We start from the raw sequence: 98,363 nt of genomic DNA on the forward strand, positions 1-98,363 counted from the left end.
GTCGCGATCGCTTGCGTAGAGCAACGACTTGCCGTCGGGGGAGAAGTCGGGGTCGCTGTTGAAGTAGCCGTCAGCAACGATCTTCCGCGGTTGGCCGTGGCCGCTCGTCGCCGCGATCCACAAGGCGTTGAGGGCTCGGAAGGCGATCCAGCGGCCGTCAGGTGAGGCGGTCGGGCACGCAATGCCGAGGACCGGTCGAGATCGGGTCGACTCGAGATCCGGGGACTTCGGTCGCGGTCGGCGTGACGTGATCGGGACCGTCGCCGCAAACGGTACGACGGTGTGCGCGCCGCCGAGGCGGTGGCGGACGACGTGGCCGTCGGCGGTGTAGACGAGCTCGTCCGCCGAGACCCAGGACGGCGGTACCGCGAACACGTCCTTGCCGGTGGTCACTTTCTGGTCGCCGACGACGAGATCGCAGACCGGGCCGGTCAGCCGGACGTAGGCCAGTTGGCCGGCGGGGGAGTAGGCGGGACCGTAGACGGTGCTGCCGGTTTGGGCGGGGACGACGGTGGTTCGGGTGCCGGTGGTCAGATTGAGCTCGACGATCGCGGCGGCGTCGACGGTGAAGGCGATCTTCGTACCGTCGGGGGAAACGATCGGCTCGGCTTCTTCGGAGGCGTCGTCGGTGAGTTGGGTGATCGTGCCGCTGCTCAGGTCGAGTCGGTGGATACCGTAGCTGCCGGTGGTGCCGCGGTCGGAGGAGAAGACGATCGCGCCGCCGTCCGGGGTGAAGTGCGGTTCGCGGTGGTCGTGGCGGCCGGTGGTCAGCCGGCGAAGGTTGTTGCCGTCGGCATCGATTATCCAGAGGTGGAAGTTGCCGTCGCGGTAGGACTGGAAGACGATCCGGCGGCTGTCGGGTGACCAGCGCGGGCGGGTGGCGTCCTGGAGGTCGTCGGTGAGTCGGCGGGAGACGCCGCCGGCGGCCGGGGTCACCCAGATCGCGGTGACCAGGTCGAAGGCCAGCCAGCGGCCGTCGGGGGAGACGGCGACCATCAGGTTCGTGCCTTCGCTCAGCACCGCCCGGCGAGCGCCGGGCACGGCTTGCGAGCCTGGCGACGCCCCGGCCGCCGCGTCGGCGGCGCCGGCTGCTGCGGAGGCGGGCACTGCGCCGGCCGCGGTCGACGTGGCGGCGACTGCGGCTACGCCGCCGCTGAGTTGGAGTGCGCGGCGGCGCGAGATGCTCCAGGCGCCGGGGTCGGTGGGGTCCTCGTGAACCACGGTCGTTCCAATCCCTCGGGGGCGAACCGGCCGGCCGGGCCGGAGGGGACTCTCCCGACCCTGCCAGCCTCGTCGGCCCGCAACGACCTGACCGGCGCGTCGCCGCCGCCCCGGGTGGCCCGGAGCGGCGGCGTACGAGGGTGGAGCTCAGTGGCCGGCGGCCGCGCGGGCGCGCTTCGGCATCAGGAAGCCGGCGGCGAAGGCGAGCGCGATCCCGGCGATGGTCGCGAGCAGCGCGGTCTGGGTGCCGTCGAGGGCCGCCGTGGCCCGGGTCGCCGCGTCGGCCGACGAGACCTTGCCCATGAAGATCGTTCCGATGACGGCGATGCCGAGCGCGATCCCGACCTGCTCGAAGGAGCCCAGCATGCCGGTCGCGGAGCCGACCTCGTCGTCGCGGACGCCGCTCAGGATGATGTCGAACAGCGGCACGAAGACCATGCCCATCCCGATCCCACCGGCCACCGTCGGTACGGCGATGTCCCCGCTGCCGACGCTCAGTCCGGTCACCGCGAGGACGGCGTACGTCCCGGCCAGGCCGGCCGCCATCAGGGCCAGACCGATGTGGAGCAGCCGGCGGCCGTACTTCTGCATCGTCATCCCGGAGACCGCCGAGCCGATCAACGCGCCGACGGCCCAGGGCGCCAGCGCCAGGCTGGCGTGGATCGGGGTGTAGCCGAGGCCGACCTGGAGGAACATGCCGAGCACGAAGGTGCCGGCCAGGGCGCCGAAGAAGACGATCGCGAAGAAGACGCCGGACAGGTACGAGCGGCTCTTCAGCAGGCGGGGCTCGATCAGCGAGGTCGCGCCGTGACGGCTGCGGCGCGACTGGTGGAGGCCGAAGCCGGCCAGGATGGGCAGCGACGCCACCAGCAGCAGCTTCGTCCACAGCGGCCAGCCGAGCTCGTGACCCTGCACCAGCGGGTAGACCAGGGCGACCAGACCGGTGCTCGCGATCAGCAGCCCAGGCACGTCCAGGGCGACCTTGCGGGCGCTGGGCTCGGTGTTCGGCAGGTGCTTGGCGGCGACGATGAAGGTGAAGAGGCCGATGGGCAGGTTGATCAGGAAGATCGCGCGCCAGCCGGTCCCGAACAGGTTCGCGTCCAGAACGGTGCCGCCGATGATCGGGCCGAGGACCGCGGCCAGCCCCATGATCGGGCCGAAGAACCCGAACGCCTTGGTGCGCTCGTCGGGCTCGAACAGATCCCGGACGAGCCCGAACCCCTGCGGCAGCATCACCGCGGCGAATGCGCCCTGCGCGACCCGGGACGCGATCAGCATCTCCGGCGACACCGCGAGACCGCAGAGGAAGGACGTGATGGTGAAGCCGGCGACCCCGATCAGCAGCGCACGCTTGCGGCCGACGAGGTCACCGAGGCGGCCGCCGACGAGCAGCAGGACGGCCAGCGCCATCGTGTAGCCCGCGGCCATCCACTGCAGGCTGGCGTAGGAGCCGCCGAGGCTGCCGCGGATGGCGGGCGCCGCGACGTTCATCACCGTCGAGTCGAGCAGGTCCATGACGGCCGCGGTCATGACGGCGGCGAAGGCGAGCCAGCGCTTGCGGAGCCGCTGCGGTACGGCGACATCGGCGGGGGCGCTGGTGGGGAGTACTGCGACTGCGGTCATCTTCAGCTCCTCAAACGGAACGAACTGTTCTGTTCCAAACTCTAGCGGAACGGATCATTCCGTTCAAGTGCTAATCTCGGTCACATGACGAAAGCTCTGAGTGGCCGCCAGGCGCAGGCGGCCCGGAACGACGAAGTGATCCTGGCGGCCGCGCGGGCGGTCTTCATCGCCGATCCCGGAGCGCCGATCTCCGCTGTCGCCGAGCGGGCCGGCGTCGGGATCAGTGCGCTGTACCGGCGGTACGCGAGCAAGGAGGAGTTGCTGCGGAAGCTCTGCGGCGACGGCCTCGACCGCTACATCGCCGAGTCGGAGAAGGCGCTGGCCGACGATCGCGATCCGTGGACGGCCTTCGAGGCGTACCTGCGGTCGCTCGTCGACGCCGACACGAACTCGCTCACCCAGCGGCTCGCGGGCACCTTCACCCCGACGCCCGAGCTGTTCGAGGCCGCCGTACGGGCGAACGAGCTGGATCGGGCCGTGTATGCGCGGACGAAGGAGTACCTCCGGCCGGGGATCGTGGTCGAGGACTTCGCGGTGATCCTCGAGCAGATCACCTCGATCAAACTCGGTGACGAGAAGCGGACCCGTCAGCTCCGCCATCGCTACCTGACCTTGATGCTGGAGGCGATGCGCCGGCCGGGCGAATCATCCGGCGGCGAGCTCCCGGGGCCGCCGCCGTCGATGGATGAGCTGACCGACCGCTGGCGGACCTGAGCTCCTGGATATCGTCTGCGGCATGTCTTCGCGTGTGCAGGCTCTTGCCGTGGCCGCTTTCTGTGTTGTGGTGGCGGTGGTTGCCGCGGTTCTGGTGGATGCCCGGCTCGATCGGCACTGGATTCTGCGTGGGTTGACGCTGCTGCTGGCGCTGGCGTGTGCCGCGCTGCTTGCCGGTGATCAGTCGCGGCGGCTGCGGCGGATCATCGTCGCGGTCGGACTGGGGATGTTCGGCGTGGTCTTCCCGGTCACGACGACCACGTGGGCGAGCCCGCCGGAGATCGACTTCGCGCTGCAGGTCGCGACGGATGCCAGGGCGGCCGCGGAAAAGGCCACGCGCTCGGCGGTCACTGTCGACGATGTGAAGGCTGCAGCCGCGGCCCGTGGCGGCGCGGTCGGTAGCCCGCAGAACGAGAAGACGCCGGTGGTGCGCGGCGCCGATGCCTTTCCGCTGATCGTGCGGGCGGATCCGGCGCAGGGCCGGCCGTGGGCGTGCCTGGGGTTCGTCGGTCTGGAGGCGAAGGTTCGTCTTTGCTGATGCGCTGACGGGGCTGGGCAATCGATTTCTCTTCGCTTAGGGTCGGGGTCATGACTCTTGGGAACCTGTCCGGAATCAGCGCGCTCGTGGATGTCGAGACGCGCTCCATCAGCGCGGAGAACCCCACCGGTGAGCCGGGTCAGGGCGGCCGTCGGACCGAAGGGACCGGCGCCCACGCGGCCCGCGACCTCGGTCAGGGCTGGAAGGTGTCGCCGTCGATCGAGATCGGACCGGGGGAGACCGCCACACTCGCCGACATCACCGGCTCCGGTGCGATCACCCACATCTGGCTGACCACACACGTGGATCACTGGCGGCGGCTGGTTCTGCGGGCGCACTGGGACGGCGACGCGGCTCCGGCGATCGAGACTCCGGTCGGCGACTTCTTCTGCTCCGGGTGGGGCAAGTTCGCCCAGGTGAACTCGCTCCCCGTCGCCGTGAATCCGAACGGCGGCTTCAACTGCTACTGGGAGATGCCGTTCCAGTCCCAGGCCACTCTGACGCTGGAGAACACTCACGACGAGACGGTGGTCGTGTACTTCCAGGTGGACTACTGGTTGGGCGCTGTGCCGGACAAGTCGGCGTACCTGCATGCGCAGTGGCGGCGGAGCAACCCGCTGGCGGCCAAGACCGTGCACACGCTGCTGGACGGCGTGGAGGGGCCGGGGCACTACGTGGGCACCTACCTCGCGTGGGGCGTCAACAGCAGTGGTTGGTGGGGTGAGGGCGAGGTGAAGTTCTACCTGGATGATGACGAGGAGTTCCCGACCATCTGCGGCACCGGTACGGAGGACTACTTCGGAGGCGCGTGGAACTTCGACGTACCGCACCTGGGTGGGTACACCGAGTTCAGTACGCCGTACCTCGGGATGCCGCAGGTGATCCGGCCGGACGGGCAGTACGCGAGTCAGCAGCGGTTCGGCATGTACCGCTTCCACCTGCCGGACCCGATCCGCTTTCGCTCGCGGCTGCGGGCCGACGTACAGGCGCTGGGGTGGCGGTCGGGTGGACGCTATCTGCCGCTGCAGGACGACATCGCCTCGACTGCGTTCTTCTACTCGGCCAGAACCAGTACGGCGCGCCCGGACGCGCCGGTGCACGACGTGATGGAGATTTGTTGAGCTAGGGAATCGGTAGCGGTTTGTCGAGCGCCTGGCCGGCGAGGACGACCAGGGCGGCGGTCCAGCCCAGGGGAGCCTCGCCGGCGGGCTGCCGGTCGCGGTTGACCTTCTCCGGCAGGCTCCCACTCGGAGTGCGGTAGTGATCGAGCCAGCTCAGGATCTGCTCGGCAGTGCGGCGGTCGCCGCGCGCTGCGGCGCTGAGAGCGAACAATGCGGTCTGTGGCGTCCAGGCGACACCGTCCGCTCGCCACTCCTCGCCGGGGTCCTGTCCGCCGTTCGGCTGAGTCGATACGGCACGCGCGTTGTCGATCGCCTGGCTGACTGCGTGGCGTTCCGGGGCGAATGGTGGGCCCAGGACGGTGACGATCGCGTCGGCACCGCCGCCGAGGCATGCCGGCAGCAGACCTGGTTCCAGGAAGCTCTCCGCGTACGCCGGGGTCCGGGGATAGTCCGGTGCGAACCGGTGCTCGGTTGCCGTGGACAACGTGGTGAGCGCGGCCTGCCAGCGCTCGGCCTCCACCGTGTGACCGAGCTCGGTGGCGATCCGGATCGCTGCCCGCAGTCCGGTGAGCAGTGGTGCGACCGTGCCCAGCGTGACCTCTGACTCGGGGCGCTCCCAGTAGTCGGGGGAAGGCTGGGGCAGACCGTTCGCGCCGAGCTCTTGGGTGATGTGGTCGGCCGATTGCCGCACCATGTCCCAGTGCCGGGCGCCGGTCCGGCAGAACCACGTTGCCCAGGGCACCCAGCCGGAGCCGTCGAGCTGTGGTTCGCGGCTGTCGGCGACCGGTCGCCCGGTCTCGAGGTACCGGGCTTCCCAGCGGCCGGACGTGGGTTTGATCCGATCCAGGAAGTCGAGCACGCGCGCCGCCTCGGCGTACTGGCCGACCGAGCAGCGCGCCGCTGCGACGAACGACGCGTCCCGCGGCCAGACGTAGCGCCACGGGCCGTCCCAGCCGGCCAGCGTGGCGCCGCTGGGGAGCGTCAGGGCGTCCAGGTCGTTGAGGGCTTGGGTGCGAAGGTCCTTGGCGCGTTGAGCCGACCGGTGCGGTACGCCGTCGGCCACCAATGCGGGCTGTGGGTAATAGGCGAGGTTCAGTGCGCCGCCTCCCGCCAGAACAGCCAGCACAACAGCAATCGCCGCGGTGGGGAACCACCGGACCCGCCGTGCGCTGTTGTCCCGCATCGAAACTCCCTACTGGGCGAGGTGCTGCACTTCGGCTTCGAACTTCCGCCGTGGCGCCAGCTCGACCAGGAACATCGCCGCCAGCACCAGTGCGCCACCGGTCAGCATCCGCCAGGTCACACTCTCCGAGCCGAACATGACCGCGAAGGTCGACGCGAACACCGGCTCCATCGTCATCGCGATCGCAGCTCGGGTCGGAGTGAGATGAGCCTGCGCCCAGGTCTGCACGATCAGCGCGAGCGCACCGGAGATCAGCGCCATGTAGATGACACTGATCCAGTCCGGGCCGTTGCTGGGGATGGAGAAGCCACCAGGGATGGCGCCGACCGCACAGACGCAGGTGATCACCACCATCTGCAGCGCCGACAGCCCGAAGGCGTTCTCCGGTGTGGACCACGCGCCCAGACCGATGATGTGCAAGGCATAGAGACCGGCTGAGGCCAGTGTGAGCAGCTCGCCAGTGCCCAGCGTGAAGCCACGCAGCGACAGGACGCCTAGGCCGACTGTGGCCAGCACCACAGCCACCCAGGCCCAGCGACCGATCTTGTGCCGCAGGATGACCGCGGCCAGCAGCGGCGTGAAGACGACGTACATGCCGGTGACGAAACCGGATACGCTGGCCGGTGTGTGCCGCAGGCCTTCGGTCTGCACCAGCTGGGCGATGCCGTAAGTGATGCCGAGGGCAACGGCCCGGCCGCGGTCCAGGCGGTTCAGCCGTGCGATCGCCGGCGGATGGATCAGCAGCAGCGCTGCCGAGGCGATCGCGAACCGCAACGCCAGGTAGTCGGCGACGTCCATCCTCGTGAGCAGATCTTTGGTGAGGAAGAACGTCGATCCCCACGCCGCCGCCACGGCGAGCAGCGCCAGTACGGCAAGGCGCGAGCGATTCACGCGGGACAGCTAATCACAGGACCGTGATCGTGATGGTGCTGCCCGGCCGGACCTTCTGACCGGCGCCCGGGTTCTGGGCCGCGACGATGTTCAGGCCGATGTTCAGCGCCGCCTTCTCGACCTTCACCTCGAACCCGGCCTGCTTGAGGATCTGCTGGGCGTCGGCGAGCGACTTGCGCTTCACGTTCGGTACGTCGACCAGCGGCGGACCCTTGGAGACGACCACCTGCACCGTGTCCTTGGCGTGCAGGGTGCCGCCGCGCGGGGTCTGGCTGATCACCACGCCTTCGGCGACCTTCTCGTCGTACTGCTCGGTGCGGTTGACGACGAAGCCGAGTTTGCGCAGGGTCTTGTTCGCCTCGCGGTAGGTCTTGCCGGTGAAGTCGGGCACCGGGATCGGCTTCTTGCCCTTGCTCACCACGAAGTTGACCGCGGTGTTCGGCGCGACGAGCATGTTGAACCGCGGGTAGAAGGCAACGATCCGGCCGGCCGGCACTGTCTCGTCGTACTGCTCTTTGATCTGGCCTTGCACCAGCTTGATCGGTGCGATGGCGCGGTTGGCGGCGTCCAGGTCGAGACCGGCCAGCTGGGGCACGCGGTAGCGCTCCGGTCCCTTGGAGACAGTGAGGTTGATCTCACCGTCCTTGCGGATCCGGTCACCCACTTTGGGATCGGTGGAGGTGACCTGGCCCTTGGGGATGTCCTCGGAGTAGTCCTGGTTGGCCAGGGTGGTCCGCAGCCCGGCCTTCTCGGCCTCGATCGCCGCGGCGGCCGGTGTGAGCTTCACCAGGTTCGGAGTGGTCGTGTAGCGGTGGATGCCGTAGTACCAGGCTGAGGTCCCGACGCCGATCGCCGCCAGCAGGATGATGATCAGCGCGATCATCCCGCGGCGCCGGCTTCGGCGTACTGGTGGTGGCGATGGCTTGCGCGCTGCCGGTTGACCGGTCGGACGCCCGTGCTCCACCGGTACGACGATCGTCTCGTGCTTGAGCACGTTGACCGGAGTGATCGGGGTGACCTCGCGGGTGTAGCCGTCGTCGTAGTCGCTGTCCTGGCGGATCTGCTGGATCGGCACCGTCAGATCGCCAGTGAGCTCAGGGTCGTCCGGCAGGCCCTCTTCGAGCGCACTGCGCACTCGGCGTACCTGGCGGCTCATCACTCGCGCGTCGGCCGGTCGCAGGTCCCGGTCGCGGGCTGTGGCGCGCTGGACCAGCGCATCGACGTACGGCGGGATGTCCGGCTGCACCAGCGACGGAGGGGGCACATCGGCGTGCACATGCGCATACGCGACCTGGATCGGGGTGTCACCGCTGTGCGGCTTGGCACCGGTCAGCAGCTCGTACAGCAGGATGCCGGACGAGTAGACATCCGAGCGCGCGTCCGCGCTGCCGTCCGTCACCAGCTCAGGGGCTAGGTACGAGACAGTGCCCATCAGCAGGCCCTGGGTGGCGGTGTTGCCGTTCGCACTGACCGCACGCGCCAGACCGAAGTCGGCGACCTTCACCGTGCCGCTGTCGGAGAGCAGGACGTTCTCCGGCTTGATGTCACGGTGGACAATGCCGGCGTCGTGCGCAGCGGACAGGGCGGACAGGATCGGCGCCAGCAGATCGAGCGCGCGGGCGGGTGAGAGCGGTGCGTGCTCGCGGATCAGGTCACGCAGTGTGCGGCCGGGGATGTACTCCATCGCCAGGAACAGCGTGCCGTTGTCGTCACCCTGGTCGAACACGGCGACCACGTTCGGGTGCGAGAGTTTGGCGGCGGCTCTGGCCTCGGCGACGAAGCGGCGCGCGAACTGGGCGTCGTCGCCGAGACCGTCGTGCATGATCTTCAGCGCGACGATCCGGTCCAGCCGCATGTCCAGCGCCTGGTAGACGGTGGCCATGCCGCCCTTGGCGACCCGGGCCCCCACGCGGTAGCGACCGTCGAGCACTCGCCCGACGAGGCGGTCGCCTACCTGCGTGTCCACGTCATCCGTCACTGCTGGTGAGCCGCCTCTCGAGCCGTCCTGCTCCACGCAGTCTAGATAAGGCTCCAGGTCGACCGCGCCAGGCGCACCGCTCAAGCGGTCACTTGAGCGGGTTCCAGCCCTTCTCGAACTGAGCCTTCAGGCGCAGGACGCTCTGCACGTACTGCTTGGTGTCGGGGTACATGCCGTTCTTCCGGACGCCGCCCAGGCCCTGGTAGTAGCCCGCTACGGCGATGTCCAGCTTCGCGGCACCGGTCAGGCGGTCCAGCAGGACCACACCGGCGGTGACGTTGTCCTGGGCCTTGAGCAGGTCCAGGTCGCGGCCGACGATGCTTGAGGAGAACCGTCCGGTCGACGGGATCACCTGCATCGCGCCGATGGCGTTGGCGGGCGAGACCACGCGCTGCTTCCAGCCAGACTCCTGCCAGCTCACCGCGAGCGCCAGCTCCGGATCGACGCCGTACCGCTTGGCCGTGGTGACGATCAGGCTCCGCATCTGCGCGCGCGACGGGAGCTTGCGCTTCTTCATGGCGGCGCGGTTGCGGTCGGCGGCGGCGACGATGTGGTCGGCGTAGGTGCGGCCGGCGAAGGTGTTGCGCTTGTTCTTCGTGGGCTTGGTGCTCTTCTTGGGAGCCTTGACCTTCACCTTGACCGGGACTCGCAGCGACTTGCCCGCGAAGATGCGGTCGCTGGCGCGCATCCGGTTGGCGGCCAGCAGGTTCGCCTGCGAGCACCGGAAGCGCTTGGCGATCTTCGAGATCGTGTCGCCCGGCTTGACGACGTACCGGCTCATCCGGAGCTGGGAACGCTTGGCCGGCGGCTTGGCGGCGGTCCGGGTCTTCTTCGGGGCGGCCTTGGGCTTGCCGGGCAGCTTGATGACCTCGCCGGCGTAGATGGCGTTGCCGTTACCCGGGAGCTTGTTCAGGGCGACCAGCGTCTTCACGCTGGTCCCGTAGCGGCTGGCGATGTGGCTGAGCGTGTCTCCGCTCTTCACCGTGTAGGCGCCGAAACCCGGCGACCCGGCGGTGATCAGTCCGGCGGCCAGCACCGGGACCGCGATTCCGGTCAGTACACGTACGACATTTCGCATGGTCCATCTCCCCGTGTCACGTCACTTGACCGTAAGTGCTGGTACAGATGTGACAACAGGGGCGAATGGGGTGATTGTTACGGCTGTAACTCAATGTTTATCTTGTTTGGTCAGAACTGACCGAAACGGCTCCGTAAAAAAGGTTTACCGAGATCCGGCAGCTGTCCGGTGCGGACGGTCGCGGTCAGAATCGCCGCGGTGATCGGCGTCAGCAGGACGCCGTTGCGGTAGTGACCCGTTGCCCAGAGCAACCCATCGAGTCCGGACGGGCCGAGGATCGGTGCGTTGTCGGGAGTGGCCGGCCGGAGTCCGGCAATCGTCTCCAGCAGTTCGAGTTCGTCGATGACCGGCAGCACGGTCCTTGCATCGCGCAACAAAGCGAAGACGCCGCCGGCCAGCACCCGGGTGTCGTAGCCGAGCTCGTTGCTGGTGGCACCGACCACCAGTTCGCCGCCGGGGCGGGGAACCAAATAGACCGAGAATCCGCGGGCGGTGGCGCGGACCGTGTGATTGAGCGCGGGGCGATAGGCCTCGGGAACGCGCAGCCGCAGTACTTCGCCTTTGACCGGGCGCACCGGCGCGCGTAATTCGGCCGGCACGCCTTTCAGCTGCGCCGACCACGGCCCGGTTGCGGCAATCACTTGAGCGGCATGAACGGCGGTTCCATCCGCGAGCTGTACGCCGATTGCCGTCGTACCGGAGGTGATGAGGTGGGAGACGCTCTGGCGGATCACTGTGACGCCGGAGACCTCGACTGCGCGCAGGAGTGCGGTGACTGCCTGGCGGTTGTCGACGGAATGATCACCGGGGACCCACACGCCGCCGGAGACGCCGGTTGCCAGCAGGGGCTCACGTTTGCGGGCTTCGCGGCCGGACAGCACTTCGACGTCCAGTCCGAGGTTGCGCTGGTACTCCGCCAGTCTGCGGAGCTCCGCCGCGTCGTCGACGTCGTACGCGACCGACAGGGTGCCGGTGCGGTGCAGTCCCGCGGACAGGCCGGTCGCTTCCTCGAGCTGTGCGGCAAAAGCGGGCCACGCCTCGACGCCGGCCAGGTTGAGCGCGAGCAGGTCGTCCTCGCCGTACTCGACCTCGGTGACCGGGGCCAGCATGCCGGCGGCGACGATGGAGGTCTGCTGGCCGGGAGTCGGGTCGCAGACCGTCACCTGGAGACCGTCGACGGCCAGCTGCCAGGCGGTCGCCAGACCGATCAGCCCGCCGCCAACAACCACCACATCGGACGTGTGCTCAGGCATGCCGTCAGCCTACGTCCGGTGCGGCATGGCAGGCTGTGTCGTGTGACTGAGTCCACGGATCGCCTGCACGACGCTCGCCTGTACCTGTGTACGGACGCGCGGGAGAAGCAGGGCGACCTCGAACAGTTCCTGGACGCCGCGCTGGCCGGCGGCGTCGACATCGTGCAGCTCCGGCAGAAGGAGATGGAGGCTGCTGACGAGCTTGCGGCACTGGAGGTGTTCGCTGCCGCGTGCAAGCGGCACGGCAAGCTGCTGGCGGTGAACGACCGCGCGGACATCGCGTTCGCGGCCGGCGCCGACGTACTGCATCTGGGGCAGCGGGACCTGCCGGTGCACGCGGCCCGGGGCGTCATCGGCTCGGAGCCGATCATCGGCCGGTCCACGCACACCTTCAGCCAGGTCAACGCTGCCGTGGCCGAGCACGGGTCGGAGTACTTCTGCGTCGGTCCGACCTGGGAGACGCCGACCAAGCCCGGCCGGCAGGCGGCCGGACTGGAGCTGGTTTCCTACGCTGCAAGCCGCCAGCAATCAAAACCCTGGTTCGCGATCGGCGGTATCGATCTCGCGCGACTGGACGAGGTGATGGCGGCCGGTGCGACGCGGGTGGTCGTCGTACGGGCGATCACTGACGCTGACGACCCCGGTGCGGCCGCTGCGGAGTTCAGCCGGCGCCTGCGGAGTGCCGGGTGACCAATCCGAAGACCGTCCGCATCGTCGCGGTCGTGGTGATCGCCATGATGGTGATCACGCTGGCTGCGTCGCTATTCGGCTGCGCTCCTGAGCAGAAGCCGTCGTCGACACCGAGTGTCGATCCGGTCAGCGGTCTGCGGTTCGTCGCGGTGTCCGAGCTGCCCAAGGAGGCGCAGGACACCTTGAAACTGATCGACAAGGGCGGCCCGTTCCCCTACAACCGGGACGGTGTGGTCTTCGGCAACCGCGAGAAGATCCTGCCCAAGCAGAGCAACGGCTACTACCACGAGTACACCGTGAAGACACCGGGGGAGCGGGACCGCGGCGCCCGCCGGATCGTGACCGGTAAGAGCGACGAGCGTTACTACACCGACGACCACTACGCGTCGTTCCGCCGGATCGCGGAGGACAACGGATGACCGACCTGCGTACCTTGCTCACCGAGGGCCTTCGCCCCGGCGTCTACCGCTGGCAGTCCAGCCTCGGAGCCGACGACGTACGGCGTGAGGTTGCGGCGGCCGGCTGGGACTTCGTTCTGCTCAACACCACCGATGTCCACGACAAGGCGGGCTTCCTCGACGTCTGTGCGACCGCCTTCGACTTCCCGCGCTGGTTCGGCCGCAACTGGGACGCACTGGCCGACTCTCTGAGCGATCGCTCGACCGGTGAGCCCGAAGTGGTTCTGTGGACCGGCGTGGAGCACCTGCTCGAGCACGACCACGACACTGTCGACGTAGCACTGCAGATCTTCGCCGAGGACAGCAGCAACTCCGGACAGCTCCGCTTTCTCATGCAAGAGCTTCCCAAGGCGGACAGCCCGGCGCTACTCAGCGCACTGCCGACGCTCTAGAGCACGCGGGACGTTGCGGCGATCGCGAGATCGGTCAGGCCCTTGCGGGCCGCGTCGTCGGACAGGGGAGCGCGGTCGAGTGCATCGAGCGCGTCCTCGGTCCGCTCGGTGATCAGGTCCTCGCAGGCCTGTACGGCGCGGGAGTCCTGCAGGATCTCGCGCAGTAGCTGGATCTCGTCGTCGTCCAGGTCGGGGCGGCCGAAGAGCCGGTCGAACTCGGCCAGTTGGACCTCGGAGCAGTGGTCGACCGCATAGGCGACCAGGACGGTCCGCTTGCCCTCGCGCAGGTCGTCACCGGCCGGCTTGCCGGTCAGCGCCGGGTCACCGAAGACACCGAGCAGATCGTCGCGCAACTGGAAGGCCTCGCCGATCGGCTGCCCGTACGCCGACAGTGCGTCGATCAGTGGTTGCTCGCAGCCCGCTAGTGCCGCACCGACGTGAAGTGGTCGCTCCACGGTGTACGACGCGGACTTGTAGCGCAGGACGCGCAGGGCCAGGTCCATGTCGGACTCGCCGCTCGCCTGGGCGACCAGGTCGAGGTACTGGCCTGCGGTCACCTCCACGCGCACCGAGTCGAAGAAGCGGGATGCGCGGGCCAGAGCGGCCGCGTCGAAGCCAGAGGTGTGCAGTAGCTCGTCGGCCCAGATCAGGCACAGGTCACCGAGCAGGATCGCTCCACCCACACCGAAGTTCACCGGATCGCCGCCGCGACCGGACGCCTCCGAGCGGGCGCGCTGCAGCGCTTCGAATCGCCGGTGCGCGGCCGGAGCGCCACGCCGTACGTCGGAAGAGTCCATGACGTCGTCGTGGACCAGCGCGCTGACGTGCAGCATCTCCAGACTGGCTGCCGCGGTCAGGATCGGTTGCGTCAGATCACCGCCGGCCGCCCGGAAACCCCAATAGCAGAACGCCGGTCGCAGTCGCTTGCCGCCGCTGGTCGCGTCCCGGGCCGCTTCAACCACCTCGGTCAGCTCCGGACCGATAGCCGCCAGCCGCTGTTGCTGGAGGTCCAGGAACCCCGTCAGCGCGCGCTGGACCTCGGCGGGGATGTCCACTTCGCCATACACGTCTCGGAGCGTAGTCGGTCACTGCACGGCCGCCGACGGCGCGGGTAACCTTGGCGCATGGCCAACGGACTTCCCTCGACACTTCCCGGCAGCACTCCGACTGTCCGGGAGCTGCTGGCGAGCGGAAGCCGGTCCTTCTCCTTCGAGTTCTTCCCACCGAAGACACCGGAGGCCGAGGAGGTGCTGTGGCACTCGCTGCGTGAGATCGAGCAGCTGCGGCCCACCTTCGTCTCGATCACGTACGGCGCGGGCGGTACGACGCGGGACGGCACGATCCGGGTGACCGAGCGGGTCGCCCAGGACACCTCGCTGACGCCGATCGGCCATCTGACCTGCGTCTCGCACTCGCGGGACGAGCTGCGGTCGGTGATCGGTGCGTACGCCGGCTCCGGCGTGCGGAACATGCTGGCACTGCGTGGCGACCCGCCGGGCGGTCCGAACCAGCCGTGGGTCGCGCACCCGCAAGGGCTGAACCATGCGGTCGAGTTGGTCGAGCTGATTCGTGAACTGGGCGACTTCTGTGTCGGAGTGGCGGCGTTCCCGGACAAGCACCCGGAGGCCGACTCGCTCGAGGCGGACGCGCAGGTGCTGGCCGCCAAGGCACAGGCCGGTGCGGACTACGCCATCACGCAGATGTTCTTCGGAGCGGACGACTACTTCCGGCTGGTCGACCGGGCCGCCGCACTGGGCTGTGACATCCCGGTGCTGCCGGGCATCATGCCGGTGACCAACATCAAGCAGATCCAGCGGATGGCCGAGCTGACCGGGATGGCGCTGCCCAAGCCGGTGACGGACCGGCTGCTGGCCGTCGAGGACGACCCGGCCGCCGTCCGGCAGGTCGGCGTGGAGATCGCGACCGAGCTGTGCGAGCAGCTGCTCGCCGGTGGTGCGCCGGGCATCCACTTCATCACGCTGAACCGCTCGACGGCGACCCGCCAGGTCTTCCAGAACCTGAGCAGCCACGTCGGCTCCTGAGCCTTATCCTGAGCGGATGGCTGACCCGAGCGACCTGCTGATCGATCGCACCCTCGTCCTGCTCCGGCACGCCAAGGCGGTGCCGCCGGAGTCGATGCCGGACCTGCAGCGGCCGCTGGCCGACCGTGGCCGCGCGGACGCCGCCGCGGCCGGACGGTATCTAGTTGCCCAAGGCATCGAAGCGGACCTGGTCCTGTGCTCGCCGTCGCAGCGCACCCGCGAGACCTGGCAGTACGCCGCCGAAGCCGGCGCGGTCGCCACCGACGTCTGGTACGACCGGACGATCTACAACGCCGACACGGTCGAGCTTCTCGACGTCGTCCGTGAGGTGCCGGCCGAGGCCCGCACGGTGATCATGGTCGGCCACGCGCCCGGCATCCCGTGGCTCGCCGACGAGCTGGCCCTGGACGGCACCAGCCCGGAGCGTGTCCAGCTCACGCAGAAATACCCGACCTCCGGGCTGACCGTCCTGCACCTGACCTGTCGCTGGGCAGACCTCGCGGCGGACGACGCAGACCTGGTGTCGTACGTCGTCCCGCGCGGCTGAGCTTTACTGACTGGCGGGCAGCCAGTGGGTGGTGCTGTTCACGGTGATCATCCGCTGGGTTGCCCGGGTCAGAACGACGTACAGGGCACGCACGCCACCCAGGGTGTCGCTGACGATCTGGTCAGGCTCCACCACGACGACAGCGTCGTACTCGAGACCCTTGGACTCGAGCGGGGTGAGCGCGACGACCCGAGGGTCGCCGATCTCGGCCAGCACGCGCTCCACGGCCGGACGCTGGGTCGGCGTCACGATGACACCAACCGTGCCCTCGACGAGCTTCAGGAGCTCGGCTGCGGCGTCACCGGCGGCCTCTGCGATCTTGCCGGCGTCGAAGATCCGGTGCTCCGGATCCACACCGGTCTGCCGGACCGCGTTCGGGAGGTCGGCGTCCGGCAGCGTCTGGCGGATCACCTCGCCCGCGAACGCGTAGATCTCGGCCGAGTTGCGGTAGTTGGTGGACAGCCGGAAGCTGTGCCGCTGCAGGTGCGCCAGCATCGAGTCCATCGCGGCCCGGGCCTCGTCCGGGTCCGGCCAGGAGCTCTGCGCCGGGTCGCCGACGATCGTCCAGCTGGCCTGCGGGCCGCGCCGGGTGACCATCCGCCACTGCATGGGGGAGAGGTCCTGTGCCTCGTCCACCAGGACGTGGGCGTAGTCCTCCGGCTCCTCGGCATCGCGAGCGGCCGCTGCGCGAGCACGGCGCTCTGAGGTGGTCAGCACCTCGTTCACACCGTCCGACAAGCCTTCCAGCCAGTCGAACTCCTCGTCGCGCGTCTCCTGGACCGGAGCGTGGCCCAGGTGCGTACTGAGCTCGTCGAGCAACGCCACGTCAGCAACGGTGAACTCGTCCGTACCGCGGATTGCCGCAGCGAGTGTGCTGATCTCTACCGGGCTCAGCTCGTTGCGGGCCCAGCGCTGCAACCGGCGTTCATCGCCGAGCCAGCGCAGCACGGCCTCCGGCGTCAGAACCGGCCACCACTGGCTGAAGAACGTCCGGAACGCCGGAGTGTCGGTGACCCGGTCTCCGAACGCCTCACGATCGCCGTACACACCGGTGCGAAGGTCCTCCGGGAACCGCTGCCACAGCGCGGCCACCAAGCCCTTGCGGGCTTCACCTGCGGCGCGGTTGCGAGGCGTCCGACGCAACGCGTTGCGGCGTACGTTGTCGAGCTGGTTGCTGTCCACCTCGATGGTCGCGCCACCGATGAAGACCCGCAGCGTGGTCGGTGCGTTCGGCACCCGGTCGCGGGCAGCACGCGACAGCACGCCGCTCATCCGCAATGAGCCCTTGATCGCAGCGGTGTCGGCGTCGTCGACCGCAGTGGCCTTCACACCGTCCACCAGCTCGCCGACAGCGCGCAGCGACACGGTGTTCTCACCGAGGCTCGGCAGGACGCGCTCGATGTAGGCCATGAACGCCGCGGACGGACCGACCACCAGAACGCCACCGCGCTCGAACCGGCGGCGGTCGCTGTAGAGGAGGAAGGCTGCGCGGTGCAGGGCGACCACTGTCTTACCGGTGCCCGGACCACCGCCGATCACGGTGACTCCGCGAGCAGGCGCGCGGATGGCACGGTCCTGCTCGGCCTGGATGGTGGCGACGATGTCGCGCATCGTGTGGCCGCGGGCCCGCGACAGCGAAGCCATCAGGGCGCCCTCGCCGATCACCGGCAGGTCCTCCGGCGCACGCTCCGGCGCCAGCAGGTCGTCCTCGATCCCGATGATTCGCGGACCCTTGTTCCGGAGCACGCGGCGCCGGACGACCTTCAGCCGGTCGGTGCCGGTCGCCCGGTAGAACGGCTCGGCCGCCGGTGCGCGCCAGTCGATGACCAGTGGCTCGTACTCGGCGTCGCGGACGCCGATCCGGCCGACGTACAGGCTCTCGAGCTCACTGGCCGCCGTAGCGGTCGGCTGGTCGTCGCCTTGGTCGGAGTCGAGGCGGCCGAAGACCAGACCCTCGTGCTCCGCGTCCAGCTCGGCGATCCGGCGGGCGGCCGCGAACACCAGCACGTCCCGCTCGTACAGGCCGGTCTGCTCCTCCTCGCGGACCCGGCCGACGTTCTGGGCCTGGGCCCGCGCGTGACCGTCCACCGCGATTCGGGATGCCGATCGAGCCGCCACGTCGACCCGGTCGTACACCAGGTCAACGTGTTGTTGCTCAGCCGCCAGCTCAGCCCGCTCGACGTTGTCGTCATCGGCCGGCAGGGGGGTTTGATCCACCGAGATCCTCTCTACTGCCGGGCACCACCCCGACACGAAACACAGGAACGTCCAATCTTAGTGCGCGGTGTTTCCCAACCCCAGAGTGGGCTAGGGGGTCGGGTGAAGATCCCGCGCCTACTGCGCGGCACCCGGCACGGCACCTCGCCGCACGGGTGCAGAGCACTAGATGCTCCGCATCGAGCACTCCGCCCCCGCACACCGAGCTACCGCACCGGGCACCTGCTCGCTACGGCGCGGGATCTCCACCCGACCCCCGGGCCTTCCCGATGGCGTCAGCGACGATCGCGGCGCCCAGAGTGGTCGCCGGTACGCCGGATCCGGGGTGGGCGCCGGCTCCGACGCAGTACAGGCCCTTGACGGGGGAGACGTTGCCGGCCCGGCGGCGGGCGGTGCGGTAGCCCTCCCAGGCGACTCCGGCCCACCATGACGGCGAGACCTGGCGGGAGACCACCTTGTCCCGGATGTGCAGGCCGCGGGCGACGAGCAAGTCCAGTACGTCGTCGGTCGGGTAGCCGTGGACCAGGACGGACCACGCCTGGTGCCCGGCCGGTGCTTGACCGCCGGTGCGCACCACGACTGTCGGCGTACCGTGCAGGACGGTCTCGAACGGCAGGGCCGGGACTGGCTCCTCCAGACCGAGATGCACGACGTACGCCGCCTGTGCCTGGTGCGTCGCCAGGACGCGCTTGCGCACCTTCTTGGCGGCGGAGTCGTTCACCAACCGGCCGTAGAGCTCGCGGGGGTCGATGTCGCTGACGACGATGTCCGCGGCCAGCTCTTCACCATCAGCCAGCCGTACGCCGGTGACAGTGCCACTGTTGGTGGCGACCGAGACCACTTCGGCGTTGGTCCGGATGGCGATCTTGCGCTCGCTGGCTCGCTGCACCAGTGCGTCTGCGACGGCACCGAAACCGCCCGGGACCGTCCACCGCCCGAATGTGCGCTCCAAATACGACCACACGCCGACATAGGCCGGGGTGAGCGTCGCATCCGAACCGCCCTGGGCCGCGAAGTGCCGCAGTACGGCGCGGGCCCGGTCATCGGACAGCCGGCGCTGGGCGAACTGCTCCAGCGACTGCCAGGGCTTGAGTGCGCGCACCGTGCTGAGCGGCAGCCGGTGGTTGAACGGAAGCTCGCCTTCGAGAGGTGGTTCGATCGACGAAGTGCGCAGGAGTTGCCAGGTGTCCGCGTAGCTGTCGACCAGCGCGGTCCACTGCTGTGCCACGTGCGCACCGGCCAGGTCTGTCCACGCTTCGTGCTGGGTAGCGCGATCATTCAGCGGCAGGTCGAGCACCGAGCCGTCGGCGAACATGTGCCGTCGTGCGTCGAGCACTGGCTCGAGCTGCACCAGATTCTCGATCGGGCGGCCGCTTTTGCGGAACAGGTCGCGCAGCGCCGCCGGGAGCGTCGTACTGGCGGCTCCGGCGTCCCACTGGAAGCCGTCCGCTTCGATGCGGCCCAGGACACCGCCCAGCCGCTCGTCCTGCTCGCAGATGGTGACGCGGTGGCCGAGCTTGGCCAGCCGCACCGCACTGGCGAGACCGGCGAGGCCGGCCCCGATGACAATCACTTCGGCCATCAGACAGCACTGCTCCCGGTCGCCGGATTGCCGCGTTTGTCCCGCCAGGCCTTGAACCGCGCCCAACCACGCCGGATGAAGCGAAAGGCGACGTACACACCGATCAGTCCGATCAGGAGCAGCACAGCGGCGATGATGAGCGCGATCTCCGGGTGGAACGCGGCGAGCGACATCACACCGGCGACCGCGACGTCCTCACCGGACGACGCGGCGATGTTGGTGACCGGCTCGGGGGAGGTGTTGATCGCGAGCCGGAGGCTGGACTTCACGGCGTGCGACAACAGTGCGGTGAGGCCGCCGGTGGCGACGATCGCCGCCTGCTGCAGAGTGCCGGCCTCGCCGGACATGAGGGCCGCGATGATCGCGCCGACGGTCGGCCGGATCACGGTCGAGATCGCGTCCCAGGCCGAGTCGATGTAGGGGATCTTGTCGGCGACGAACTCGAAGGCGAACAGCACGCCGGCGGCGATCAGCACGCCGTTGCTGGTCAGTGCGACGGGAACGTCCTCGGCACCGGCGAACCGGCCGAGCAGACCGAGAATCAGCACACAGGCGTAGGCGTTGACCCCACTGGCCCAGCCCGCGGTGAATGCCAACGGTAATGCTTCCACGGCCTACCTTTTCGTCAGAATCGAACCTATGAAGGGCGAGTCTTGGTAAACCGTTGACAGCGCGGGTCGCCTCGACTAAGTCTGATCAGACTGCCAGCCTGTGGGGCCGGCAGCCCCCGCCCTCGGGTCAGGAGAAAACAACATGCTGCGTCGTTCGAAGATTCTCGCCGCACTCGCGGCGGTAGCGTTGCCGATCACGGTGACCGGCGTGTCGTCCGGTGGTCCACCCGCGGTGGCCGCACCGCCGGACGCGAGCAGTACCGCGGCGTCGGCGTTCGGTGCGGCGGCCGCGAAGTACGGCGTACCGGAGCCGGTGCTGCTGGCGGTGTCGTACGCGGAGAGCCGCTGGGACGACCACCAGGGCGCATCGAGCTCGTCCGGTGGCTACGGCCCGATGCACCTGACTGCTGTCGACCCGAGCACCACGGTCGACCTGTCGGGTAAGCAGAAGGTGGCCAAGGCCGAGTCGCTGCGCACGCTGTACAAGGCGTCCCAGCTGACCGGACTGGACCCGGTCGCCCTGCGCACGGACACAGTCGCCAACATCTCCGGTGGTGCCGCGCTGCTGGCGTCGTACCAGCGGTCGCTCGGCCTTCCGGTGGGCGCTGACACGTCCGCAGCCCAGTGGTACGGCGCAGTGGCGGCGTACGCCGAGGCGGCGGACCGCGCGGGCGCGACGGCCTTCGCCGACGACGTCTACTCGATCATGGCGCGCGGAGCGGCCCGTACGACGAACACGGGTCAGCAGATCGCGATGCCGCCGGTGAAGGTCGCCCCGGACAAGTCGCTGGCGACCAAGCTGGCGCTGCCGGCCGGTGTGAAGCAGGCGAACTCCGACGTCGAGTGCCCGGCCTCACTGGGCTGTGAGTGGCTGCCCGCGCCGTACGCGAAGACCGGCGCCGACGCCGGCGACTACGGCAACCACGACCTCGCGAACCGGCCGAAGACCGGCAAGATCGACTACATCGTCATTCACGACACCGAGGGTGGCTGGCAGGGCACTCTCAACCTCGTGCAGGACCCGACGTACGTGAGCTGGCAGTACACGATGCGCTCGTCGGACGGTCACGTCTGGCAGCACGTGAAGGCGAAGGACGTCGCCTGGCAGGCCGGCAACTGGTACGTGAACATGCACAGCATCGGTATCGAGCACGAGGGCTTCGCCACCCAGGGCGCCACCTGGTACACCGAGTCGCTCTACCGCAACTCGGCCAAGCTGGTGAGGTACCTGGCCGCCAAGAACCACATTCCGCTCGACCGGGCGCACATCATCGGCCACGACCAGGTGCCGGGAACGCTGCCAACCACTGTCGGCGGCATGCACTGGGACCCGGGACCGTTCTGGGACTGGGAGCACTACTTCGACCTGCTCGGTGCGCCGATCTACGGGCACTCGATCTTCCCGGCCAAGCCCGGATCCATCGTCACCATCAAGCCGGGCTTCGCGGGTAACCAGCAGGTTGTCACCGGCTGCACCACCGCGGGCGTGCTGTGCCCGGCGCAGGGCACCAACTTTGTCTACCTGCGCCAGGCGCCGGACGACAACGCCCCGCTGGTCACGGACCTCGGTCTGCACAAGGACGGCTCAGCCAGTGGCACGGAGGCCTGGGACCACGGTGCCCGGGTCGCCGCCGGCGCGCAGTACGTCGTGGCCGAACGCCAGGGCGACTGGCTGGCAGTCTGGTATCTGGGTGCGAAGGGTTGGTTCAAGAGCCCGAAGTCCGCTCCGGACGCCTTCGCCAAGCCGGGTGTCGTGGTGACGCCGAAGGCCGGCAAGACGTCGGTGCCGGTGTACGGACGGGCTTATCCGGAGCAGGCGGCGTACCCGGCGGGTATTCCGTACCAGACCGTCACGCCGCTGCAGTACTCGATCGGCGCGGGGCAGTCCTACCCGTTGAGCGACGCGTCCATCGAGACCGACTACTACCGCGCCGTGACGTTCGACGCGAACACTCCGGGCGACCACGTCCAGGTGCTCGGGAAGGACCGGTACTACCAGATCTGGTTCGGGCACCGGATGTTCTACGTCCGGGCCGCCGACGTCGACATCAAGCCGGCGTTCTAGTCAGTTGACGGTGATCTGGGTGGCCCCGGTGAGGTCCAGCAGTTCGGTGTAGCTCGTAGGGAACACCGAGTGCGGGATACCGGCGGCCGCCCAGATCACGTCGTACTGCTGGAGTGCGGTGTCGACGTACGTCGGCACCGGGCCGGGGTGGCCGACCGGAGCGACGCCACCGATCGACTGACCGGTGTGCTCCTTGACGAACTCCGGAGTCGCGCGGCGGAGCTTGCTGATGCCCAACTCCGCAGCGACCTTCGCTGTGTCGACGCGGTGCGCGCCCGAGGTCAGGATCAGGACGGGCTTGCCGTCGCCGTCGAAGATCAGGCTGTTCGCGATCGCACCGACCTCGCAGCCCAGCTCCGCCGCCGCGGCGGCCGCGGTCGGGACCGCCTCGTCCAGAATCTTGATCTGACCGGTCGCACCGGCGGCCTGGAGCGCGTCGGCGACGCGTTGCACGTTGGGATGATTGCTCACCCTTCGAAGCCTAGGTGAGCGTCGCCGCCCCGAACGAGACATTAAATCGGTCGCACCAGATCGTCACGCTGCGGAAGTCGTCGAGCCGGACGCCCGCCGGAATCGGGTAGTTCTGGTTGCCGTGGTTGGCTTTCAGACGACCGAGCGCGTGGTAGCGGCCGTCGTCGAACACGTGCCATCCGGCCTTGCCCGGCAGCACCGCGGCATCGCTCAGCCAGACCCTGAGGTCCGGCCCGTCGGACGTGTCCAGGTTCTCCAGCCGCAGCACGCGCGAGCCGTCCGGCAGTCGCAGTACGGCGACCTTGCCGGAGGTGGCGTGTTCGTGCGAGATCAGGCTGCCTCGCGCCAGAACCTTCGGGGCGGAGGGCGTCTTCGGCGGAGTCGCCGAAACTGTCGGTGGCGTCGTCGACGATGGCTGTATGGAGATCGGAACAGCGCCCGGCAGCGCCTCGTCGACGACCTTGTCGGTGAACAGCCGCCACGGCTGGAAGAGCGGTAGCGCGATCGCTGCCGCCGCCACGACGGCCACCGCCGCCGCGCCGGCCAGTGCTGTCCGCTTCATCGTCGGTCCTTTCGCTGAGGTGTCTCCAGTCTGGGCGCCGGACCGGTCGCACGGCGACGCGCCGGGCTTACGGCCCGTTGACGATTGCCGCCGGACGACGCTACTCTTCCAGTGTTCGAACAGATGTTCGATTACCTCGGGCCCGGCCTCGTCGGGAGACCGGCCGGAGGTGACCCGGGCAGCTGGACGGCCCCGGTGCGGAGTTGCGGCCGCATCGGGATCCGGTGCTCCTGGTGGGCCGGGCGCCGTGGTGGACCTCGACCCCCACCCCGGCCCCGCCCATCGGGACTCCGGCCCCGCCGTCGGTCAAGAGCAGCAGCGGTTCGCACACAGGAGGCGATGGAGCATGTGGGAGTTCGACGAGGCCGTCGAGGTGCGTTCGAGTGTCGTGGACGGCGTCGAGTCTCCTGAGCAGTTCCTCTGGCGCGGCCGGTTGTGGCGGGTCTGCTCCGTGCAGGCGCACTGGACCGAGACCGCGGCCTGGTGGGAGCGCGGTGTGATCGGCGCCGGGGCTTACGACGACCGCTTGATCGACGACCGCCGCGGCCTGTGGTCGCAGCGGGTTCCGAGCAGCGTGGCGACGCCGGTGCGGTCCCGTTCCCGCGCCGAGTGCGCCGCCACGCACAAGCCCGGCGGGGGCGCCGCCACCTACGCCTCCGCCGGGGCCCCGGACGACACCGCGCCCGGGATGGCGACCGTCGGTGCCGTGATGGCCGGGATGTTCGACCCGCACCCGGCCGGTTCGGGAATGGCGAACAGCCCCGCGGCCGTTGGTGTCCTTGACGCCGACTGGGGTCCACGCCGCGCGGTGTACCGAGTGGAGGCGGGCTGCGGCCGGCACGGACGGCGCGAGCTGTTCGACCTGGCCCACGACCCCGACTCCGGCCGTTGGCAACTGGAAAGGGTGACCGACCGATGACCGTTTCTCCGGTGTCTCCGATCGCCGCCGGCGCCGCCGGCCGCGAGCTGTCCCGCGCCCGCGCCGCCCTGGCCGAGGCGATCGACACGAGCGACCACCTGCTCCGCTACTCGAGCGCCCACATCGCCGCCCTCCGGGTCGCGGCCGCCGTGCTCGCCGTCCGCGCCCGCCCGGTGCGCACCGGCGCCCGCCGCCGCGTCCAGCGCAACGCCTGGGTGCTCCTCGCCGAGGTCGCCCCGGAGTTCGCCGAGTGGGCCACGTTCTTCGCCGCCGGGGCCGCCCAGCGCGCTGCCGCCGAGGCCGGCCTCGAGCGCTCCGTCACCACCCGCGAGGCCGACGACCTCATCCGCGCTGTCGAGACCTTCTACACCCAGGTCGAAGCCAGCCTGCGCCTCTCCACTACGCCCGCGCTCACCGCCACCACCGACCCGGCCTCGGTTCTGGCGCAGCCCTGGATGCAAGCCAGCTGACCCACCCCAGCCACCAGCCCACCACCCCACAGGCGCGGGGTAGGTGGGCTGGCCCACGTCTGCCCCACCCCACGCCCGCCACCGGCGGCCCCACCTTGAGCACGTCCCACCCACAACACGCCTCACGACATGGTCGAGCGGTGCACAAGGTCGTCGCGTGCGTCGCTTTGTGCACGTATCAGCCACAACGCGTCTGGCGAGGTGGTCGAGTGGTGCACGAAGTCGTCACGTGTCCCAGCTTGAGCACCGGTCGGTTATGTCGGTGGGGGTGTTTGGGGTGGGTGAGTTGGGGTTGGGGTGGGGTTCGGGTGCGGGGTGGGGCAAGTAGGGTGTGGCGCGTTGGCGGTCGGTGTCGTGGAAGGGTTTGCGTGATGGTGGATCGGCGGCGGCGGGCCGTGCGAACGGCGCTGGTGGGTGAGGCGCTGCGGGTTGCGCTGGCGGGCCGGGCTCGGGTCGATCCGGGGGCGGGACTGGACATCGTGGATCTGGGTGGTGGCACCGGCGGATTCGCGGTGCCGCTGGCGGTGGAAGGGCATCGGGTGACGGTGGTCGACCCGAGCCCGGATGCCTTGGCGTCGTTGGAGCGGCGGGCTCGTGACGAAGGTGTCAGCGAGCTGGTGCGTGGCGTGCAGGGCGATGCGGCGGAGCTTCCCGGGCTGGCGGGGGAGTCGAGTGCGGATGCCGTGCTGTGCCACGGAGTGCTCGAGTACGTCGACGACCCCGTGCAGGCGTTGCAGGCGATGGCGTCGGTGCTGCGGGAGGGCGGCGTACTGAGTCTGCTTGTTGCCCAGCGCAACGCGGTGGTGCTCGCCCGGGCTCTGGCCGGTCACCTGACCGAGGCGCGGGTCGCGCTGCAGGATGCGGACGGGCGGTGGGGTGCCAACGATCCGATGCCGCGCCGGTTCGACGAGGCGGCGATCAGCGCGCAGCTCGCGGACGCCGGTTTTATGGTGCACACCGTGCACGGCGTGCGGACCTTCGCGGACCTGGTGCCGTCGGCGTTCGTCGACTCCGAACCGGGTGCGGCCGAGTCGCTCGCGGAGCTGGAGCGGACCGCCAGCCAGCACCCAGCGTTCCGGGCACTGGCCACGCAGCTGCACATCCTTGCCACCCGCTGAGTAGCGGAGTGTGGTTGCTCACGCCGGATCTGTTGCGGGAGCGGTTCCGGAACAGATCCGGGTCCGGAAAGGGCTTCGGCACGCTCTGAAGTGGCGCGTTCGGAAGCAGTGGGATGAGCGGAGTTGCGGGACCGTGACGCGCGGGACAGGCGGTCAGGGTTTCGTGTGGCGCTGCCGCGGCCTAGACTGGAGGCGGCCTATCGAGATCGCGCTCACCATGGAGGGATCGACGGTGCCCCTCTCGGAAGAAGAGCAGCGCCAGTTCGAGCAGCTCGAACGCGCCCTGGCAGCGGAAGACCCGAAGTTTGTCTCCGCCATGCGAGGGACGAATGTGCGCGCTTATTACAAGCGTCGGGCAGTGCTCGCCGGCGTTGGATTCGTGCTCGGCATCGCGGTGCTGATGACCGGTGCCATCGTTCCCAACACCATTATCGGAGTCATCGGCTTCGTGATGATGGTCGCCTGTCTGTATGTCGCCGCGCTGAGCATGAAGCGGATCAGCAACGCCGGTGACTCCGACGACCTCCCGCCCCCGCCGCCGTCGTCCAAGCGGCACCGGACCAGACACGACTCCTCCGGAAGCTTCATGGAGCGGATGGAAGACCGCTGGCGCCGCCGCCGCGACGAAGACCTCTAGAGCCGCTGAGCAGGTAGAGCTTCCAAGCACTCGCTTGAACAACGAAACACCCCGAGTCCCTGGTGGGCTCGGGGTGTTGTCGTCTCTGCCGGTCGTCGCCGTCAGCCGGCGTGCCGGCGGCGGAGGATCATGCTGCGCAGCCGGGCCAGCAGCAGGTCGAACTCGTCGAGCAGATCCGAGGCCTCGGTGGTCCCGCGGCTCAGGTACCAGCGCCACGACGGCGGTAGCAGCCGGGCGCGCCAGCGGCGGCGGGCCGTCGCCTGCTTCCACAGTGCCTTCCGGATGATGGTGGTGTCCGGACGGAGATCCGTGATCAGGTCGGCCTGACCGGCGTACCGCATGGCTTCGATGCTGCGGGAGAGCCGCAGCGCCGACGGATGTGCCTCGTCGGGCAGCTTGGTCGCGAGCCATTCGCCGACCTGCCGCGGTGTCGAGACATCACTCCAGTCCAGCCCGAGGTCGCGCGAGGTGTCGCGGATCTCCGACCACAGTCCCTCGGCGCCGACCCGGCCCGGCGGCCGGGCGAAGCGCCGGCGGCGGTTGAGGCTACGCAGGATCCACGGAATCAGCAGCACCAGTACGACGATCGCCACGATCCCGAGCGTTCGAGCGCCACCGTTGCTGAACCAGTTGCCGTTGTCGAAGGCGACGGTGCCGTTGTCGTCGTTCAGGTTGCGGCCGTTGTTGGGCTTGTCGATCTCCGGGTCTTGGGTCTGTCCCGGAGTGGTCGGCGCGGTGGTCGGCGCCGTGGTCGGGGTGGTCGAGCTCGAGGACGGGACCGTCCAGTCCGGCGTGCTGGCGACGCGCGTGGCCGGGGTCGGCTCGAACCGGACCCAGCCGATGCTCTCGAAGTACAGCTCCGGCCAGGCGTGCATGTCGTGCATGCGGACCGTGTACTGACCGTCCTTACCGGCTTGGCCGGGCAGGAAACCGATGCCGACCCGGGACGGGATTCCGGCGATCCGCGCCATCAACGCCATCCCGGTCGCGAACTGCTCGCAGTACCCGGTCTTGTTGTCGATCAGGAAGTCCCGGAGCGCCTTCATCCCGCTGCCGCGCTGGTTCTCGACGCTGTAGGTGTAGTTGCCGTCGGTGCGGAACCACTTCTGCAGCGCGACGGCCGCGGCGTACTTGTTGCCGTCGGCGCCTGCTGTGATCCGTTGGGTCAGCTCGGTGACCTCGGTCGGCACATTGCGCGGCAGCAGGTCGGTGACCGGGTCCGGCGCACCGCGGAAGACCGTGTTCCGCAACTGCTCGTCGGTCGGGCGCAGGTCGTAGGCGGTCACGCTGTACTTCTTGCCGGCAACGACCGCGCCGTCGCTCGACGAGACGTCCAGCGAGCTGGCGTCGTACTGCCAGTTGCGGTGCAGTGAGATCGACTGGGCGGGGTAGGGGATCGGGGCGAACTGGGACCGGAAGTTCCGGCTGATCTCGATCTGCAGCTTCATCTTCGGCACCCGATCGCGGTCGCCGGTGAACCCGGGCGGCGGGACGAGCTCGTCCTTGATCTCGCGGCCCTGGCCCCGGTTGGAGATCCGCCAGGTGTTGCCGTCGAACTGGTCGAGCGAGGTCAGCCGCAGGTAGGTGCCGCCGGACGGTCCGCCCTTGTAGGTCAGGGCGACCTCGTTCGGTCCGCGTTTGAGGTTCTTGCCCATGTCGAGCATCGGGTCGGTCGTGGAGATCGACGTACCGAGCCCGGTGCCACCCCCGGTGCCGCCCGCCAGGCCATTGCCGATCACGCCCTCGGGCAGGGTCGGGAGCAGCGCGGGGACGAGTGCGGCCAGTGCCACCACGCTCAGCCCGATGCGGCGCCCGGCCTGGCCGAGCGCCGAGGCCTCGACAGGCTCGGCCGCATCCAGATGCGAGACCCCGGAGATCCGCCGTCCCCACCGGCTGAGCCGGCTCCGGCCTTCGGCGGACAGCAGCACGATGTAGCCGATCGCCGGCGGGATGAAGAGCAGCGCCGGCAAGCCGCCGTGCACGGTCGCGGCCGGCACGGTGTACATGATCAGCAAGAGCAATCCGGCCCACGCCGCCTGGCGCAGCTGGACGGCGATGACGTGGATGAGCAGACCGGCCGCCGCGATCACCGAGGTGGCGAACAGCAGCAGGTTCTCGTCCGGCGGCAGGGGAGCGCTGTACTGGTTGATCGAGTTCATCGCGCTGACCATCTGCGAGTTGAACTCGATCGCCGTCCCACCGGTCGGCAGCAGGCCGAACTTCAGCGTCTCCTTCAGAAAGAACACCGAGATCAGCTCGACGAGCACGACCAGCTGCACCACCGGTACGACGACCCGCGGCGCCCGCAGGTTCTGCAGCAGCACGCCGACGCCGGTGATGATCGCGCACAGGAACGCACTGATGAACAGGAACGGCCCCGAGAACACCGGCGTGAGCACCAACGAGCCGAGCACCGTAGCGCCCCAGGCAGCGAGTGAGATTCGGGCATGTCCGGTCATGCGATTCTCCCGGTCCTCAGTCCGAGGCCGGACCAGACGGTGGGTAACTGGTCGCCGCGGCGGACTCTGGCGACTCGCCAGCCGTTGCGGCGCAACTCGTTCTCGGTGGCGTCCGTGGCGGCGGTGAGCCGAGCCGCCTTCTCGGTCGCTTCGGCGCCGACCGCCCAGCTGGCCGCGTCGAGCACGAGGGCGACACCGGTGGCCTGGCTGGTTCGCCAGCGATTGAGTGCGGCGATGTCGTCGCCGCTGCAGGCGCCGAGGATCGCGATCACGAGACTCGGTTCCTGGGCGTGCCGGTCGACGGTGAGCAGCGGGCCGATCTCGGCGTACCGGTGTTCCTCGACGGTCGCGCACTCGGTGAGCAGCTGCTGCGATGTCAGGGGCTGGTGAATGGCGGTCGACGAGCGGTGGTTGATCGCCGAGAGCGTGGTCGGCCCGCCGAGCATCGTGGTCGCGTACCCGCGGCGGATCCGGTCGGCGCCGATCGAGGCGGCCGCGCTGACCGCCCACTCCAGGCTGGACGACGGTCCGTGGCCGTGGTGCGAGATTGTCCGGGCGTCGATGAACAGAGTGCAGCGGCTCTGCCAGGGCTGCTCTTCGCGGCGCACCATCAGCTCGCCGCGGCGAGCGGTGGAACGCCAGTGCACCCGGCGGAGGTCGTCGCCGTCGCGGTACTCGCGGACGGTCGCGTCCTCCTCGCCGGCCGAAGCGATCGCGCGCGGCCGGTTCTCACCGGAGCCGGCCCGATCCGCGCCGAGGCGGATCTCGGGCAGCTTGACGACCCGCGGCGTGACCAGCAGGTGCTGGCTGCGGGTGAACGTCCGGCTTGTCTCGACCAGCCCGAACGGGTCGGCCACGGTGAGCATCAACGGCCCGACCTGGAACAGCCCCCGGACGTCGGACTTCACCGGATAGGAGACCGTACGCCGCCAGTTCGGGCTGACCCGGTCGACGACGAACCGGGGCCGGTGCCCCAGGACATAAGGAATGCGGTCCTCGAGCAGCAGCAGTCCGGCCGGCATCCGGCCCTCGTTGCTCAGGGCGAGCTCGACGGTGGCCTGCGTCCCGACCGGGATCTGGCTCGGGGTGAGGCTACGGCGGACCTGCAGCCGGAGCCGGGTCCGGCCGACGACCAGGGCGGCGACGACCGGAAGCGCGACGAGCAGGATGCCGACGCGCAACAGGTCCTTCTGCCCGAGCAGCAGCGCACACAGCGACGCGGTGATCCCGGCCGCCACGAACGCCCGCCCTCTGGTGGTCAGCCCGCGGAGTGCCTGCCGCACGGCTCAGTCCCGACGCGTGCGAGGCAGCGGCACCGAGGAGACCAGCCCAGCGACGATGTCGGCTGCGCCGCGCCCACCGAGATGCGCTTCAGCCGCGGGAAGGACCCGGTGCGCGAGCACCGGCACTGCCAGCTCCTGGATGTCGTCGGGGAGGACGAACTCGCGGGAGTCCAGCGCGGCCGCCGCTCGGGCGGCCCGGATCAGGTGCAGCGTCGCGCGCGGCGAGGCCCCGAGCCGCAGCTCCTGCGAGCGACGGGTCGCGCCGACCAGAGCGACGGCGTACTCCTTGACGGACTCCGAGACGTGCACGGACTGCACCGTCTTCACCAGGCGGAGGATCTGCTGGCCGTCGGTGACCGCCTGCAGGTTGGCCAGTGGGTTGTCGGCGGCGTGCCCGTCGAGCATCCGCAGCTCGGCCTCCGGTGCCGGGTAACCCATCGACACCCGGGCCATGAACCGGTCGCGCTGCGCCTCGGGCAGTGGGTACGTGCCCTCCATCTCGATCGGGTTCTGGGTCGCGATCACCATGAACGGCGCCTCGAGCAGGTACGTCGTGGTGTCGACGGTGACCTGACGCTCCTCCATCGACTCCAGCAGCGCGGCCTGGGTCTTCGGTGAGGCGCGGTTGATCTCGTCGCCGACGACGATGTTCGCGAACACCGCGCCGGGCTTGAACTCGAAGTCGCGAATCTCCTGGTTGAAGACCGAGACGCCGGTGATGTCGGACGGCAGCAGGTCCGGCGTGAACTGGATCCGGCGGACGCTGCAGTCGATCGACTTCGCCAGCGCCTTGGCCAGCATCGTCTTGCCGACGCCCGGCACGTCCTCGATCAGGAGATGGCCTTCGGCCAGCAGGACGGTGACGGCCACCTCGACCACGTCGGGCTTGCCTTCGATCACCTGCTCGATCGCGCGGCGGACTCGTCCGGCGACTTCGGACAGTTCGTCGAAGTCTCCGCCTCCTGCCAGCGGGCTGGTCGCGGTGGTGGTGCTCACCCTGAGTCCTCCCCATTGATTGACGGCCGACACATTCTCACCCGGAGTGAGGGTCGGACCTAGAGCAGCGGATGTTTCGTTACCTGGCGTTTCGGTGCCCCTCCCAGCGTACGGGCGGGGGAAATCCCGGGTGCGCCCTTCGACGCCGACTGCGCCCTTCGACGCTGGAAGGCCGCGATCGGTTCGCTCCTTTCTTCTACCCGTTCCGCCGGCACCCCCACCACGTCCTCCACTTCGTCCTCCACTTCGCTCCACCAGCCCCTCCCGGAAGTTGTTTCAGGCGCAGCGACACGCGGGACACGCGGGCCCGATTTGCGCTTGGAGTGGGGAGTAGGGGGCGGAAGTTGGTTGACCGTGGGGCGAAGTGGAGTAAGGTGGAGCGCAGTGGAACCGAAGTGGTGGAAAGCAGCTCGCCTGAGACGGAGAGTCCGCAACGGGGAGGTGGAGCGTGTTCCTCGGAACTCACTTCCCCAAGCTCGACGACAAAGGACGGCTGTTCCTGCCGGCGAAGTTCCGGGACGAACTGGCGGAAGGCCTGGTGATCACCCGCGGTCAGGAACGATCGCTGGCGGTCTGGCCCGAGGCTGAGTTCGTCCAGCTGACCGAGCAGTTGAAGCAGGCGCCGATCACCAACAAGGGTGCGCGGGACTACCTACGGATGTTGTTCGCCGGAGCCTCCAACGAGGTGCCGGACAAGCAGGGCCGGGTCACCATCCCGCCGATGCTGCGCGATTACGCGGGACTGGATCGCGACTGTGTCGTCATCGGGGCGATGAACCGGGTGGAGATCTGGAACACGGAGAACTGGAACAGGTACTCCCAGGAGCAGGAGCAGGCGTTCGCCGATCTCTCCGAGGAAGTACTGCCAGGAATCTTCTAAAGGCAACAGAGCTTCTGAACAAAAGAATGAGTCTGCGGCGCGCGAGCACACCGGCCGTCCGGTGAGATCACGGGTCCGACCTCCGACTCCGAGTGTTGACGCCACTTCCCCGGCGCCAAACGACGGAGTACTTCCCCGGACGTCGTACCCGCGATCTGACCGGACGGAGTCGTCTCCGGCCTCAACTCCCACAGCAGCACGAAATCAGGGACCTGCGGGGGCAGGGTCGCTCCCGCAGCGACGAGAAGGGTCGAGCTATGGACGCGTCGGAGCGGCATGTGCCGGTGATGCTGGAGCGCGTGGTCGCGCTGCTGGCTCCCGCACTCGCGCAGCCCGGCGCTGTTTTCGTTGACGCGACCCTCGGTCTCGGCGGCCACTCGGAGGCGTTCCTCCAGCAGTTCCCCGACATCCGGCTGATCGGCCTGGACCGGGACCCGGCCGCGCTGCGGCTGGCCGGTGAGCGGCTGACGCCGTACGCCGACCGGATCACGCTCGTGCACGCCGTGTACGACGAGCTTCCGCGCGTGCTCGACGAGCTCGGCGTACCGGCGATCGACGGCATCCTGTTCGACCTCGGCGTCTCCTCGATGCAGCTGGACGAGGCCGACCGCGGTTTCGCCTACTCGCAGGACGCGCCGCTGGACATGCGGATGGACTCGACCGGTCCGACCACAGCGGCCGACATCCTGAACACCTACAGCGCGGCCGAGCTGGCCCGCGTCCTGTTCCAGTACGGCGAGGAGAAGTTCGCCCGCCGGATCGCGGACCGGATCGTGCGCGAGCGCGAGGCCGAGCCGTTCACGAACAGCGCGCGGCTGTCCGAGCTGGTCCGCAACGCGATCCCGCAGGCGGCCCGCCGGACCGGCGGTCACCCGGCCAAGCGCACGTTCCAGGCGCTGCGGATCGAGGTGAACGGCGAGCTCGAGGTACTGCGCCGGGCGCTGCCGAACGCACTCCGGGCGCTGGCGCTGCACGGGCGGATCGTCGTGATGAGCTACCAGTCGCTGGAGGACCGGATCACCAAGCAGACGCTGGCGGCCGGGACGAAGACCGACGTACCTGACGACCTGCCGGTGATTCCGGCGGGCCATGAGCCCTATCTGCGGATCCTCACCAGGGGAGCCGAGCGGCCGACCGAGGAGGAGGTCGCGGCGAACCCGCGCGCCGCCTCCGCACGCGTGCGCGCGGCCGAACGGGTCCGCGTGAAGGGAATGGTGGCCTGATGAGCACTGTGTTCAGCCCGCAGAAGGCGCGGGTCCTGCCGGCCACACCGCCGGCGAAGCGGGCGGAGCCGAAGCTGCGCGTCGTGTACGGCGCGCCGTTCCGCCCGCCGCGGATGCCGTTCGTCATCTTCGTCGTGTCGCTGCTCGCGGCCGGCCTGATCGGCCTGCTGCTGCTCAACACCGAGCTGCAGCGCGGAACCTTCGGCATCACCAAGCTGAACGAGCAGGCCGGCCAGCTGCGCGACCAGCAGGAGCAGCTGGAGAAGGAGGTCCGCACGCTGGAGTCGCCGCAGAACCTGGCGGACCGCGCGCTGAAGATGGGCATGGTGCCGAACCCGAACCCGGTCTTCCTGCGGCTGTCCGACGGCCAGGTGCTCGGCGTACCGAAGGAAGGCAAGGCCGGAACCGGTACGGCGATGTTCGGCCCCGGCACGCCGGAGGGCGTGAAGCCGCCGGCCGCCAAGCCGCCGGTCGTCAAGCCCGGTACGGCGACCAAGCCGCCGGCCACGCAGACCAAGAAGCCGCCGGCTGCCCAGACGAAGAAGCCGCCGGCGACCACGCAGACGAAGAAGCCGCCCGCCACCACCACGACCACCGGGGGATGATCGGATGACGGACCGACGGGGTAACGAGCCGCCACGCAAGGGCGGATCAGGCCGCGGCACGCCGCCGCGTTCCACCCCGTCTCGCCCGTCCGCCGCTACGGACCGCACCCGCGCCACCCCGCAGCGTCCCGAGTCGACCCGCGAGCGCCTGCTCCGCCAGGCGCGCGAGCAGCAGGAGGCGCAGCAGGCCGCGGCCGCGCCGCGCCGCCCGGTCAAGAAGGCAGCTCCGGCGGCCAAGAAGGCGGCGGCGAAGAAGGCTGCACCGCGCAAGCGCCCGGTGACGAACGACGGTCGCCCGGTCCCGCGCCGTACGGGTGAAGGTGGTCCGCGCAAGGCTCCGGCGAAGAAGACCGCTGCCAAGAAGAGCACGGCCCGGAAGCGGCCGCCGCAGAACCGTCCGCAGCCGCGTCCGAAGAAGCCGCGCGCGAAGAAGCCGCCGAAGACGCTGAAGCTGGGTCGCTCGACGCTGCGGCTGCGGCTGACCTTCGGGGTGATGGCGTTTGTGCTGTCGCTGTTCGCCGGCCGGCTGGTGCTGCTGCAGGGTGTCGACCCGGACAGCTACGCGCTCGCCGCGAGCAAGGAGAACAACAAGACGTACGTCCTGCACGCGCCGCGCGGTTCGATCACCGACCGCAACGGCGTGGAGTTCGCGGTCACCGAGGACACTGTCAGGATTACGGCGGACCCGAAGCAGACCAAGCCGGTCGCCCAGCAGTTGGTGTCGATCCTGGCGCCGAAGCTCGCCGGGTCCACCACGCCGGACAAGCTGCTCGCCGACCTGACCGCCGAGGGCCGGTACAAGGAGCTGGCCGAGAAGGTCAGCCCGCAGACGTGGAACGAGATCCAGGCCGAGATGAAGGCCGCCAACAAGGAGATCGCCAAGCAGAACAAGGGCAAGCCGGCCGACCAGAAGGCACCGGGGCTGCTCGGCCTGTACACGGAGGCGGACCCGACCCGCAGCCACCCGAACGGTTCGATCGCGGCGACCGTGGTCGGAATCACCAGCAAGGACGGCAAGGCCCTGTCCGGGCTGGAGTACGGCCTGAACGACAAGCTGTCCGGCCAGGACGGCAAGGCGATCTACGAGGTCGACGCGAACGGCAACAAGATCCCGAACGCCAACCACACCGTCGAGGAACCGCGCCCAGGGGTCGGCGTGCAGCTGACGCTGGACCGGGACCTGCAGTGGTTCGCCGAGCAACGGATCGGGGAGACGGTCCGGCAGTACCACGCCAGCGGCGGCACGGTGATCGTGCAGGAGGTCAAGTCGGGCGAGATCCTGGCGATGGCCAACTACCCGACCTTCGACCCGAACAAGAAGCTGCAGAAGTCGACCGAGCTGAACAACCCTGCCCTGGAGCGCACCTACGAGCCGGGCAGTGTGCAGAAGGTCGTCACGATGGCTGCGCTGGCCGATGCCGGGCTGATCGACCTGAACACCAAGCTCAAGGTGCCGGGCACCATCAAGCTGCCGGGCGGCTGGGTCAAGGACCACTGGGTCCACGGTGACCTGAACCTGACCATCGCCGGCGTGATCGCGAAGTCGTCGAACGTCGGCACGATCATGGCCGCGCAGCAGATGCGGATCCCGACCTTCGTGAAGTACCTGCACGACTTCGGTTTCGGTGAGCCCACCGGCCTGAACTTCCCGGGCGAGAGCAAGGGCAAGCTGATGCCGGGCGACGAGTGGCCGGAGATCACCCGCTCGAACGTCGCGTTCGGTCAGGGCCTCTCGGTGAACGCGGTCCAGGAGGCCTCCGCGGTCAACGCGGTCGCCAACGGCGGCGTCTACGTGCCGCCGAAGCTGGTCCGGAACTGGATCGAGCCGAACGGCGCCCTGACCCCGAACGAGGGCGCCCCGCCGCGCCGCGTGGTGAGCGAGAAGGCCGCCAAGGAGGTCGCCACCATGATGGAGGCGGTGACCGCGGAGAAGGGCACCGCGCCGCAGGCGGCGATCGACGGCTACCTGGTCGCCGGCAAGACCGGTACGGCGCAGCAGGTGGACTCGACGTGCAGTTGCTACCGCAAGTGGGCGACTTCTTTTGCCGGATTCGCTCCCGCGGACAACCCGCGGTTCGTTGTGTACGTCGTACTGCACGACCCGACAGGTGCTCGGGGTGGTGGCTTCCAGGGAGGACCGGTGTTCCGGGACGTGATGAGTTTCGCGCTGCAGAAGTACGCGGTCCCGCCGACGGGGGCGAAGCAGCAGAACGTCCCGATCACCTGGTGACTGAGGGTCAGGTAGGTCTCGCAGGGTCCGGAGCGGTAGCCTCTGGGCCCGTGTCCACCCCTACCGCCGCAGGCGGTGCCGTAGCAGCGATCCGACCCCGGCACGTGGTGCCGGTGGCCCTCTCCGACCTGGCGTTCCTGGTCGGGGCGGCCGCCCCTGACCGGCCGGTCGAGATCACCGGAGTCACGCTCGACTCCCGTTCCGTCCTCCCCGGCGACCTGTACGCCGCTCTGCCCGGTGCGAACACGCACGGGGCAGCGTTCGCGGCGAAGGCCGCCGAGGCGGGGGCAGCCGCCGTACTGACCGACCCGGCTGGTGCGGAACGCGCCGCCCAGACCGGTCTGCCGGTACTGGTCGTCGACAAGCCGCGCGACGTGCTCGGTGCGGTCGCCGCACAGGTCTACGGTGAACCGACGAGCCAGATGCGGCTCCTCGGCATCACCGGAACCAATGGCAAGACCACGACCAGCTTCCTCCTCGACTCGGTCCTGAGGCGGCTCGGCCCGGCCGGAATGATCGGCACGATCCAGACCCGCGTCGGAGACGAGGTCGTGAAGAGCGTGCGGACGACTCCGGAGGCGACCGACCTGCAGGCGCTGTTCGCGGTGATGCGCGAGCACTCCGTGCAGTGGTGCTCGATGGAGGTCTCCAGCCACGCTCTGGCGATGGGGCGGGTGGACGGCGCGCGGTACGCGGTGGCCGGCTTCACGAACCTCACGCAGGACCATCTGGACTTCCACAAGACGTTCGAGGAGTATTTCGCCGCCAAGGCGTCGCTGTTCACCCCCGAGCGGTGTGATCTGGCCGTCGTGAACATCGACGACGAGTACGGCCGCCGGCTGGCCGCGCAGACCGTCGTACCGCTGGTGACCGTCTCCACGACGGGTACGGCGGATTGGACGGTCACCGACCGGCACCAGTCCGACCATGGCACGACCGTCATCGACATCCAGGGCCCGGGCGAGACGCTGACCGTGGAGATCTCCCTGCCGGGGGACTTCAACGTCGCGAACGCTCTGCTGGCCACGGTGATGCTGCGGCAGGTGGATGTCTCCGCCGCGGCGATCGCCGCCGGGCTGCGCGACGCCGCCGTACCAGGACGGATGGAGCGGTTCGTCCGCGCGGACGGTGTCGCCGTGATCGTCGACTACGCGCACACCCCGGACGCCGTCGCGCTGGCGCTCCAGGCGGCGCGCACCGCGACCAAGGGCCGGCTGTTCGCGGTCGTGGGTTGCGGTGGCGACCGTGATCCCGGCAAGCGGCCGGCCATGGGCGCGGCAGCAGCCCGGACGGCGGACGTCGTGATCGTCACCGACGACAATCCGCGCAGCGAGGACCCGGCCAGTATCCGGGCCGCTGCGATCGAAGGAGCCCGGCAGGCGGTCCCGGCCGTCGACCTGCACGAGATCGGCGACCGCCGGCAGGCGATCGCCACCGCGATCGAGCTGGCCGGTCCGGGCGACACAGTCGTCGTACTGGGCAAGGGTCATGAGACAGGCCAGGACGTCGGCGGCGTGATCCACCCGTTCGACGACCGCGAAACCGTGCGTGAGTTGTTGGAGGCACAGCAGTGATCAGCGTCAGGTGCGAGGAGATCGCCGCGGCGGTCCATGGCGAGCTGGCGGGGGTGGACCCCACGGCCGTCGTCGACGGCGCGGTGGTCATCGACTCCCGCACGGCCGGCCCGGGCGGGCTGTTCGTCGCCCTGCCCGGTGAACGCGTCGACGGTCACGACTACGTCGGTACGGCGACCGAGGCCGGTGTCACGGTGTCCCTGACCACGCGCCCGATCGACGGTTGTCCCTGCATCGTCGTCGGTGACGCGCAGAAGGCGCTCGGTGACCTGGCCCGGCTGGTCATCAGCCGTCTGCCCGGCCTCACCGTCATCGGCCTGACCGGCTCGTCCGGTAAGACCAGCACCAAGGACCTGATCGCCCAGCTGATCCGCCCGTACGGCGAGACCGTGTCGCCCGAGGGCTCGTTCAACAACGAGATCGGGCACCCGCTCACCGCGCTGCAGTGCACCGAGTCGACCAGGTTCCTGGTCGCCGAGATGGGTGCCCGGCACGCGGGAGACCTGTTCTACCTGTCCGGGATCACCCCGCCCAAGGTCGGCCTGGTGCTCAACGTCGGGACGTCGCACATCGGCGAGTTCGGCTCGCAGGACAACATCGCGCAGGCCAAGGGTGAGCTGATCGAGTCGGTGGTCCCGGGCGGCACCGCCGTCCTGAACGCCGACGACCCGCGGGTTGCCGCGATGGCGAGCCGGACGAGCGCCAAGGTGCTGACCTTCGGCGAGGCCGGCAGCGCGGATGTCCGCGCGACGGATCTGAAGCTGGACGGCGAGGGCCGGCCGAGCTTCACCCTGCGGATCGGTGACTTCAGCCGCGAGGTTCAGCTCAAGTTCATCGGCGAGCACTACGTCTCGAACGCGTTGGGTGCGGCCACCGTCGCCCACGCCGTCGGGCTGACCCCGGAGCAGATCGCCGACGGCCTGGTCGCGGCCGCGCCGGTCTCGGCGGCCCGGATGGAGATCTTCGAGCGTGCCGACGGCGTCACGATCATCAACGACGCCTTCAACGCCAACCCGGACTCGACGCGGGCCGCGCTCAAGGCGCTGGTCGCGATCGGCCGTTCCCGCGGCGCCCGCACCTGGGCGGTGCTGGGGGAGATGCTCGAGCTCGGCGACACCTCGACCGAGGAGCACGACTCGATCGGCCGGCTGGTGGTGCGGCTGGACGTGAACCGGCTGCTGGTCGTCGGTGAAGGCGCCAAGCCGATCCACCTCGGTGCCTCCCTCGAGGGTTCCTGGGGCAACGAGTCGGCGTACGTGCCGACCATCCCCGAGGCACTCGACGTACTGCGGTCCGAGCTGCGCAAGGGCGACGTCGTCCTGGTGAAGTCGAGCAAGGCCTCGAAGCTGCGCAGCCTGGCCGAGGCGCTGATCGGGGAGGGCGTGCAGTGATCTCGATCCTGTTCGGCGGTGCCGTCTCGATGGTGCTGACCCTGATCGGTACCCGCTGGGCGATCGCCCTGCTGGCCAAGCGCGGTTACGGCCAGGAGATCCGCACCGACGGCCCGACCTCGCACGCGACCAAACGCGGTACGCCGACCATGGGCGGTCTGGTCTTCATCATCGCGACCATCGTCGGGTACTTCGCGGCGAAGCTGTTCACGATGACCGAGCCGACCGCGTCGGCCTTGCTGGTGCTGTTCCTGCTCGCCGGGTGTGGCGCGGTCGGCTTCGTCGACGACTTCATCAAGATCTTCCGGCAGCGGAGCCTCGGGCTGCGCAGCAAGGCGAAACTGGCCGGACAGACGATCGTCGCGGTGACGTTCGCGGTGCTCGCCCTGCAGTTCCCGGACGCGCGGGGGCAGCGGCCGGCGTCGCCGTTCATCTCGTTCATCCGGGACATCAGCTGGCTGGAGCTGCTGCCGTTCCTGGTCGTCGTCTGGCTCCTCCTGCTGATCAACGGCATGTCGAACGCCGTCAACCTGGCCGACGGTCTGGACGGATTGTCCGCCGGTGCGTCGATGATGGTGTTCGGCGCCTACACGCTGATCTGCATCTGGCAGTTCAACCAGAGTTGTGCGACCGCGCCCGGCTCGAAGTGTTACGAGGTGCGAGATCCCCACGACCTCGCTGTCGTTGCGGCCGCGTTGACCGGTGCGTTGTTCGGCTTCCTGTGGTGGAACGCCTCGCCGGCCAAGATCTTCATGGGCGACACCGGTTCGCTCTCACTGGGTGGCGCCATGGCCGGCCTCGCGGTGATGACCCGCACGGAGCTCCTGGTCCTGCTGCTCGGTGGGCTGTTCGTGATGATCACCGCCTCGGTGATCCTGCAGGTCAGCATCTTCAAGTTCACCAAGGCCACCACCGGCACGGGGAAACGGCTGTTCCTGATGACGCCGCTGCACCACCACTTCGAGATGCTCGGGTGGGAGCAGATCAACGTCGTGATCCGGTTCTGGATCATCCAGGGTCTCTGCACCGTGATCGGGCTCGGACTGTTCTACGCGGAATGGGTGGCCGGATGACCCTCACCAATCGCACCGACGACGGCTGGGCGACGACGCGGTTCGTCGTCCTCGGCTTCGGTACGGCGGGCTACGCGTGCGCCGACTCGTTGTTGCAGGCCGGCGCCGAGCATGTGCTCGTGCTCGACGACCGCGACAACGAAGACCTGCGGGAGAAGGCGCAGGTCCTCGAGGTGCTCGGCGCGACCGTCACCTTCGGCCCAGGCAGTACGGCGACCCTCCCGCCCGAGGTCGACGTCGTGGTGACGTCGCCCGGCGTACCGCCGACCGCGCCGTTGCTGGCGCAGGCGGCCGAGCGGGACGTGCCGATCTGGAGCGAGATCGAGCTGGCCTGGCGGCTGCGCGATCCGGCCAACGCCGCGCCCTGGTTGTGTGTCACCGGCACCAACGGCAAGACCACGACCGTACAGATGCTGACCGCGATGCTGACCGCCGCCGGCCACCGTGCCGTTGCTGCGGGCAACATCGGGCTGCCGCTGCCGCAGGTCGTCATGGACCCCGAGCCGTACGACGTGATCGCGGTCGAGCTGTCCAGCTACCAGCTGCATTTCACGCACTCGCTGTCGGCGCACTCGGCCGCCGTACTGAATCTGGCGCCGGACCACATCGACTGGCATGGCTCGATGGACGCCTACGCGGCGGACAAGGGCAAGATCTTCGAGAACTGCCAGGTCGCGTGCGTGTACAACGTCGCCGACCCGGTCACCGAGCGGCTGGTCGAAGAGGCCGACGTGATCGAAGGCTGCCGCGCGGTCGGCTTCACCCTCGGTACGCCGGGCCTGTCGATGGTCGGCCTGGTCGAGGACCTGCTGGTCGACCGGGCGTTCGTCGAACAGCGGCAGACCTCCGCACTGGAGCTGGCCAAGCTAGAGGACGTCGACCCGCCGGCTCCGCACAACGTGGCGAACGCGCTGGCCGCGGCGGCGCTGGCCCGGGCCTTCGGCGTACCGGCGACCGCGGTCCGCGACGGGCTGCGCGGCTTCCGTCCCGACAAGCACCGGATCGCGCACGTGGCGGAGGTTGCCTCGGTCAACTATGTGGACGACTCCAAGGCCACCAACCCGCACGCGGCCCAGGCGTCGCTGCTCGCCTACGAGCACGTCGTGTGGATCGCGGGCGGCCAGGCCAAGGGGGCGACCTTCGACGATCTGGTGATCGCCGCCAAGGAGCGGCTGCGGGCAGTCGTGCTGCTCGGTCAAGATAAGGCCGTGATCGCGGAAGCACTTGAACGACACGCACCCGATGTCCCGAGGATCGTCGTCGAGTCAACCGACACTGGAGCCATGGAGATCGTGGTGGGGGAAGCGGCGAAGGTGGCACAGGTGGGCGACACCGTGCTGCTGGCGCCGGGCTGCGCATCCTGGGACATGTTCGCCAACTACGGAGCCCGTGGGGACGCCTTCGCCGAAGCCGTACGCGGCCTCGCGGACTGACCCGGGGGTGATCGCGTGACGTCGATCGCTGATCCACCGGACGAGCGCAAGGCCCGGGCGCCGGAGCGGCCCTGGGTCGCGGCGATCCGCGAAGTGCTCGACCGGCCGCTGACGTCGTACCACATCCTGCTCGGCGCCACCGGCCTGTTGCTGGTGCTCGGGCTGCTGATGGTGCTGTCGGCCTCGAGCGTGCTGTCGCTGCGATCCAACGGCAACAGCTACACGATCTTCATCCGGCAGCTGATCTGGGTCGGTGTCGGTCTGCCGATGGCGTACGTCGCCTCCCGGATGACGCCGCGGCACTTCCGGATGCTCGCGTACATCGCGCTGCTGGGTGCGGTGCTGCTACTGGTGCTGACCTATGTGCCAGGCCTCGGCAAGGGTGTCAAGGGCAACAACAACTGGCTGACCCTCGGCGGTCCGCTGCAGATCCAGCCGAGCGAGTTCGCCAAGCTCGCGCTGGTGATGTGGTGCGCGGATCTCTATGCCCGCAAGCAGAAGCTGCTCACCCAGTGGAAGCACCTGCTGGTGCCGATGATCCCGGTCTGCGGCCTGATCATCGCGCTGGTCGTCGGCCAGCACGACCTGGGCACCTCGCTGGTGCTGATGGCGATCATGATCGGGATGATCTGGGTGGTCGGTGCGCCGACCCGCCTGTTCGTCGCGACGATCGCCGTGGTCGGCCTGATCGCGACGTACTTCGTCCGGACCGCCGATCACCGGATGGCCCGGGTCACGTCGTTCATGAACCCGTTCGCCGACCCGACCGCGATCGGCTGGCAGGCGTACCACTCGTTCTACGCGCTCTCGACCGGCGGCTGGTGGGGCGTCGGGATCGGCAACAGCCGGCAGAAGTGGGGCAACCTGCCGGAGGCGCACACCGACTTCATTTTCTCGGTGATCGGTGAGGAGCTCGGCCTGTTCGGGTCACTCACCGTGCTCGCCCTGTTCCTCACCCTGGCCTACGCCGGGTGCCGGATCGCGACCCGGAACACCGAACCGTTCGTCCGCTACGCGGCCGCCGGAATCACGGTCTGGATCATGGCCCAGACCCTGGTCAACCTGGGCGCCGTGATCGGACTGCTACCGATCGTGGGAATTCCGCTCCCGCTTTTGTCGTACGGTGGTTCCGCACTGCTGCCGACGCTGATCGCGATCGGCATGCTGCTGTCCTTCGCGAAGGTCGAACCCGGTGCGCAGGCCGCTCTCAAGGAGACGAGACGGTCCCGGTTCCGGTGGCTGCCGTCGCGTTCGTCCTGACCAGAAACGTGCAGGAGATTTGAACGCTGTGCCCAGCATCGTCCTGGCCGGTGGCGGTACCGCCGGCCACACCTCCCCGCTGATCGCCACCGCCGACGCGCTGCGCCGGATCGATCCGACCATCGAGATCCTCGCCCTCGGCACCGAGCGGGGGATCGAGACCCGGGTCGTCCCCGAGGCCGGTTACCGCCTCGAGCTGATCCCGCCGGTCCCGCTGCCGCGCAAGCCCACGCCCGCCCTGCTCGCCGTCCCGGGGAAGATGCTGGCCTCGGTCTCGGCCGCCCGCAAGGCGCTCGACGAGGCGAAGGCCGACGTCCTGGTCGGGTTCGGCGGTTACGTCTCCACCCCGGCGTACGTCGCCGCCTGGCGCCGCAAGACGCCGATCGTCGTGCACGAGGGGAACGCCGTACCGGGGATCGCGAACAAGTTCGCCGCCAAGTACTGCACCCAGCACGTGATCACGTCGTTCCCGGGCTCGGAGCTGCCGCACGCGCAGTACGTCGGGCTCCCGATCCGCCGGGCGATCTCGACCCTCGACCGGGCCGCGGTCCGCGCGGAGGCACAGGCGTTCTTCGGTCTGAACCCTGACCTGCCGACCTTGCTGGTCACCGGTGGTTCGCAGGGCGCGCAGCAGCTGAACAACGCGTTCGCCGGTGCGGCCGCGGAGCTGCAGGCGGCCGGCGTCCAGGTGCTGCACGTGATCGGCCCGAAGAACTCGCTCGAGGTCGCGCAGACCGGACCGGCGCCGTACCGGGTGCTCTCGTACGTCGACCGGATGGACCTGGCGTACGCCGCGGCCGACTTGGTGGTGTGCCGCTCGGGGGCCAACACGGTGACCGAGGTCTCCGGCGTCGGCCTGCCCGCGATCTACGTTCCGTTGCCGCACGGTAACGGTGAGCAGCGCCAGAACGCCAAGCCTGTCGTCGATGCGGGCGGTGGCCTGCTGGTCGACAACGCCGACGTGACCGCGGAGTGGGTCCGGGCGACGGTGCCGCAACTTCTGCACGACTCCGCGCGTCTGACAGCCATGTCCACAGCAGCGACGGGCGTTATCCGGACGGACGCCGACGACCGATTGGCGCAGATCATCCTGGATGTGGTGAGGTCGGCCTCGTGATCGTCACCGCTCCTGACACCCTGCTCCCGGCCGAGAAGCTGGGCAAGGTGCACTTCGTAGGAATCGGCGGCGCCGGGATGTCGGGGATCGCCCGGATCATGGCGTCGCGGGGGATCGAGGTCTCCGGCTCGGACGCCAAGGACGGCAAGGTTCTCGCCGCCCTGCGCGCGCTCGGCGCCACCTGCTGGGTCGGCCACGCCGCCGAGAACGTCGCCGGCGTCGACACGGTCGTCGTCTCGACCGCGATCCGCGAGACCAACCCCGAAGTTGTCGCTGCTCGGGCCGCCGGGATTCCGATCCTGCCGCGCGCGGCCGCACTGGCGTCGGTGATGGTCGGCCGCCGGACGATCGCGGTCGCCGGCACGCACGGCAAGACCACCACCACGTCGATGCTGACCGTGGCGCTGCAGCACTGCGCCGTCGATCCGTCGTACGCGATCGGCGGCAATCTGAACGAGTCGGGCTCCAACGCGCACGACGGGACCGGCGATCTGTTCGTCGCCGAGGCGGACGAGTCGGACAAGTCGTTCCTGACGTATGCGCCCGAGGTGTCGATCGTCACATCGGTCGAGCCGGACCACCTGGACAACTACGGTGACGAAGCGTCGTACCGCAAGGCGTTCGAGGACTTCACCGCCCGGGTCCTGCCCGGCGGCTTCATGGTGATCTGCCACGACGACGCGGGCGCGCGCAAGCTGGCGGAGTACGCCCGTGAGCGTGGCATCGACGTTCGGACGTACGGCGAGTCCCCGGACGTGGACCTGCATGTCACGGAGCTCACGGCGACCGGGGCGACGCAGAGCTTCGTGCCGGTGTATCGCGGCCGGCGGCTGCCGATGGTGCAGTTGCAGCAGGCCGGGAAGCACAACGTGCTGAACGCGTCGGCGGCGCTGACGGTCGGGCTCGGGCTCGGCTTCTCCGCGGCCGACCTGGCTGAGGGACTGGCGTCCTTCACCGGGACCGGGCGGCGGTTCGAGTTCAAGGGCCTCGAGGACGGCGTCCGCGTGTTCGACTCGTACGCGCATCACCCGACCGAGCTGACTGCGGACCTGATCGCGGCCCGGCAGGTGGCGGGGGAGGGGCGCGTGATCGCGTGCTTCCAGCCGCATCTGTTCAGCCGGACGCGGATCTTCGCGGCCGAGTTCTCCGAGGCGCTGGCACTGGCCGACGAGGTCGTGGTGATGGACGTGTTCGCGGCCCGCGAGGACCCCGAGCCCGGCATCACCGGCGCCCTGCTGGCCAACCATGTGCCGCTGAAGCCGGAGCAGGTGCGCTTCGAGCCGTCGTGGTCCGCCGTACCGCAGCTGGTGGCAGACCTCGCGGCACCGGGCGACCTGGTGGTCACCCTCGGCGCGGGCGACGTGACACTGATCGGTCCGGAAGTCGTTGATTTGCTGGCCGAACGGACCGCCCTCCGCGAGTCTGCGCCGGTCTCTGCCGACCCTGTGCTGAAGTAATTGCGTGGGGTTCGCTGAACGTGGGGTTGTGGCATGAGCCAGAGCGCTGATCTGGCTCGGGCTCAACAGCGGTTCGCGCGCCGGCAGCGGTTGGTGCGCTGGCGCAGCTGGTTGCCGTGGGCGATCGGCGGCGGGGTGGTTCTGCTCGGCGCACTGGTCGTCTGGCTGTTCTACTTCTCGTCCGCGTTCGCCGTCAGCGGTGTCCGGGTGAGCGGTGCGGATACGGTGCCGGTGGCAACGATCGAACAGACCGCGGCCGCGCCGATGGGCACTCCGCTGGCGAAGGTCGACCTGAGTGCCATCGCGACCCGGGTCCGGAGCATTCCGGCGGTGGCGGACGCTCAGGTGACCCGGGCCTGGCCGAACAAGGTCGTGATCGTGGTCACCGAGCGGGTTCCGGTGGTGGTCGTGACCGATGGCACGCGGTACGAGTTGGTGGATGCGACCGGTACGTCGTACAAGACTTTGCCGGCCCGGCCGTCGGGACTGCCGGAGGCCAAGGTGACGGGTCCCCGGCGGGAGCAGACCATCCGGTCGGTGGTGACGGTCTCGGCCGCACTGCCGGACACTCTGCGGGCTCAGGTGGGGTCGATCTCGGCGGCTTCGCCGGACTCGATCACACTGAATCTCGCGGGTGGTGTGAAGGTGGTCTGGGGCAGCTCCGATGACAGTGCGCGCAAGGCCGAGGTACTGAGTGTGCTGATGAAACGGCAGGCCGTCGTGTACGACGTCTCGGCGCCCGATCTCCCAGTCACCAAAGGCGAAAAACGCTAGCCCGTCTCACGACGGCGAGGCGCGTGGACTTTGCTGTCAGGGGTCCCGTACGGTGCGACGTAATCTAAAGTTGACATAAGTCTAAGTATTCAGTTGAGGTTCAGTCTTTTCGCTGGACAACGGGAACAGAACGAGGCGAGAGGCGCGGACTGTGGCGGCACCGCAGAACTACCTGGCACTCATCAAGGTCGTCGGTATCGGCGGAGGCGGCGTGAACGCCGTCAACCGGATGATCGAGCACGGTCTGAAGGGCGTTGAGTTCATCGCCATCAACACCGACGCGCAAGCGCTGTTGATGAGCGACGCGGACGTCAAGCTCGACATCGGCCGGGAGGAGACCCGCGGCCTCGGCGCCGGGGCGAACCCGGCGATCGGGCAGAAGGCCGCGGAGGACCACGCCGAGGAGATCGAGGAGGCGCTCAAGGGCGCCGACATGGTCTTCGTCACCGCCGGTGAAGGCGGTGGAACGGGGACCGGCGGCGCGCCGGTGGTCTCCCGGATCGCGCGCTCGCTGGGCGCGCTGACGATCGGTGTGGTGACCCGGCCGTTCTCCTTCGAGGGCAAGCGCCGTGCGACCCAGGCGGAGGACGGCATCGCCGCCCTGCGCGAAGAGGTCGACACCCTGATCGTCATCCCCAACGACCGGTTGCTGACGATCTCGGACCGGGCGGTCTCGGTGCTGGACGCCTTCAAGCAGGCCGACCAGGTGCTGCTGCAGGGTGTCTCCGGTATCACCGACCTGATCACCACGCCGGGTCTGATCAACGTGGACTTCGCCGACGTCAAGGCGGTCATGTCGAACGCCGGCTCCGCGCTGATGGGCATCGGCTCGTCGCGCGGTGAGGACCGCGCGGTCGCGGCCGCCGAGGCGGCCATCTCGTCTCCGTTGCTTGAGGCAAGCATCGAGGGCGCGCACGGGGTGCTGCTCTCGATCGCGGGCGGCTCCGACCTGGGGCTGTTCGAGATCAACGAGGCGGCCCAGCTGGTCTCGGAGTCCGCGCACACCGACGCCAACATCATCTTCGGCGCGGTCATCGACGACGCCCTCGGCGACGAGGTCCGGGTCACGGTGATCGCGGCCGGCTTCGACGGCGGCATGCCGAAGCGTCGCGAGCAGGCGAACAGCCAGGCTCGCCCGCAGACCAGCCGCCCGGCGACTCCGCCGCCGGCTCAGCAGCAGCAGCCGCCGGCTCAGGCTCCGGCTGCACAGCCTGCCCAGCCGCAGCAGTCGTCGTACTCGGAGCAGATGTCCGCTCCGGCGACTCCGCCGCCGGCTGCCCAGCCTCCGGCCCAGCCCGCGCAGCAGCAGCCCCCGGCTCAGCAGCCGGCTCCGGTGAGCCAGCCGGTGGCATCGCCGTACCCGACGTCGCCGACCGACGACACCGTCCCGGTCCCGACGCAGAACGAAGGCCGCCCCGGCCAGGGCACCACGCACTCGGCGCGTCCGCAGACCGGCGACCCGGTTCGCACGGTGCAGCCGACCACGCCCACGCAGAGCGGGTGGCCGACCACCGGTCCCACGCACAGCACCGGCAACGGCTCCGGCCCCAGCACGCCGCCGCCCGCGCAGCCGGCCCCGTCCACTCCGCAACGCCCGGTCCGCAAGCCCGAGCCCGCCGAGGACGACCTCGACATCCCGGATTTCCTGAAGTAACTGTCAGGTGCGCGGGTAGCCTTTGGTCGTGTTCAGCTACGACGAGGTTCATGGTGCTGCCCGCTTCGCCGTCACCGACCGCTTCGGTGGGATCAGCCAACCGCCGTACGGCGAGCTGAATCTCGGCGGGGCCGGGGCGTTGGGTGAGGATGCCGCCCGGATCGGCGAGAACTTTCGCCGGGTCGGTGCGGCCTTCGGTGTCACGCCCGAGTACGTCGTTCGCGTGAGCCAGGTGCACGGTCGCGACGTCCACGTGGTTCGTCCCGGCGACTCGATCCCGCTCGACCCGGTACCGCGGGTGGATGCGCTGGTGACGACCCGCACCGACATCGTGTTGTGTGTGCGGGCGGCCGACTGTCTGCCCGTGCTGCTGGCCGACAGCGAGAACGGGATCATCGGCGCCGCACACTCCGGACGGCCCGGCATGTACGTCGGTGTCGCGACCGCGACCGTGGATGCGATGCGGGCGCTCGGTGCGGACCGGATCACCGCCGTCCTCGGACCGAATGCGTGTGGGAAGTGTTACGAGGTGCCCGAGGAGATGCGGGCGGAGGTCAGCGAGCGCGTGCCCGCGTCGTACTCGGAGACGAGTTGGGGGACACCGGCGCTCGATGTGGCCGCCGGGGTGAAAGCGCAGCTGACCGAGCTCGGCGTCGAGGTCATCGAGGACGCGCGCGGCTGCACGATGGAATCGGAGAACCTCTACTCGTATCGCCGCGAAGGCAAGCAGAGTGGCCGGCTGGCCGGTCTGGTGAAACTCGTATGAGCCGAGAGCAAGAGCTCCGCGACAATCTGCGACTGGTGCGGGAGCGGATCGAGAACGCCTGTGTGGCGGCCGGAAGGGATCCGGAGGAGGTCACCCTCGTCGGGATCACCAAAACCTTCCCAGTCAGCGACGTGGCGGCGCTGGCGGCCCTCGGAGTCACCGATGTCGGGGAGAACCGCGAGCAGGAGCTCAAGGTGAAGGCGCCGGAGTGTCCCGAGCTCACGTGGCACTTCGTCGGTCAGTTGCAGTCGAAGAAGGCGAGGTCGGTCGTTCGGCACGCAGCGGTGGTGCATTCGGTCGACCGGACGTCCTTGGTCGCCGCGCTGTCGAAGGCTGCCGTCGCCGAGGAGAAGACGCTCCGCTGTCTCCTGCAGGTGAGCTTGGCGTCGTACGGGCCGGAGAGCGCGGCGACCGGCGCGGACCGCGGTGGTGTCGCGCCGGCCGACGTACTGGAGCTGGCGGCCGAGGTCGCGGCGGCGGACGGTCTGGAGCTCGGGGGTGTGATGGCTGTCGCGCCCCTCGGATCGGAACCGGACAAGGCGTTCGCCGGTCTGCAGGAAGTCGCGGCGCGACTACGCTCCGAACACGCCGGCGCCACCTGGATCTCCGCGGGGATGACCGGGGACCTCGAGGCCGCGATCCGGCACGGAGCAACACATGTCCGGCTCGGGCGCGCCTTACTCGGTACGCGTCCTCCACTCGGTTAGTGTCGACATCGAGCAGGTTCGTTACTGCTCAACTGTTGTCGTCGAACCGGATCGAGGGGCTGGAGGGCCATGAGCGGCGCGCTGCGCAAGATGGGTGTGTACCTCGGCTTGGTCGAGGACGGGGAGCGCTACAACGCGCGGTACGACGACGAGTACGACGACGAGTACGAGTACGACGACGAAGCCGTCGACGGGGACTCCCAGGAGACCGAGCCGGTACCCGCCGGCCGGGAGAGCCGCGAGCGGACGGAGACGCGCCCCGAGCAGCACCAGGGGCGTGAGGAGCCGGGCGGTACGGTCAGCAAGTTCCCAGAACGACGTGGTGTCGCACCGTCCCCGGAGGTTACCGAGTTGGCCCGCATCACCACCGTGCACCCGCGCAGCTACAACGAGGCGCGCGTGATCGGTGAGCACTTCCGTGACGGCACGCCCGTCATCATGAACCTGACCGAGATGGACCACGCCGACGCCAAGCGTCTGGTCGACTTCGCCGCCGGCCTGATCTTCTGCTGCCGCGGCTCCATCGAGCGGATCACCACCAAGGTGTTCCTGGTCTGCCCGCCGAACGTGACGGTCGCCGCGGAGGAGAAGGAGAAGATCGCCGCGGACGGGTTCTACAACCAGAGCTGACCCCGGCTGCTTCCGCCGTCTTCTACACTCGTGGACAACATGGTTGCTCTAGTGGTCGTCCTCCAAGTGATCAGCTTCGTACTGCTCGCCTTCTTCCTTGTGCTGGTGGCGCGCTTCGTACTGGGCCTGATCGTCATGTTCGCCCCGCAATGGCACCCGAAGGGGCCGTTGCTGCTGCTCTTCGAGGCGATCTACTCCGCCACCGATCCGTTCCTGCGGCCACTGCGCCGGATCCTGCCCCCGATCGGGGCCGGCGGGATCCGGATCGACCTGTCCATGCTGATGCTGTTCGTCATCGTCTCCGTGGCGATGTCGATCAACTCCACGGCGCTGAACTCGCTGTGAATCACACGGATAGGGTCGCTGGGACGGGGTAGGTAGAGTCTCGGAGAAACCGAAGTCGTGACCGTTCTGCCCGCCCGGATTCCGTCAGAACACAACGAAGCGATAACGTGATCTACTGAGTCGCCGATGGTGAAGGCCACGGGGACTCCGCCAAGACACAGACAAACGAGGTGAAAGATGCCGCTGACGCCGGATGACGTCCGCTCGAAGCAGTTCACGCCCGTCCGACTACGGGAGGGCTACGACGTCACAGAGGTCGACTCCTTCCTCGACGAGGTGGAGGCCGAGCTCGAGCGCCTCCTCGCCGAGAACGAGGAGCTGCGGGCCAAGCTCGCGGCCGCCCAGCGCGCTGGCGCCGGCCAGGAGCGGCCGGTCGACCAGACCGCCGCGCTGCCGCCGGTCGTGCAGCAGCCGAAGCCCCCGGTGGTGGTCGAGAAGCCCATCATCGAGGAGAAGCCGCCGGTCGTCGTGCCCGCGGTAGCGGCTGCGGGGGCTGCTGCGGCAGCCGGCACCGTCGGCGACGCCTCCAGCTCCGCCGTGCGGCTGCTGGAGATGGCGACCAAGCACTCCGACGACCTGGTCCAGGAGGCGAAGGACACCGCCGACAAGATCATCGGCGAGGCCCGCGCCAAGGCCGAGCGCCTGGAGAACGAAGCCCGCGGCAAGGCCGACCGGATGACCGGCGAGGCCCGCGCCCGCGCCGAGAAGCTGGACGGCGAGATCGCCGAGCGCCGCGCGCAGATGCTGGGCACCCTGGAGAAGCAGAAGGGTCAGCTGGAGCGCACGATCGACGACCTGCACGCCTACGAGCGCGAGTACCGCAGCCGGCTGAAGACCTACTTCACCGAGCAGCTCAAGGCGCTGGGCAACGGCGACGACACGCTGAGCCCGCGGAACGGATTCCGTCCCGAGGCCCGCGCCCAGGCGCACGGCCACGGAGTCTGAGTAGTCAACGTCTGAACCTGTGAAGGGGCGGTGCTTTCCGGCAGCACCGCCTCTTCGGCGTGTCCGGAAACTTCTGACTCACGGTCCCCTGGTGGTTACCGAGCGTCAGGGCCACGCGGACGGTCGCTTCTGACCACTGAGGGTCTCCACATCGAAGAGCCTCAGCCGGTACGGCGTCAGTCGCAGTAGCGAGGGTGATTCCCCAGCCGGTCCATCGGGGAACACACTCCAGAAGTCGAAGCCGAGCGGCGCCGGGGCGTCCCGGTACAGCTCCCAGACTCGTTGCCGGGTCGCCGTATCCTCGACCCACGCGGCCTCGCAGTCCGCGATCGCCACCTGGTGGTCGGGTTTCCAGTAGCTACAACTCACGTAGTTGCTGTACGCAAGATGCCGCACCTTCACCGGTGTCGCGCGGGTGACGATCCACCCCGCCAGTTCGCCGTCCGCGCCGATCTCCCAGATCGGGTGCAGGATCCGGCTCCGCGGCCGCTGATCCGGCCCGACCGTGGCCACCGTGCACCAGACGATCTCGTGCGCTCTCTCGATGAACTCCCTTTGCACAACCATGGTTGTAGATTACCTGATTCACAACCTGGGTTGTATATTTGCGCGCATGGAGTTCGATCCGGCCGACGCTGACCTGTCCCTGGCCGCCCTGTTCACCGGCTGGGCGCTCGCCGATGAGCTGCAACGCCGGCTGACAGCCGACGGCTACGGCGACAGCCGCTTCGCCGATGGGGTCGTGTTCCAGCATCTGGTCACCGGCCCCGTGACGATCACCACGCTCGCCGAGCGCCTGGGCATCACCCAGCAGGCCGCGTCGAAGACAGTGGCCGACCTCCAACGCCGCGGCTATGTAACCCGCCGTACCGACCCCACCGACGCTCGCGCCAAAGAGGTCGTCCTCGCCGACCGCGGCGAGCAGGTGATCGCCGCCGCCCGCAGACACCGAGCCGCTCTCGACAAAGAACTCCGCAAAGCCCTGGGCGCCACTCGAGTCGAAGAAGCCCGCCAGCTCCTCGTCGACGCCCTGACGCACGTCGGCGCGAGCCCGGCACTCCGGGCTCGCGCCGTCCGTCCGCCGCGCTAGCTGTGCCTCAGGCCTTGGTGAGCCAGTAGGTGAGTTGGAGGTCTTCCTCGGTGCCGGTGGCCAGCTGGGCCGAGTCGGCGGGGGTGGACTGGGTCAGTTCGACGGCCAGAACCTCCTTGGCTACGTCGTCGGCGTGTTTGCCGAGGGCGTCGCCGAGTTCGGCGTCCGTGGTGGTGAGCCAGACCTTGATGCGGTCGGAGACCTCGAGGCCCGCGGCCTTGCGGGCCTCTTGGAGCGTGCGGACCACCTCGCGGGCGAGGCCGGCCTGCTTGAGCTCCGGGGTGATCTCGAGGTCGAGGGCAACGGTCTCGCCCTGCTCGTTGACGACCGACCAGCCTTCCTTCGGCCGCTCGGACAGCAGTACGTCGGCCTCGGTCACCTCGACGTCGGCGCCGTCGACCACGACTGTCGCCGTACCGGTGGACTTCAGTGAGGCAGCCAGTCCGGCAGCATCGGCCGCGGCGATCGCAGCCGCGACCACCGGCGTCTGCTTGGCGAACCGCTTGCCGAGCTCGCGGAAGTTGCCCTTCGCGGAGAATTCGACCAGATCCGCACCCGCCGACGACAACGGCTCCACCGAGCCGACGTTCAGCTCGTCAGCGATCTCCTGCAGCAGCTCCGGCGACAGGTCCGCGATCGCGGCCGATCCGACCAGTGCCCGGGACAGCGGCTGCCGCGTCCGGACCTTGGCCTCGGCGCGCGCCGATCGGCCGAGCTCGACGACCCGCTTCGCCATCGACACGTGCTGCGCCAGTACGTCGTCGATCAGCGACTCGTCGTACGTCGGGAACTGCGACAGGTGCACCGACTCCGCCAGCGACGGCGTGACCGGCCGGAACACGTCCTGCCAGACCCGCTCGGTCACGAACGGCGTCAGCGGCGCCATCACCCGGGTGAGTACGTCGAGCGTCTCGTGCAGCGTCGCCAGCGCACCGGCCTCGCCGGCCCAGAAGCGCCTCCGCGACCGCCGGACGTACCAGTTCGAGAGCGTGTCGACGAACTGGTTGATCAGCAGACCGAGCTTCTGCGTGTCGTACGCCGCGTACGCCTCGTCGGTGTCGCGGACCAGCCGGTGCGTCTCGCTCACCAGCCAGCGGTCGAGCACCGACCGCTCCGCCACCGGCGGCACGTCGGACGGCGACCAGTTCGCCAGCCGCGCGTACAGGGAGTGGAAGGCGGCCGTGTTCCAGTAGGTGAGCAGCACCTTCCGGACGATCTCGTTGAGTACGTTCGGCCCGATGCCGCGCGCCTTCCACGGCGACCCGGAGGCGGCCATGAACCAGCGCACCGCGTCCGCGCTGTGGTCGTCCATCAGCGGGATCGGCTCCAGGATGTTGCCTAGGTGCTTGGACATCTTCCGGCCGTCCTCGGCCATGATGTGCCCGAGGCAGACGACGTTGCGGTACGACGACTCGTCGAAGACCAGCGTGCCGATCGCCATCAGCGTGTAGAACCAGCCACGGGTCTGGTCGATCGCCTCGGAGATGAAGTCGGCCGGGTAGGCCTTCTCGAACTTCTCCTTCGACCCCTCGGCCCACGGGTAGCCCCACTGCGCGAACGGCATCGCGCCCGAGTCGTACCAGGCGTCGATCACCTCGGCGACCCGGTGCGACTCGCCGCCGCAGGTCGGGCAGGCGAAGGTGATGTCGTCGACGTACGGCCGGTGCGGGTCGGTGGCGCTCAGGTCCTGTCCGGCCAGCTCGCCGAGCTCGGCCAGCGAACCGACGCACACCTGGTGGTCCTCCTCGCAGCGCCAGATCGGCAGCGGCGTGCCCCAGTAGCGGGAGCGCGAGACGGCCCAGTCGATGTTGTTCCGGAGCCAGTCGCCGTACCGGCCCCACTTGACCGACTCCGGGAACCAGTTGGTCTTCTCGTTCTCCCGGAGCAGGGCGTCCTTCACCTGCGTGGTGCGGATGTACCAGGACGGGAGCGCGTAGTACATAACCGGCGTGTGGCAGCGCCAGCAGTGCGGGTACGGGTGCTCGTAGGGCACGTGCTTGAACAGCACTCCGCGCGCCTGGAGATCGGCCACCAGGTCCGCGTCGGCCTTCTTGAAGAACTGGCCGCCGACCAGCGGGATGTCCGCCGAGAACGTGCCGTCGGCCTCGACCGGCTTCACGACCGGCAGGCCATAGGCGCGGCAGACGATGAGGTCGTCCGCGCCGAACGCGGGGGATTGGTGCACCAGACCGGTGCCGTCCTCGGTGGTCACGTACTCAGCCAGTACGACGTAGTGCGCCGGCTCGGGGAACTCCACCAGCTCGAACGGCCGCTGGTACGTCCACCGCTCCATGTCGCGGCCGACGTACCGACCGGTCACGGTCCAGCCCTCACCGAGGCGGTCCAGCAGCGGCTCGGCCACGACCAGCGACTCGGTGCCGTCGGTGGCGACGACGTACTGGACGTCGGGGTGCACGGCGACGGCGGTGTTGGAGACGAGCGTCCACGGGGTCGTCGTCCAGACCAGCAACGACACAGGCTGGCCGGCCTTGTCAGCCAATGGCCCGGAGGTGAGCGGGAAGCGGACGTAGACCGACGGGTCGACGACCGTCTCGTAGCCCTGGGCGAGCTCGTGGTCGGACAGGCCGGTGCCGCAGCGCGGGCAGTACGGCGTGATGCGGTAGTCCTCGACGAGCAGGCCCTTGTCGTGGATCTGCTTGAGCGACCACCACACGGACTGGACGTACTCCGGGTCCATCGTCCGGTACGGGTGCTCCATGTCCACCCAGTAGCCCATCCGGGTGGTCAGCTCGGCGAAGGCGTCGACGTGCCGCAGCACCGACTCCCGGCACTTGGCGTTGAACTCGGCGATGCCGTAGGCCTCGATGTCGTTCTTGCCGTTGAAGCCGAGCTCCTTCTCGACCGCGACCTCGACCGGCAGGCCGTGGCAGTCCCAGCCGGCCTTGCGCTCGACCGAGAAGCCCTTCATGGTCCGGTAGCGCGGGAAGACGTCCTTGAAGACCCGCGCCTCGATGTGGTGCGTGCCGGGCATCCCGTTCGCGGTCGGGGGACCCTCGAAGAACGTCCAGGGCGTGCCGCCCGCGGACTGCTCGAGGCTCTTGGCGAACGTGTCGTGCTCGTCCCAGTGCGTCAGCACCTCGCGCTCGAGCGCCGGGAAGTCGACCTGGGCGGGAACCTGCCGCCAGGGGGTGTGAGGGGTCGCCATGTCCGTAGTCCTTCGTCGCCGTTGACTGCTCGACGAGGGACGGAGTGCCACTGGCCGGATCGGCCGGGCACCGCGCGGTACCACCCTCCTTGGTGACGCCCCGGGGTAAATCGGGGGAGTCACCCACTTCCTTCGCGGGCCGCTGCCGGTTCTAATAGGTCGCCACGGACTGTTCTTCCGGCGGCTCCGGGGTGATGGCCCCATCGCTGCCTTGCTGCTCGCGGTTGCCAGTGTACGGCGTCGTACCAGGCAACTACGAATCGTTAATGAGTGGCTGTTCCGGGGTACAGCCGTGAGAATGCTGCGTGATGTTCACCGAAATGTCACCGTGGGTAGCGGCTGAGACACGGCTGTGACGCGCGGAACATCCAGTGAACTTGAAGAAGCGACTACCGTATGTCCACGGTCTGCGCGTCGGACTGGCCAGGCTCGGTGAGCTGGCCTACTGTCTGGCGACCAGTCCGCTTCAGTCTCCGATCAGAGGGGGTAGCTGCCGATGGCTACGGCTCCCAGGAAGTCCGCCCCCCAACGCAAGACCGCGGCCAAGAAGAGTGCCTCGGGACCGAGTGAGTCCGCGACGACAACCCGTAAGGCACCGGCGAAGAAGAGGGTGGCCATGAAGACGAACGAGAACAGGACACCGGCGACGGCGCCGGCCAAGTCCCCGGTCCACAAGGCCGACACCCTCGCGGTGAAGGACGGTGAGACCCCGTGGACCGCGGCCGAGCTGGCCGAGCTCCGCGCGGAGCTCGAGGCCGACGTGCTGCACCTGCGTGAGGAGATCAAGAGCGCCGAGAAGGAGATCGTCGGGCTGCTCCGCGACGGCGGCGACGGCGCCGGCAACGACCAGGCCGACGTCGGCTCCACGACGCTCGAGCGCGACCACGAGATGTCGCTGGCCAACAACGCCCGCGACATGCTCGACCAGGACGAGCGCGCCCTGTCCCGGATCTCCGACGGCACCTACGGCGTCTGCGAGTCCTGTGGCCAGGCCATCGGCAAGGGTCGGCTCCAGGCGTTCCCGCGTGCGACACTGTGCGTCTCATGCAAAGAACGCGAAGAACGTCGCTGAACGACGAAGTCACCCCGGAACCGGCCGACGCTGAGTCGGCCGGTTCCCCGTCGTCTGCCGACCAGGAGACGACACCCACCACCGCCACCTCCACCGGTGTGGGGGAGGAAGGCTCTGATTCCACTCCTGCTTTTTCCGGGGCCGAGGTCGCCGGAGGCGACGAGGCCGTCCGCTCGTGGAAGTGGATCGGGTTGTTCGCGGTGGCCGGGATCGTGGTGCTCGGGCTCGATCAGCTGACGAAGGCTCTCGCGCTGGCGCATCTGACACCAGGTGAACCCGTGAACGTGATCGGCAGCCTGCTCAAGTTCAACCTGATCCGGAACTCGGGTGCCGCGTTCAGCCTCGGCGCCGGATACACCCCGGTGATCAGCGTGATCCAGATCGCCGTCGCGATCGGGGTCGTCTACCTGTCCCGCAAGCTCGGCTCGGCCGGGTGGGCGGTCGCGTTCGGGCTGCTGTTCGGCGGCGCGGTCGGCAACATCACCGACCGGATCTTCCGCGCGCCGTCGCCGTTCCACGGCCACGTCGTCGACTTCCTGCAGACACCGCACTGGGCGATCTTCAACGTCGCGGACATGGCCGTCACCTCGGCAGCGATCCTGCTGGTGATCCAGACCCTGCGCGGGATCCGGCTCGACGGCACCAAGGAGCAGCGCAAATGAGCAGCAGCTCCCGCACTTTGATGGTTCCGGACGGGCTGGCCGGTGAGCGGCTCGACGCCGCGCTGTCCCGCCTCTTCGGCGTTTCCCGCACCAAGGCCGCCGAGATGATCGAGGCCGGCCTGGTCCAGATGGACGGTTCGACCGCGCTCAAGTCGTCCCGCGTCTCGGCCGGCGTGATGCTCGACGTCGAGCTGCCGCCGCCACCGACCGAGGTGACCGTCGTACCGGAGACTGTCGACAACCTCCGCATCGTCCACGACGACGACGAGATCATCGTGGTCGACAAGCCCGTCGGCGTCGCCGCGCACCCGTCACCCGGCTGGACCGGGCCGACGGTGATCGGCCACCTGGCCGGCGCCGGTTTCAGCATCTCCACGAGCGGCGCGGCCGAGCGCAAGGGCATCGTGCACCGCCTCGACGTCGGCACGTCCGGCCTGATGGTCGTCGCCAAGACGGAGTACTCGTACACCGTCCTCAAGCGCGCCTTCAAGGAGCGGACGGTCAAGAAGATCTACCACGCGCTGGTGCAGGGTCACCCGGACCCGTTCACCGGCACCGTGGACGCCCCGATCGACCGGCACCCGCACCATGACTACAAGTTCGGCGTCATCGCCGGCGGCAAGCCGAGCATCACGCACTACGAGACGCTCGAGGCCTTCCGGTTCGCGACCCTGCTCGAGATCACGCTCGAGACCGGCCGCACGCATCAGATCCGCGTCCACATGTCCGCGATCGGTCACCCGTGCTGCGGCGACCTCACGTACGGCGCCGATCCGGTGCTGGCCGAGAAGCTTCAGCTCAGCCGGCAGTGGCTGCACGCCATGCGGCTCGGCTTCGACCACCCGGGCACCGGGCAGTACGTCGAGTTCACCTCGCAGTACCCCGAGGACCTGGACCAGGCCCTCGACAAGCTCGCCGACTCACACTGACATCAGTTCGTAGAAGCCCTCAGGGTTCTTGACGCCGAACAGCTTGTACCAGGAGTCGAGCACAGCCGGTTCGTACACCTCGAGCTTCGCCAGGATCTCCCTGGCGAACTCGACCGGCGCCTGCGCCTTCCCGGTGATCAGCGGACCGTCGGTCACGGCGAGCTCGTCGCGGTAGTACGCCGAGCCGCCGTACCCGAGGCTCTGCAGGAACTCGAGCGCGTTGCTGGTGTGCGCCCGATCGTCCAGCAGCCCGGCCAGCGCGAGCCCACCCGTCGCGCCGCAGATCGCCGCCACCGGTACGTCGGACGCCAGGAACTCGCGCGCTTTCGCGACGAACGGCTCGTACGCCGGGGTCGGGAACAGATCGTTGCCGGGCAGGATCAGCATCGCGCTCTCGCGCGGCGACAGCTCGTCCAGCGTGATGTCCGGCAGCACCCGCAGCCCGCCGCTGGTCCGGATCGGATCCAGGCTGACGCCGACCGTACGGACGACGTACCGGCCGGGCTTGCGCTGCCAGTTGGGGCTGTTGATGTGGGCCGTGGCGAAGCCGGGCTCCCAGTCGGCGTAGGTGTCGTAGACGGCGACGTGGACGGGGGTGGCGCTGTTCTCGGTCATGACAACATGATGTCGTAATTGACATCATGTTGTCAATGGTGAACGACCGGATAGCGGGCGAACCGGGTCCGCACCGCGAGCCGATGAAAAACTGTCCGTGGGGCCTGCATAAGCTGTCGCAGTCCACCTCACGAACGCCCTGGGAGGTCTGCGCCGATATGGGGTCCAGCGACAGTTTTGTGCATCTCCACGTGCACACCGAGTACTCGATGCTGGATGGCGCGGCAAGGATCGACGAGTTGTTCAAGACGGCCCAGGAGATGGGCCAGCCGGCGATCGCGACCACCGACCACGGCTTCGTCTTCGGGGCCTACGAGTTCTGGAAGACCGCGAAGAAGTACGACGTGAAGCCGATCATCGGCGTCGAGGCGTACCTGACGCCGCACACCCACCGGACCGAGCGCAAGCGGGTCAAGTGGGGCGACGCGAACTCGGGCCGCGACGACGTCTCCGGTTCGGGTGCCTACACCCACATGACGCTGCTCGCGAAGAACACGTCGGGCATGCACAACCTGTTCAAGATGAGCTCGCTGGCGAGCCTGGAGGGCTACTACTTCAAGCCCCGGATGGACCGCGAGCTGCTGAACACCTACGGCCAGGGCCTGATCGCGACCACCGGCTGCCCGTCCGGCGAGGTGCAGACCCGGTTGCGGCTCGGGCAGTACGACGAGGCGATCAAGGCCGCCGCGGAGTTCCGCGACATCTTCGGCAAGGAGAACTTCTACTGCGAGCTGATGGACCACGGCCTCGGCATCGAGCGGAACATCCAGGGCGACCTGCTGCGGCTGGCCAAGGAGCTCGGGCTGCCGCTGGTGGCCACCAACGACCTGCACTACACCAAGCCCGAGGACGCCACGTCGCACGCGGCGCTGCTCTGTGTGCAGTCCGGCTCGACGCTGTCCGACCCGAACCGGTTCAAGTTCGACGCGAACGAGTTCTACGTGAAGACCGCGGCCGAGATGCGCGAGGTCTGGAAGGACTTCCCGGAGGCGTGTGACAACACGCTGCTGATCGCCGAGCAGTGCGATGTCAGCTTCACCGAGGGGGAGGGCCGGTTCATGCCGCGCTTCCCCTGCCCCGAAGGGCACAACGAGGAGTCCTGGTTCGTCTCCGAGGTCGAGACCGGCCTGCACAAGCGCTACCCGGCCGGCGTCCCGGACCACGTCCGCAAGCAGGCGGAGTACGAGATCGAGGTCATCACCTCGAAGGGGTATGCGGGCTACTTCCTGGTCGTCGCCGACTTCATCAACTGGGCCAAGGAGCACGGCATCCGGGTCGGCCCGGGCCGTGGTTCCGGTGCCGGCTCGATGTGCGCGTACGCGATGCGGATCACCGACCTGGACCCGCTCCAGCACGGCCTGATCTTCGAGCGCTTCCTGAACCCGGAGCGGATGTCGATGCCCGACTTCGACATCGACTTCGACGACCGCCGCCGCCCCGAGGTGATCCGCTACGTCACCGAGAAGTACGGCGACGACCGGGTCGCGATGATCGTCACCTACGGAACCATCAAGGCCAAGCAGGCGATCAAGGACGCCGGCCGGGTGCTGGACTACCCGTTCGCGATGGGCGACCGGATCACCAAGGCGATGCCGCCGTCGGTGATGGGCAAGGACATCCCGCTGTCCGGGATCTTCGACACCGGCCACAAGCGGTACTCCGAGGCCGGCGAGTTCCGCCAGCTCTACGAGTCCGACCAGGACGTCCGCAAGATCGTCGACACCGCCCGCGGCCTGGAGAACCTGAAGCGCCAGTGGGGTGTGCACGCGGCCGGTGTGATCATGTCCAGCGAGCCGCTGATCGAGCTGATTCCGATCATGCGCCGCGACCAGGACGGCCAGATCATCACCCAGTTCGACTACCCGAGCTGCGAGACGCTCGGCCTGGTCAAGATGGACTTCCTGGGTCTGCGCAACCTGACGATCATGGACGACGCGGTCAAGAACGTGGAGGCCAGCCGCGGCATCACCCTCGACCTGGACGCGCTCGCCCAGACCCTCGACGACGGCCCGACCTTCGAGCTGCTCGGCCGCGGTGACACCCTCGGCGTCTTCCAGTTCGACGGCGGCCCGATGCGGGCGCTGCTGCGGCTGATGAAGCCGGACAACTTCGAGGACATCTCCGCCGTCGGCGCGCTCTACCGGCCCGGCCCGATGGGCGCGAACAGCCACACCAACTACGCCCTGCGCAAGAACAAGCAGCAAGAGATCAGTTATCCGCACGACGAGCTCGCCGTCGCGCTGGAGCCGATCCTCGGTACGACGTACGGCCTGATCGTGTACCAGGAGCAGGTGATGGCGATCGCCCAGCAGCTGGCTGGGTACACGCTGGGTAAGGCGGACCTGCTCCGCCGGGCGATGGGTAAGAAGAAGCGCGAGGTCCTCGACGCGGAGTATGTCGGCTTCTCCGAGGGGATGAAGGCCAACGGCTTCTCCGAGCAGTCGATCAAGGCGCTCTGGGACGTCCTGGTCCCGTTCTCCGACTACGCGTTCAACAAGGCGCACTCCGCGGCGTACGGGCTGGTCTCGTACTGGACGGCGTACCTGAAGGCGAACTTCCCGGCCGAGTACATGGCTGCCGTGCTGACGTCCGTCAAGGACGACAAGGACAAGATGGCCATCTACCTCAACGAGTGCCGCCGGATGGGCATCAAGGTGCTGCCGCCGGACGTGAACGAGTCCGACTCGAACTTCACCCCGGTCGGCACCGACATCCGCTTCGGCCTGTCGGCGATCCGCAACGTCGGCGTCAACGTGGTGGCCGAGATCGTCGCGGCCCGCGAGGAGAAGGGCCGGTTCACCGACTTCGTCGACTTCATCGACAAGGTCCCGCTGCCGGTCTGCAACAAGCGCGTCATCGAGTCGCTGGCCAAGGCCGGGTCGTTCGACTCGATGAGCCACGCCCGGCGCGCGGTGGTCGCGGTCCACGAGCAGGCGGTGGACGAGGCGATCGACCTCAAGCGCAACGAGGCGCACGGCCAGTTCGACCTGTTCTCGATGGGCGAGGACGAGGCCGACGAGGGCGAGGGCAACAGCCGGCTGTCGGTGACGGTCCCCGAGATCGAGGAGTGGGACAAGGCCACCAAGCTCGCGCACGAGCGCGACATGCTCGGTCTCTACGTCTCCGACCACCCGCTGTTCGGCGTCGAGCACGTGCTCACCAACGGCACCGACTGCACGATCGGGCAGCTTCTCAGTGACGAAGATCGCCCCGACGGCACCCGCGTCACGATCGGCGGCCTGGTCACCGCGGTCCAGCGCAAGGTGAACAAGCGCGGTGACATCTACGCGATCGTCACCATCGAGGACCTCGAAGGTTCGATCGAGGTGATGATGTTCTCCTCGGCGTACCAGCTGCACGCGCACCTGCTCAGCAACGACGCGATCATCCTGATGAAGGGCCGGATCCGCCGCCGCGAGGACCGCGTCGAGCTGAGCGGCGACGAGGTCGTCGTGCCGGACCTGACCCAGGGCCCGAGCGGACCGGTCGTCATCACGATGCCGGTGACCCGCTGCACCAAGCCCGTGGTCGACCAGCTGCGCGACGTGCTGCAGTCCCACCCCGGGATGACGGAGGTCCAGCTGCGCCTCGAAGCGCGGCAGAAGACGACCGTGATGCGGATCGGCGATCGCTTCCGCGTCACCCCCAGTTCCTCGCTGATGGCCGACCTGAAGGCATTGCTCGGCCCCTCCTGCCTGGCCGGGTAGGAGGCATGCGGCACACTGTCGAGGTGAGTGACTCCTTGCCCCCGCGGCCTGTCTACGGACAGCCGGGGCCTTATGTTGCGCCGCCGTCGATGAATCCCTTCGGGGCGCCGCCGGAGCCCGAGCCGGTGATGCCGTGGGCCAAGGCGATCCTGGTGACGGTCGTGGTGTTCCTGGTGGCCGGGGTCGTCGGTGGCTGGGCCTGGCAGCAGTTCTCGCCGTTGGCTCAGTACACGGTCGACGAGCAGGGCGGGTCGCTCGGCGAGGAGCAGATGACCCGGGTGTTCGGGCCGGACGGCACGTTCACCGCGATCGGCTTCGTTGCGGCGCTTCTGCTCGGCGGTGCGCTGTTCTGGTGGCTGCGGAACTACGGCCCGTGGTCCGTGGCGATCGTCGTACTGGGTGCGTGTCTGGGCTCCGGGGTGGCGTGGGGTGTCGGCATGCTGCTCGGCCACGACTCACTGAATGATCGCCTGCAGGCGGCGAAGCCGGGTGACCTGGTCGCGGCGCCGCTGGAGCTGCATACCTGGACACCGATCGCGGCCTGGTTGGTGGGCGCGGCACTGGCCGCTGCGGTGATTTCGGCGACGACCTGGCGGTCCGAACCAGATGCAACCGGTTCGAAACCTGTTGCGTCAGAAGGCCACCCCCCGGTGCACTAGGGTGTCCTGGTCCGGTGGGTGAGGCCATCGGTCCGTACGAGGGGGAAGTTGATGTCTGACCAGAACACTCCGCCCGGCCCGCAGTTCCCGGGTCAGGGTGGTCCGCAGTACCCAGGTGCCGGGGGGCCCCAGATGCAGCCCCAGTTCCCGCCGCAGAACGCTCCCTATGAGCAGCTGCAGATGGGTGGCGCGTGGCAGCCGGAGGCGCCGAAACCCAAGCGTGGCAAGCTGATCCCGATCGTCGCGGCGCTGGCCATGGTGCTGGTCGTCGCGGGCGGCGGAATCTTTGCCTACGGCAAGCTCAACGGCGGCAAGCAGCCGGACGCCGTCCTGCCCGGTACGGCGATCGGCTACCTGCGCGTGGACCTGAACCCGTCGGCCGGCCAGAAGCTCGCCGCCCTGCGGTTCCTGATGAAGTTCCCGTCCGCCAAGGACAAGCTGAAGCTCACCGGTGACAAGGACGACCTGCGCCAGAAGCTCTTCGAGGCGATCAAGGCGAGCGGTGACGACGACCTGAAGGACGTCGACTACGCCCGCGATGTCGAGCCGTGGCTCGGCGACCGGGTCGGGATCGCGGCACTGCCGGCCACCGACGCCAAGAAGAAGGAGCCGAGCCTCGTCTTCGCCCTGCAGGTTAAGGACGAGAAGAAGGCCGCGCGGGAGATGGAGAAGGGCCCCAAGGAGTCCGACGATCCCGCCTACGCGTTCGCCGACGGCTACATGGTGCTCGCCGAGACCAAGCCGGAGCTCGACGCGGCGATGGCTGCCGCGAAGACCAGCCCGCTGGCCGAGAACTCGCAGTACAAGGCCGACTTGGACAAGCTCGGCGAGCCCGGCTTCGCGACGCTGTGGGCCGACTTCGCGGGCATGGCCAAGGCGCTCGGCGAGGTCGCTCCGGCCAAGATCGATCCGATCGGCAACGGGAGCGTCGCGGCGGCGCTGCGGTTCGACGCGCAGTACGTCGAGCTGAAGGGCTTCGTCCGCTCCGACCAGGAGATCGTCGCGAAGGCGGCCGACGCGAGTGAGCTGGTGACCAAGCTGCCGGACACGACGGCCGCGGCGATCAGCGTCTCGGGGGTCGACTCGTCGATCGACACGGTGTGGAAGAACCTCGAGAAGAGCGGCGAGTTCGGCGAGATTGTCCAGGGGATCGCGGAGCAGACCGGCCTGAAGCTGCCGGACGACCTGAAGACGCTGCTCGGCAAGAACCTGTCGCTCGTCGTCGACAAGGACGCTTCGGCCGGCCCGAAGATCGCGGCCCGGCTCGAGACCGACCCGGCCAAGGCCGAGCCGGTGATCACGAAGCTGACCACGCTGCTGCGTCAGCAGACGCCGGTCCAGGTGCCGATCGAGACCGCCAAGGACGGTGACACCCTGGTTGTTTCGACCGACAAGGAGTACGCCGCGAAGGTGCTCGGCGGCGGCAACCTCGGCGCGTCGGACAGCTTCAAGCAGGCGCTGCCGGACGTGAAGGGTGCGACCGGTATCGCCTACGTCGACTTCGACGGGGTCACCAGCGTGATGGAGGCGATGGGCGAGAAGTCCAACGCCGACCTGAAGGCGCTGCGTTCGGCGGGCATGGTCGCCCGCAACACCGGCAACTTCGAGGGTGAGTTCACCCTCCGGGTCGTCGCGAAGTAGTTCGCTCAAGGGAGGCTCGGACGGCAGCATCACCGCCGTCCGGGCCTTCTTGCTTTCTGCCGATGAGGGCGGGCAGGACGATGATCACCGCGGACAGCACCATGCAGACCCGGAAGCCCAACGGAGCCAGTACGGCGGGAGCCGCGGCACTGCCCAGTTGGCGGATCGCGTTGAGCAGCCCGGCCCCGAACCCGCTGCGATCGGGCGGCAAACCGTTGAGCATCAGCGTAGTCGTGGTCGGCGCAACCAGACCGCCCCCGACGCCGAGGGGAAGCAGCCAGAGCGCGAGCACCCAGACCGGCGCCGTACGGCCGGTGCTGACCAGGCCGGCCAGACCGGCGACCATCAGGACCTGACCGAGCAGCAGCGTCCGGCGGATGCCGAATCGGGTTGCCAGCCGACCGGTCACCAGGTTCGCCGGCACGATCAGCACCGTCATCGGCACGAACACCAGCCCGGTGACCCACGCCGACTGCCCGCGGTTCAGCTGCAAGTACAGCGTCACCACGAAGATCGTCCCGTACGTCGTGAAGTTCAGCGCGAACCCGGTCACCGAGCTGAGCACCACGGCCGGAGTCCGAACCAGCTCCCGGTACGACGTACGCCGTACCGGCTGTGATCGCGGCGCAGCGGGGACGCGGAGCGCGACGGCCAGCGCGAGCACCGTGGGCACGACGTTGAGCCAGAACGTGCCTTGCCAGCCGATCGCCGAGGTGATCGCGCCGCCGAGCGGGGACCCGACCACGAGAGCGATCGCGCCGGCCGCACTCCATCGGCCGACCGCGCGAGCGCGCTCCGACGGCTCGGGATAAGCCGCGTTGAGCATCGACAGTCCGGACGGCAGGATGACGGCGGCCGCAACGCCTTGGACTGCGCGCGCCCCGAGCAGGACCGTGAGGTCGAAGGCGAGCGCACACACCACGGACGTCACGGCAAACAGCGCCATCCCGGCGACGAAGGCACGCCGGGCGCCGATTCGGTCGGCCCACGCTCCGGCCGGAAGCAGCACAAGGGCGAAGACCAGCGAATAGCCGGTCAGCACCCAGGCCAAACCAGCCTGTGCGTGCAGATCACGGCCGATGACCGGCAACGCTGTGGTCACCGTGGAGGCGTTGAGTGTGATCAGGAAGAAGGACAGGGCAGCTGCGGTTGTAGCGGCACGTCGAGTGGGCACAACTACTACCGTGGACCCCGCGACAGCAGGACAAAAGGTTGCTGGGTGCACCTGACAGGGACACCCGGATCGGAGGAGAGAGTGCGATCGGCACGGCGGCGGGAAGAGCTGGGCGAGTTCCTGCGGGAGCGCCGTGGCCGCCTGACGCCCGCGACCGACGAACCACGCCGGACGCCCGGGCTGCGGCGTGCGGAGCTTGCTGACCTGGCTGGGGTGAGCCTCGGCTACTACACGCGTCTCGAGCAAGGGCGTGCGCCACACCCGTCGGACAGCGTGCTCGACGCGCTGATTCGCGCGCTCGGGCTGACCGACGACGAGGCGTCCTACCTCAGAGCCCTGGCCGGCGACACTCAGACGACGTACTCGCAGACGGTGTCACCGTCGGCGCTGCGCACGATGGGATTTCTGAGCGCACCCACGGCCGCGGTTGTGCTCGGTCAGATCGGCGACGTGCTCGCCTGGAACGACGCTGCTGCGTACCTGTTCCCGGGCCGGCTGCCGAAGCCGGGGGAGCGCCCGGAGCGGCGACCGAACAACTCCCGGTTCGTCTTCGGTCCTGCAGCGCGCCAGCTCTACCTGGACTGGGACGCTGCGGCAGACGACGTGGTCGCTCACCTGCGCGCCGCGGCCGTGCACTTGGTCGAGGACCCTGATTATTGCGCTCTGGTTGACGAGTTGCTCGCCGAGAGTCCGGAGTTCGCCGAGCGGTGGTCACGCCGGGACGTGAAACGGCATGTGTCCGGGGAGAAGCTCATCAAGCATCCAGAGCTCGGTGTCCAGCTGATGCGGCACGAGGTGCTCGCCGTACTCGATGTCCCAGATCAGTACCTCGTGCTGTACGGCCTCGAGAATTCTCTGCCGCGTGATGTCGAAATCGCCGGGACGGTCTCTACCTACTGAGTGAACGCACCCTTCACCCAAGGAGAGACCATGAACCACTTCACCAGCGTGCACACCGTCGGCGTCCCGGTCACCGACCAGGACCGCGCGCTCGAGTTCTACACCAAGACCCTCGGGTTCAGTCTGGTGTCGGACACGCCGCTGCCGCAGCTGGGCGGTCGCTGGATCGTCGTGGCGGCACCCGGGGGCGGGGCGAACCTCGCCCTCACCCCCGCGAGCGAGGCTGGTGCCGACACCGGCATCCGTCTGGGCGCCGCGGACGCAGCCGCCGTCCACCAGTACCTGAACGACGAGCAGGTGAGCACCAGCGAGCTGCTGTCCTGGCGCGGCGTCCCGCCGATGTTCACCTTCCAGGATCCCGACGCCAACACTCTGTACGTCGCCCAGGACTGAACTCAGACGAGGACGTTGCCGCCGCCGACGGTGACGATCGAGCCGGTGGCGTAGTGCTGGTTCATCAGGAAGACGTAGGCCTCGGCGATGTCCTCGGGTTCGCCGACGCGTCCGACCGGCAGCGAATCGGCGACGGCCTCGTAGTCGATGCCGTCAGCCCACAACGGCGTCCGGACCACGCCCGGCTTGACGGCGTTGACCCTGATCGGCGCCAGCTCGAGGGCGAGCGCGCGGACCAGCGAGTCGGCGGCACCACAGATGCTGGCCGCGATCGACCAGCCCGGTCCGGGGCGGTCGGTCGCGGTACCGCTGGTGAGCACGACCGAGCCGCCGGGACGGATCTTCGGTACGGCGGCGTGCACCGCGCTGAGCGCGCCGAAGTACCGGAGTTCGAAGGCCTTCCGGGCGCGCGCCAGATCGAGCGACCGGATGTCGAGCAGGGTGAGCGCTTCACCGGCGGTGTAGACGAGGTGGTCGAACGGGTCGAGCCCGGCGAAGAACGCTTCGACGGCGGCCGGGTCGGTCAGGTCGACGGCCGTGCCTTCGGCGGCCGGGGGCAGTTCGGCCAAGGCCCGCTGGACCGAGGACGGGTTGCTGGAGGCAACGATCACGGTGGCGCCGTGCTCGGCGGCCAGGCGGGCGGTGGCCAGCCCGATGCCCGACGTACCGCCGAGGAGGACGACGCGCTGGTCCTGCAGGGTCATGAGTTTCGCCTTTCGTGGTGGGGTTCCCTGCCACGATGCGCCCGCGCGGTGCCCGTGGTCCAAGACCTGTTCGGGCGCCTGTCATACCCTGAAGGTATGACTGACGTCGACCTGCGCAAGCTCCGGTACTTCGTCGCGGTCGCCGAAGAACTGCATTTCGGGCGCGCGGCCGAGCGGCTGCACATCGCGCAGCCGGTGCTGTCGCGGCAGATCCGCGCGCTCGAACACGAGTTGGGCGCCCAGCTCTTCGCTCGCACCAAACGAGCCACCGAACTGACCGCCGCCGGCCGGCAACTGCTCGACGATGCTCGTCCGCTGCTCGCCTCCGCCGAAGGGCTCCGCCGCCGAGTCGCCCAAGCCGCCCGCGGGCCGAAGACCTTCACGATCGGCTTCATGCCGGGAATCACCCCGACCGCGGCCGTGCGCGCGTTCGAAGCGCTCCGGCCGGACCGCGACGTCGAGGTCTTCCGCACCACCTGGGTCGATCAGGTTCAGGTTCTGTTCGACGGCCGCGCCGACGTGAGCGTCGTCCGGCTGCCGATCGAGCAAAGCGGCCTGCGCATCCGACCGCTGTTCGAGGAGCCGCGGATCGCCTGGCTGGCCGCCGATCACCGCTTGGCCGACAAGCCCTCGCTAGAAATCGCCGACCTCGCCGACGAGCACCTCCTCCAGCACGCCGATCAGGTCCCGGAGTGGCGGGACATCGCCCTTGAGCTACGCTCCGGCCGCCGGCGCCCCGTGCCGGACCTGACCAGCGTCGAGGAGAAGCTCGAACACGTCGCCGCCGGCCGCGGCGTCTCGATCCTCCCGGTCTCGGTAGCAGCGTTCTACCAGCGCGCCGACGTCCGCGCCGTACCGGTCACCGACATCGCCCCGAACAAAGTCTGCCTCGCCTGGCTGGCCTCCCGCCGGTCCCGTGCGATCCAGGAGTTCGCCGCGCTTGCCGAGACCGTCGACTGGGTGATGACCCGCTGAGTAGGGACCATCGGAGGATGAGACTCTGGGGGACGATCGCGGTACTGCTCGTGGCGGTGACCGCTTGCGCGGGCGAGGCCGGCGAGCCGGAGGCGACGGCGACGGCCGGGGAATGGTTCTTTCCAGAGCCTGCGACGGTTGCGCTCGCGCCGGACAAGGCAGCGAAGCTGCAGGCGGCGCTCGACAAGATCGTGGCCGACCAGGCCCTCGAGTCGGGCGCACAAGGAGTCACGGCCGCGGTGGTCAACGACCGGTGGATCTGGTCGGGCGCAGCCGGTAAGGACGCCGTCGGTACGCCGCTCCGGCCGACGACCGCGATGGGGGTCGCGAGTATCACGAAAACGTTCGTGGCCGCCGAGATCATGCTGCTGGTGAAGGCCGGCAAGGTCGACCTCGATGCGCCGATCTCGACGTACCTGAAACATCGGCTGACGGAGAACGGCGCGACGGTACGGCAGCATCTGATGATGGCGTCGGGGGTGCCGAACTACCTGCCCGGCGACTACGGCCGGATGGACCAGGCGATCAAGGCCGCGCCGGCCAAGCACTGGACGCCGGAGCAGGCGCTCGCCTACGACTCCGCACCCGTGAGCGCGCCCGGAACCTTCAACTACAGCAACCCCAACTTCCAGCTGCTCGGCCTGCTGATCGAAAAGGTCACCGGTCAACCGCTCGCGACCGTCCTGCGTCGCGACCTCGCCACCCCCGCCGGCCTCGAGCACGCGGCCTTCCAGGACGGCGAGAAGCCGCAGCCGCCGGTGGCCGAGGACACCAATCCGGTCTGTGGCCCGCCGGACGGCTACCTACCGTGCCGCGCCATCGCCAGCCTCTCCGCCGCCAACGCAGGGCTCGCCGCCGACGCTCCGACCGTTGCCCGCTGGGGATACCAGCTGTACTACGGCCACGTCATATCGCAGGACCTCGTCGACCAGATGACCCCAAACATGGGCCAATACGGTCTCGGCACCATGCTCTTCGAGCACAAGTTCCCGCCGCTGCTCCCGTCGTACGGTCACCGCGGTGAGATGCCCGGCTACACCAGCCTGATGGTCGTCGGCAGCAACGTCTCCGTCGCCCTACTGCTTGCTGACGGCAACAAACAGGTCGACACCACGATGACCCAGTTCCTCGCCGCCCTGCAACCCTTGCTCAGCTGACGAATTCGGCACTCAGGCGTCGGCGAGGGCCTCCAGGACTCCTTCGCCGTACTTGGCGAGTTTGTTCTCGCCGATACCGCTGATCGTGCCGAGCGCGGACAGTGTGGTGGGGAGGTCGATGGCGATCTGGCGCAGGGTGGCGTCGTGGAAGATGACGTAGGCGGGGACGCCTTGTTCCTTGGCGACGGCGGCGCGCCAGGTGCGGAGGCGCTCGAAGACCGGGGCGAGCTCGGCGGGGAGGTCGGCGGCGGCGGACTTCTTGCCGCTACTGGAGCGGGACTTGGACTTGGTGCGCTCGGGCTCGCGGCGCATCATCACGTCGCGGCGGCGGCCGAGGACGTCGGCACTGTCTTCGGTGAGGACGAGCGTGCCGTAGTCGCCTTCGACGGTGAGCAGGCGCAGCGCGAGGAGCTGGCGGATGACGCCGCGCCACTCGGTGTCCTTGAGCTCGGTGCCGATGCCGAAGACGGACAGTTGGTCGTGGCGGAACTGTTTGACCTTCTCGGTCTCCTTGCCGAGCAGGATGTCGATCAGCTGGCCGGCGCCGAACTTCTGGTTGCGCTCGTGCTGCAGGCGGTAGACGGCCGAGAGCAGCTTCTGTGCGGGGATCGTGCCGTCCCAGGACTCGGGCGGCGTGTTGCAGGTGTCGCAGTTGCCGCAGGCGTCGCCGTGCTGACCGAAGTAGGCGAGGAGTTGGGAGCGGCGGCACTGCACGGTCTCGCAGAGCGCGAGCATCGCGTCGAGGTGCGCGCTGAGCCGGCGCCGATGCGCGAGGTCGCCTTCCGAGGTGTCGATCATCTTGCGTTGCTGGACGACGTCCTGCAGGCCGTAGGCCAGCCAGGCGGTCGACGGCAGGCCGTCACGCCCGGCGCGACCGGTCTCCTGGTAGTAGCCCTCGACCGACTTCGGCAGATCGAGATGGGCGACGAACCGGACGTCCGGCTTGTCGATCCCCATCCCGAACGCGATGGTAGCGACCACGACCAGCCCGTCCTCCCGCAGGAACCGGGACTGGTTCTGAGCGCGGACCCGGCTGTCGAGCCCGGCGTGGTACGGCACTGCTTCGATCCCGTTCTGGGTCAGGAAGGCCGCGGTCTTCTCGACGCTGTTGCGGGACAGGCAGTAGACGATGCCCGCGTCCCCGGGGTGCTCGGTGCGCAGCAGGTCGAGGAGCTGACGCTGCGGGTTGTCCTTCGGCACGATCCGGTAGTGGATGTTCGGCCGGTCGAAGCTCGCGACGAAATGCTTCGCCTCGGTCAGGTTCAGCCGGGTCGCGATCTCCTGGTGGGTCGCCTCGGTCGCGGTGGCGGTCAACGCGATCCGCGGTACGTCGGGCCAGCGCTCGTGCAGCTCCGACAGCATCAGGTAATCCGGCCGGAAGTCGTGGCCCCACTGGGACACGCAGTGCGCCTCGTCGATCGCGAACAGCGCGATCTTGCCCTGGTCGAGCAGCCGGACGGTCGCCTCGACCCGCAACCGCTCGGGCGCGAGGTAGAGCAGGTCGAGCTCACCGCTCAGAAAGGCTTGCTCGACTTCACGCCGCTGCTCGAAATCCTGCGTCGAGTTCAGGAAGCCGGCCCGGACACCGAGCGCGGTCAGCGCGTCCACCTGGTCCTGCATCAGCGCGATCAGCGGCGAGATCACCACACCCACACCGGCCCGGACCAGCGACGGGATCTGGTAACACAGTGACTTGCCGCCGCCGGTCGGCATCAGCACCAGTGCGTCCCCGCCGCCGATGACGGTGTCGATGATCTCGCCCTGCTGGCCGCGAAAAGCGTCGTACCCGAAGACACGGCGCAGGACATCGAGAGCTTCGCTGGGCAGTTCGTTGGGCAGAGCGTCAGGTGTTTCCGTCACCCCGCGATTCTAGGCAGCTCCCGAACGCCGAATCGCCGGAAACGGCTTACTCGCCCGCATACGTTCCGATACTCCACAGATTCCCTTCCGGATCCCGGACGGTGAAGCCGCGCGATCCGTAGTCGCTGTCCTGCAGCCCTCGTACGACGATTGCTCCGGCTCCGACCGCTCGTCCGATCAATGCGTCCGGGTCATCGTGCACGAGGTACACGGACTGAGCCTGGTCCGCGAGCATGGTGAACTCGTTCGGCTCGGACCGCGCATCCGTCGAGCTCACCATCACCCCGCCTCCGGCCGGCCAGAGCAATTCGGCATGGGCGACTGAACCATTGCCCGCGCCCGGGTATGACGCGACCAGCTCGAAGCCGAGTCCTTCGGTCAGGAACTGCAGTGCGGCTCGCCCGTCGAGGTACACGAGTGTCGGCCAGACGCCGACTGTCTTCGTCAGTGAGGTCATACCCCTCACTGTGCCGCCACCAGGCTGTCGGGGTCTTGAACGTTTGGGAGCTCCTCCGCGATCCACTGCCGCGGCGAGCACCCGGCGATCGCCTGCCACTCCCGGGTCAGATGCGCCTGATCGGCGTACCCGAGCTCGGCGGCCAGGTCGGCAAGCCGCAGCCCAGGGCGCCGCCGCAGCCGTGCGACTGCCTGCTCGAAGCGCAGCACCCGCGCCGCCACCTTCGGCGCGAGGCCGAACTCGGTGGTGAAGCGATCAGTCAGATGCCGCCGGCTCCACCCGACCTCGGCCGCGAGCTCCTGCACCGCGACCGCACCCCGGGTCTCTCGCAGCCGCCGCCAGGCCCAGTCCACCTCAGCCCGTACGCCGTTGGCCGGGGGAGCGGCCCATCGCCGGAGCAGCGCGCGCTCCACCTGATCGAACCGCGACTCCCAGCTCGGCGCTTCACGGAGCTGTTCGACCAGCCGGTGTGCCGACGGCCCGAGAAACTCGTCCAGCTCGACCACCTGCCACGCCAGTTCACCAGGCGGCAGCCCGAACAACGCGCGCGACCCAGCCGGAGTGAGCGCCAACTGAACACCCGACCGACTCGGCGACCCACCGACGTGCACAGCCCGCGAATGCAGTCCGCCGACACCAGCGTCGTACTTGCCGGGCGATTCGCCCGGCCACGCGATCCCGATCGGCTCGTCCATCGTGATGACGAGGGTCAGGTACTGCGAGGGCAGCCCGCGATGCAGCGCGGGCGGCTCACCGTCGTACGCATAGCCGCTGAGGTCGCCGACGAACGGGCGCAGGGCGGGGTGGACCGCACGATGAACATGCGTGAACCCGGCCATGAACCCAGGCTAGATCGGCCCACCGACAAGAACCATGCATCCGCCATCCGGGACCAGCGTTTCGGCATCCGGACGACGAGTGGCACCATGGACGGAGTCGTTCGCAGCTCGAGTGTTGGAGATTGACGTGCCTGATCTGAGGTCCCGTACCGTCACCCACGGCCGCAACATGGCGGGCGCCCGCGCCCTCATGATGGCCTCCGGCGTCGATCGCGGGGACTTCGGCAAACCGATCATCGCGGTCGCGAACAGCTTCACCGAGTTCGTGCCGGGGCACACGCACCTGGCGCCGGTCGGCCGGATCGTCTCCGAGGCGATCCACGCGGCCGGCGGGATCGCGCGCGAGTTCAACACGATCGCCGTCGACGACGGGATCGCGATGGGCCACGGCGGCATGCTCTACAGCCTGCCCTCGCGGGACCTGATCGCGGACTCCGTCGAGTACATGGTCGAGGCGCACTGCGCGGACGCGCTGATCTGCATCTCGAACTGCGACAAGATCACCCCGGGCATGCTGATGGCCGCGCTGCGGCTGAACATCCCGACCGTGTTCGTCTCCGGCGGACCGATGGAGGCCGGCCGGGCGACGCTGGTCGACGGGACCGTGCGCAAGCTGGACCTGATCGACGCGATGTCCGAGGCGGTCAACGAGAACGTCTCCGACGAGGACATCGCGCGGATCGAGGAGAACGCCTGCCCGACCTGCGGTTCCTGCTCGGGCATGTTCACCGCGAACTCGATGAACTGCCTGACCGAGGCGATCGGGCTGTCGCTGCCCGGCAACGGCTCGGTGCTGGCGACGCACACCGCCCGCCGGGCCCTGTACGAGAACGCCGGCCGCACGGTCGTCGAGATCACCAAGCGGTACTACGACACCGACGACGAGACCGTGCTGCCGCGCAATGTCGCCTCGCGCGCCGCGTTCGAGAACGCGATGGCGCTCGACATCGCGATGGGCGGATCGACGAACACGATCCTGCACCTGCTCGCCGCCGCCCAGGAGGCCGAGGTCGACTTCGACCTCGACGACATCAACGCGGTCTCGCGGCGGGTGCCGTGCCTGGCGAAGGTCGCGCCGAACGTCGCGCCCGGCGGCACGTACTACATGGAGGACGTGCACCGCGCCGGCGGCATCCCGGCCATCCTCGGCGAGCTCTACCGGGCCGGCCTGCTGAACGAAGACATCCACACCGTGCACAGCGCCTCGATGGGGGACTGGCTCAAGAACTGGGACGTGCGCAGCGGTTCGCCGTCCGCCGAGGCCGTCGAGCTGTGGCACGCGGCACCGGGTTGCAAGCGGTCGGCGACGGCCTTCTCGCAGTCGGAGCGCTGGGACACGCTCGACACCGACGCGGCCGGCGGCTGCATCCGCGACCTGGAACACGCCTACTCCGCCGATGGCGGCCTGGCGGTGCTCAAGGGCAACCTCGCCGTCGACGGCTGCGTCGTGAAGACGGCCGGCGTGGACGAGTCGATCTGGACCTTCCAGGGTCCCGCGGTTGTCTGTGAGTCGCAGGAGGAAGCGGTCGAGAAGATCCTGGCCAAGAAGGTCCAGCCGGGCGACGTCGTCGTGATCCGGTACGAGGGCCCCAAGGGCGGACCGGGGATGCAGGAGATGCTCTACCCGACGTCGTTCCTGAAGGGCCGCGGCCTGGGCAAGGTCTGCGCCCTCGTCACCGACGGCCGCTTCTCCGGCGGTACGTCGGGCCTGTCGATCGGGCACGCCTCACCGGAAGCGGCCTCGGGTGGCACGATCGCGCTCGTCCAGGACGGCGACCAGATCCGGATCGACATCCCGAACCGCTCGATCGAGCTGCTGGTCGACGACGCCGAGCTGGACGCCCGCCGTACGGCGCTGGGCGGGGTCTACGCGCCGAAGGCTCGCGAGCGGAAGGTGTCGCAGGCACTGCGTGCGTACGCCGCGATGGCGACGAGCGCCGACAAGGGCGCCGTACGGGACGTCACCAAGCTGGGTTAGACCAGTCGGGCCAGAGCCGCTTCCGACGCACTGCCGGGAGCGGCCTGGTACACGATGATCACCTGGTCCTCGGAGCCGCCGACGGTCAGCGCTTGACGCCGTACGGCGAGCTCGCCGACGACCGGGTGCGCGAAGCGCTTGAGTTCATCGCGGGACGGCCGGGCGTCGTGCTGTACCCACAAGGTGTGGAAGTCGGCGTCGGTCTCCAGTTCGGCGATGAGCTGGGCGGTGCGCGGGTCATGCGGGTCCGCCTCGGCGCGCAGGGCCGCTGCGGTCTGAGCGGCGATCGTCGGCCAGTCCGGGAAAAGCTCGCGCGTCCTTGGGTCGAGGAACATGTCCCGAGCCAGGTTGTGTCCCGGCTCGTACATCGGTGCGAGTGCGCGCGCCCACTTGTTGGCTGCCAGTACGTCGAAGCGTCGGTTCCGCACGTACGCGGGGGTGTGGGACCACGTGTCGAGCAACTGGTGGAGGTCTTCGGAGACCGCGGTGTCGGCGGGCCGTTCGGGATCCGGATCGGCGAGCGAGTACAAGTACGCCGAGGTGTCGGCATCCAGCTCCAATGCCCGCGCGAGCGCTCGCAGTACCTGCGGCGACGGATTCTGATCGACGCCTTGTTCCAGGCGGGTCAGATAAGGCTCGCTGATACCGGCGAGCCGAGCGAGCTCGTCGCGGCGGAGCCCGGGAACCCGGCGGCGGGTCGAGCTCGGCAGGTCCGCACGGGCGGCCGGCACCCGGGCCCGGCGGGCCTTCAGGAACTCACCCAGCACGTTCTCGGCGACCACCTTCGCAGGGTAACCCTGCCGGGGTGCTGGTTGCCGAACGCCCGAAGTCAGAGGGTCGAGACATGACAAAGACCTGGTTCATCACCGGCGCGTCCCGCGGCTTCGGCCGGATCTGGGCGAGCGCCGCCCTGTCTCGCGGCGACCGCGTCGCCGCCACGGCTCGCACCGTCGAGTCCCTCCAGCCGCTCGTCGACCAGTACGGCGATGCGCTGCTGCCGCTCCGGCTCGACGTGACCGATCGGGGTGCCGCGGCAACCGCCGTACGGGAGGCTGTTGGTGCTTTCGGCCGGCTGGATGTGGTGGTGAACAATGCGGGCTACGGCCTGTTCGGGATGGTCGAGGAGATCACCGAGGCGCAGGCCCGTGCGCAGCTCGACACCAATCTGCTCGGGCCGTTGTGGGTGACGCAGGCCGTGCTGCCGTTCCTGCGAGCCCAGGCGAGTGGGCACATCCTGCAGGTGTCCAGCCTCGGCGGGCTCGCCGCGTTTCCCACACTCGGGCTGTACAACGCGTCCAAGTGGGGCCTGGAGGGCCTGAGCGAGGCGCTCGCCCAGGAGGTTGGTCCGCTCGGCATCCACGTCACGATCGTTGAGCCGGGCCCCTATGGGACCGACTGGTCCGGTGCGTCGGCGGATCACGCCGAGCCGATCTCGGCGTACGAGCCCATCCGTGAGGCGCGGCGCGCGGGTGCCACCGCGCGTGCTCCGCAGGACCCGCAGGTGACTGCGGATGTCATCCTCGAACTGGTCGACACCGACGAGCCGCCGCTGCGGTTGTTCCTTGGCGAGTACCCGTATCCGGTGGTCGAGGCGGCTTATCGGCAGCGCCTCGAGACCTGGGACGCCTGGCGTCCTCTCGCGACCAAGGCTTAGATCTCCAGGTCGAAGGCGAGGCTGATCGCCTCGGCCAAGGCCGGCTCCTGGTCGGGGTACAGATAGCCGATCAGGCGGCCCAGGTGCGCCTTCGGGATGGTCTGAATGTTGTCGCAGGAGATCGCACTCGGATGGTCGAGCCCGTTCTGCGGGCCGACCAGCACCTCGGTGGAGAGCCCACGGATCGTGCTGGTGATCGGGGCGACCGTCACGTTGGTCAACCGCGGCCGGATCAGCTCGCGGGTCAGCACGACAACAGGCCGCGGCTTGTCCAGCCGGGCGATGTGCAGCGGACGCATCTCAGTCCAAGTCGCTCAACGCGGTCCCGGCCGCCGCCGACGCCATCCCGTCGAACTCCGGATAGTCACCGTGCTCGGCCAGAATCGCCAGATCGCGCGCCGCCAGCTCCCGCCGCCGCTCACGCTCCATCGCCCGGGCCACCACCGATGCCCGGCTCGTCGCCTTGTCGGTCGCCACGAGCTGGTCCATGAAGTCGACCAGTTCGTCGGGCAGCCGCACTGTGATCTGCTTGCTCATACCAAAACCATACCGTGGTGGGATGGGTTGTGGTAGGGGTGTGAATCCCACCCGTGCGGCGCGGGAGGCTTTGCCCACCCGAGCCGAGTGGGTGGTGACCGCGGCCGGTCGGCTGATCCGCCCGGCGGTGGTGTCCGGCGGCGGGTAGAAGACGCTGACCGACCGACGGTGGGGGCCAGCAGCAGGCGCGCGGACCCATCGACCGATGACGGTGAGCGATCGCCGCGGCGGATCGAGTGGCAAGGGAACGGGGTCCGGGGCCTCAGTTGGGCGACATGCTGGACCAGCTGAGCTCGGTCGCGGGCAGCGACGGGAGCGCGGTGATCGCCGAGAGCTCGGCGTCCAGGAAGCCGACCAGCTGGGTCAGGCGGTTCGTGGTGTCGGTCGCCTCGAGGAGCTTCTGGCGGTCGGGTGTCAGCAGCGTCATCGCGGCCGACATCAGGTACGACAGCGTGCTCGGATCATCGGGGAGGTCGCCGAGATGCAGTCCCGGCCGGCTGATCGCCGACACGGCTTCGGCGTACCGGCGGAAACGCGCGACGGCGATCGTGGCCGCGCCGAGCGGGTCGTCGCCGAGCTCCTCGTCGATCCACTCGACGTCGGCGACCAGGTAGTCACCACCGCCGTCGAGCTCGGCCACCTTGAACCGGTGACTGCCGGTGAGCGTGATCTCGACCGGACCGTCGTCGTCGGCGTCCAGCCGGATCTCGGAGATGGTCGCAGAGCATCCGGTGCCGTAGAGCGACCGGAAGACGCGCTCACCCAGCTCGTAGCCGTCCCGGACCGCGAGCGCGCCGCACATCATCTCGCCGCCGTTCTCGACCAGATCGCGGATCACCGCGCGGCCCTGGACGTCGGTGACCGGGATCGGAAGCACCAGCCCAGGGAAGATCACCGTGTCGACAGTGAGCAGGGGCAGGCGGGAGTCCATACCAGCGAGCCTAGGGCATCCGGCCAGGAGTACGTCGTTGTTCGCGTGCGCAGCGTTCGCTTGCCGTGTGCGTCTCAGCAGGTGTACGCCGACCGGCGTCACCTAGGAGGAAACAAATGCGAAGCAGAGGGAGGCCGCTGCTGATCGGCGGCGCGCTGCTGGGGCTCCTGCTGGCCGGAGTGTCCGGGCCGACCGCCACCGCGGGCCGGACTCAGCCAGGCGCACCTGCCGGAGTCACGAAGCTACAGGCCGGGCAGGTGACCCTGCTGACCGGCGACCGCGTGACGGTCGACGAACAGGGCGCCGTACGGACGGTTCCCGGACCGAACCGCAAGGTGGGCTTCGAGCAGAAGCGGGTCGGCAAGAAGCTGTACGTGATCCCGTCGGACGTCTCGGCCGCGGTCGCGGCAGGCAAGCTCGACCGGGCCCTGTTCGACGTGGCCGGCCTCATCCGGCAGAAGCTCGACGACGCCTCGACCAAGGAGGTTCCGCTGCTGGTCGGGTACGACGGCAAGGCGAAGGCGCGGCCGTTCGCCGCCGCCACGATCGAGCGCCGGCTCCCGGCGATCAACAGTGTGGCGCTGAGGGTCGCCAAGCGCGACGCAGCGAAGTTCCTCCCGCAATTGTCCGGGGCCGGCGTCGGCAAGGTCTGGCTGGACGCCCGGTACCGGCCGACGCTGGACAAGTCGGTCCCGCAGATCGGCGCACCGGCCGCCTGGCAGGCGGGCTTCACAGGTACCGGCGTCTCGGTCGCAGTGCTCGACACAGGTATCGACTCCGAGCACCCCGATCTGAAGACCCAGGTGGCCGGCCGGAAGAACTTCACCGACGAGCCCGACCGCGACCTGGTCGGCCACGGCACCCACGTGGCGAGCACGCTCGCGGGCACCGGCGCCGCATCAGGTGGCAAGTACCGCGGGGTCGCGCCGGGCGCCCGCCTGTACGACGGCAAGGTGTGCGCCGAGTTCGGCTGCCCGGCGTCGTCGATCCTGGCCGGGATGGAGTGGGCGGCCACCGAGGTCAAGGCCAAGGTCGTCAACATGAGCCTCGGCGGCGACGCCGGGCCGGAGATCGACCCGATCGAGGCGGCCGTCGCACGGCTCACCGAGCAGACCGGCACACTCTTCGTGATAGCTGCCGGCAACAGCGGCGAATTCGGTCCCGGCACGATCGAGTCACCCGGGCGGGCGGCCGCCGCGCTGACCGTCGGCGCCGTCGACAAACAGGATCAGCTGGCGGCTTTCTCCAGCCGCGGTCCGTTGCCGGACGGCACGATGAAGCCCGACCTGACGGCTCCAGGGGTCGCGATCATGGCCGCCCGCGCCGCCGGGATCAGCTCCGGCGACGGCGACTACCTGAGCGCCGACGGTACGTCGATGGCCACGCCCCATGCCGCCGGTGCGGCGGCGCTCCTCGCCCAGCAGCATCCGGACTGGAAGGCCGCTCGGATCAAGAGCGGACTGATGTCCGCCGCGAAGCCACTCTCCGGCCAATCCGGTGACGAGCAAGGGACAGGCCGGCTGGACGTGGCGAACGCAGTCGCGTTTCCGGTGGTTGCCGAGACGGGGTCGCTGTACTTCGGCAAAGCCGTCTGGCCGCACGGCGACGACGAGCCGATCACCAAGAAGGTGGCCTTCCGCAACGACGGCGACCAGCCGGTCGAGCTCACCCTCAGTACGACGCTCCTGGGCCCAGGCGACCAGCCGGCGCCGGACGGCATGGTCGAACTGGGCGCTGCCAAGCTGATCGTCCCGGCCCACGCGACGGCCGATGTACCTGTCACGGTGAACACCCGCCTCGGACCGGACGGCCGCTTCAGCGGCCAGGTCACCGGCAAGGCAGGCGACCGGACTGTCACCGCGTCGATCGCGGTCGACAAGGAGATCGAGAGCTACAACCTCACCGTCGAACACCTCGGTCCGGACGGGAAGCCGTCACCGGCGATGACGACGTACCTGGGCAGCGACAGCTGGGAGTCTCAGTACCTACAGGACCCCAGCGGTACGACGACGGTCCGTGTCCCCAAGGCGAAGTACGTGCTCGACAGCAAGCTGGAGCTCGGGACCAACACCTACCTGATGGTCCAGCCGTTGCTCGAGCTGACGGCGGACACCACCGTGGTGATGGACTCCCGGCTCGCGCGGCCGCTGCAGATCTCCGCCCGGTCCGCCGATGCGGCGCTGGTTTCCGGCGCGGTCGGACTGCGGATGAGCGACGACTGGCGTGGCAGCACCTGGTACGAGTTCACCGGTCCGGCCGGCGTGTTCACCGCTCAGATCGGGTCGGCGCGTGCGGAGGACACCGGGTTCGTCGCGACGATCTGGGCGCGCCGGAACGCGGCCGGCAGGTTGGACAATTCGCCGTACCTGCTGAGCTCGGCCGATGTCTTCCGGGGCCGGTTCCCGACCGGCTTCCAGCGCGTCCTGGACCCGGCGGCGATGATCCCGGTGGACCAGACGATCCTGGCCACCTCGAACCGGCGGGCCGAGGTCTACATCACCGGCCGCCTCGGGCTCTACGCGGCAGTCGACTACGACCTTCCGGCCCGTCGCCGCGTGTTTCACGACGCCGTGCCCGACGATCTCGGCGGCGTGAGCTACACGGGAGTCGGCGAGTTCGATCCGGGCCCTGAGCGGATCCAGCGGACCGACGTGAACCACATCAATCCCCGGTACCAGGCCGGCCGGCGCTACCAGGAGCAATACAACGCGGCGGTCTTCGCACCCAGCTCCGGCCTGGCGCTCCGGCTGGACGACTTCCTCCAAATCCGGCAGAGCCCGTTGGCCGACGCCGCCGACCGCTCTTTCGGCGGTAGCTACCAGCAGCACGTCGCGAACAGCAAAAGCACGAAGCTCTTCCGCGACGGCCGGCTGGTCGCGAGTGACGACAGCGAGTTCGGGAACCTCAACGTGGGCGGGTTGCCGGCCGGAGAGGCGACCTTCAAGCTCGTCAGCACGATGGATCGGACGTCGATCTCCCGCCTGACCAGCAAGCTGGAGCACGTCTGGACGTTCCGGACCTCCGCGGCGACCAGCGATGCGCAGTGGTTGCCGATTCTGGCGATCCGGTTGGCGCCGGAGGTGAACGACCGCAACGTGACGCCGCGGCGGCCGGTGACGACCGTGCCGGTGCACATCAGGCCGCCGTTCAAGGGCAGCAGCGAGTACGACGAGTCGGTGCTGGCCGGGATCCAGCGGGTTTCGATCGAGTACCAGGCGGGGGCCGGGGCGCCGTGGCGATCTGCCAAGGTCGTTCGGAAGGCCGCCGGCCGGTACGTTGCGGCCTTCCCGACGCCCAGTGGTGAGTCGGTCTCCCTGCGGGCGACGGTGGTCGACGCCGCCGGCAACATCACCGAGCAGACCGTGACGGACGCGATGCGTTACCGCTGAGCGGCTCCTGGTCCGGCCGGGTTGTGGATACCGGTCGGGCCAGGGGGCGGCGTCCAACTAGACTGGGGCCATGATTCGCCGCGTCGACCTGCGGGGCCGAGTGGCGGCCGGTGAGGTGTCCGACCTCCAAGCCGAAGTGAACGCCCTCGTCCCCCGAGCCGTGTTCGACGTCGAGAAGGCTCTCGACGTCGTCCGACCCCTGTGTCTGGAGGTCCGCCATCGCGGACTCGAGGCGATCCGGGAGTACGGCGAGAAGTTCGACCATGTGCGGGTGGAGGAGATCCGGGTCCCGGCGACCGCGCTGAAGACCGCGCTGGAGGAGCTCGACCCGACCGTGCGGGCGGCGTTCGAGGAGTCGATCCGCCGCGTCCGCGAGGTCAGCGAGGACGAGAAGACCGCCGATATCGCCTCCGAGCCGGCGCCGGGTGGCCGAGTCACTCAGCGCTTCGTGCCGGTGCAGCGGGTCGGGCTCTATGTTCCCGGTGGGCGCGCGCCGCTTGCCTCTTCGGTGGTCATGAACGTCGTACCGGCGCAGGTTGCCGGTGTGCCATCGCTTGCTGTGGCATCGCCGCCGCAGAAGGAGTTCGGTGGGCTGCCGCACCCGACGGTGCTGGCGGTCTGCGAGATGCTCGGGATCACCGAGGTGTACGCGATGGGTGGCGCGCAGGCGATCGCCGGTTTCGCGTACGGGTTCGAGGGCTGCCGCAAGGTCAACCTGATCACCGGTCCCGGCAACATCTATGTCGTGGCCGCCAAGCGCTTCCTGCTGGGCGAGGTCGGGATCGACTCCGAGGCGGGGCCGACCGAGATCGCGATCCTGGCCGACGACTCCGCCGACGCGCAGCACGTTGCCGCGGATCTGATCAGTCAGGCCGAGCACGACCCGATGGCCGCCAGCGTTCTGGTCACTCCGAGCGAGACGCTGGCCGCGGCTGTCGAGGCCGAGCTGCCGATCCAGGTCGAGCGGACCAAGCACCGCGACCGCGTCATCGAGGCGCTGAACGGTCAGCAGTCGGCCGTCGTACTGGTTGATGATCTTGATCAGGGCACCGCGGTGGTCGATGCGTACGCCGCTGAGCACCTGGAGATCCAGACGGTCGATGCGGAGGAGCGTGCGGCCCGGATCACCAACGCGGGCGCGATCTTCGTCGGCGGCTGGTCGCCGGTCTCGCTCGGCGACTACTGCGCCGGATCGAACCACGTGCTTCCGACCGCGGGCTGTGCGTGCCACTCGTCCGGTCTGTCGGTGCGCAGCTTCCTGAAGGCTGTGCACGTCATCAACTACTCGCGTGACGCGCTCGAAGAGGTCGCCGGTCACGTCGTTGCCTTGGCCAACGCCGAGGATCTGCCGGCTCACGGCGCTGCGGTGTCAGTGAGGTTCCCCGGATGAGTCGTTTCGACGGACTGCCGATTCGCGAGGAGCTCAAGGCCTTCGAGCCGTACGGCGCGCCGCAGCTCGACGTACCGGTCCTGCTGAACGTCAACGAGAACCCGTATCCGCCGAGCGAGGAGACCGTCGCGGACATCGCCGCGTCGGTGACCGCGGCGGCGCGTGGTCTCAACCGCTATCCGGATCGGGAGTTCCTCGATCTGCGTGCTGACCTCGCGGCCTACTTGGGGCGCGAGTCGGGCGCTTATCTGACGCCCGAGCAGATCTGGGCGGCGAACGGTTCCAACGAGATCATGCTGCACATCCTGCAGGCCTTTGGTGGGCCTGGGCGGACCGCGCTCTCGTTCGCACCGACGTACTCGATGTATCCGGAGTACGCGCGGAACACCAACACCGCTTGGGTGACCGGCCGACGTTCCGAGGACTTCACGCTCGACCAGAGCAAGGCTCTAGCCGCGATCTCACGGCACCGCCCGTCGGTGGTCCTGCTCGCATCACCGAACAACCCGACCGGTACGGCGTTGCCGATCCAGGTGGTCGAGGCGCTGGCCGCCCGCACTGCGGCGATCGGCGCGGTCCTGGTCGTCGACGAGGCGTACGGCGAATTCCGGCGTACCGGAACTCCGAGCGCGCTCTCGTTGCTGCCGTCGTACCCGAATCTCGCGGTCGCGCGGACGATGTCGAAGGCGTTCGCGCTGGCCGGCGGCCGGGTCGGATACCTTGCCGCGAGCAACCAACTGGTCGACGCGCTGCGGATCGTGCGGCTGCCGTACCACCTGTCCGCAGTGACCCAGGCGGTCGCGCGGGCCGCGTTGCGGCACTCTGACGAACTGCTCGGTCGAGTGGAGCAGTTGCGCATCGAGCGGGACGAGACAGTGCATTGGCTGCGTGCTCAAGGCTTGCGCGCCGTGGACTCGGACGCGAACTTCGTTCTGTTCGGCACGTTCGCCGACCGGCACGCGGTCTGGCAGGCGCTGCTCGACGACGGCATCCTGATCCGCGAGACCGGCCCGGACGGCTGGCTGCGGGTCTCGATCGGCACCGGCGAGGAAATGGCCGCGTTCCGCGCTTCGTTCGAGCGCATCCTCAAGACAGACACGGGAAGGTTGTCATGACCCGCAGTGCACGGATCGACCGCGAGACGAGCGAGTCCAAGGTCCTGGTCGAGCTCGATCTCGACGGAACGGGCCGGGCGGACATCTCGACCGGGGTCGGTTTCTACGACCACATGCTGAACGCGCTGGCCAAGCACGCGCTGCTCGACCTGCACGTGAACACGGTCGGCGACCTCGAGATCGACGCGCACCACACGGTCGAGGACACCGCGATCGGTATCGGCCAGGCTTTGAAAGAGGCCTTGGGCGACAAGAAGGGCATTCGCCGCTTCGGCGACGCGACCGTTCCGCTCGACGAGGCTCTCGTGCACTGCACGGTTGACCTGTCCGGCCGTCCGTACTGCGTGCACACCGGCGAGCCCGACGGTCAGGTCTACGCGATCATCGGCGGCGACTACGCCGGTTCGCTGACCCAGCACGTCTTCGAGACGCTCGCCTTCAACGCCGCGATCTGCATCCACATCCGGGTGCTGTCCGGGCGCGACCCGCACCACATCGTCGAGGCCCAGTTCAAGGCGTTCGCCCGTGCGCTGCGGGCCGCCGCCGAGCTCGACCCGCGCCAGCCCGGGATCCCGTCCACCAAGGGCGCCCTGTGACCAAGAAGGTTGTGCTTCTCGACTACGGGTCGGGCAACATCCGCTCCGGTGAGCGGGCCCTGCAGCGGGTCGGCGCCGACGTCACCGTCACCTCGGACTTCGACGAAGCACTGAACGCCGACGGCCTCCTGGTCCCCGGCGTCGGCGCCTTCGCCGCCTGCATGGCCGGCCTGAAGTCGGTCCGCGGTGACGCGATCGTCGACCGCCGCCTGACCGGCAGCCGACCGGTCCTCGGCATCTGCGTCGGCATGCAGATCCTGTTCGCCCGCGGCATCGAGCACGGCGTCGAGACCGACGGCTGCGAGCAGTGGCCCGGCACCGTCGAGCGCCTGCAGCCCCACGACGAGCAGCCGGTTCCGCACATGGGCTGGAACACTGTCGACGTACCGGGTGGCACGCGGTTGTTCGAGGGCGTGGAGAAGGAACGCTTCTACTTCGTCCACTCGTACGGCGTGCGTTCGTGGGAGCTCACCGATGCCCGCGAGTCGGTTGCGCCGCTGGTCACCTGGACGACGTACGGCGGTGATGCCTTCGTGGCCGCGGTCGAGAACGGGCCGCTCACCGCCACCCAGTTCCACCCCGAGAAGTCCGGCGACGCCGGAGCGACAGTCCTCGAGAACTGGATTCGCTCGCTCTGACTCGTACTGTTGAGTCATGCGAGAACTGGTCTACCTGTCGCAGGCCAAACTGCAGCAGTTTCGCAAGTCCGCGAGCAAGCGCGACGGTCTCGGTGGCACCTTCAAGATCTCGACGGCGGGGCTCGGTCTGCCCGCCGTCGAGGCCGGACTCGCGTACGACGCCGCCCGGGCGGCCGCCGGTACGACGCCGACCCTCGATCAGGCCGAGAAGTACATTCGGTCGAAGTGGCCGGTTCGCTGGTGGACCGAGGAGACGGAGCCGGGGGAGTGGATCCAGTTCGAGACGCGCCTGGCGTACGCCGTACTGAGTGATGGGCTTGCCTCGGGGCAGCCCGTGCTGTTCTTCTGGGGACGCGATGATCCTCGCGACGAGCGGTCGACGCAGCTCCTGCTCCACGGCTCGCCACAGCACCTGATTCAAGCCGCCACCGGCGGACCTCCGAGCAACAGAATGTCGCCGTCGCTGTCGGCCGGTATGTTCAATTACCTCAACGCCGTCGCCGACGGTCGCGCCGACGGCGCTGGGCTCAGTTCGGCTGACCGTCGGCTGCTGCGGGTGATCCAGGAACTTCGCGAGCTGGCACCTGATTACAGCGCCGCCTGGCTGAGCGGGATGGCCCGGACGAGCTTCGTCGCAGACCTGCGAGGCCGGCGTCTGGTGGTGGCGAGCCCGCTCTTCGTAGAGCACATACCGCCGCCGCGGTAGCACTCGTTCCCTTGCCGTTTGTCAGGTGTTTACCGTACGTTCACTGGCGACCACTGCTTGTCGAGGAGCCAGGAGGCCGCCCATGTCATCGTTGTCCAGGCGTCAGTTCGTCGGTACCGCCGCAGCGGCCGGAGCCGCGGTCACTGTGGCCGGATCCGTCGAGGCGCTGTTCACCGCGCAGCCGGCGCTCGGCACGTCCGGCCCGAAGATCGGCTACGGCCCGCTGATCCCGGACCCCAAGGGCATGCTCGACCTGCCGCACGGCTTCCGGTACGCCATCCTGTCGCGTGAGGGCACCATCCGCCTCGATGGCCTGCCGACGCCGAGCCGGTTCGACGGCATGGGCACGTTCCCGGACCGCGACGGCGGCGCCCGGCTGGTCCGCAACCACGAGTGCAGCCCCACCTCGAAGATCAAGGTCGTCGCACCGCCCGAGCGCACCTACGACCCGGGCGGCGCCGGCGGTACCAGCACGCTGCACGTGAACCGGCACCTGGAGTCCACCAAGGAGTACGTCAGCCTCGGCGGTACGGCGATCAACTGCTCCGGCGGCATCACCCCGTGGCGCACCTGGCTCACCTGCGAGGAGACCGAGCTCAAGGCCGGTCAGAGCGGCTACACCAAGGACCACGGCTTCATCTTCGAGGTCGACCCGTACGACGACCGCCGCAACAACAACCCGTTCCCGCTCAAGGAGATGGGCCGCTTCCAGCACGAGGCCGTCGCGATCGACCCGGCCACCGGCATCGTCTACGAGACCGAGGACGCCTTCGTCGCCCCGCTCGGCGGCTTCTACCGCTTCCTCCCGAACCGCCCCCGCGGCGGCTGGGGTTCCCTGCGCGCCGGCGGCGAACTGCAGGCCATGCACATCCCCGGCCTCCTCGACATGTCGACCGTCCAGGAAGCCGGCACGATCTTCCACGGCGTCCAATGGGTGAAGGTCCCCGACCCCCTGGCCGCGACCGAGTCCGTCCGCGCCCAGGCCTACTCGAAGCCGATCACCGGCGGCTACAAACTCGAAGGCTGCTGGTGGGGCACCCGCGACCGCTGCGTCTACTTCGTCTCCTCCTTCGCCCGCACCGAACTAGGCCCCAAAATCGACCACGACGGCCAGGTCTGGCGCTACGACCCCCGCAAACACACCCTCCGCCTCGAGATCATCTTCAAGCGCTCCAAGCCCGGCTCCGACAACCCCGAGTTCGACGCCCCCGACAACATCACGATGTCGCCGTACGGCGGCCTGATGATGTGCGAGGACGGCATCGGCGACCAGCACATCCTCGGCACCACCGAAGACGGCCAGGTCTTCAAGTTCGCCAAGAACACCGTCAACATCGGCACCCCCGAAGCCCCCGAGTACGGCGAACTCACCGGCGCCGGCTTCTCCGCCGACGGCCGCACCATGTTCTTCAACGTCTACAACCCCGGCATCACCTACGCCATCACCGGCCCCTGGCGCCGCCGCCGCTAACCATGGTGCGGTTGGCAACCCACCCGTGCGGCTCGCCTCCGGTGCAGGAGGCGTTACCCGCCCGGGCTGATTGTGGTTGCTCGCCGCGGGCATCTGGCCCGCCTGGAAGAAGGTCAGGGTGCGTGTCGGGGGCCGGACACGCACCTGAACCACACGCCTCTGGTGGAGACTTCAGAGGATTTCGGCCAATCACGGGGGGGGGGGGGGGGGAACTGATCGCGGCGACGTAGCGGCTCAACCGGCTGGCGAGCTCGGAGCCAGCCGGCACGGGGACAGCGGTGCAGGTCCGACTCCGAGACCGAACGGTTCGCGGACGGGCTCCGGGAATACCTCGTCGCAAAGAAGTACCAAGTGCAGGTAGGCCCGTTGAGCACGACAGGCGAAGGTTTAGCCGCTGCGTGGACGCAAGGGCGGGTTCTGTAGGCCCGCATGACGCTGTGCTGGGACGGGCTTCTCGCAACCGAGGGCGGCCAGGTCGTGCAAGCCCTTGGCAGCGGCGGCGGAGAGGCAAGTACCGAGCAGACGCGCGGTGGCTTCGGCGTCGCCAATAGCAGTGTGGGCGCCTGCGAGTGGGATGTCGGCGGCAGTGCAGCAGGCGTCGAGAGACAGGGAAGCTGACGCGCTGAGGAGGCGGGCGAGTTCCATGGTGCATAGCGAGGACCAGCCAGGCGGATCGATGTCTGCACGCTCGAACTCCGTCGTGAGGAACGAAAGGTCGTTCGGCGCGTTGTGACCGACGAGCACGCAATCGGCGAGCAGATTGGTGAGCCAGCCTGTGAGCTCGGCGAAGTGTGGGGCCGCCTCAAGATCGTTGTGACGGATGCCGTGCAGCCAGGTAGGTCCAGGGTCCCCACCGGGGTTGACGAGGGTGGTCCAACTGCCGGTGATGTGACAATTCGGGTCGGTGTGTACTACGGCGATCTCGATCAGGCGGTCGTCGGTGAGACCGGAGAAGCCTGTGGTTTCGACGTGACGACGGCGAACGATGTTTCGCGCAACCGCGGGGTATCTGGGCGCGCCAGCGGTCGCCGGACTCGGTGAGCAGTCGCCATTGAGCTGGGCGGGAGTGGCTTCCGCAAGGGCACTCAGTGCATCCCAGGCGCCGTCGATGTCGAGACTGTGGACTGCATAAGACTTGGTGAGCAGCTCTTCGGAGAGGCTCTGCCCACCGAGCCAGATGAGGCCCTGCTCGCTTCCATGGCCGGGAGTAGAGCACGCCGTCGGCGTTGACGTCGACCCCTGGGCAATCTGTGCGGGGCGCCAGGCGGCCGGCTGCTGCTCACGGAAGTCAGCAGGGGTCTGGGAGGCGCCGTGGTTGGATGTCCGGATGAACGGTGAGGAGAGCGGGGACCTGGCGGCGGCAGCACCTTCGCCTCCGTCGTGGAGTAAGCCCGTAGTGACTGGTGCAGGCCTCGTGCGGTGGGTGCGTCTGGAATCGGCGGCCTCCTTGGGGCTGGGACCGCGTCACTGGTACGCAATGGTGGGTGCCGACCTCGACGGCACAGATGCTCCTGAGGGTGTGCTACTCGGCTACCTGTCGATTGATGACCCCGCCGACTTCCCGCAAGATGACACTCGCCGTCCCGAGGATCCGATCGACCGGCGGGTGAATACGATCTGGATCCATCCGGCGGCCCAGGGCAAGGGGCTCGGTAAGCAGCTGGGGACGATCGCCAAAGAGCATCGCTTGTTCGAGAGTCACTCACTCGAGCGCACTGAGGCCGGAACAGCGTGGGCAAGATCAATCGGAGACGAGCCACCTCCTGCTACCTCCGTCCCGGATCCAGTGAAGTTCGATCGCGGTGCTGCCAGGGTGTACCGGCTTTTGGTTGATGCTGAGCCAGATCTGACCGGCCTACCACTGTCAGACTGACTGCCGGCGCTTGGTCGTGCGCCTTGGGCGCCGGCTGATGGTTGCAGCTTCGGCAGAAACACCTGAGCTGAGCTGGCCTCTCGGACCGAGCTCCCCTATCTACTAGCTCCTGCCGGCGGTGTCGGGGCTGCTGGTGCTGGGGCTAGGACGCGGTCGACGAAGGCACCAGCCGCTCCCGAACCAACGGCGGTGGCCGTGGCGGTGAGTGCCGCGATGAGCAGAGTCGAAGCCGAAGCGGTGATCGCGTTCATCCGGTGGAGCTCGCGAAGTTGACGAAGACCAAAGGCGCCTCGCCGTAGCGCCATGAGATCGGCAACCAATCCGAGAATCAGGCCGAACAGTAGCCACTGGGTCAACTGTAGAAGCGCGGCCTGGATTGCGTGATCGGCCTTGGGATCGGGAAGGAGAGCCACGCAAAGCGCGGGGGCGGACATGGTCACAGACATGCTGAGGCCTTTGCCCAAGCCGGTCGTGCCGCGAACCATCGGGTACGCGACCCCCATCACGAGGCCAGCGATAGCGAAGCGGAAGATAACTAAGAGGCCGGCGGCGGCGTCCACGAGGCGAAAGGGACCGCCCGCGGTGAGCGTACTGAAGACCGCGGGAAGGTCAAGGACGGTCCAAGGAAGCCCTATCACCAGACCGAGAACTGCGAATTGACGACCGCGATGCCATGGGCTGAGGCCACCGTACGATGACAGGGCAGCCCGCAGCTGGGCCAGCGTAGGTCGCTGAGGGCGTACCGCCAGCCGAGTGAGTTCGGTGACTCGGGGGTCTCGATCTAATGGAGTACCGCTGTCGTTGGATGGTTTGTCCGCGATGCTTTTACGCAGGCTGGCCTCAGCGATAGCGGTGATACGGTCCGCAGCTACCTCGCTGACAGCTATGTTGATGGCGTCCTTGGAGTTGGCCTGAGCCAGTTGCCCGACCTCAGGACGGGCGGCGGTAGCTGCTCGCCGAGGTAGCAGCCAGGTCTCAAGCAGTAGCCAGCCGACGAGGAAAGCAAGGGGAAGCCCGCCAACTGTGACGGTGGGCGTCAGCAGTCCGACTAGCGCAACCAGCAGGGCTGCTGTTCGCAGCAACGCGAGCGATCCTAGAGCCGCTTTCCCAGAGCTGGCGCGCCCCAGCCGACGTAGCAGAAGAATCAGCACTCCCAAGACAATTAATCGGAGTGTCTGGTCGATAGAGGAAGCAAACTGCAGGAAGTAGAACCATTGAATCGGCGATGAAGATTCGGTGCCGTAGACTACTAATGGCACTGACAGCAGGGCGGCACCTAGGTATCTCAGGCCGCGCCAGCGCCGTAAGGCTGGTCGCATCCGATCCCAGATGGCCGGTGGATCGGCATTGATGACATGGCGGACGAGTCGGTCAATGGTAAGCCAGACCAGTGCGCTTGCAGCTACGGGGACGACGACTGCAAGCGGCCTTCCGATCAAACCTCCTTGCCACGTCGATGGTCCGAGCAGGAGGAGAACAGCGGCCACTCCGATACCGCTGATCAGCGTGAGGACCACGGCGCCGTTGAGATTCAAGGACCGGCCAAGGATTCGTGCTCCAACCGCAGCGGCAATCAGGGCGGCCCCTATGTCTACGACGAGGTCTGATGTGTCGATCCACGCTCCGGAGATCCAAACGGGAATCGTGCTGGCAAGGATGAGCACCAAGACGCTACCGAGTATGCACGACCATTCCAAGATGTTCCGGACGCCGACCGTCGCACGCAAGGCGGTGCGTCGCCAGATATGAGCAACCCCCACCATCAGGACGACGGCGCTGAGAACCGGCGAGAACCGGAGCTCGACCAAGCTCGTCAAGGCTGACGACAGCACGCCGAAGGTGAGTAGAAGATGCAGTAGAAGCAGCAGGCCGATCGTCTTGGCCGCGCGTCTGCCGAATCGATCCGTGTTTGTCCATGGTCGGAGGAGACAGGTTGAGGTCGTACCGCTGTAGGGGCGAATACGTAACCACACGATCAGCAGGGGCATCGCTGACAGTAATGCGAAGCCGGCACTGGCCAAGAGCTGCCCGACTTCCTGGTTGGCGCCGAACAGCGGCTTTAGCCGGGTGACGGCACTTGGCTTGATCGCCGTGGTTGGGGCCAGGTCGGCCTCTGCAGCGCCATGGCCTCGAAAGACTGCACGCGTGGCGGACTGGTCCTGCCACGTACCAAGGCGGGGACACCTACTCGGACTTGGCTCGGGTAGCTGCGGCGCCTTGACGGCTTCACCTGATCTCACACCGACGACAGTCATGTTGGAGCCGACGACCGTAAACGTTCGACTGGCGACCCTGGTGCAGTGCGGCGAATCAACGACGGTGATCTGGGTCAAGTCCCGGTTGACCACGAGCCCAGTCGCCTCGACGGTCACATACGTTCGATCGTTGGCTACCGAAACCGTGGGGTCCCCGTAATCAATACCCCACCGGCCCTGAGGGGAGAGACCTACGATCTCCGCGAGTTGGTCGCCGTGGCCGCGTGCTCTGCCGTCTCGGACAGCCTGCAGCAGCGGGTCGTTGGTGGGTCCCTCGATCGAGAGTTGGAACTTTGCTTGGCTGGTTGGCCGGTCCGAGGTGAGAGTTAATGTGCCTGCGGCAGATAATGTCTTGGGCTCGCCGATGGTCGCTGCAGTCCAGAGCTGCCCTGGATCGACAGGCGGTCCCTTGCCCACCCAGGGCGGCCGAGCCCGCCACAGCGTCTGCTGCGAGATGTCCTCGAGTGGCCTGCTCAGATAGCCGCATGCTGCCAGCATCACGACCAGCCCTACGAGTGCCGCAACGATGCGTCCGATCATTCTCATCGGTTGTCCCCCACCCCCGGCACTATGTTCGTGCCCAGCCGCGTGCTGCGTCTAGTGCAGGCTGAGTACGCAAACCCACTTGGCACATCCGCAACCCTGGTCCGGCGCCCTAACCCCCCGCCGGCCGGCCCGCGGTTCCGGGGCGGGAGACCGGCTCTTTGGTGGATGGGCGTTCGTTGGGGTGTGTGTCGCCGGCGTAGCCGGTGGTGGGGTGGGTGTCGTTGTGTGTGGTGGGTGGGGGAGGGGGTTGTCTGGGGGTGGATGTGTGGTGGGTTAGGGCTGTGGTTGGGATCGGTTTACCGATCCGCGTGAGGCAATAGGGTGGTTGATTTCCTTGGACAACGGGCCGGATTTCGCTTTTTATATAAGGGATATGATGCTTGCCAGCGCGCAGTGTTGGTTGTTGCTTTTGGCATCTATCCAGGCTTGCCGGGATCACTCTTCTGTTGAGGGCGCGCAGCGCCCTCTTGCATCCCGAAGGACGCCCGGCTCGTTCGGCCGCACGAACGGCTGCTGCCAGACCTGTCCACCACCTCCCGCCTGTGCGAACGACTAAACAATCCCACCCTGAATCCCCCTGCCTAACTGACACAGCTCGCTACATCGGACGACACCCACGCATCGTTACGCTCTGCAATATCACGAAGAGGTGACCGCGCGGAAAGACCCCGGCCGTCACGAGTTCGCGTTCGTCGTGGCGCCGTGTCATGGCTGGTCGCTTCTGGCGCGGGCCGGCGGATGCTGAGGCGGATCCGGCGTTGATCTCATCGGAGGTGCATCGCCGCCTTCGCCCACAGCCGAGGCTGTCGGATTGCTCTCTGCAATCGACGGAAGCCGCCGTTGAATTCCGCATTGTCTTGTCGATACTCCCTGTGACTGAAAGTGCGGTTTGGGCTTGGCAACGAGGCCTGCGCGGAGCATAGTGACTACCGACAGTAGAGAAGTCGCCTTACGGCGGGTTCTCTTTGGGGGGACAGAACTCGGGAGCATTGGCGTCCTCGGGTAGGAACGCATCTGACGTCGAGGCCGATCACCACGTCGGCAACTTCGACGCGCCCGCAACCACCACAGACGGGTTGCCGCGGTGCGCCGCCACTTCACCGAGCCCTGAATCACGCGCGGCTGAGCCGTGTGGTGGGGGAGAGCATGACATCGAATTCAACGGTCAAGGTGCGACTGGTTGCGCCGGACCAAGTCTTTCGCGGTATCGCTGACGACCTCTTCACGAATGACGCAGGCTGCTGCCTGGGTGCCAAGACCTTCGTCTACGGCCGCAATGGAACTGGCAAGACCACCTTTGCGGAGCTGCTTCGACAGGCGGCTCGCGGCGATGCTGATGTGACGGCTGAATACTTCGAGAACAGTAGATGGCGCAAAGGCGCCATGCCAGCTGCCGTCGGCGGCCGCGCCCACGTCTTCAACAGGTACTACATCGAGGATCACCTGGAGTTCTTTCTCGACGGCAACGGCTCCTCTGTCGGAATACTCAAACTCGGCGCCGCGAATGTCGCTGCGGAGTCTGCTCGTCGTGAACTCGAACAAGAGGCTGAACGGCAGCGGACAAGGCTCACGGCGGTGATGGCCGCAGGCAAGGAGTTTTCCGACCGTGCCGACAAGCTCAAGGCGGATGCCAAGCGTAGAGTGCTCGATGTTCTTGGCAAGGACTTGCCACACCGATACACGACTCAGACCTACACCATCGCCAAGGCACACAAGGCGCTGGTCGAGTCGGTGGCGGTGGCTCTCGGGGACGACGAAGTCGCCGCGGCCCGGGAGTTCTTGTCGGCCGATGAGTTCCAGTCGTTAACGGTCCCATCGGATCCCACCGGCGTTGGCAGCGCATTGACAGTCCGGGTTGCTGAGGTCGCAGGGCGGGAGCTGACGAGCCGGATCAGCAAGGCTCTGGAAGCCGACCGCGCACTGGCGGACTGGGTGCAAGCTGGCCTCGCGTTGCACCCGGCAGGAGGTGATCCATGCAGGTTCTGTACGGACGGCGTGCTGTCGGCCGCAACTCGTGAAGCCTACGCCTCACACTTCGACGACTCCCTCAGCACCCTTCAGACAGACCTGAAGGAGATCGCGGACGATCTTGCGCAAACTAGTCAGGCTCTCGCGGCGTGGCACGAGGCCCTTCCTTCGCCAGATGAGCTCCTGCCTGGCCAGCGGTCTGGCTACCAGGGCGCGCTAGATGCGCTCAAGGTGCCTCTTGACGACTGGAAGGCGTATCTTGGCGCGCTAACGATGGTGGTCGGTGAGAGAGTAGCGGATCCCTACCGCCCGCTGCTCGAACCGTTGCCGACGGCCCCTGATCCGATTGATCTCGACGAGCTGGCCGGATCGGTGGCTCGTCACAACACAGACGTTGGTAGTCAGGTCGGCCTGCGAGCGCAAACAGAAGCTGACCTGATTGCGCATCTGGTCGGGCCGTTCCGAACTGAGTACGCTCGCGCGCTGCGCGCTGTGCCGGCCGCGAAGCGCTCTAGCGACCGTCTTAAGGATCGCATCAAGAGGCTGGAGGTGGAGAGCGAGAAGCTGCGGAGTCAGCAACACGATGTAGGCGAGATGGCGGAGCTGATCAACGGCGACCTCACGGACGCGTTCGGGCACGTACATCTTTCGCTCCGAGTGACTGCGGATGGAACGAGCTACGAAGTGATGCGGAACAACGGTCCGGCGCTGCACCTGAGCGAAGGAGAACGCCATTCGCTGGCACTCCTGTATTTCTTGCGGAGCCTGGAGGCGGACGGCGTGACTCCGCAGAACGACCTTGTCGTGATCGACGACCCGGTCACCGGTCTCGACAAAGATGCCCTCTTCGCCGCCTACGCCTTGGTGGACCAGCGAACCAAGGGCTTCGGGCAGGTCGTGGTACTAACGCATGACTACGAGCTGTTCCGGCTGTTCCTGATGCGATACAAAAAGGTACTGGCTGCTTCGCGTGGTTCGATCAGCAGGCAGGACAAGGACGAGATCAAGTTTCCCCGGATCCAGTTTCTGGAGATGAGGGCCTATGACGGTGCCACGGGCGACCGCCGTGTGCGTCTCCGCGCGATGTCCGACAACCTGCTGAATCAGCCGACTGACTATCACTACATCTTCTACCGCATCGCTGAGGCGGCGATCGAGCGGAACACCGCGGACCTGATCCTGCTCGGGAATGCTGCGCGTCGGCTGCTCGAAGGCTTCGTGGCGTTCAGATCGCCGACGGGCGGTGACTTCCAGGGCAAGATCGAGAGCACGGCCAGCCAGGCCAACGTCCCTGAGGAGTTCACTCAACGCATCGTTCGCTTCGCTCATGGATCGTCGCATCGGGAAGAACCGAACCCTTCGGTCTCCTTCTCGGCGAACATCCCGGACGAACTCGGGCAGATCCTGCGCTTCCTCTGGCGCTGTGACGAGAAGCATTTCAAGGGAATGTGCGCGGCAGTAGGTGTCGATGTCGGATCTCTTGTCGCGAACTGGAAGCGCCAAGGACATGTGGAGTCCCAGATCGCCCGATCTGCAGTGCCCTCGGGGTTGGAGACCCCCGGTGGCCATTCGACGGAATCGACCGCAGGGAACGGTGACCCAGAGAACAGGTTGCCTTTCTGAGCGATCCTTCAGGTCACCGGGGTGCGCCACTTTCCACCTTTGCGGGTCACATCGACAAGATGGCGGCGATGCAACGCCCTGGGCAGGGATTCTCAGGGGACCTTCCGATCGCAAGCTGCTTGAGCTCGGCACTCGTGGGATCGGCCATGTAGATGGCGCGGACCAATTTCTCGACCCAGCCTGACCGGAGCGGTCGAGCAGCTTGGGCTGGTCCCCCGGGGGCGCAGACGCCGGAGTGTCACCAGCCGGCGCGGTGAAGTTTGAGGACATCCATTTGGTGGGCGGATGTGACGGTGCTTTCCGTGTCCTTGTCAGTGTCTTCGTCGGTTTTAGTGATCCTTCGGGGCGGTCAGGTGGCGGGTGTTTGCCATTTCGGGAGGGTGTGTGTGAGTAAGGTTCGCGCTTCGGCGCCGTAGACGGCCGCTTTGGCGAGTTTGGTGAAGACTCGTTCGTAGGCTTGGAGCTCGTCGGTTTGGGTGACGTGGAGTACGGCGGTGAAGAGTTCGACGAGGACGAGTTTGTTGTCGTACAGGTAGAAGCCGTGGGTTGGGGCGACGGGGAGGGGGACGCCGAACGGGATGACGCCGACTCGGATGGTCGGGAGTGTGGTCATGGAGATGAGGTGGCCGATTTGGCCGGCCATGACGTCTGGTGGGCAGAGTTGGTAGCGGAGGACTGCTTCGGTGAGGACGAAGTGGAACTTCTGCTCGCCGCGGTGGAGGATGCGCTGGCGATCCATCCTTGCTGCGATCGCCTCGGTGAGTTCGGTTTCGCTTTTGGGGATGCCGCGTTCGGTCTCGTCGGCATCGCCTTCGGCGAACCGGTAGCGGGCGTACTCCGCGGTTTGGAGCAGGCCCGGGACGAAGCAGGGCTCGAAGTTCCTGGTGAGGTCGGTGTTGGACTCGATGTCGGCGATGGCGCGTTGTCTCGATGGAAGACCCGCACGAAACATGCGCCGGAACTCGACGTACTGCTGCTCGAGCGAGCGCAGCGATGCGATCAGTTGGGGGATGTCCTGGGCGCGATCGCAGAGGGTGGCCCAGGTCGAGAGGTCGGCGTCTGATGGTGTTTGGCGGCCTGCTTCGATCTTGGAGACTTTGGATGGTCCCCAGTCGGCCGCTGCCGCGAGGGCGCGGCCGGTGAGGTGGGCGTCCAGGCGCATTTCGCGCAGGCGGTTGCCAAGGGCCTCGCGTGCACGCTGGAAACTGGACACCCACGCTCGCTTACTTGTTGATGCGGTTCTTGGTTAGGAAGTCATCGTCGAAGGTGGCGAGATACTGCCCCCGGGGCAAGGCGAATCGCCGGGCGATGTCGCGGTAGGCAGCGTGCTCGACCACGACCGCCGGGTCGTGGACGACGTCCGCGCCGAGGAGGGCGTCTTGATCGTCGAACCGCAGGATGCACATCTTGTGTGAGTCGAGGAGCCAATAGTCGTACGTCGGGAGCCCGAGTTCGCGAGCCTGATCGCGGGTGAGGTAGCGGATGTCTTCGCCGGCTGCGGTGTTCAGCCGCGACAGGTTGAGCCCGAATCTGGTGTAGTCGGACCAGGGCTCGGTCACGACGCGCACGCGCTCGATGTGCTGGCCCTCCAGGGTGCGACGCAGGACCATGCCCATCCAGTCCTCCATCCAGGAGTCGTCGGCGGGCTGGCCTGCAAGGAATGCCTCCACGTGGTCGGCTTCATCGGCGGCGGCGTATCTGTCGCGGACTTCGAGCCGGTAGGCCGTGTGTTCGTAGCTGCGGGCGAATTGAACGAATTCCGGCCCGGCTGCGACGAACGTGGAGTTTGTCACGCAGATGTCCCCAGGTGCTGCGCGACGATCAGGTCGACGAGACCCTGGGTGACGATTACGGCGTCTTCGCCGTCGGGGAAGTTGGCCAGCTGGCCGCGCGCCTGTGCGCTGGTCAGCTTGTAGCCCTGTACGACGAATCGGCCGTCGTCGGTCGCGTAGTAGGACGGGCACCCGTCCTTGCCGGAGTTCGGATCGGTTGCGAGGTGCTGAAGCTGGTCTGGCTGCTTGTGGTCCATGGTGCTCCTCCTGGCTTCACGGTGGGAGCTCCGCTACCCCTCCAGCCTGCTGACCAGGACGAGCAACAGTCAAGCACACCGCGAGAAATCTCAAGCAACTTTCTTCAGCGCAATGTGCTCGATCGCTAGCGTTCGGTGACAGGTCAGGGCGGTGGGTGAGCCCCGAACTCCGCAGGTCCGAGCGTCGTTCTCCTGCCCTGTCGCCCTGGCCGCTCCAACACGAGCAGATGTTCCCGTACGACGGAGTGTGCTGATGGACATGGAGAGGATCTCCGACAGATGGCCGGTGCTGAAGTCGGCAACTGAGGTTGCGTGCGACGGGTTGAACCCACGAACCGACGAGGTGTGCGTTCTCGGCCAGCACCACGGCTACCACCGCGACCGAACGGGACTGCCCCGAGTTCAGTTGACTCGCGGGGTTTGGTGTTTCAGGCCGCGAGTGCGACGGGTTGAATTGTCTCAAACTCGATGGGTGTGAGTT

Annotated in this window: 86 protein-coding genes (1 of these 86 cut by a window edge); 53 read left to right on the forward strand and 33 right to left on the reverse strand. The window is 68.3% G+C overall.

What is annotated here, in order from left to right; translation table 11 throughout:
* Together ABZS29_RS37960 and ABZS29_RS37965 are read right to left on the reverse strand one after the other, a co-directional pair.
* Nucleotides 1-1,221 carry the start of a DPP IV N-terminal domain-containing protein gene (locus tag ABZS29_RS37960; RefSeq protein WP_355469840.1) on the reverse strand. The gene continues 1,944 nt to the left of window position 1, outside the view, so the window shows 1,221 of its 3,165 coding nt (coding positions 1-1,221); the start codon lies at nt 1,219-1,221; its stop codon lies off the left edge, out of view.
* A gap of 147 nt (nt 1,222-1,368) precedes the next feature.
* Nucleotides 1,369-2,844, reverse strand: a complete 1,476-nt coding sequence (locus tag ABZS29_RS37965) for an MFS transporter (RefSeq protein ID WP_355469842.1) — start codon at nt 2,842-2,844, stop codon at nt 1,369-1,371.
* An 84-nt stretch (nt 2,845-2,928) separates the two neighbouring features.
* On the opposite strand from ABZS29_RS37965, the gene ABZS29_RS37970 reads away from it, so the two are divergent.
* The 3 genes from ABZS29_RS37970 to ABZS29_RS37980 are packed head-to-tail and all read left to right on the forward strand — an operon-like array spanning nt 2,929 to nt 5,217.
* Nucleotides 2,929-3,558 (forward strand): helix-turn-helix domain-containing protein, encoded by a 630-nt coding sequence (locus ABZS29_RS37970; protein WP_355469844.1) that lies wholly within the window; start codon nt 2,929-2,931, stop codon nt 3,556-3,558.
* A 22-nt stretch (nt 3,559-3,580) separates the two neighbouring features.
* Nucleotides 3,581-4,096, forward strand: coding sequence for a hypothetical protein (locus tag ABZS29_RS37975; RefSeq protein WP_355469845.1), 516 nt, complete (start codon nt 3,581-3,583; stop codon nt 4,094-4,096).
* Between the two features lie 50 nt (nt 4,097-4,146).
* Entirely contained in the window at nt 4,147-5,217 is a 1,071-nt protein-coding gene (locus tag ABZS29_RS37980) for a glycoside hydrolase family 172 protein (protein WP_355469847.1), read from the forward strand.
* A gap of 1 nt (nt 5,218) precedes the next feature.
* On the opposite strand, the gene ABZS29_RS37985 is transcribed toward ABZS29_RS37980, so the two are convergent.
* The 5 genes from ABZS29_RS37985 to thiO all read right to left on the reverse strand — a co-directional run bounded on the left by ABZS29_RS37985 (nt 5,219) and on the right by thiO (nt 11,600).
* Nucleotides 5,219-6,400: a glucoamylase gene (locus ABZS29_RS37985; RefSeq protein WP_355469849.1), complete on the reverse strand. Its 1,182-nt coding sequence runs from the start codon at nt 6,398-6,400 to the stop codon at nt 5,219-5,221.
* A gap of 9 nt (nt 6,401-6,409) precedes the next feature.
* Nucleotides 6,410-7,291 (reverse strand): DMT family transporter, encoded by an 882-nt coding sequence (locus tag ABZS29_RS37990; RefSeq protein ID WP_355469851.1) that lies wholly within the window; start codon nt 7,289-7,291, stop codon nt 6,410-6,412.
* Nucleotides 7,292-7,304: 13 nt separating this feature from the next.
* Nucleotides 7,305-9,257: a Stk1 family PASTA domain-containing Ser/Thr kinase gene (pknB, locus tag ABZS29_RS37995; protein ID WP_355469853.1), complete on the reverse strand. Its 1,953-nt coding sequence runs from the start codon at nt 9,255-9,257 to the stop codon at nt 7,305-7,307.
* Between the two features lie 100 nt (nt 9,258-9,357).
* Nucleotides 9,358-10,347 (reverse strand): LysM peptidoglycan-binding domain-containing protein, encoded by a 990-nt coding sequence (locus tag ABZS29_RS38000; RefSeq protein WP_355469855.1) that lies wholly within the window; start codon nt 10,345-10,347, stop codon nt 9,358-9,360.
* 110 nt (nt 10,348-10,457) lie between these two features.
* Complete coding sequence (thiO, locus tag ABZS29_RS38005; protein ID WP_355469857.1) at nt 10,458-11,600, reverse strand: glycine oxidase ThiO; 1,143 nt, start codon at nt 11,598-11,600, stop codon at nt 10,458-10,460.
* A 42-nt stretch (nt 11,601-11,642) separates the two neighbouring features.
* Here thiO and thiE point away from each other — a divergent pair, with 42 nt between their 5' ends.
* From thiE to ABZS29_RS38020, 3 genes are read left to right on the forward strand one after another with little or no spacing between them, the layout of a single operon-like run.
* Nucleotides 11,643-12,290 carry a thiamine phosphate synthase gene (thiE, locus tag ABZS29_RS38010; protein ID WP_355469858.1) on the forward strand — a complete coding sequence of 216 codons (648 nt, stop codon included), beginning with the start codon at nt 11,643-11,645 and terminating at the stop codon, nt 12,288-12,290.
* Complete coding sequence (locus tag ABZS29_RS38015) at nt 12,287-12,709, forward strand: ribonuclease (RefSeq protein WP_355469860.1); 423 nt, start codon at nt 12,287-12,289, stop codon at nt 12,707-12,709. Before thiE ends, ABZS29_RS38015 begins: the two co-directional genes overlap by 4 nt.
* Nucleotides 12,706-13,140 carry a barstar family protein gene (locus tag ABZS29_RS38020; RefSeq protein ID WP_355469861.1) on the forward strand — a complete coding sequence of 145 codons (435 nt, stop codon included), beginning with the start codon at nt 12,706-12,708 and terminating at the stop codon, nt 13,138-13,140. The genes ABZS29_RS38015 and ABZS29_RS38020 overlap by 4 nt, the downstream gene beginning before the upstream one ends.
* On the opposite strand, the gene ABZS29_RS38025 is transcribed toward ABZS29_RS38020, so the two are convergent.
* Nucleotides 13,137-14,207: a polyprenyl synthetase family protein gene (locus ABZS29_RS38025; protein WP_355469863.1), complete on the reverse strand. Its 1,071-nt coding sequence runs from the start codon at nt 14,205-14,207 to the stop codon at nt 13,137-13,139. The two genes, ABZS29_RS38020 and ABZS29_RS38025, sit on opposite strands and share 4 nt — an antisense overlap.
* A 57-nt stretch (nt 14,208-14,264) precedes the next feature.
* Between ABZS29_RS38025 and metF the strand changes: the two genes are divergently transcribed.
* Together metF and ABZS29_RS38035 are read left to right on the forward strand one after the other, a co-directional pair.
* On the forward strand, nt 14,265-15,182 hold the full coding sequence (metF, locus tag ABZS29_RS38030; protein ID WP_355469865.1) for a methylenetetrahydrofolate reductase [NAD(P)H]: 918 nt from the start codon (nt 14,265-14,267) through the stop codon (nt 15,180-15,182).
* Nucleotides 15,183-15,198: 16 nt separating this feature from the next.
* Nucleotides 15,199-15,729 carry a histidine phosphatase family protein gene (locus ABZS29_RS38035; RefSeq protein WP_355469867.1) on the forward strand — a complete coding sequence of 177 codons (531 nt, stop codon included), beginning with the start codon at nt 15,199-15,201 and terminating at the stop codon, nt 15,727-15,729.
* A 3-nt stretch (nt 15,730-15,732) separates the two neighbouring features.
* Here the strand turns inward: ABZS29_RS38035 and ABZS29_RS38040 are convergent, their stop codons facing one another.
* From ABZS29_RS38040 to ABZS29_RS38050, 3 genes are all read right to left on the reverse strand, one after another.
* Nucleotides 15,733-17,946 (reverse strand): UvrD-helicase domain-containing protein, encoded by a 2,214-nt coding sequence (locus ABZS29_RS38040; RefSeq protein ID WP_355469869.1) that lies wholly within the window; start codon nt 17,944-17,946, stop codon nt 15,733-15,735.
* 229 nt (nt 17,947-18,175) lie between these two features.
* On the reverse strand, nt 18,176-19,528 hold the full coding sequence (locus ABZS29_RS38045; RefSeq protein WP_355469870.1) for an FAD-dependent oxidoreductase: 1,353 nt from the start codon (nt 19,526-19,528) through the stop codon (nt 18,176-18,178).
* The gene (locus ABZS29_RS38050) at nt 19,528-20,124 is read right to left on the reverse strand and encodes a DUF4126 domain-containing protein (RefSeq protein ID WP_355469872.1); all 597 of its coding nucleotides are present in this window, start codon (nt 20,122-20,124) and stop codon (nt 19,528-19,530) included. The genes ABZS29_RS38045 and ABZS29_RS38050 overlap by 1 nt, the downstream gene beginning before the upstream one ends.
* Nucleotides 20,125-20,281: 157 nt before the next feature.
* Here ABZS29_RS38050 and ABZS29_RS38055 point away from each other — a divergent pair, with 157 nt between their 5' ends.
* The gene (locus ABZS29_RS38055; RefSeq protein ID WP_355469874.1) at nt 20,282-22,204 is read left to right on the forward strand and encodes an N-acetylmuramoyl-L-alanine amidase; all 1,923 of its coding nucleotides are present in this window, start codon (nt 20,282-20,284) and stop codon (nt 22,202-22,204) included.
* Here ABZS29_RS38055 and ABZS29_RS38060 read toward each other — a convergent pair whose 3' ends face one another.
* Complete coding sequence (locus ABZS29_RS38060) at nt 22,205-22,675, reverse strand: YbaK/EbsC family protein (RefSeq protein ID WP_355469876.1); 471 nt, start codon at nt 22,673-22,675, stop codon at nt 22,205-22,207. It lies immediately after the preceding gene.
* 10 nt (nt 22,676-22,685) lie between these two features.
* A complete protein-coding gene (locus ABZS29_RS38065; protein WP_355469878.1) occupies nt 22,686-23,237 on the reverse strand; it encodes a DM13 domain-containing protein in 552 nt (183 codons plus the stop codon).
* Nucleotides 23,238-23,583: 346 nt separating this feature from the next.
* Here ABZS29_RS38065 and ABZS29_RS38070 point away from each other — a divergent pair, with 346 nt between their 5' ends.
* The 4 genes from ABZS29_RS38070 to ABZS29_RS38085 all read left to right on the forward strand — a co-directional run bounded on the left by ABZS29_RS38070 (nt 23,584) and on the right by ABZS29_RS38085 (nt 26,381).
* Entirely contained in the window at nt 23,584-24,156 is a 573-nt protein-coding gene (locus ABZS29_RS38070; RefSeq protein ID WP_355469880.1) for a DUF6504 family protein, read from the forward strand.
* Nucleotides 24,153-24,626 (forward strand): SAV_6107 family HEPN domain-containing protein, encoded by a 474-nt coding sequence (locus ABZS29_RS38075; RefSeq protein ID WP_355469882.1) that lies wholly within the window; start codon nt 24,153-24,155, stop codon nt 24,624-24,626. The genes ABZS29_RS38070 and ABZS29_RS38075 overlap by 4 nt, the downstream gene beginning before the upstream one ends.
* Nucleotides 24,627-24,997: 371 nt before the next feature.
* Entirely contained in the window at nt 24,998-25,744 is a 747-nt protein-coding gene (locus ABZS29_RS38080) for a methyltransferase domain-containing protein (RefSeq protein WP_355469884.1), read from the forward strand.
* Between the two features lie 232 nt (nt 25,745-25,976).
* Nucleotides 25,977-26,381, forward strand: coding sequence for a DUF3040 domain-containing protein (locus ABZS29_RS38085; RefSeq protein ID WP_355469886.1), 405 nt, complete (start codon nt 25,977-25,979; stop codon nt 26,379-26,381).
* 101 nt (nt 26,382-26,482) lie between these two features.
* On the opposite strand, the gene ABZS29_RS38090 is transcribed toward ABZS29_RS38085, so the two are convergent.
* From ABZS29_RS38090 to ABZS29_RS38100, 3 genes are read right to left on the reverse strand one after another with little or no spacing between them, the layout of a single operon-like run.
* Nucleotides 26,483-28,840: a DUF3488 and transglutaminase-like domain-containing protein gene (locus ABZS29_RS38090; RefSeq protein ID WP_355469888.1), complete on the reverse strand. Its 2,358-nt coding sequence runs from the start codon at nt 28,838-28,840 to the stop codon at nt 26,483-26,485.
* Nucleotides 28,837-30,123 carry a DUF58 domain-containing protein gene (locus ABZS29_RS38095; protein WP_355469890.1) on the reverse strand — a complete coding sequence of 429 codons (1,287 nt, stop codon included), beginning with the start codon at nt 30,121-30,123 and terminating at the stop codon, nt 28,837-28,839. Before ABZS29_RS38095 ends, ABZS29_RS38090 begins: the two co-directional genes overlap by 4 nt.
* A gap of 3 nt (nt 30,124-30,126) precedes the next feature.
* Nucleotides 30,127-31,119 carry a MoxR family ATPase gene (locus ABZS29_RS38100; RefSeq protein ID WP_355469892.1) on the reverse strand — a complete coding sequence of 331 codons (993 nt, stop codon included), beginning with the start codon at nt 31,117-31,119 and terminating at the stop codon, nt 30,127-30,129.
* Between the two features lie 448 nt (nt 31,120-31,567).
* On the opposite strand from ABZS29_RS38100, the gene mraZ reads away from it, so the two are divergent.
* The 18 genes from mraZ to ABZS29_RS38190 all read left to right on the forward strand — a co-directional run bounded on the left by mraZ (nt 31,568) and on the right by ABZS29_RS38190 (nt 51,183).
* Nucleotides 31,568-31,999, forward strand: coding sequence for a division/cell wall cluster transcriptional repressor MraZ (mraZ, locus tag ABZS29_RS38105; protein ID WP_132166723.1), 432 nt, complete (start codon nt 31,568-31,570; stop codon nt 31,997-31,999).
* A 257-nt stretch (nt 32,000-32,256) separates the two neighbouring features.
* Nucleotides 32,257-33,222, forward strand: a complete 966-nt coding sequence (rsmH, locus tag ABZS29_RS38110) for a 16S rRNA (cytosine(1402)-N(4))-methyltransferase RsmH (RefSeq protein WP_355469894.1) — start codon at nt 32,257-32,259, stop codon at nt 33,220-33,222.
* Entirely contained in the window at nt 33,222-33,827 is a 606-nt protein-coding gene (locus tag ABZS29_RS38115) for a hypothetical protein (RefSeq protein ID WP_355469896.1), read from the forward strand. The genes rsmH and ABZS29_RS38115 overlap by 1 nt, the downstream gene beginning before the upstream one ends.
* Nucleotides 33,828-33,831: 4 nt before the next feature.
* Nucleotides 33,832-36,057, forward strand: coding sequence for a penicillin-binding protein 2 (locus ABZS29_RS38120; protein WP_355469898.1), 2,226 nt, complete (start codon nt 33,832-33,834; stop codon nt 36,055-36,057).
* A 50-nt stretch (nt 36,058-36,107) separates the two neighbouring features.
* Nucleotides 36,108-37,631 (forward strand): UDP-N-acetylmuramoyl-L-alanyl-D-glutamate--2,6-diaminopimelate ligase, encoded by a 1,524-nt coding sequence (locus ABZS29_RS38125; RefSeq protein WP_355469900.1) that lies wholly within the window; start codon nt 36,108-36,110, stop codon nt 37,629-37,631.
* A complete protein-coding gene (gene murF / locus ABZS29_RS38130; protein WP_355469902.1) occupies nt 37,628-39,022 on the forward strand; it encodes a UDP-N-acetylmuramoyl-tripeptide--D-alanyl-D-alanine ligase in 1,395 nt (464 codons plus the stop codon). Before ABZS29_RS38125 ends, murF begins: the two co-directional genes overlap by 4 nt.
* Nucleotides 39,019-40,095: a phospho-N-acetylmuramoyl-pentapeptide-transferase gene (mraY, locus tag ABZS29_RS38135; RefSeq protein WP_355469904.1), complete on the forward strand. Its 1,077-nt coding sequence runs from the start codon at nt 39,019-39,021 to the stop codon at nt 40,093-40,095. Before murF ends, mraY begins: the two co-directional genes overlap by 4 nt.
* Nucleotides 40,092-41,528: a UDP-N-acetylmuramoyl-L-alanine--D-glutamate ligase gene (gene murD / locus ABZS29_RS38140; protein WP_355469905.1), complete on the forward strand. Its 1,437-nt coding sequence runs from the start codon at nt 40,092-40,094 to the stop codon at nt 41,526-41,528. The genes mraY and murD overlap by 4 nt, the downstream gene beginning before the upstream one ends.
* Before the next feature lie 15 nt (nt 41,529-41,543).
* Nucleotides 41,544-42,788 (forward strand): putative lipid II flippase FtsW, encoded by a 1,245-nt coding sequence (ftsW, locus tag ABZS29_RS38145; RefSeq protein ID WP_355469907.1) that lies wholly within the window; start codon nt 41,544-41,546, stop codon nt 42,786-42,788.
* A gap of 28 nt (nt 42,789-42,816) precedes the next feature.
* On the forward strand, nt 42,817-43,905 hold the full coding sequence (murG, locus tag ABZS29_RS38150; RefSeq protein ID WP_355469909.1) for an undecaprenyldiphospho-muramoylpentapeptide beta-N-acetylglucosaminyltransferase: 1,089 nt from the start codon (nt 42,817-42,819) through the stop codon (nt 43,903-43,905).
* Entirely contained in the window at nt 43,902-45,362 is a 1,461-nt protein-coding gene (murC, locus tag ABZS29_RS38155; protein WP_355469911.1) for a UDP-N-acetylmuramate--L-alanine ligase, read from the forward strand. The genes murG and murC overlap by 4 nt, the downstream gene beginning before the upstream one ends.
* 33 nt (nt 45,363-45,395) lie before the next feature.
* On the forward strand, nt 45,396-46,136 hold the full coding sequence (locus ABZS29_RS38160) for an FtsQ-type POTRA domain-containing protein (RefSeq protein WP_355469912.1): 741 nt from the start codon (nt 45,396-45,398) through the stop codon (nt 46,134-46,136).
* Between the two features lie 151 nt (nt 46,137-46,287).
* Entirely contained in the window at nt 46,288-47,790 is a 1,503-nt protein-coding gene (gene ftsZ / locus ABZS29_RS38165; RefSeq protein ID WP_355469914.1) for a cell division protein FtsZ, read from the forward strand.
* A gap of 28 nt (nt 47,791-47,818) precedes the next feature.
* The gene (locus ABZS29_RS38170) at nt 47,819-48,556 is read left to right on the forward strand and encodes a polyphenol oxidase family protein (RefSeq protein ID WP_355469916.1); all 738 of its coding nucleotides are present in this window, start codon (nt 47,819-47,821) and stop codon (nt 48,554-48,556) included.
* Nucleotides 48,553-49,263 (forward strand): YggS family pyridoxal phosphate-dependent enzyme, encoded by a 711-nt coding sequence (locus tag ABZS29_RS38175; protein WP_355469918.1) that lies wholly within the window; start codon nt 48,553-48,555, stop codon nt 49,261-49,263. The genes ABZS29_RS38170 and ABZS29_RS38175 overlap by 4 nt, the downstream gene beginning before the upstream one ends.
* A gap of 69 nt (nt 49,264-49,332) precedes the next feature.
* Nucleotides 49,333-49,893, forward strand: coding sequence for a cell division protein SepF (sepF, locus tag ABZS29_RS38180; protein WP_355469919.1), 561 nt, complete (start codon nt 49,333-49,335; stop codon nt 49,891-49,893).
* A 39-nt stretch (nt 49,894-49,932) separates the two neighbouring features.
* Nucleotides 49,933-50,238: a YggT family protein gene (locus tag ABZS29_RS38185; protein WP_355469921.1), complete on the forward strand. Its 306-nt coding sequence runs from the start codon at nt 49,933-49,935 to the stop codon at nt 50,236-50,238.
* A 177-nt stretch (nt 50,239-50,415) separates the two neighbouring features.
* The gene (locus ABZS29_RS38190) at nt 50,416-51,183 is read left to right on the forward strand and encodes a DivIVA domain-containing protein (protein ID WP_355469923.1); all 768 of its coding nucleotides are present in this window, start codon (nt 50,416-50,418) and stop codon (nt 51,181-51,183) included.
* A 105-nt stretch (nt 51,184-51,288) separates the two neighbouring features.
* Here the strand turns inward: ABZS29_RS38190 and ABZS29_RS38195 are convergent, their stop codons facing one another.
* Nucleotides 51,289-51,750: a pyridoxamine 5'-phosphate oxidase family protein gene (locus ABZS29_RS38195; RefSeq protein WP_355469925.1), complete on the reverse strand. Its 462-nt coding sequence runs from the start codon at nt 51,748-51,750 to the stop codon at nt 51,289-51,291.
* A gap of 46 nt (nt 51,751-51,796) precedes the next feature.
* Here ABZS29_RS38195 and ABZS29_RS38200 point away from each other — a divergent pair, with 46 nt between their 5' ends.
* Nucleotides 51,797-52,273, forward strand: a complete 477-nt coding sequence (locus ABZS29_RS38200; RefSeq protein ID WP_355469927.1) for a MarR family winged helix-turn-helix transcriptional regulator — start codon at nt 51,797-51,799, stop codon at nt 52,271-52,273.
* A gap of 7 nt (nt 52,274-52,280) precedes the next feature.
* On the opposite strand, the gene ileS is transcribed toward ABZS29_RS38200, so the two are convergent.
* On the reverse strand, nt 52,281-55,439 hold the full coding sequence (gene ileS / locus ABZS29_RS38205; RefSeq protein ID WP_355469929.1) for an isoleucine--tRNA ligase: 3,159 nt from the start codon (nt 55,437-55,439) through the stop codon (nt 52,281-52,283).
* Between the two features lie 616 nt (nt 55,440-56,055).
* Between ileS and ABZS29_RS38210 the strand changes: the two genes are divergently transcribed.
* From ABZS29_RS38210 to ABZS29_RS38220, 3 genes are read left to right on the forward strand one after another with little or no spacing between them, the layout of a single operon-like run.
* The gene (locus ABZS29_RS38210; RefSeq protein WP_355469931.1) at nt 56,056-56,511 is read left to right on the forward strand and encodes a TraR/DksA family transcriptional regulator; all 456 of its coding nucleotides are present in this window, start codon (nt 56,056-56,058) and stop codon (nt 56,509-56,511) included.
* Nucleotides 56,484-57,173 (forward strand): signal peptidase II, encoded by a 690-nt coding sequence (gene lspA / locus ABZS29_RS38215; protein WP_355469933.1) that lies wholly within the window; start codon nt 56,484-56,486, stop codon nt 57,171-57,173. Before ABZS29_RS38210 ends, lspA begins: the two co-directional genes overlap by 28 nt.
* The gene (locus ABZS29_RS38220) at nt 57,170-58,102 is read left to right on the forward strand and encodes an RluA family pseudouridine synthase (protein WP_355469935.1); all 933 of its coding nucleotides are present in this window, start codon (nt 57,170-57,172) and stop codon (nt 58,100-58,102) included. The genes lspA and ABZS29_RS38220 overlap by 4 nt, the downstream gene beginning before the upstream one ends.
* Here ABZS29_RS38220 and ABZS29_RS38225 read toward each other — a convergent pair.
* Complete coding sequence (locus tag ABZS29_RS38225) at nt 58,094-58,717, reverse strand: type 1 glutamine amidotransferase family protein (protein WP_355469937.1); 624 nt, start codon at nt 58,715-58,717, stop codon at nt 58,094-58,096. The genes ABZS29_RS38220 and ABZS29_RS38225 overlap by 9 nt on opposite strands.
* Before the next feature lie 158 nt (nt 58,718-58,875).
* Here ABZS29_RS38225 and dnaE point away from each other — a divergent pair, with 158 nt between their 5' ends.
* The 3 genes from dnaE (at nt 58,876) to ABZS29_RS38240 (ending at nt 64,724) form a co-directional block, all read left to right on the forward strand.
* On the forward strand, nt 58,876-62,424 hold the full coding sequence (gene dnaE / locus ABZS29_RS38230) for a DNA polymerase III subunit alpha (protein WP_355469938.1): 3,549 nt from the start codon (nt 58,876-58,878) through the stop codon (nt 62,422-62,424).
* 23 nt (nt 62,425-62,447) lie between these two features.
* Complete coding sequence (locus ABZS29_RS38235; RefSeq protein WP_355469939.1) at nt 62,448-63,083, forward strand: hypothetical protein; 636 nt, start codon at nt 62,448-62,450, stop codon at nt 63,081-63,083.
* Nucleotides 63,084-63,215: 132 nt separating this feature from the next.
* Complete coding sequence (locus ABZS29_RS38240) at nt 63,216-64,724, forward strand: DUF3352 domain-containing protein (RefSeq protein ID WP_355469940.1); 1,509 nt, start codon at nt 63,216-63,218, stop codon at nt 64,722-64,724.
* On the opposite strand, the gene ABZS29_RS38245 is transcribed toward ABZS29_RS38240, so the two are convergent.
* Nucleotides 64,699-65,898 (reverse strand): MFS transporter, encoded by a 1,200-nt coding sequence (locus ABZS29_RS38245; RefSeq protein WP_355469942.1) that lies wholly within the window; start codon nt 65,896-65,898, stop codon nt 64,699-64,701. The genes ABZS29_RS38240 and ABZS29_RS38245 overlap by 26 nt on opposite strands.
* Before the next feature lie 81 nt (nt 65,899-65,979).
* Here ABZS29_RS38245 and ABZS29_RS38250 point away from each other — a divergent pair, with 81 nt between their 5' ends.
* Both ABZS29_RS38250 and ABZS29_RS38255 read left to right on the forward strand, forming a co-directional pair.
* A complete protein-coding gene (locus ABZS29_RS38250) occupies nt 65,980-66,798 on the forward strand; it encodes a helix-turn-helix transcriptional regulator (RefSeq protein WP_355469944.1) in 819 nt (272 codons plus the stop codon).
* 30 nt (nt 66,799-66,828) lie between these two features.
* Nucleotides 66,829-67,191: a VOC family protein gene (locus ABZS29_RS38255; RefSeq protein WP_355469946.1), complete on the forward strand. Its 363-nt coding sequence runs from the start codon at nt 66,829-66,831 to the stop codon at nt 67,189-67,191.
* A gap of 2 nt (nt 67,192-67,193) precedes the next feature.
* Here the strand turns inward: ABZS29_RS38255 and ABZS29_RS38260 are convergent, their stop codons facing one another.
* Nucleotides 67,194-67,895, reverse strand: coding sequence for an SDR family oxidoreductase (locus ABZS29_RS38260; protein WP_355469948.1), 702 nt, complete (start codon nt 67,893-67,895; stop codon nt 67,194-67,196).
* 96 nt (nt 67,896-67,991) lie between these two features.
* Between ABZS29_RS38260 and ABZS29_RS38265 the strand changes: the two genes are divergently transcribed.
* Both ABZS29_RS38265 and ABZS29_RS38270 read left to right on the forward strand, forming a co-directional pair.
* The gene (locus ABZS29_RS38265; protein WP_355469950.1) at nt 67,992-68,870 is read left to right on the forward strand and encodes a LysR substrate-binding domain-containing protein; all 879 of its coding nucleotides are present in this window, start codon (nt 67,992-67,994) and stop codon (nt 68,868-68,870) included.
* 17 nt (nt 68,871-68,887) lie between these two features.
* A complete protein-coding gene (locus ABZS29_RS38270; protein ID WP_355469952.1) occupies nt 68,888-70,027 on the forward strand; it encodes a serine hydrolase domain-containing protein in 1,140 nt (379 codons plus the stop codon).
* A gap of 12 nt (nt 70,028-70,039) precedes the next feature.
* Here ABZS29_RS38270 and recQ read toward each other — a convergent pair whose 3' ends face one another.
* From recQ to ABZS29_RS38285, 3 genes are read right to left on the reverse strand one after another with little or no spacing between them, the layout of a single operon-like run.
* On the reverse strand, nt 70,040-71,887 hold the full coding sequence (gene recQ, locus ABZS29_RS38275) for a DNA helicase RecQ (protein WP_355469954.1): 1,848 nt from the start codon (nt 71,885-71,887) through the stop codon (nt 70,040-70,042).
* 46 nt (nt 71,888-71,933) lie between these two features.
* Nucleotides 71,934-72,344 carry a VOC family protein gene (locus ABZS29_RS38280; protein ID WP_355469956.1) on the reverse strand — a complete coding sequence of 137 codons (411 nt, stop codon included), beginning with the start codon at nt 72,342-72,344 and terminating at the stop codon, nt 71,934-71,936.
* Nucleotides 72,345-72,349: 5 nt separating this feature from the next.
* Complete coding sequence (locus tag ABZS29_RS38285) at nt 72,350-73,183, reverse strand: helix-turn-helix domain-containing protein (RefSeq protein WP_355469958.1); 834 nt, start codon at nt 73,181-73,183, stop codon at nt 72,350-72,352.
* Nucleotides 73,184-73,310: 127 nt separating this feature from the next.
* Here ABZS29_RS38285 and ilvD point away from each other — a divergent pair, with 127 nt between their 5' ends.
* Nucleotides 73,311-75,161 (forward strand): dihydroxy-acid dehydratase, encoded by a 1,851-nt coding sequence (ilvD, locus tag ABZS29_RS38290; protein ID WP_355469960.1) that lies wholly within the window; start codon nt 73,311-73,313, stop codon nt 75,159-75,161.
* Here ilvD and ABZS29_RS38295 read toward each other — a convergent pair.
* Nucleotides 75,158-75,943, reverse strand: a complete 786-nt coding sequence (locus ABZS29_RS38295; RefSeq protein WP_355469962.1) for a helix-turn-helix transcriptional regulator — start codon at nt 75,941-75,943, stop codon at nt 75,158-75,160. The two genes, ilvD and ABZS29_RS38295, sit on opposite strands and share 4 nt — an antisense overlap.
* Before the next feature lie 62 nt (nt 75,944-76,005).
* Here ABZS29_RS38295 and ABZS29_RS38300 point away from each other — a divergent pair, with 62 nt between their 5' ends.
* Nucleotides 76,006-76,815, forward strand: coding sequence for an SDR family oxidoreductase (locus tag ABZS29_RS38300; RefSeq protein WP_355469964.1), 810 nt, complete (start codon nt 76,006-76,008; stop codon nt 76,813-76,815).
* On the opposite strand, the gene ABZS29_RS38305 is transcribed toward ABZS29_RS38300, so the two are convergent.
* From ABZS29_RS38305 to ABZS29_RS38315, 3 genes are all read right to left on the reverse strand, one after another.
* Nucleotides 76,812-77,114, reverse strand: a complete 303-nt coding sequence (locus tag ABZS29_RS38305) for a type II toxin-antitoxin system PemK/MazF family toxin (RefSeq protein WP_355469965.1) — start codon at nt 77,112-77,114, stop codon at nt 76,812-76,814. The two genes, ABZS29_RS38300 and ABZS29_RS38305, sit on opposite strands and share 4 nt — an antisense overlap.
* A gap of 1 nt (nt 77,115) precedes the next feature.
* Nucleotides 77,116-77,352 carry a YlcI/YnfO family protein gene (locus tag ABZS29_RS38310; protein ID WP_355469967.1) on the reverse strand — a complete coding sequence of 79 codons (237 nt, stop codon included), beginning with the start codon at nt 77,350-77,352 and terminating at the stop codon, nt 77,116-77,118.
* Between the two features lie 262 nt (nt 77,353-77,614).
* Nucleotides 77,615-78,283 (reverse strand): LON peptidase substrate-binding domain-containing protein, encoded by a 669-nt coding sequence (locus ABZS29_RS38315; RefSeq protein ID WP_355469969.1) that lies wholly within the window; start codon nt 78,281-78,283, stop codon nt 77,615-77,617.
* A 116-nt stretch (nt 78,284-78,399) separates the two neighbouring features.
* Here ABZS29_RS38315 and ABZS29_RS38320 point away from each other — a divergent pair, with 116 nt between their 5' ends.
* The 7 genes from ABZS29_RS38320 (at nt 78,400) to ABZS29_RS38350 (ending at nt 87,588) form a co-directional block, all read left to right on the forward strand.
* A complete protein-coding gene (locus ABZS29_RS38320) occupies nt 78,400-81,672 on the forward strand; it encodes a S8 family serine peptidase (RefSeq protein WP_355469971.1) in 3,273 nt (1,090 codons plus the stop codon).
* A 70-nt stretch (nt 81,673-81,742) separates the two neighbouring features.
* Entirely contained in the window at nt 81,743-83,062 is a 1,320-nt protein-coding gene (gene hisD, locus ABZS29_RS38325; RefSeq protein ID WP_355469973.1) for a histidinol dehydrogenase, read from the forward strand.
* On the forward strand, nt 83,059-84,177 hold the full coding sequence (locus ABZS29_RS38330) for a histidinol-phosphate transaminase (protein WP_355469974.1): 1,119 nt from the start codon (nt 83,059-83,061) through the stop codon (nt 84,175-84,177). The genes hisD and ABZS29_RS38330 overlap by 4 nt, the downstream gene beginning before the upstream one ends.
* Nucleotides 84,174-84,773: an imidazoleglycerol-phosphate dehydratase HisB gene (hisB, locus tag ABZS29_RS38335; protein ID WP_355469975.1), complete on the forward strand. Its 600-nt coding sequence runs from the start codon at nt 84,174-84,176 to the stop codon at nt 84,771-84,773. Before ABZS29_RS38330 ends, hisB begins: the two co-directional genes overlap by 4 nt.
* Nucleotides 84,770-85,411 (forward strand): imidazole glycerol phosphate synthase subunit HisH, encoded by a 642-nt coding sequence (gene hisH / locus ABZS29_RS38340; protein WP_355469976.1) that lies wholly within the window; start codon nt 84,770-84,772, stop codon nt 85,409-85,411. The genes hisB and hisH overlap by 4 nt, the downstream gene beginning before the upstream one ends.
* 16 nt (nt 85,412-85,427) lie before the next feature.
* Complete coding sequence (locus ABZS29_RS38345; protein ID WP_355469977.1) at nt 85,428-86,117, forward strand: SAVMC3_10250 family protein; 690 nt, start codon at nt 85,428-85,430, stop codon at nt 86,115-86,117.
* Nucleotides 86,118-86,199: 82 nt separating this feature from the next.
* Nucleotides 86,200-87,588 (forward strand): alkaline phosphatase PhoX, encoded by a 1,389-nt coding sequence (locus tag ABZS29_RS38350; protein WP_355469978.1) that lies wholly within the window; start codon nt 86,200-86,202, stop codon nt 87,586-87,588.
* Nucleotides 87,589-87,975: 387 nt separating this feature from the next.
* On the opposite strand, the gene ABZS29_RS38355 is transcribed toward ABZS29_RS38350, so the two are convergent.
* The gene (locus ABZS29_RS38355; protein WP_355469986.1) at nt 87,976-88,917 is read right to left on the reverse strand and encodes a 3'-5' exonuclease; all 942 of its coding nucleotides are present in this window, start codon (nt 88,915-88,917) and stop codon (nt 87,976-87,978) included.
* Between ABZS29_RS38355 and ABZS29_RS38360 the strand changes: the two genes are divergently transcribed.
* Entirely contained in the window at nt 88,916-89,461 is a 546-nt protein-coding gene (locus tag ABZS29_RS38360) for a hypothetical protein (RefSeq protein ID WP_355469979.1), read from the forward strand. The two genes, ABZS29_RS38355 and ABZS29_RS38360, sit on opposite strands and share 2 nt — an antisense overlap.
* Before the next feature lie 95 nt (nt 89,462-89,556).
* Here ABZS29_RS38360 and ABZS29_RS38365 read toward each other — a convergent pair whose 3' ends face one another.
* Nucleotides 89,557-92,262: a hypothetical protein gene (locus ABZS29_RS38365; RefSeq protein ID WP_355469980.1), complete on the reverse strand. Its 2,706-nt coding sequence runs from the start codon at nt 92,260-92,262 to the stop codon at nt 89,557-89,559.
* Nucleotides 92,263-93,408: 1,146 nt separating this feature from the next.
* Here ABZS29_RS38365 and ABZS29_RS38370 point away from each other — a divergent pair.
* A complete protein-coding gene (locus ABZS29_RS38370; RefSeq protein WP_355469981.1) occupies nt 93,409-95,853 on the forward strand; it encodes an AAA family ATPase in 2,445 nt (814 codons plus the stop codon).
* A gap of 349 nt (nt 95,854-96,202) precedes the next feature.
* On the opposite strand, the gene ABZS29_RS38375 is transcribed toward ABZS29_RS38370, so the two are convergent.
* The 3 genes from ABZS29_RS38375 to ABZS29_RS38385 are packed head-to-tail and all read right to left on the reverse strand — an operon-like array spanning nt 96,203 to nt 97,882.
* The gene (locus ABZS29_RS38375) at nt 96,203-97,066 is read right to left on the reverse strand and encodes a helix-turn-helix transcriptional regulator (protein WP_355469982.1); all 864 of its coding nucleotides are present in this window, start codon (nt 97,064-97,066) and stop codon (nt 96,203-96,205) included.
* A gap of 10 nt (nt 97,067-97,076) precedes the next feature.
* Nucleotides 97,077-97,646: a DUF6879 family protein gene (locus ABZS29_RS38380; protein ID WP_355469983.1), complete on the reverse strand. Its 570-nt coding sequence runs from the start codon at nt 97,644-97,646 to the stop codon at nt 97,077-97,079.
* Nucleotides 97,643-97,882: a hypothetical protein gene (locus ABZS29_RS38385; protein ID WP_355469984.1), complete on the reverse strand. Its 240-nt coding sequence runs from the start codon at nt 97,880-97,882 to the stop codon at nt 97,643-97,645. Before ABZS29_RS38385 ends, ABZS29_RS38380 begins: the two co-directional genes overlap by 4 nt.
* Nucleotides 97,883-98,363 lie beyond the last annotated feature (481 nt).

The sequence above is a fragment of the Kribbella sp. NPDC005582 genome, assembly GCF_040605415.1.
In the GTDB taxonomy this organism is placed as follows: Bacteria; Actinomycetota; Actinomycetes; order Propionibacteriales; family Kribbellaceae; genus Kribbella.

Bases quoted from the DNA above. Each gene is read 5' to 3' on its own strand.
- ABZS29_RS38020 (WP_355469861.1), top strand. From the start codon at position 12,706: ATGACCGACCTGCGTACCTTGCTCACCGAGGGCCTTCGCCCCGGCGTC.
- metF (WP_355469865.1), top strand. From the start codon at position 14,265: ATGGCCAACGGACTTCCCTCGACACTTCCCGGCAGCACTCCGACTGTC.
- ABZS29_RS38365 (WP_355469980.1), bottom strand. From the start codon at position 92,262: ATGAGAATGATCGGACGCATCGTTGCGGCACTCGTAGGGCTGGTCGTG.
- ABZS29_RS37965 (WP_355469842.1), bottom strand. From the start codon at position 2,844: ATGACCGCAGTCGCAGTACTCCCCACCAGCGCCCCCGCCGATGTCGCC.
- ABZS29_RS37985 (WP_355469849.1), bottom strand. From the start codon at position 6,400: ATGCGGGACAACAGCGCACGGCGGGTCCGGTGGTTCCCCACCGCGGCG.
- ABZS29_RS38320 (WP_355469971.1), top strand. From the start codon at position 78,400: ATGCGAAGCAGAGGGAGGCCGCTGCTGATCGGCGGCGCGCTGCTGGGG.
- ABZS29_RS38115 (WP_355469896.1), top strand. From the start codon at position 33,222: ATGAGCACTGTGTTCAGCCCGCAGAAGGCGCGGGTCCTGCCGGCCACA.
- ABZS29_RS38080 (WP_355469884.1), top strand. From the start codon at position 24,998: ATGGTGGATCGGCGGCGGCGGGCCGTGCGAACGGCGCTGGTGGGTGAG.
- ABZS29_RS37970 (WP_355469844.1), top strand. From the start codon at position 2,929: ATGACGAAAGCTCTGAGTGGCCGCCAGGCGCAGGCGGCCCGGAACGAC.
- ABZS29_RS38045 (WP_355469870.1), bottom strand. From the start codon at position 19,528: ATGGCCGAAGTGATTGTCATCGGGGCCGGCCTCGCCGGTCTCGCCAGT.
- hisD (WP_355469973.1), top strand. From the start codon at position 81,743: ATGATTCGCCGCGTCGACCTGCGGGGCCGAGTGGCGGCCGGTGAGGTG.
- ABZS29_RS37980 (WP_355469847.1), top strand. From the start codon at position 4,147: ATGACTCTTGGGAACCTGTCCGGAATCAGCGCGCTCGTGGATGTCGAG.
- ABZS29_RS38035 (WP_355469867.1), top strand. From the start codon at position 15,199: ATGGCTGACCCGAGCGACCTGCTGATCGATCGCACCCTCGTCCTGCTC.
- ABZS29_RS38360 (WP_355469979.1), top strand. From the start codon at position 88,916: ATGAACGGTGAGGAGAGCGGGGACCTGGCGGCGGCAGCACCTTCGCCT.
- ABZS29_RS38240 (WP_355469940.1), top strand. From the start codon at position 63,216: ATGCAGCCCCAGTTCCCGCCGCAGAACGCTCCCTATGAGCAGCTGCAG.
- ABZS29_RS38315 (WP_355469969.1), bottom strand. From the start codon at position 78,283: ATGGACTCCCGCCTGCCCCTGCTCACTGTCGACACGGTGATCTTCCCT.
- ABZS29_RS38120 (WP_355469898.1), top strand. From the start codon at position 33,832: ATGACGGACCGACGGGGTAACGAGCCGCCACGCAAGGGCGGATCAGGC.
- ABZS29_RS38075 (WP_355469882.1), top strand. From the start codon at position 24,153: ATGACCGTTTCTCCGGTGTCTCCGATCGCCGCCGGCGCCGCCGGCCGC.
- ABZS29_RS38090 (WP_355469888.1), bottom strand. From the start codon at position 28,840: ATGACCGGACATGCCCGAATCTCACTCGCTGCCTGGGGCGCTACGGTG.
- ABZS29_RS38225 (WP_355469937.1), bottom strand. From the start codon at position 58,717: ATGACCGAGAACAGCGCCACCCCCGTCCACGTCGCCGTCTACGACACC.
- ileS (WP_355469929.1), bottom strand. From the start codon at position 55,439: ATGGCGACCCCTCACACCCCCTGGCGGCAGGTTCCCGCCCAGGTCGAC.
- ABZS29_RS38280 (WP_355469956.1), bottom strand. From the start codon at position 72,344: ATGACCTCACTGACGAAGACAGTCGGCGTCTGGCCGACACTCGTGTAC.
- ABZS29_RS38195 (WP_355469925.1), bottom strand. From the start codon at position 51,750: ATGGTTGTGCAAAGGGAGTTCATCGAGAGAGCGCACGAGATCGTCTGG.
- ABZS29_RS37975 (WP_355469845.1), top strand. From the start codon at position 3,581: ATGTCTTCGCGTGTGCAGGCTCTTGCCGTGGCCGCTTTCTGTGTTGTG.
- ABZS29_RS38330 (WP_355469974.1), top strand. From the start codon at position 83,059: ATGAGTCGTTTCGACGGACTGCCGATTCGCGAGGAGCTCAAGGCCTTC.
- ABZS29_RS38070 (WP_355469880.1), top strand. From the start codon at position 23,584: ATGTGGGAGTTCGACGAGGCCGTCGAGGTGCGTTCGAGTGTCGTGGAC.
- ABZS29_RS38310 (WP_355469967.1), bottom strand. From the start codon at position 77,352: ATGAGCAAGCAGATCACAGTGCGGCTGCCCGACGAACTGGTCGACTTC.
- ABZS29_RS38305 (WP_355469965.1), bottom strand. From the start codon at position 77,114: ATGCGTCCGCTGCACATCGCCCGGCTGGACAAGCCGCGGCCTGTTGTC.
- ABZS29_RS38345 (WP_355469977.1), top strand. From the start codon at position 85,428: ATGCGAGAACTGGTCTACCTGTCGCAGGCCAAACTGCAGCAGTTTCGC.
- ABZS29_RS38270 (WP_355469952.1), top strand. From the start codon at position 68,888: ATGAGACTCTGGGGGACGATCGCGGTACTGCTCGTGGCGGTGACCGCT.
- ABZS29_RS38350 (WP_355469978.1), top strand. From the start codon at position 86,200: ATGTCATCGTTGTCCAGGCGTCAGTTCGTCGGTACCGCCGCAGCGGCC.
- ABZS29_RS38065 (WP_355469878.1), bottom strand. From the start codon at position 23,237: ATGAAGCGGACAGCACTGGCCGGCGCGGCGGCGGTGGCCGTCGTGGCG.
- murD (WP_355469905.1), top strand. From the start codon at position 40,092: ATGACCCTCACCAATCGCACCGACGACGGCTGGGCGACGACGCGGTTC.
- ABZS29_RS38385 (WP_355469984.1), bottom strand. From the start codon at position 97,882: ATGGACCACAAGCAGCCAGACCAGCTTCAGCACCTCGCAACCGATCCG.
- ABZS29_RS38055 (WP_355469874.1), top strand. From the start codon at position 20,282: ATGCTGCGTCGTTCGAAGATTCTCGCCGCACTCGCGGCGGTAGCGTTG.
- ABZS29_RS38255 (WP_355469946.1), top strand. From the start codon at position 66,829: ATGAACCACTTCACCAGCGTGCACACCGTCGGCGTCCCGGTCACCGAC.
- ABZS29_RS38160 (WP_355469912.1), top strand. From the start codon at position 45,396: ATGAGCCAGAGCGCTGATCTGGCTCGGGCTCAACAGCGGTTCGCGCGC.
- rsmH (WP_355469894.1), top strand. From the start codon at position 32,257: ATGGACGCGTCGGAGCGGCATGTGCCGGTGATGCTGGAGCGCGTGGTC.
- ABZS29_RS38000 (WP_355469855.1), bottom strand. From the start codon at position 10,347: ATGCGAAATGTCGTACGTGTACTGACCGGAATCGCGGTCCCGGTGCTG.
- thiO (WP_355469857.1), bottom strand. From the start codon at position 11,600: ATGCCTGAGCACACGTCCGATGTGGTGGTTGTTGGCGGCGGGCTGATC.
- hisB (WP_355469975.1), top strand. From the start codon at position 84,174: ATGACCCGCAGTGCACGGATCGACCGCGAGACGAGCGAGTCCAAGGTC.
- ABZS29_RS38185 (WP_355469921.1), top strand. From the start codon at position 49,933: ATGGTTGCTCTAGTGGTCGTCCTCCAAGTGATCAGCTTCGTACTGCTC.
- ABZS29_RS38265 (WP_355469950.1), top strand. From the start codon at position 67,992: ATGACTGACGTCGACCTGCGCAAGCTCCGGTACTTCGTCGCGGTCGCC.
- ABZS29_RS38300 (WP_355469964.1), top strand. From the start codon at position 76,006: ATGACAAAGACCTGGTTCATCACCGGCGCGTCCCGCGGCTTCGGCCGG.
- ABZS29_RS38190 (WP_355469923.1), top strand. From the start codon at position 50,416: ATGCCGCTGACGCCGGATGACGTCCGCTCGAAGCAGTTCACGCCCGTC.
- ABZS29_RS38260 (WP_355469948.1), bottom strand. From the start codon at position 67,895: ATGACCCTGCAGGACCAGCGCGTCGTCCTCCTCGGCGGTACGTCGGGC.
- ABZS29_RS38285 (WP_355469958.1), bottom strand. From the start codon at position 73,183: ATGGCCGGGTTCACGCATGTTCATCGTGCGGTCCACCCCGCCCTGCGC.
- ABZS29_RS38220 (WP_355469935.1), top strand. From the start codon at position 57,170: ATGAGCAGCAGCTCCCGCACTTTGATGGTTCCGGACGGGCTGGCCGGT.
- ABZS29_RS38175 (WP_355469918.1), top strand. From the start codon at position 48,553: ATGAGCCGAGAGCAAGAGCTCCGCGACAATCTGCGACTGGTGCGGGAG.
- lspA (WP_355469933.1), top strand. From the start codon at position 56,484: ATGCAAAGAACGCGAAGAACGTCGCTGAACGACGAAGTCACCCCGGAA.
- sepF (WP_355469919.1), top strand. From the start codon at position 49,333: ATGAGCGGCGCGCTGCGCAAGATGGGTGTGTACCTCGGCTTGGTCGAG.
- dnaE (WP_355469938.1), top strand. From the start codon at position 58,876: ATGGGGTCCAGCGACAGTTTTGTGCATCTCCACGTGCACACCGAGTAC.
- ABZS29_RS38200 (WP_355469927.1), top strand. From the start codon at position 51,797: ATGGAGTTCGATCCGGCCGACGCTGACCTGTCCCTGGCCGCCCTGTTC.
- ABZS29_RS38210 (WP_355469931.1), top strand. From the start codon at position 56,056: ATGAAGACGAACGAGAACAGGACACCGGCGACGGCGCCGGCCAAGTCC.
- ABZS29_RS38370 (WP_355469981.1), top strand. From the start codon at position 93,409: ATGACATCGAATTCAACGGTCAAGGTGCGACTGGTTGCGCCGGACCAA.